At 70.1% G+C, this 109,100-nt stretch carries 110 protein-coding genes, 1 tRNA gene and 1 riboswitch (2 of these 112 only partly in view); of the genes, 57 read left to right on the top strand and 54 right to left on the bottom strand.

Annotation, left to right across the window (positions count from 1 at the left end; translation table 11 throughout):
* Positions 1-554 carry the 5' portion of an MFS transporter gene (locus MRBLMX7_RS04750; protein ID WP_363366424.1) on the bottom strand. The gene continues 766 nt to the left of window position 1, outside the view, so the window shows 554 of its 1,320 coding nt (coding positions 1-554); the start codon lies at positions 552-554; its stop codon lies beyond the left edge, outside the window.
* 276 nt (positions 555-830) lie between these two features.
* Here MRBLMX7_RS04750 and MRBLMX7_RS04745 point away from each other — a divergent pair, with 276 nt between their 5' ends.
* Entirely contained in the window at positions 831-2,114 is a 1,284-nt protein-coding gene (locus MRBLMX7_RS04745; RefSeq protein ID WP_363366423.1) for a hypothetical protein, read from the top strand.
* A gap of 28 nt (positions 2,115-2,142) precedes the next feature.
* On the opposite strand, the gene MRBLMX7_RS04740 is transcribed toward MRBLMX7_RS04745, so the two are convergent.
* From MRBLMX7_RS04740 to pdhA, 3 genes are read right to left on the bottom strand one after another with little or no spacing between them, the layout of a single operon-like run.
* Positions 2,143-3,540 carry a dihydrolipoamide acetyltransferase family protein gene (locus tag MRBLMX7_RS04740; RefSeq protein ID WP_363366422.1) on the bottom strand — a complete coding sequence of 466 codons (1,398 nt, stop codon included), beginning with the start codon at positions 3,538-3,540 and terminating at the stop codon, positions 2,143-2,145.
* Positions 3,537-4,565, bottom strand: a complete 1,029-nt coding sequence (locus MRBLMX7_RS04735) for an alpha-ketoacid dehydrogenase subunit beta (RefSeq protein WP_363366421.1) — start codon at positions 4,563-4,565, stop codon at positions 3,537-3,539. The genes MRBLMX7_RS04740 and MRBLMX7_RS04735 overlap by 4 nt, the downstream gene beginning before the upstream one ends.
* The gene (gene pdhA / locus MRBLMX7_RS04730) at positions 4,562-5,674 is read right to left on the bottom strand and encodes a pyruvate dehydrogenase (acetyl-transferring) E1 component subunit alpha (protein ID WP_363366420.1); all 1,113 of its coding nucleotides are present in this window, start codon (positions 5,672-5,674) and stop codon (positions 4,562-4,564) included. The genes MRBLMX7_RS04735 and pdhA overlap by 4 nt, the downstream gene beginning before the upstream one ends.
* 151 nt (positions 5,675-5,825) lie before the next feature.
* On the opposite strand from pdhA, the gene MRBLMX7_RS04725 reads away from it, so the two are divergent.
* Positions 5,826-6,263, top strand: a complete 438-nt coding sequence (locus MRBLMX7_RS04725; protein ID WP_363366419.1) for an Lrp/AsnC family transcriptional regulator — start codon at positions 5,826-5,828, stop codon at positions 6,261-6,263.
* A 134-nt stretch (positions 6,264-6,397) separates the two neighbouring features.
* Here the strand turns inward: MRBLMX7_RS04725 and MRBLMX7_RS04720 are convergent, their stop codons facing one another.
* From MRBLMX7_RS04720 to MRBLMX7_RS04710, 3 genes are all read right to left on the bottom strand, one after another.
* Positions 6,398-6,697: an HNH endonuclease signature motif containing protein gene (locus MRBLMX7_RS04720; protein WP_363366418.1), complete on the bottom strand. Its 300-nt coding sequence runs from the start codon at positions 6,695-6,697 to the stop codon at positions 6,398-6,400.
* Positions 6,698-6,794: 97 nt separating this feature from the next.
* Positions 6,795-7,277 carry a hypothetical protein gene (locus tag MRBLMX7_RS04715; RefSeq protein ID WP_363366417.1) on the bottom strand — a complete coding sequence of 161 codons (483 nt, stop codon included), beginning with the start codon at positions 7,275-7,277 and terminating at the stop codon, positions 6,795-6,797.
* Between the two features lie 181 nt (positions 7,278-7,458).
* On the bottom strand, positions 7,459-8,109 hold the full coding sequence (locus MRBLMX7_RS04710) for an HAD-IA family hydrolase (protein WP_363366416.1): 651 nt from the start codon (positions 8,107-8,109) through the stop codon (positions 7,459-7,461).
* A 107-nt stretch (positions 8,110-8,216) separates the two neighbouring features.
* Here MRBLMX7_RS04710 and MRBLMX7_RS04705 point away from each other — a divergent pair, with 107 nt between their 5' ends.
* Complete coding sequence (locus MRBLMX7_RS04705; RefSeq protein WP_363366415.1) at positions 8,217-9,287, top strand: DUF998 domain-containing protein; 1,071 nt, start codon at positions 8,217-8,219, stop codon at positions 9,285-9,287.
* A 9-nt stretch (positions 9,288-9,296) separates the two neighbouring features.
* On the opposite strand, the gene MRBLMX7_RS04700 is transcribed toward MRBLMX7_RS04705, so the two are convergent.
* The gene (locus tag MRBLMX7_RS04700) at positions 9,297-10,154 is read right to left on the bottom strand and encodes a MurR/RpiR family transcriptional regulator (RefSeq protein WP_363366414.1); all 858 of its coding nucleotides are present in this window, start codon (positions 10,152-10,154) and stop codon (positions 9,297-9,299) included.
* A 67-nt stretch (positions 10,155-10,221) separates the two neighbouring features.
* Between MRBLMX7_RS04700 and MRBLMX7_RS04695 the strand changes: the two genes are divergently transcribed.
* The 3 genes from MRBLMX7_RS04695 (at position 10,222) to MRBLMX7_RS04685 (ending at position 12,684) form a co-directional block, all read left to right on the top strand.
* On the top strand, positions 10,222-11,124 hold the full coding sequence (locus tag MRBLMX7_RS04695; protein WP_363366413.1) for an N-acetylglucosamine kinase: 903 nt from the start codon (positions 10,222-10,224) through the stop codon (positions 11,122-11,124).
* Entirely contained in the window at positions 11,114-12,067 is a 954-nt protein-coding gene (gene murQ, locus MRBLMX7_RS04690) for an N-acetylmuramic acid 6-phosphate etherase (protein ID WP_363366412.1), read from the top strand. Before MRBLMX7_RS04695 ends, murQ begins: the two co-directional genes overlap by 11 nt.
* A gap of 89 nt (positions 12,068-12,156) precedes the next feature.
* Entirely contained in the window at positions 12,157-12,684 is a 528-nt protein-coding gene (locus MRBLMX7_RS04685) for a hypothetical protein (RefSeq protein ID WP_363366411.1), read from the top strand.
* Positions 12,685-12,699: 15 nt separating this feature from the next.
* On the opposite strand, the gene MRBLMX7_RS04680 is transcribed toward MRBLMX7_RS04685, so the two are convergent.
* Positions 12,700-13,023 (bottom strand): DMT family transporter, encoded by a 324-nt coding sequence (locus MRBLMX7_RS04680; protein ID WP_363366410.1) that lies wholly within the window; start codon positions 13,021-13,023, stop codon positions 12,700-12,702.
* Positions 13,020-13,400: a DMT family transporter gene (locus MRBLMX7_RS04675; protein WP_363366409.1), complete on the bottom strand. Its 381-nt coding sequence runs from the start codon at positions 13,398-13,400 to the stop codon at positions 13,020-13,022. The genes MRBLMX7_RS04680 and MRBLMX7_RS04675 overlap by 4 nt, the downstream gene beginning before the upstream one ends.
* 201 nt (positions 13,401-13,601) lie before the next feature.
* On the opposite strand from MRBLMX7_RS04675, the gene MRBLMX7_RS04670 reads away from it, so the two are divergent.
* Both MRBLMX7_RS04670 and MRBLMX7_RS04665 read left to right on the top strand, forming a co-directional pair.
* Positions 13,602-15,050 (top strand): glyceraldehyde-3-phosphate dehydrogenase, encoded by a 1,449-nt coding sequence (locus MRBLMX7_RS04670; protein WP_363366408.1) that lies wholly within the window; start codon positions 13,602-13,604, stop codon positions 15,048-15,050.
* Positions 15,051-15,088: 38 nt separating this feature from the next.
* Positions 15,089-16,147 carry a winged helix DNA-binding domain-containing protein gene (locus tag MRBLMX7_RS04665; protein WP_363366407.1) on the top strand — a complete coding sequence of 353 codons (1,059 nt, stop codon included), beginning with the start codon at positions 15,089-15,091 and terminating at the stop codon, positions 16,145-16,147.
* Positions 16,148-16,228: 81 nt separating this feature from the next.
* Here MRBLMX7_RS04665 and MRBLMX7_RS04660 read toward each other — a convergent pair whose 3' ends face one another.
* Entirely contained in the window at positions 16,229-17,671 is a 1,443-nt protein-coding gene (locus tag MRBLMX7_RS04660) for an XRE family transcriptional regulator (protein ID WP_050721525.1), read from the bottom strand.
* Between the two features lie 112 nt (positions 17,672-17,783).
* Here MRBLMX7_RS04660 and MRBLMX7_RS04655 point away from each other — a divergent pair, with 112 nt between their 5' ends.
* On the top strand, positions 17,784-19,646 hold the full coding sequence (locus tag MRBLMX7_RS04655; protein WP_363366406.1) for a phosphoenolpyruvate carboxykinase (GTP): 1,863 nt from the start codon (positions 17,784-17,786) through the stop codon (positions 19,644-19,646).
* Between the two features lie 147 nt (positions 19,647-19,793).
* Here the strand turns inward: MRBLMX7_RS04655 and MRBLMX7_RS04650 are convergent, their stop codons facing one another.
* Positions 19,794-21,677 carry an ABC transporter ATP-binding protein gene (locus MRBLMX7_RS04650; RefSeq protein WP_363366405.1) on the bottom strand — a complete coding sequence of 628 codons (1,884 nt, stop codon included), beginning with the start codon at positions 21,675-21,677 and terminating at the stop codon, positions 19,794-19,796.
* Positions 21,678-21,764: 87 nt separating this feature from the next.
* Complete coding sequence (locus tag MRBLMX7_RS04645; RefSeq protein WP_363366404.1) at positions 21,765-21,977, bottom strand: AsnC family protein; 213 nt, start codon at positions 21,975-21,977, stop codon at positions 21,765-21,767.
* A 210-nt stretch (positions 21,978-22,187) separates the two neighbouring features.
* Between MRBLMX7_RS04645 and MRBLMX7_RS04640 the strand changes: the two genes are divergently transcribed.
* Positions 22,188-22,820, top strand: coding sequence for an HAD family hydrolase (locus tag MRBLMX7_RS04640; protein WP_363366403.1), 633 nt, complete (start codon positions 22,188-22,190; stop codon positions 22,818-22,820).
* Between the two features lie 53 nt (positions 22,821-22,873).
* On the opposite strand, the gene MRBLMX7_RS04635 is transcribed toward MRBLMX7_RS04640, so the two are convergent.
* Positions 22,874-24,334: an MFS transporter gene (locus tag MRBLMX7_RS04635; RefSeq protein ID WP_363366402.1), complete on the bottom strand. Its 1,461-nt coding sequence runs from the start codon at positions 24,332-24,334 to the stop codon at positions 22,874-22,876.
* Between the two features lie 142 nt (positions 24,335-24,476).
* On the opposite strand from MRBLMX7_RS04635, the gene MRBLMX7_RS04630 reads away from it, so the two are divergent.
* Positions 24,477-24,974, top strand: coding sequence for a metallophosphoesterase family protein (locus tag MRBLMX7_RS04630; protein WP_363366401.1), 498 nt, complete (start codon positions 24,477-24,479; stop codon positions 24,972-24,974).
* Between the two features lie 29 nt (positions 24,975-25,003).
* The gene (locus tag MRBLMX7_RS04625) at positions 25,004-25,465 is read left to right on the top strand and encodes a GAF domain-containing protein (RefSeq protein ID WP_363366400.1); all 462 of its coding nucleotides are present in this window, start codon (positions 25,004-25,006) and stop codon (positions 25,463-25,465) included.
* Positions 25,466-25,541: 76 nt separating this feature from the next.
* On the opposite strand, the gene MRBLMX7_RS04620 is transcribed toward MRBLMX7_RS04625, so the two are convergent.
* The 7 genes from MRBLMX7_RS04620 to MRBLMX7_RS04590 all read right to left on the bottom strand — a co-directional run bounded on the left by MRBLMX7_RS04620 (position 25,542) and on the right by MRBLMX7_RS04590 (position 31,259).
* A complete protein-coding gene (locus tag MRBLMX7_RS04620; protein ID WP_050721520.1) occupies positions 25,542-25,895 on the bottom strand; it encodes a hypothetical protein in 354 nt (117 codons plus the stop codon).
* A 53-nt stretch (positions 25,896-25,948) separates the two neighbouring features.
* Positions 25,949-26,425 carry a 6,7-dimethyl-8-ribityllumazine synthase gene (gene ribH / locus MRBLMX7_RS04615; RefSeq protein ID WP_363366399.1) on the bottom strand — a complete coding sequence of 159 codons (477 nt, stop codon included), beginning with the start codon at positions 26,423-26,425 and terminating at the stop codon, positions 25,949-25,951.
* The gene (gene ribA / locus MRBLMX7_RS04610; protein WP_363366398.1) at positions 26,422-27,690 is read right to left on the bottom strand and encodes a GTP cyclohydrolase II; all 1,269 of its coding nucleotides are present in this window, start codon (positions 27,688-27,690) and stop codon (positions 26,422-26,424) included. The genes ribH and ribA overlap by 4 nt, the downstream gene beginning before the upstream one ends.
* Positions 27,687-28,316: a riboflavin synthase gene (locus tag MRBLMX7_RS04605; protein WP_363366397.1), complete on the bottom strand. Its 630-nt coding sequence runs from the start codon at positions 28,314-28,316 to the stop codon at positions 27,687-27,689. Before MRBLMX7_RS04605 ends, ribA begins: the two co-directional genes overlap by 4 nt.
* Complete coding sequence (ribD, locus tag MRBLMX7_RS04600; RefSeq protein ID WP_363366396.1) at positions 28,316-29,350, bottom strand: bifunctional diaminohydroxyphosphoribosylaminopyrimidine deaminase/5-amino-6-(5-phosphoribosylamino)uracil reductase RibD; 1,035 nt, start codon at positions 29,348-29,350, stop codon at positions 28,316-28,318. The genes MRBLMX7_RS04605 and ribD overlap by 1 nt, the downstream gene beginning before the upstream one ends.
* Before the next feature lie 66 nt (positions 29,351-29,416).
* Positions 29,417-29,562: riboswitch (FMN riboswitch) on the bottom strand.
* A gap of 101 nt (positions 29,563-29,663) precedes the next feature.
* Complete coding sequence (locus tag MRBLMX7_RS04595) at positions 29,664-30,527, bottom strand: Fpg/Nei family DNA glycosylase (RefSeq protein WP_363366395.1); 864 nt, start codon at positions 30,525-30,527, stop codon at positions 29,664-29,666.
* A gap of 165 nt (positions 30,528-30,692) precedes the next feature.
* The gene (locus MRBLMX7_RS04590) at positions 30,693-31,259 is read right to left on the bottom strand and encodes a GNAT family N-acetyltransferase (RefSeq protein ID WP_363366394.1); all 567 of its coding nucleotides are present in this window, start codon (positions 31,257-31,259) and stop codon (positions 30,693-30,695) included.
* Between the two features lie 56 nt (positions 31,260-31,315).
* On the opposite strand from MRBLMX7_RS04590, the gene mfd reads away from it, so the two are divergent.
* Positions 31,316-34,879 carry a transcription-repair coupling factor gene (gene mfd / locus MRBLMX7_RS04585; RefSeq protein ID WP_363366393.1) on the top strand — a complete coding sequence of 1,188 codons (3,564 nt, stop codon included), beginning with the start codon at positions 31,316-31,318 and terminating at the stop codon, positions 34,877-34,879.
* Between the two features lie 125 nt (positions 34,880-35,004).
* Here the strand turns inward: mfd and MRBLMX7_RS04580 are convergent, their stop codons facing one another.
* Entirely contained in the window at positions 35,005-35,886 is an 882-nt protein-coding gene (locus MRBLMX7_RS04580; RefSeq protein ID WP_363366392.1) for an SDR family oxidoreductase, read from the bottom strand.
* 173 nt (positions 35,887-36,059) lie between these two features.
* Between MRBLMX7_RS04580 and MRBLMX7_RS04575 the strand changes: the two genes are divergently transcribed.
* The 4 genes from MRBLMX7_RS04575 to MRBLMX7_RS04560 all read left to right on the top strand — a co-directional run bounded on the left by MRBLMX7_RS04575 (position 36,060) and on the right by MRBLMX7_RS04560 (position 41,456).
* Positions 36,060-36,218, top strand: coding sequence for a hypothetical protein (locus tag MRBLMX7_RS04575; protein WP_363366391.1), 159 nt, complete (start codon positions 36,060-36,062; stop codon positions 36,216-36,218).
* A gap of 39 nt (positions 36,219-36,257) precedes the next feature.
* Positions 36,258-36,911 (top strand): gamma carbonic anhydrase family protein, encoded by a 654-nt coding sequence (locus tag MRBLMX7_RS04570; protein WP_363366390.1) that lies wholly within the window; start codon positions 36,258-36,260, stop codon positions 36,909-36,911.
* On the top strand, positions 36,908-39,874 hold the full coding sequence (locus MRBLMX7_RS04565; RefSeq protein WP_363366389.1) for an aminotransferase: 2,967 nt from the start codon (positions 36,908-36,910) through the stop codon (positions 39,872-39,874). Before MRBLMX7_RS04570 ends, MRBLMX7_RS04565 begins: the two co-directional genes overlap by 4 nt.
* Before the next feature lie 154 nt (positions 39,875-40,028).
* Positions 40,029-41,456: an APC family permease gene (locus MRBLMX7_RS04560; RefSeq protein ID WP_363366388.1), complete on the top strand. Its 1,428-nt coding sequence runs from the start codon at positions 40,029-40,031 to the stop codon at positions 41,454-41,456.
* 34 nt (positions 41,457-41,490) lie between these two features.
* Here the strand turns inward: MRBLMX7_RS04560 and gdhA are convergent, their stop codons facing one another.
* Together gdhA and MRBLMX7_RS04550 are read right to left on the bottom strand one after the other, a co-directional pair.
* Entirely contained in the window at positions 41,491-42,852 is a 1,362-nt protein-coding gene (gene gdhA, locus MRBLMX7_RS04555; protein ID WP_414685137.1) for an NADP-specific glutamate dehydrogenase, read from the bottom strand.
* Between the two features lie 141 nt (positions 42,853-42,993).
* Entirely contained in the window at positions 42,994-45,681 is a 2,688-nt protein-coding gene (locus MRBLMX7_RS04550) for a phosphoenolpyruvate carboxylase (protein ID WP_363366386.1), read from the bottom strand.
* 135 nt (positions 45,682-45,816) lie between these two features.
* Here MRBLMX7_RS04550 and MRBLMX7_RS04545 point away from each other — a divergent pair, with 135 nt between their 5' ends.
* The 3 genes from MRBLMX7_RS04545 (at position 45,817) to MRBLMX7_RS04535 (ending at position 48,627) form a co-directional block, all read left to right on the top strand.
* Positions 45,817-46,413, top strand: a complete 597-nt coding sequence (locus MRBLMX7_RS04545) for a MazG family protein (RefSeq protein ID WP_363370815.1) — start codon at positions 45,817-45,819, stop codon at positions 46,411-46,413.
* A 65-nt stretch (positions 46,414-46,478) separates the two neighbouring features.
* Complete coding sequence (locus MRBLMX7_RS04540; protein ID WP_363370813.1) at positions 46,479-47,729, top strand: histidine--tRNA ligase; 1,251 nt, start codon at positions 46,479-46,481, stop codon at positions 47,727-47,729.
* Positions 47,730-47,811: 82 nt separating this feature from the next.
* Positions 47,812-48,627: an SGNH/GDSL hydrolase family protein gene (locus MRBLMX7_RS04535; protein WP_363366385.1), complete on the top strand. Its 816-nt coding sequence runs from the start codon at positions 47,812-47,814 to the stop codon at positions 48,625-48,627.
* Here MRBLMX7_RS04535 and MRBLMX7_RS04530 read toward each other — a convergent pair.
* Positions 48,593-49,849 (bottom strand): APC family permease, encoded by a 1,257-nt coding sequence (locus tag MRBLMX7_RS04530; protein ID WP_363366384.1) that lies wholly within the window; start codon positions 49,847-49,849, stop codon positions 48,593-48,595. The two genes, MRBLMX7_RS04535 and MRBLMX7_RS04530, sit on opposite strands and share 35 nt — an antisense overlap.
* Positions 49,850-49,905: 56 nt before the next feature.
* Entirely contained in the window at positions 49,906-50,376 is a 471-nt protein-coding gene (locus tag MRBLMX7_RS04525; protein ID WP_363366383.1) for a PaaI family thioesterase, read from the bottom strand.
* A gap of 103 nt (positions 50,377-50,479) precedes the next feature.
* On the opposite strand from MRBLMX7_RS04525, the gene MRBLMX7_RS04520 reads away from it, so the two are divergent.
* The 10 genes from MRBLMX7_RS04520 to MRBLMX7_RS04475 all read left to right on the top strand — a co-directional run bounded on the left by MRBLMX7_RS04520 (position 50,480) and on the right by MRBLMX7_RS04475 (position 60,162).
* On the top strand, positions 50,480-50,914 hold the full coding sequence (locus MRBLMX7_RS04520) for a GntR family transcriptional regulator (RefSeq protein WP_363366382.1): 435 nt from the start codon (positions 50,480-50,482) through the stop codon (positions 50,912-50,914).
* Complete coding sequence (locus MRBLMX7_RS04515; RefSeq protein ID WP_363366381.1) at positions 50,911-51,963, top strand: DUF1648 domain-containing protein; 1,053 nt, start codon at positions 50,911-50,913, stop codon at positions 51,961-51,963. The genes MRBLMX7_RS04520 and MRBLMX7_RS04515 overlap by 4 nt, the downstream gene beginning before the upstream one ends.
* A complete protein-coding gene (locus MRBLMX7_RS04510) occupies positions 51,960-52,910 on the top strand; it encodes a CPBP family intramembrane glutamic endopeptidase (protein ID WP_363366380.1) in 951 nt (316 codons plus the stop codon). The genes MRBLMX7_RS04515 and MRBLMX7_RS04510 overlap by 4 nt, the downstream gene beginning before the upstream one ends.
* A gap of 31 nt (positions 52,911-52,941) precedes the next feature.
* A complete protein-coding gene (locus tag MRBLMX7_RS04505; protein WP_050721501.1) occupies positions 52,942-53,601 on the top strand; it encodes an O-methyltransferase in 660 nt (219 codons plus the stop codon).
* 99 nt (positions 53,602-53,700) lie between these two features.
* Positions 53,701-54,981, top strand: a complete 1,281-nt coding sequence (gene eno, locus MRBLMX7_RS04500; RefSeq protein WP_050721500.1) for a phosphopyruvate hydratase — start codon at positions 53,701-53,703, stop codon at positions 54,979-54,981.
* A 178-nt stretch (positions 54,982-55,159) separates the two neighbouring features.
* Positions 55,160-55,588, top strand: coding sequence for an FtsB family cell division protein (locus MRBLMX7_RS04495; protein WP_050721499.1), 429 nt, complete (start codon positions 55,160-55,162; stop codon positions 55,586-55,588).
* A gap of 57 nt (positions 55,589-55,645) precedes the next feature.
* Complete coding sequence (locus MRBLMX7_RS04490; RefSeq protein ID WP_363366379.1) at positions 55,646-56,188, top strand: DUF501 domain-containing protein; 543 nt, start codon at positions 55,646-55,648, stop codon at positions 56,186-56,188.
* Positions 56,185-57,474: a S8 family serine peptidase gene (locus MRBLMX7_RS04485; RefSeq protein WP_363366378.1), complete on the top strand. Its 1,290-nt coding sequence runs from the start codon at positions 56,185-56,187 to the stop codon at positions 57,472-57,474. The genes MRBLMX7_RS04490 and MRBLMX7_RS04485 overlap by 4 nt, the downstream gene beginning before the upstream one ends.
* Positions 57,475-57,513: 39 nt before the next feature.
* Positions 57,514-59,109: an NAD(P)/FAD-dependent oxidoreductase gene (locus MRBLMX7_RS04480; protein ID WP_363366377.1), complete on the top strand. Its 1,596-nt coding sequence runs from the start codon at positions 57,514-57,516 to the stop codon at positions 59,107-59,109.
* Positions 59,110-59,382: 273 nt separating this feature from the next.
* Positions 59,383-60,162 (top strand): cation-transporting ATPase, encoded by a 780-nt coding sequence (locus MRBLMX7_RS04475; RefSeq protein WP_363366376.1) that lies wholly within the window; start codon positions 59,383-59,385, stop codon positions 60,160-60,162.
* A gap of 33 nt (positions 60,163-60,195) precedes the next feature.
* Here the strand turns inward: MRBLMX7_RS04475 and MRBLMX7_RS04470 are convergent.
* Positions 60,196-60,271, bottom strand: a tRNA-Leu gene (locus MRBLMX7_RS04470).
* An 86-nt stretch (positions 60,272-60,357) separates the two neighbouring features.
* On the opposite strand from MRBLMX7_RS04470, the gene MRBLMX7_RS04465 reads away from it, so the two are divergent.
* The 3 genes from MRBLMX7_RS04465 (at position 60,358) to MRBLMX7_RS04455 (ending at position 63,565) form a co-directional block, all read left to right on the top strand.
* A complete protein-coding gene (locus MRBLMX7_RS04465) occupies positions 60,358-61,602 on the top strand; it encodes an alanine racemase (protein ID WP_363366374.1) in 1,245 nt (414 codons plus the stop codon).
* Entirely contained in the window at positions 61,599-62,912 is a 1,314-nt protein-coding gene (locus tag MRBLMX7_RS04460) for a D-arabinono-1,4-lactone oxidase (protein ID WP_363366373.1), read from the top strand. Before MRBLMX7_RS04465 ends, MRBLMX7_RS04460 begins: the two co-directional genes overlap by 4 nt.
* An 86-nt stretch (positions 62,913-62,998) precedes the next feature.
* Positions 62,999-63,565, top strand: a complete 567-nt coding sequence (locus tag MRBLMX7_RS04455; RefSeq protein WP_050721493.1) for a LemA family protein — start codon at positions 62,999-63,001, stop codon at positions 63,563-63,565.
* 36 nt (positions 63,566-63,601) lie between these two features.
* Here MRBLMX7_RS04455 and MRBLMX7_RS04450 read toward each other — a convergent pair whose 3' ends face one another.
* The gene (locus MRBLMX7_RS04450; RefSeq protein ID WP_363366372.1) at positions 63,602-64,084 is read right to left on the bottom strand and encodes a hypothetical protein; all 483 of its coding nucleotides are present in this window, start codon (positions 64,082-64,084) and stop codon (positions 63,602-63,604) included.
* Positions 64,081-65,343, bottom strand: coding sequence for a winged helix-turn-helix domain-containing protein (locus MRBLMX7_RS04445; RefSeq protein WP_363366371.1), 1,263 nt, complete (start codon positions 65,341-65,343; stop codon positions 64,081-64,083). Before MRBLMX7_RS04445 ends, MRBLMX7_RS04450 begins: the two co-directional genes overlap by 4 nt.
* Before the next feature lie 79 nt (positions 65,344-65,422).
* On the opposite strand from MRBLMX7_RS04445, the gene MRBLMX7_RS04440 reads away from it, so the two are divergent.
* On the top strand, positions 65,423-66,619 hold the full coding sequence (locus MRBLMX7_RS04440; RefSeq protein WP_050721490.1) for an AI-2E family transporter: 1,197 nt from the start codon (positions 65,423-65,425) through the stop codon (positions 66,617-66,619).
* A complete protein-coding gene (ilvA, locus tag MRBLMX7_RS04435) occupies positions 66,616-67,845 on the top strand; it encodes a threonine ammonia-lyase (protein ID WP_363366370.1) in 1,230 nt (409 codons plus the stop codon). Before MRBLMX7_RS04440 ends, ilvA begins: the two co-directional genes overlap by 4 nt.
* 64 nt (positions 67,846-67,909) lie before the next feature.
* Here the strand turns inward: ilvA and greA are convergent, their stop codons facing one another.
* Together greA and MRBLMX7_RS04425 are read right to left on the bottom strand one after the other, a co-directional pair.
* Positions 67,910-68,398: a transcription elongation factor GreA gene (gene greA / locus MRBLMX7_RS04430; RefSeq protein ID WP_363366369.1), complete on the bottom strand. Its 489-nt coding sequence runs from the start codon at positions 68,396-68,398 to the stop codon at positions 67,910-67,912.
* 94 nt (positions 68,399-68,492) lie between these two features.
* Positions 68,493-68,879, bottom strand: a complete 387-nt coding sequence (locus MRBLMX7_RS04425) for a DUF4307 domain-containing protein (protein ID WP_050721487.1) — start codon at positions 68,877-68,879, stop codon at positions 68,493-68,495.
* A 69-nt stretch (positions 68,880-68,948) separates the two neighbouring features.
* Between MRBLMX7_RS04425 and MRBLMX7_RS04420 the strand changes: the two genes are divergently transcribed.
* Positions 68,949-69,260 (top strand): hypothetical protein, encoded by a 312-nt coding sequence (locus tag MRBLMX7_RS04420; protein ID WP_363366368.1) that lies wholly within the window; start codon positions 68,949-68,951, stop codon positions 69,258-69,260.
* A gap of 24 nt (positions 69,261-69,284) precedes the next feature.
* On the opposite strand, the gene trhA is transcribed toward MRBLMX7_RS04420, so the two are convergent.
* On the bottom strand, positions 69,285-70,013 hold the full coding sequence (gene trhA / locus MRBLMX7_RS04415) for a PAQR family membrane homeostasis protein TrhA (protein WP_363366367.1): 729 nt from the start codon (positions 70,011-70,013) through the stop codon (positions 69,285-69,287).
* Positions 70,014-70,110: 97 nt separating this feature from the next.
* Here trhA and MRBLMX7_RS04410 point away from each other — a divergent pair, with 97 nt between their 5' ends.
* Together MRBLMX7_RS04410 and MRBLMX7_RS04405 are read left to right on the top strand one after the other, a co-directional pair.
* Complete coding sequence (locus MRBLMX7_RS04410; protein WP_050721484.1) at positions 70,111-70,890, top strand: isoprenyl transferase; 780 nt, start codon at positions 70,111-70,113, stop codon at positions 70,888-70,890.
* 187 nt (positions 70,891-71,077) lie between these two features.
* On the top strand, positions 71,078-72,460 hold the full coding sequence (locus tag MRBLMX7_RS04405) for a PhoH family protein (protein WP_414685086.1): 1,383 nt from the start codon (positions 71,078-71,080) through the stop codon (positions 72,458-72,460).
* A gap of 174 nt (positions 72,461-72,634) precedes the next feature.
* Here MRBLMX7_RS04405 and MRBLMX7_RS04400 read toward each other — a convergent pair whose 3' ends face one another.
* The 6 genes from MRBLMX7_RS04400 to xseA form a co-directional block, all read right to left on the bottom strand.
* On the bottom strand, positions 72,635-73,471 hold the full coding sequence (locus tag MRBLMX7_RS04400) for a DUF559 domain-containing protein (RefSeq protein ID WP_363366366.1): 837 nt from the start codon (positions 73,469-73,471) through the stop codon (positions 72,635-72,637).
* Between the two features lie 214 nt (positions 73,472-73,685).
* On the bottom strand, positions 73,686-75,086 hold the full coding sequence (locus MRBLMX7_RS04395) for a class II fumarate hydratase (RefSeq protein WP_363366365.1): 1,401 nt from the start codon (positions 75,084-75,086) through the stop codon (positions 73,686-73,688).
* On the bottom strand, positions 75,083-75,772 hold the full coding sequence (locus tag MRBLMX7_RS04390) for a carbonic anhydrase (protein ID WP_363366364.1): 690 nt from the start codon (positions 75,770-75,772) through the stop codon (positions 75,083-75,085). Before MRBLMX7_RS04390 ends, MRBLMX7_RS04395 begins: the two co-directional genes overlap by 4 nt.
* Entirely contained in the window at positions 75,769-76,413 is a 645-nt protein-coding gene (locus MRBLMX7_RS04385; protein ID WP_363366363.1) for a DUF4245 family protein, read from the bottom strand. Before MRBLMX7_RS04385 ends, MRBLMX7_RS04390 begins: the two co-directional genes overlap by 4 nt.
* Complete coding sequence (locus MRBLMX7_RS04380; protein WP_363366362.1) at positions 76,410-76,658, bottom strand: exodeoxyribonuclease VII small subunit; 249 nt, start codon at positions 76,656-76,658, stop codon at positions 76,410-76,412. Before MRBLMX7_RS04380 ends, MRBLMX7_RS04385 begins: the two co-directional genes overlap by 4 nt.
* Positions 76,659-76,703: 45 nt before the next feature.
* Entirely contained in the window at positions 76,704-77,996 is a 1,293-nt protein-coding gene (xseA, locus tag MRBLMX7_RS04375; protein ID WP_363366361.1) for an exodeoxyribonuclease VII large subunit, read from the bottom strand.
* Positions 77,997-78,050: 54 nt separating this feature from the next.
* Here xseA and MRBLMX7_RS04370 point away from each other — a divergent pair, with 54 nt between their 5' ends.
* The 3 genes from MRBLMX7_RS04370 to MRBLMX7_RS04360 all read left to right on the top strand — a co-directional run bounded on the left by MRBLMX7_RS04370 (position 78,051) and on the right by MRBLMX7_RS04360 (position 80,705).
* Entirely contained in the window at positions 78,051-79,130 is a 1,080-nt protein-coding gene (locus MRBLMX7_RS04370) for a 4-hydroxy-3-methylbut-2-enyl diphosphate reductase (RefSeq protein WP_363366360.1), read from the top strand.
* Between the two features lie 4 nt (positions 79,131-79,134).
* Entirely contained in the window at positions 79,135-79,926 is a 792-nt protein-coding gene (locus tag MRBLMX7_RS04365; RefSeq protein WP_050722049.1) for an IclR family transcriptional regulator, read from the top strand.
* 254 nt (positions 79,927-80,180) lie between these two features.
* The gene (locus MRBLMX7_RS04360; RefSeq protein ID WP_363366359.1) at positions 80,181-80,705 is read left to right on the top strand and encodes a DUF6264 family protein; all 525 of its coding nucleotides are present in this window, start codon (positions 80,181-80,183) and stop codon (positions 80,703-80,705) included.
* 69 nt (positions 80,706-80,774) lie between these two features.
* On the opposite strand, the gene fbaA is transcribed toward MRBLMX7_RS04360, so the two are convergent.
* Positions 80,775-81,803, bottom strand: a complete 1,029-nt coding sequence (gene fbaA / locus MRBLMX7_RS04355) for a class II fructose-bisphosphate aldolase (protein ID WP_363366358.1) — start codon at positions 81,801-81,803, stop codon at positions 80,775-80,777.
* Positions 81,804-81,986: 183 nt separating this feature from the next.
* Between fbaA and glpX the strand changes: the two genes are divergently transcribed.
* Both glpX and MRBLMX7_RS04345 read left to right on the top strand, forming a co-directional pair.
* Positions 81,987-82,973, top strand: a complete 987-nt coding sequence (gene glpX / locus MRBLMX7_RS04350) for a class II fructose-bisphosphatase (RefSeq protein ID WP_050721474.1) — start codon at positions 81,987-81,989, stop codon at positions 82,971-82,973.
* Positions 82,974-83,155: 182 nt separating this feature from the next.
* Positions 83,156-83,455: a hypothetical protein gene (locus MRBLMX7_RS04345; protein ID WP_082297394.1), complete on the top strand. Its 300-nt coding sequence runs from the start codon at positions 83,156-83,158 to the stop codon at positions 83,453-83,455.
* 2 nt (positions 83,456-83,457) lie between these two features.
* Here MRBLMX7_RS04345 and MRBLMX7_RS04340 read toward each other — a convergent pair whose 3' ends face one another.
* Positions 83,458-84,783, bottom strand: coding sequence for a DNA recombination protein RmuC (locus MRBLMX7_RS04340; protein ID WP_363366357.1), 1,326 nt, complete (start codon positions 84,781-84,783; stop codon positions 83,458-83,460).
* 63 nt (positions 84,784-84,846) lie between these two features.
* Positions 84,847-85,440 carry an exonuclease domain-containing protein gene (locus tag MRBLMX7_RS04335; protein WP_363366356.1) on the bottom strand — a complete coding sequence of 198 codons (594 nt, stop codon included), beginning with the start codon at positions 85,438-85,440 and terminating at the stop codon, positions 84,847-84,849.
* 59 nt (positions 85,441-85,499) lie between these two features.
* Here MRBLMX7_RS04335 and MRBLMX7_RS04330 point away from each other — a divergent pair, with 59 nt between their 5' ends.
* The 7 genes from MRBLMX7_RS04330 (at position 85,500) to MRBLMX7_RS04300 (ending at position 91,280) form a co-directional block, all read left to right on the top strand.
* Positions 85,500-86,240, top strand: coding sequence for a class I SAM-dependent methyltransferase (locus tag MRBLMX7_RS04330; RefSeq protein WP_363366355.1), 741 nt, complete (start codon positions 85,500-85,502; stop codon positions 86,238-86,240).
* 166 nt (positions 86,241-86,406) lie between these two features.
* A complete protein-coding gene (gene ychF, locus MRBLMX7_RS04325; RefSeq protein WP_363366354.1) occupies positions 86,407-87,480 on the top strand; it encodes a redox-regulated ATPase YchF in 1,074 nt (357 codons plus the stop codon).
* Between the two features lie 15 nt (positions 87,481-87,495).
* Complete coding sequence (locus MRBLMX7_RS04320; protein ID WP_363366353.1) at positions 87,496-87,915, top strand: DUF6228 family protein; 420 nt, start codon at positions 87,496-87,498, stop codon at positions 87,913-87,915.
* A gap of 70 nt (positions 87,916-87,985) precedes the next feature.
* Positions 87,986-88,393: a DUF4279 domain-containing protein gene (locus MRBLMX7_RS04315; protein WP_363366352.1), complete on the top strand. Its 408-nt coding sequence runs from the start codon at positions 87,986-87,988 to the stop codon at positions 88,391-88,393.
* A gap of 82 nt (positions 88,394-88,475) precedes the next feature.
* Entirely contained in the window at positions 88,476-89,036 is a 561-nt protein-coding gene (locus tag MRBLMX7_RS04310) for an alpha/beta fold hydrolase (RefSeq protein ID WP_363366351.1), read from the top strand.
* 4 nt (positions 89,037-89,040) lie between these two features.
* Positions 89,041-89,565, top strand: a complete 525-nt coding sequence (locus MRBLMX7_RS04305) for an isochorismatase family protein (protein ID WP_363366350.1) — start codon at positions 89,041-89,043, stop codon at positions 89,563-89,565.
* 50 nt (positions 89,566-89,615) lie between these two features.
* The gene (locus tag MRBLMX7_RS04300) at positions 89,616-91,280 is read left to right on the top strand and encodes an ABC-F family ATP-binding cassette domain-containing protein (RefSeq protein ID WP_363366349.1); all 1,665 of its coding nucleotides are present in this window, start codon (positions 89,616-89,618) and stop codon (positions 91,278-91,280) included.
* 10 nt (positions 91,281-91,290) lie between these two features.
* Here the strand turns inward: MRBLMX7_RS04300 and MRBLMX7_RS04295 are convergent, their stop codons facing one another.
* From MRBLMX7_RS04295 to MRBLMX7_RS04285, 3 genes are all read right to left on the bottom strand, one after another.
* On the bottom strand, positions 91,291-91,635 hold the full coding sequence (locus tag MRBLMX7_RS04295; RefSeq protein ID WP_363366348.1) for a LysR family transcriptional regulator: 345 nt from the start codon (positions 91,633-91,635) through the stop codon (positions 91,291-91,293).
* A gap of 124 nt (positions 91,636-91,759) precedes the next feature.
* Positions 91,760-92,056: a Fe-S cluster assembly protein HesB gene (locus MRBLMX7_RS04290; protein WP_050721463.1), complete on the bottom strand. Its 297-nt coding sequence runs from the start codon at positions 92,054-92,056 to the stop codon at positions 91,760-91,762.
* Positions 92,057-92,133: 77 nt separating this feature from the next.
* Positions 92,134-92,643, bottom strand: coding sequence for a GNAT family N-acetyltransferase (locus MRBLMX7_RS04285; RefSeq protein ID WP_363366347.1), 510 nt, complete (start codon positions 92,641-92,643; stop codon positions 92,134-92,136).
* A 102-nt stretch (positions 92,644-92,745) separates the two neighbouring features.
* Here MRBLMX7_RS04285 and MRBLMX7_RS04280 point away from each other — a divergent pair, with 102 nt between their 5' ends.
* On the top strand, positions 92,746-93,282 hold the full coding sequence (locus MRBLMX7_RS04280; protein WP_363366346.1) for a Dps family protein: 537 nt from the start codon (positions 92,746-92,748) through the stop codon (positions 93,280-93,282).
* Positions 93,283-93,286: 4 nt separating this feature from the next.
* On the opposite strand, the gene MRBLMX7_RS04275 is transcribed toward MRBLMX7_RS04280, so the two are convergent.
* The gene (locus MRBLMX7_RS04275; RefSeq protein WP_363366345.1) at positions 93,287-93,808 is read right to left on the bottom strand and encodes a DUF6328 family protein; all 522 of its coding nucleotides are present in this window, start codon (positions 93,806-93,808) and stop codon (positions 93,287-93,289) included.
* A gap of 69 nt (positions 93,809-93,877) precedes the next feature.
* On the opposite strand from MRBLMX7_RS04275, the gene MRBLMX7_RS04270 reads away from it, so the two are divergent.
* Positions 93,878-94,078, top strand: a complete 201-nt coding sequence (locus tag MRBLMX7_RS04270; RefSeq protein WP_050721459.1) for a hypothetical protein — start codon at positions 93,878-93,880, stop codon at positions 94,076-94,078.
* Here the strand turns inward: MRBLMX7_RS04270 and MRBLMX7_RS04265 are convergent.
* Positions 94,045-94,644 (bottom strand): 1-acyl-sn-glycerol-3-phosphate acyltransferase, encoded by a 600-nt coding sequence (locus MRBLMX7_RS04265; protein WP_363366344.1) that lies wholly within the window; start codon positions 94,642-94,644, stop codon positions 94,045-94,047. The genes MRBLMX7_RS04270 and MRBLMX7_RS04265 overlap by 34 nt on opposite strands.
* A 94-nt stretch (positions 94,645-94,738) precedes the next feature.
* Between MRBLMX7_RS04265 and MRBLMX7_RS04260 the strand changes: the two genes are divergently transcribed.
* Positions 94,739-94,900 carry a hypothetical protein gene (locus MRBLMX7_RS04260; RefSeq protein ID WP_363366343.1) on the top strand — a complete coding sequence of 54 codons (162 nt, stop codon included), beginning with the start codon at positions 94,739-94,741 and terminating at the stop codon, positions 94,898-94,900.
* 27 nt (positions 94,901-94,927) lie between these two features.
* On the opposite strand, the gene MRBLMX7_RS04255 is transcribed toward MRBLMX7_RS04260, so the two are convergent.
* A complete protein-coding gene (locus MRBLMX7_RS04255) occupies positions 94,928-96,403 on the bottom strand; it encodes an MDR family MFS transporter (RefSeq protein ID WP_363366342.1) in 1,476 nt (491 codons plus the stop codon).
* Between the two features lie 179 nt (positions 96,404-96,582).
* On the opposite strand from MRBLMX7_RS04255, the gene MRBLMX7_RS04250 reads away from it, so the two are divergent.
* Positions 96,583-98,634, top strand: a complete 2,052-nt coding sequence (locus MRBLMX7_RS04250) for an ABC transporter ATP-binding protein (RefSeq protein ID WP_363370807.1) — start codon at positions 96,583-96,585, stop codon at positions 98,632-98,634.
* A 28-nt stretch (positions 98,635-98,662) separates the two neighbouring features.
* Here MRBLMX7_RS04250 and MRBLMX7_RS04245 read toward each other — a convergent pair whose 3' ends face one another.
* From MRBLMX7_RS04245 to MRBLMX7_RS04215, 7 genes are read right to left on the bottom strand one after another with little or no spacing between them, the layout of a single operon-like run.
* The gene (locus MRBLMX7_RS04245; protein WP_363366341.1) at positions 98,663-99,436 is read right to left on the bottom strand and encodes an SDR family NAD(P)-dependent oxidoreductase; all 774 of its coding nucleotides are present in this window, start codon (positions 99,434-99,436) and stop codon (positions 98,663-98,665) included.
* A 21-nt stretch (positions 99,437-99,457) separates the two neighbouring features.
* The gene (locus MRBLMX7_RS04240) at positions 99,458-100,405 is read right to left on the bottom strand and encodes a glycosyltransferase family 2 protein (RefSeq protein ID WP_414685085.1); all 948 of its coding nucleotides are present in this window, start codon (positions 100,403-100,405) and stop codon (positions 99,458-99,460) included.
* 40 nt (positions 100,406-100,445) lie between these two features.
* Positions 100,446-101,585 carry a cysteine desulfurase family protein gene (locus MRBLMX7_RS04235; protein ID WP_363366340.1) on the bottom strand — a complete coding sequence of 380 codons (1,140 nt, stop codon included), beginning with the start codon at positions 101,583-101,585 and terminating at the stop codon, positions 100,446-100,448.
* 4 nt (positions 101,586-101,589) lie between these two features.
* Entirely contained in the window at positions 101,590-102,441 is an 852-nt protein-coding gene (gene nadC, locus MRBLMX7_RS04230; RefSeq protein ID WP_363366339.1) for a carboxylating nicotinate-nucleotide diphosphorylase, read from the bottom strand.
* Positions 102,441-103,934, bottom strand: a complete 1,494-nt coding sequence (nadB, locus tag MRBLMX7_RS04225) for an L-aspartate oxidase (protein WP_363366338.1) — start codon at positions 103,932-103,934, stop codon at positions 102,441-102,443. The genes nadC and nadB overlap by 1 nt, the downstream gene beginning before the upstream one ends.
* Positions 103,931-105,268 carry a quinolinate synthase NadA gene (gene nadA, locus MRBLMX7_RS04220; protein WP_363366337.1) on the bottom strand — a complete coding sequence of 446 codons (1,338 nt, stop codon included), beginning with the start codon at positions 105,266-105,268 and terminating at the stop codon, positions 103,931-103,933. Before nadA ends, nadB begins: the two co-directional genes overlap by 4 nt.
* Positions 105,265-105,981, bottom strand: a complete 717-nt coding sequence (locus MRBLMX7_RS04215) for an NUDIX hydrolase (protein WP_363366336.1) — start codon at positions 105,979-105,981, stop codon at positions 105,265-105,267. The genes nadA and MRBLMX7_RS04215 overlap by 4 nt, the downstream gene beginning before the upstream one ends.
* A gap of 249 nt (positions 105,982-106,230) precedes the next feature.
* Here MRBLMX7_RS04215 and MRBLMX7_RS04210 point away from each other — a divergent pair, with 249 nt between their 5' ends.
* The 3 genes in view from MRBLMX7_RS04210 to MRBLMX7_RS04200 are tightly spaced (at most 42 nt apart) and all read left to right on the top strand, a layout consistent with a single transcriptional unit that may run on beyond the window.
* Positions 106,231-107,922, top strand: coding sequence for an ABC transporter substrate-binding protein (locus tag MRBLMX7_RS04210; protein WP_050721450.1), 1,692 nt, complete (start codon positions 106,231-106,233; stop codon positions 107,920-107,922).
* A 42-nt stretch (positions 107,923-107,964) separates the two neighbouring features.
* Positions 107,965-108,960: an ABC transporter permease gene (locus MRBLMX7_RS04205; protein WP_050721449.1), complete on the top strand. Its 996-nt coding sequence runs from the start codon at positions 107,965-107,967 to the stop codon at positions 108,958-108,960.
* Positions 108,953-109,100, top strand: partial view of an ABC transporter permease gene (locus MRBLMX7_RS04200; protein WP_363366335.1) — the 5' portion only. The gene runs 836 nt beyond the window's last position; only the first 148 of its 984 coding nucleotides appear in the window; it begins with the start codon at positions 108,953-108,955; its stop codon lies beyond the right edge, outside the window. The genes MRBLMX7_RS04205 and MRBLMX7_RS04200 overlap by 8 nt, the downstream gene beginning before the upstream one ends.

Here is a 109,100-nt window from a genome sequence, read left to right as displayed (position 1 = left end):
AGGACCCACAGCGTCGCGGTCGCGAGGATCATGCCGACGGGCACGCCGATCTGCGGGAAGGCGCCGAACAGCCCGCGACGACCGTGCGGCGCGTGCTCCACCGCCATGAGAGCGGCCCCGCCCCACTCGCCGCCGGCCGAGAAGCCCTGCAGGATGCGCAGCGCGATCAGGAGGATAGGCGCCGCGATGCCGATCGCGGCGTAGGTCGGGAGGACGCCGATCAGCGATGTCGAGAGCCCCATCAGGATCAGCGTGAACACGAGCATCTTCTTGCGTCCGAGCTTGTCGCCGAGGTGCCCGGCGATGATCGCGCCGAGGGGGCGGAACAGGAACGAGATGCCGATCGTGGCGAAGGAGAGCACCTGCGCGAGGCCGGGGTTGGATTCCGCGATCGGGGCGAGGAACAGCGGCGCGAGAACGAGGCCCGCCGCCTGCGCGTAGATGAAGAAGTCGTACCACTCGATCGAGGTGCCGACGAGGGTGCCGGCGAGCACGCGGCGCTCCTCCGCGGGCATCCGTCGTGTCGAGGTCGGGTCTGAGACTGCTGACGACATGAGAACTCCGTTGTTCTGCGATTCGGGACGGCGGAGGCGTCGGGACTCCGCTTTCCTGACCGAATGATCGGTCAGTAATTGCCGAGCGTAGCGCATGACGTCGGCGAGGAACACCCCGGATCCTGTCGGCATCGGGAAGCATGCCGGATGCGGCATGAACCAGGTCACGTTCCTGTCTCGACACCGAACGCATCGTTCGACGGATCGTGATCGAACCCTATGCTTCCGATCAGGGGGCGTCGGACACGACGCAGAGCACGCGACACGGAGGATCCCATGAACGTTCAGAACGGCAGGCGCGTGCGGTTTCTGCTCGCTGTCATCGTGACCGGCAGCATGTTCGTTCTCGCCGCGTGCGCACCGGAACTCGCGGCGTCTCCGACGCCCGAGCCGACGCCCACGCCGAGCGCGGACGCACCGTACGACGGGCCGATCGCCTTCGTGGGAGATGAGCTCGATGCGTTCGCTCTCACGGCCCAGGAGATCACCGGACTGGTTCCGGAGGCGACCGACGTGGCCGAGATCTCCCCTGTCCTCGAGCAGGTCTCGGACGGCGGCGGCATGACCGCAGTGCCCGAGATCTGCGAGACGTTCTATGCCGAGCAGTCGCTGGGTGCTGTCGGGGCGCGGACGATCGGGTGGAAGGTGCCGTCCGATCCCGATGTCGGATTCGGACGCCTCCTTGTGATCCAGTTCGCCGATGAGGTCCAGGCGCAGCAGCGCATGGACCAGCTCCTCAAAGCGGCGCAGCAGTGCGCATCGTTCGTGAAGGAAGCCCCGGCCACCTACGAGGCGGTGATCACTGCGGACTCCGGAGACGTCCGTGCATTCGCCGGCACGCTGCGGGACACGGCGAGCAGCTACGACTGGCGCTCGTTCACGGCGTATGCTTCCACGGGCAACGTGCTCGTGGAGCTGTGGCAGCCCTTCAGCGGCGAGCGGACGTTCGACGCGGAGGCGGCGGCGTCGCTCCTGCAGTCACGCGCGCAGGAAGCTCGCGACGGGCTGATCGAGGATCTGACCGCGAATCCGCCGATTCCGGAGGGCGGCGCGGCGCCGTCTACGGGCGCGGCATGGAGCGAGTGGCCGATCGGGGTCGGCGGGATCGGTCCTGTGCGCCTAGGCGACCCGATCGATGCGGCAGTATCCGCCGCGGGAGGCACCGCGTCCGCGCCGCAGTACGACGGCGGACCCTGGACGATCGAGAACGACCGGCGGTCCGGGACGCTGTCGCTGCAGCCTGTCGAGGGTGGGACGACGCTCGCGTCGATTACGGCGGGGGACGGCCGCACCTTCGACGAGCCGACGCAGACCGGCGCAGACCTGCCCTCGCGCGGTGACGTGAGAGTCGGCGACGCGGCGGCGAAGGCGATGACCGCGTATCCGGGCGGGACGACCGTCGTCGTCGCCTCGTCCGGCGACTACTACTACGCGGTGTCGACTCGCGAGGGCGTGCTGTTCGTCTTCCACACGGACGGCAGGGCGGATGAGGCAGGCTCCTCGATCATCGGCATCACGGTGGAGGACGCGACCCAGCGAAAGAGCCTCGTGTTCGGCTGATCCCAGATCCCGCCGCCCCCGCGCGGATTCAGACGCGCCCGAAGGCGCGCAGCGGATGCTCGATCAGCTCGGTCACGCGTCGCAGGAAGCTGGCGGCGTAGCCGCCGTCGCACACCCGGTGGTCGAAGACGAGCGACAACTGGACGATCCTCCGCGCGACGATCTCGCCGTCGACGACCCAGGGGCGCTCGATGATCCGGCCGATGCCGAGGATCGCGACGTCGGGGTGGTTGATGATCGCCGCAGACCCGTCCACGCCGAGCCCGCCGTAGTTGTTCAGCGTGAAGGTGGAACCGCGCAGCCGCTCGGGCGGGAGCGACCCGCGGCGCGCGGTGTCGGCGACCTCGTGCAGCGCCGTGTCGAGCGTGTCGACGCTCAGCTCGTGGGCGCGCGGGATCACCGGCACCAGGAGTCCGCGCTCGGTGTCGACCGCGATGCCGAGGTTGACGCCGTCGAAGGAGATCAGTTCGGAGGCGGCGTCGTCGAGTCGCGCGGCGAGCACGGGATGCTCGGAGAGCGCGATCAGCACGAAGCGGGCGAGCAGCGCAGTGAGCGACGGGGCGTGGTCCTCCGCCGGAGCCATGCGCGAGCGCAGGTCCCAGAGCTCGGTGGCGTCGGCGTCGACCCACACGGTGGCCTCGGGGATCTCGGCTCTGCTTCGGGCAAGCTTGGCGCTCACGGCCTTGCGCAGCGGCGAGAGGCGCTCGCGGGAGCTCACGACGAGCCCGTCGACCTCGAGCGCGGACTCGGCTGTGGAAGAAACCGCGGGTACGCCCGGGTCTCGCGCGTGCGAGTGCGCACCGTCGACCGCGCTGTCGACGGCCGCGGCCAGGACATCGGCGCGCGTGATGGCGCCGTCGTGCCCAGTCGGGATGACGGCGCGCACATCGACGCCCAGGTCCCGGGCGAGGCGTCGCACGAGCGGCGACCGCACGGCGACCGGACCGCTGTGCGGAGCGGTCGCCGTGGGACCCGTCGACGCATACGTCGCAGTGCGGGCAGGGCGACGACGCCCCGAGCCTGTGCGTGCGGTCGTCCCATAGCCGATCAGGACATTGCCTGAGCCCGCCCGCTCCTCGGTCCGGTAGGCCTCGTGCTCGACCTCGGTCGCGGAAGTCAGCTCGTCGGCGGGGCCGACGGGCGCATCCGCATCCGCACCCGCATCCGCACTCGCGCGGGCATCCTCCACTTCGAGGACCGGCGAACCGACGTCGATCGTGTCGCCCGCTTCGCCGTGCAGCGCCGTGACCACGCCCGCGAACGGAGAGGGCAGCTCGACGATGCTCTTGGCCGTCTCGACCTCGGCTATCGGCTGATCGGTGGCGATCGTGTCGCCGACGGCGACCAGCCACTGCACGAGTCCGGCCTCGGTGAGCCCTTCGCCGAGGTCGGGTAGGCGGAACACGCGGGTCGTGAGCGATGTCATGCGCCGTCCTCCCAGTGCAGGTTGTCGATCGCGTCGAGGATGCGGTCGACGTCGGGCAGGTACCAGTGCTCGAGCTTCGGCGGTGCGAAGGGGGTGTCGAATCCGGTCACCCGGCGGACGGGGGCCTCGAGGTACTCGAAGCATCGCTCGAACACCCGAGCCTGGATCTCCGAGGCGACGCTCGCGAAGCCCGGAGCCTCGGCGATGACGACCGCGCGTCCGGTCGAGCGCACGGCCGCTGTGACGGTCGCGTCATCGAACGGAGTGAGCGAGCGGATGTCGACGACCTGGACGCTGCGCCCCTCGGCGGCGGCGGTCTCGGCGGCTTCCAACGCGAGCGGGACGGAGGCCCCGTACGCGAGCAGTGTCACGTCGCTGCCCTCGCGCGCGATGCGGGCCGACCCGATCTCGACGGTCGTCGAGGTGTCGACCTCGCCCTTGCCCCAGTAGAGCTTCTTCGGCTCGAGGAAGATCACGGGGTCGGGCGAGGATATTGCGGCGCGCAGCAGCGAGTAGGCATCCTGCGGGGTCGAGGGACTCACGACGGTCAGTCCCGCGGTGTGCGCATAGTACGCCTCCGAGGAGTCGCAGTGGTGCTCGACGCCGCCGATCCCGCCGCCGAAGGGGATGCGGATTACGAGCGGCATCCGCACGCCTCCGCGTGTCCGGTTTCCGAGCTTCGCGACGTGGCTGACGATCTGCTCGAACGCGGGGAGAGCGAAGGCGTCGAACTGCAGCTCGACGACCGGGCGCATGCCGTTCATCGCCATTCCCACGGCAGTGCCGACGATCCCCGATTCCGCGAGCGGGGTGTCGAAACAGCGGTCCTCGCCGAACCTTTCGGTGAGGCCGTCGGTGATGCGGAACACGCCGCCGAGTGCGCCGACGTCCTCGCCGAACACCACGACCTCGGGATCGGCGGCGATCGCGTCGGCGAGGGCGAGGTTGAGGGCCGCGGACATGCTCAGCACCCGCACGTCGGCGGGAGCGGCATCGAGGCGGATGTCGTCGTGGGCGATAGTCATCGGGGGCCTCCTGCGGTCTGCTGCACGGCGCTCGTCTCGCGGTCGATCTCGTCTCGCAGGAGCTGCCACTGCTCCTGGAGCTGCGGCGATCGGGTGCTCGTCACGAAGCGGAAGAGATCCTCGGGGGCGAGGTCGGCATCGGTGTTCAGCGCCTCGCGCATGGCGGCGGCGATCGTCTCGGCGCCCGCGGCGTACTCGGCCTCGAGCTCGGGCGTGAGCGCGCCTGCGTCGACGAGGTGGGCGCGGAGCCGGGTGAGCGGGTCGCGCTCGACCCAGGCTCTGACCTCGTCGCGTGCCCGGTAGCGCGTGTCGTCGTCGGCGTTGGTGTGGGCCTGCATGCGATAGGTGTGCGCCTCGATGAGCGTGGGGCCGTCGCCGGTCCGTGCGCGGTCGATCGCGTCGCCGAGCACCGCGAGGACGGCCGCGACGTCGTTGCCGTCGACGCGCTGACCCGGCATCCCGTATCCGATCGCCTTGTGCGCGAGGGACGGGGCCGCCGTCTGGCGGCTGAGGGGCACGGAGATCGCGAACTCGTTGTTCTGCACGAAGAACACGACGGGAACGTGGAACACGGCGGCGAAGTTCATCGCCTCATGGAAGTCGCCCTCGCTGGTGGCGCCGTCGCCGCACAGCGCCACGACGACCGTGTCCTCGCCGCGGCGCCGGGCCGCGTAGGCGAAACCGACGGCGTGCAGCAGCTGGGTCGCGAGCGGCGTCGCCTGCGGCGCCACGCGATTCGCGCGGACGTCGTAGCCGGAATGCCAGTCGCCTTTGAGGAGCACCATCGCCTCGGCCGGATCGACGCCGCGGGCGATCACTGCGACGGAGTCGCGGTAGGTGGGGAACAGCCAGTCCTCGGAGCCGAGCGCGAGCGCGACGCCGATCTGGCACGCTTCCTGTCCGTGGGAGGAGGGGTAGACGGCGAGGCGGCCCTGCCTCACCAGCGCGCCGGCCTGGTCGTTGATTCGACGCCCTTCGACGAGACCACGGTAGGCGGCGAGCAGCCGGTCGGTGTCGGGGCGGGCGTAGCGCTCGTCGGCGACCGCGGCGCCCTCGGGATCGATCAGTTGCACCGCGACGTCTCGTGGAAGCAGTTCTTCATGCAGCATCCGTTCGCCCTCCTTGCCGAACTCGATGGGACCAGCATGACGGCGGATGACCACTTGTCCAAGGGCAAGGAGACTTTCATGGATGTTTGTTGGCTGCTTGCCGTTCTGAGCGACGAAGTGTCAGAATTCGAGCAGTGGACGAAGGGGCGTCATGATCTCGTTGGACGATGTCGATCTCGCGATCCTCGAGGAGCTGAGGCGTGACGCGCGCTCGTCGATGACGGCGATCGCCGACGCGGTGCACATCTCGCGTGCGGGGGCGCACGCGCGCATCAAACGGATGTCGGATGCTGGGGTGATCACCGGCTACACCGTGCGCACGGATCCTGTGCTGCTCGGTCATCATGCGAGCGCGTATGTCACTTTGGCGATCGAGCAGGCTACGTGGCAGGACGTGAGTGCCAGGCTGCGCGGGATTCCGGAGATCGAGCACATGGCGCTGGTGGGAGGCGACTTCGACGTGATCCTGCTGGTGCGCGCGAGCGATGCCCGCGACCTCCGCCGCATCGTGCTGGAGGACATCCAGGCGATCCCCTCGATCCGCTCGACTCGCACGACGTTGATCTTCGAGGACTTCACGCTTGTCTGATCACTCGCGCACGGTGGTCTGACGGCTCGCGCTCGGGCGGCTCGCGCTCGGGCGGTGCGCGCTCTCGTGCGGCGGCGGTGCGCGCTCAGAACAGTGGGGGCCTTGCGCGCGCTCACAACGGTGGCGGTGGGCTCTCAGAACGGCGGCGATGTGGGATCTCGTGCGGTGACCGCGTTCGGTGGGGGAGGTGCGTCGAGGTACGTTCGGCCCGCCGGACTCGTCCACGCGAGGACACCCGCGCCCACATGCTCGACGTGCCAGGGCGTGTGGTGCTTGAGGGAGTGGTGTCGACGGCAGAGGGTTGCGAGGTTGTCGACGCCTGTCTCCCCGCCGAGCGCGTGGTCGCGCGTGTGGTCGAGGTCGCAGTCGCGCGCCGGCTGACCGCACGTTGGAAAGCGGCACCGCTGATCCCGCGCGAGGAGATGTCGCTTCATCTCCGCCGACGGGCGATACCGATCGACCGCGAGCAGGGTCCCGGTGACTGGATGCGTCAGGATCCGGTCCCATCCGGAGGCGGTACCGGCCAGGTGTTCAGCCGTCGCGATGTCGATCGGAGCGCGTCCGGCGACCTCCGCGGGAGTCTGGGTCGCGCCCAGCAGCGTGAGAACCGGCACGGTCACTGATACCGAACCACGGATCGTCGACAGCATCCGGGTGGGGGAGTCGTGCCCGACCGGAGTGCCGGAGAGGAGCAGGTCGAGAGCGAGGTCGCAGCGGGTTTCGGCGAGCGTGCGGGCGTCGGGCGCGGAACCGCCGGACGCGGCGCTCGATCGTACGATCGCTCATGCGCAGCGCTGCCCCGAACTCGGAGGCGACCGCGCGTGTCGCCATGTCGCCGCCGTCACGGGCCTCGTCAGCTCGGGCGATGTCGACCGCGAGCCGTGCACCGACGGCGAGCAGACCGTCGCGCGCGGCCTGCAGCGACCCGATCGTCCGCTCCACCTCGACGAGCGTCGCGGTCACGGCGTCGAGAGCGCCGATCTGCTCGACGCTCGCATCCCTCAGTGCTGTCATGCCCTCACTCAACCAGGGGCCACCGACATTCGTGGGCTCGGAAAGCGCGAGAAAAGAGTCTGATGAAAGTGTATTTCGGAGTTCTGAAATACCGCCCTTGTAGGGGGTGAGGGGCGAGGGATGAGGGGCGAGGAAACGGGGGAGAAGGAGATGAAAGGAGAGCGCGACCCCGGGCCAGCCCTCAGCCGACGCGCAGCTCGAACCCGTCCGTCGTGCGCACCACCGCGACCTGGGTCAGGTCGTCGACGTGGAACTCCGGTGAGTGGGTCCGCGCGTGCGCGCCGATGCCGACCACCCGCATCCCGGCCGCGTGCGCCGCCTGGATCCCCGCGCCCGAGTCCTCGAACACGATGCAGTCGGCGGGGTCGATGCCGAGCAACGACGCGCCGAGCAGGAACCCCTCGGGGTCGGGCTTCGACGCCGACACGCTCTCGGCCGTCACGGCGAGTTCGGGGACGGTGAGTCCCGCCGCCGTCATGCGCGCGTTCATGAGGGGCACGTTGGCCGAGGTGACGATCGCGTGCGGAACCCCCTCGAGGGAACGGAGGAAGACGCCGGCCCCGCTGATCTCGATCACGCCGTCGACGTCGCTCGCCTCCGTCGCCAGCATCTGCTGATTCTCGACCAGGTTGATGGAGTGGTCGCGCTCAGGGAGCATGATCGCCATGCTCTGGTGACCCTGGCGTCCGTGGATCACGCCCAGCACGGTCGCGGGATCGAGGCCGTGCGGCTCGGCCCAGGACAGCCACAGCCGCTCCACGACGGCGGTCGAATCGACGAGAGTGCCGTCCATGTCGAGCAGGAGGGCGCGGGCAGAGATCGTCTCGGTCACCCGACCAGGCTACCGCCGGGATCCCGAGCACATCCCGAATGAGACAGCTCCTAGGATGTCCCCGAGAGGGGGTCGACATGCGAGTTCTTCGCGACAGGATCCTGACCGTGCTGAGGCAGCTCCGCGGACCCGAGACCTCGGATGCCGTGTTCGAAGCCACCGCGCTCATCGTCGGCGCCCTGTCCCTCGTCGCGGGGTTCGCGATCGGCCTGCCCACGTTCTGGGGTCGCGAGCTCCCCATCAGCGGCACGGGCTCGATCGGGGTCTTCGCGGCGATCGGCGGGGCGATCACGGCGGCTCTCGCCTTCGCGCTCGGGCGCCTGCTCGTACGCCCCGACGCGCCGAGCCCCGACGGCGTCCGCGACGGTTTCGCGGTGCCGGGCGATCGACTCCGCTGGTACGACATCGCCGCGATCGCGTTCGCGCACGCCGCGATCGCCTACCTGGGCTGGATCGGGATCGCCGAGCTGCTCGAACGCAGCTTCACCGACGCCCCCGTGTACGCCTTCCCCGGAGCGGTGCTGATCGGCGTCGCCTTGGCGCTCACCGCCTACGTCTCGTTCCTCAGCGCCGTGGCTCTCACGCCGACGGTGCTGTCGCTCGTGCTCGCCGTGTTCCTGGTGGTCGGCGCCTTCGCGAGCATGCTCGCGTCGAGCGACGTGCACTGGTGGCGCGACAACCTCTCCGCGCTCGGGATGAGCACGAACAGCGCCTCGCTCGCCTTCAACATGACGCTCATCATCGCGGGCATCATGGTCACCACGATCGCGCGCTACGCGACTGCGGGCCTGCCCCTCGACGACCCGGTCGACCGGCGCGGGCGTCTGATCGTGCGCGGAGGGCTCATCTTGATCGGCGTCTTCCTGGCGTGCGTCGGCATCTTCCCCGTCGACGAGTTCTTCCTCGTGCACAACACCGTGGCGACCGGCATGGCGGTGGCGTTCGCCGTGGTCGTGGTCGGTCTGCCCTGGTTTCTGCGCAGCATCCCGAAGGTGTTCGTCGCGTTCGGCTGGGTCTACGTGCTCGTGATCGTGCTGCTCGCGGCGTTCTTCGCGGTGGGGTACTACAACCTCACGGCCGTCGAGCTGATCGCGGCCGTCCTGATCTTCAGCTGGATCATCGTCTTCCTGCGCACCGCGGGTTCGGTCGGCGTCGACGGGCACCATCCGGCGGACTAGCAGCGGCCGTCACTCGCGCAGTGCCCGGGTCGCGTCGGCCGTGCGCTGCAGGGCGTCGACAGTGTCGGCGTGACGGCGCTGGGCGACTCCCACGAACAGGCAGTCGACGAGAGCGAGCTGCGCGATGCGGCTCACCATCGCTCCGGCGCGGAGGCGGGGCTCGCGGGCCCGGGTCACAAGCGTGTGAGCGGCGATGTCGGCGACGGGGGAGTCGGATGCGCCGGTGATCGCGATCGTCGTGACGCCGGCGTCACGCGCGGCCTCGAGGAAGCGCTGCGTCTCGATCGTCGCGCCGGAGTGCGAGATGCCCAGGGCGACGGTGCCGGCGTCGCCGAGCGCTGCGACGGCGCTCGCCACGTGGGCATCGCTTAGCACGACGGCGGTGCGGCCGATGCGGAGGAGCTTCTGCGCGAAGTCAGCCGCCACGAGGCCGCTCGCCCCGATGCCGAAGAGGAGGATGCGCGGTGCGGCGTCGAGCGCTGAGACGGCCGCGTCGAGGACGTCGTCGTCGAGCCCGGCGATCGTCTCCTCGATCGCGAGGAGTTCGAGGGCGGCGACCTTGGACGCCGCGTCCCGCAGGGAGTCCGTGGGGGAGATCTCCGACCCGAATCCGGAGGACTCGCGGAACTGCGCGGACTCGCGCCCGAGTTCGGCGGCGAGCGCCATGCGCAGCGCGGCGTACCCGTTCACGCCGATCGAGCGGCAGAAGCGGATCACGGAGGCGACCGAGGTGTCGCACGTCGTGGCGAGCTCGGTGATCGTGCTGTCGATCACGACGCGCGGCCTGTCCGCGATCACACGCGCGATCCGTGCGAGTGAGGGCGGCAGTGTCTCCGCGGCGCCCGCGATCGTGGTCTGGATGCTCATGCTGCGCCTCCTCGGCTTGTGTTGAAGAATTCTTTCACAGGATGCAATACGTGCGTAGACTATTTACATGAGTTCCGATCGCCGTGTCATCGCCGTCGATCTCGGCAAGTCGCGGTGCCGGGTGGTCATGTCCGCCCCGAACCGTCGACCGGTCTTCCAGGGTGTCGGCGCACCGGGACTCGCCGCAGCGCGAGGCGTCGACGCCGCGCTCGCCGCGATCCTCCCCTTCGCAGCCGATGCTCCCGGCCCCTTCGCCGCCGTCGCGGTCGGCGCCGCCGGCGCATGGGCCGCCCCCGATGCGGCATCCGCCCTCGCCGAGCGGCTCCGGACAGCACTCGTCTCACGGGTCGCCGTCACCTCTGACGTCGTGACGGCGCACGCGGGGGCGCTCGCCGGGGGAGAGGGTGTGCTGCTCATCGCCGGCACCGGAGCGGCCGCGCTCGGAGTGGACGGCGACGGCATCCGTCTCGTCGACGGATGGGGTCCCGAGCTCGGCGACTTCGGCAGCGGATCGTGGTTCGGCCGTGAAGCGCTGCGCGCCGTGCTGCGGGCCTCCGTCGGTCTCGGGCCTCGCACCGCGCTCACCGACCTCGTGCGAGAGCCGGTGGGGTCGGTCGACGACGTGCAGCGCTGGCTCGCACACGACGGCCCCCTCGCTCGTCGACTCGCCTCCCTCGCCCCGCTCGTGCTCGACGCCGCAGCCGACGACGACCCGATGGCACTCGAGATCGCCCGGGAGGCCGTGCGACTGCTCGTCGCCTCCGCGACCGCCGCGTCGACCCGGTCGCACGACGTCGCCCTGCACGGGGGACTCACCGAGCATCGCTGGTTCCGCGCCCGACTCGAAGACGCCCTGCGCGCCGTCGGCCGCACGCCGGTCTCCCCACGAGGCGACGCGCTCGACGGCGCTCTCCTCCTCGCCGACCGCGCCGATCTCCCCCACGAAAGGTTCGTGCACCGTGCCGAATGACGACCGCCGACTCCATGAGCTCCTCGACGTGCTCTCCTCCCTCGGCACCGAGGCCTCGACGACCGAACGAGGCGACCTCGACCTGCTCGACACCGCCGAGCTCGTGCGTCGCATGAACGCGGAGGACCACCGCGTCGCGGATGCGGTCGCCGAACGCTCCGCCGAGATCTCCGCGGCCGTCGACGGCATCACCGAGCGCTTCCGGCGGGGCGGACGCCTCGTCTACATCGGCGCCGGCACCGCGGGCCGGGTCGGAGTGCTCGACGCGAGCGAGTGCCCGCCGACTTTCGGCACGGACCCGTCGATGGTGGTCGGACTCATAGCGGGCGGCGAGACCGCGATCCGCTCGGCCGTGGAGAACGCGGAGGACGACGAGCACGCCGCCGAGGCCTCCCTGCGGGAGCTCGGACTCACAGCGGATGACACGGTCGTCGGCATCTCGGCCTCCGGCCGCACGCCGTACGTCCTCGGCGGACTCGTCTTCGCGCGCTCGGCGGGCGCTCTCACGGTCGCGATCGCCTCGAACTCCGACTCCGAGATCGGCGCGGCCGCCGACATCGCCATCGAGGTCGTGACGGGACCCGAGTTCATCTCCGGGTCGACCCGTCTCAAGTCCGGCACCGCCCAGAAGCTCGTCGTGAACATGCTCACGACGCTCTCGATGATCAAGCTCGGCAAGACATACCACGGCGTCATGGTCGACCTGCTCGCCACCAACGAGAAGCTGCACGCGCGTTCGATCCGCACCGTGACCGAGCTCACCGGCGCATCCGTAGACGAGGCGTCCGCCGCGCTCTCCGCCGCGGACGGCTCGGTCAAGCTCGCGATCCTCATGCTCATGACAGGGGCAGGGGCGGATGCCGCCGCGAACGCGCTCCGCGACGCCGACGGCGTGCTGCGCGTCGCGATCGCAGCCGTCGGAGAGCGCTCGCCGCAGGTCTGAACGCCGCAGGGTGGGAGAGCGACACAGGGTCTGAACGCCGCAGGATGGGAGAGCGCCACAGGGTGCACCTCGACCATAGGATGCGGATTGTGGATCCCGTCCTGCCCGCCGCGCCCTGGATGCTGGCGCTCGCCGGGGTCGTCGCGGGAGCGGCGTGCATCGCCGCCGGATCCGCGGCTCCCTGGCAGGCGCGGCAGATGGCCGTCGTCCGCGTTGTGGCGCTCGTGCTGATCGCCACGCTGGGGGATCACCCGCTGGTGCGCGTTGCGCTCGGTGTCGTACTGCTGCTCTCCGCGATGCTCGGAACGATCGGGGTCCGCGGTTCGTCGTCCACCGCGGTGTGCGTGCACCGCGCGGCCGTGTCGCTCGTGCTGGCGATCTGCGTGTGGGACGGGCTCACGACCGGGCAGGCCGTGACACCGACAGGCCATCACGGGTCCGGTCTGTCCGGCGTGCTCTCGATCGCAGGCGTCGTCGGCGTGATCGGCGTCGTGCTGTGGACCGTCGTCGCCGATCGGGTGCTGCCCGCGCCGAGCGATCGCCGGGCGTCGCGATTCCTCACTGTCGAGTCGTGGGCCATGGCCGCGAGCGTCGCCCTGCTGTGCCTCGCGATGTGAGCGGGAAGACCCGGTTCAGTGCGCTCCGCCGAGTTCGATCAGCACGACGCCGACCGCGATCAGAGCGACGCCGATCGCCATCACGATCGAGAAGTGGTCCTTGAAGATCACCCGGCCCAGCACGGCCGTGACCGCGACGCCCGTGGCGGCCCACACGCCGTACGCCACCCCGACCGGCATTCCCAGGGCGAGCACGGCGCCGAGAAGGCTGAACGCGAGCACGTAGCCCACGACGATCACGGGGATCCACCGCCGACGTCGCAGGCCCTCGGAGGCACGCAGGCTCAGCGTCGCCGTGACCTCGCTCGCGATCGCGAGAACCAGCAGCGCCCAGGTCATGGGGCGGCCTCGACCCGAACCGCCTCGCGCTCCGAGCGGGCGTGCGAGCCGAGCTCGACCAACAGCACCCCGACCACGATCACGCCGATGCCGACGATCTGCACCGCGCCGAGGAGCTCGCTGAAGAGCATCGCACCGAGGACCGCCGTGAGCACGACGCCGATGGCGGACCAGATGCCGTACGCGACTCCGACCGCCAAGCCCCGGTCGAGCACGACCGAGAGCAGCAGCAGCGACGAGGTGTAGCCGACGACGACGGCGATCAGCCAGAGCGGGTGTGTGAACCCCTCGGCAGCGCGCAGGGACAGCGTCGCGCCGACCTCGAGCCCGATCGCGAGCAGCAGGGGCGGCCAGGCCGACGGGCGGGACGTGGTCATGAAGGCCTTTCGTGAGTGAGGCGGGCACGAGCATCGGGGACAACCCGTCGGATGCTGACAGGATTCCCTGTCCGGCAGGTGAACGGCATCCGATTTCAGCGCATCCCTCCGCGCACCGTACCCTGGGAGCATCCCCCGAAGCACACCCGGCACACTCGCGCGCCGGCGACCTCGGCGCGCTCACACATCGCAAGGACGCAGATGAACGGCATCACGGAACCCCACGACGACTGGACGGCACGCGAGGAGCTCGCCGAGCGGATGATCCCGCTGATCGGCGCTCTCAAGCGCGATCGTGACGTCGTGACCTCGCTGCACGGCCACCGGCTCGTCGGTCTGTCGGCCACCGGGATCGTGGAGATGCACGATCGCGTCGCGCAGCTCGGGCACGCCGAACTCGCCCTCGACGACACGCTCGCCGTGATCGAGGCCGTGCACGCGCTCGCTCCCGGAGCCTCCTCGCTCGATGTCGCTCGTCTGGTCGAGGGCCATGCCGCCTCCGGCGCGTCGCTGCAGGACTACCTCACCGAGGTGCTCGGCCCGGCCGCCGGCGCCGTCGCCGCTGCACCCACTGACGTCGTGCTTTACGGGTTCGGGCGCATCGGCCGTCTGCTGGCACGCATCCTCATCGCGCACACCGGCGGCGGCAGCGGGCTGCGCCTGCGGGCCATCGTCGTGCGCCGCGGCTCGGCGAACGACCTCGTCAAGCGGGCATCCCTTCTACTGCGCGATTCCGTGCACGGTCGTTTCGCGGGCTCCGTCACGGTCGACGAGGAGGCCGAGCAGATCATCGCGAACGGCACGCGCATCCAGGTGATCTACTCCGACGACCCGGCATCCATCGACTACACCGCCCACGGCATCCACGATGCGATCGTGGTCGACAACACCGGGCGCTGGCGCGACGAAGCAGGCCTCAGCAAGCACCTCGAGTCCACCGGGGTCGCCCGAGTGCTGCTGACGGCACCCGGCAAGGGTGCGCTGAAGAACATCGTGCACGGCATCAACGACCGCACGATCACGCCCGACGACCGCATCGTCACCGCGGCGTCCTGCACCACCAACGCGATCACGCCCGTGCTCAAGGCCGTCGACGAGGCGTACGGCATCGTGCGCGGGCACGTCGAGACCGTGCACTCCTTCACGAACGACCAGAATCTGATCGACAACTTCCACAGCGGAGATCGCCGCGGACGCTCGGCCGTGCTCAACATGGTCATCACCGAGACCGGCGCGGCGAAGGCCGTCGCCCGTGCGCTCCCCGAGCTCGAGGGCAAGCTCACGGGGTCGGCCATCCGCGTGCCCACACCCGACGTATCGCTCGCGGTGCTGCACCTGACGCTCGACCGTCCCGCCGTCAAGGACGAGCTCAACGACTACCTGCGGCGCGTGTCGCTGCACTCGCGGCTGCGTCAGCAGATCGACTACGTCGAGAGCCCGGAGGTGGTCTCCACCGACTTCGTGGGCTCGCACCGCGCCGGCATCGTCGACGGCCTCGCGACCATCGCGAACGACCACGACGTCGTGCTGTACGTCTGGTACGACAACGAGTACGGCTACTCGTGCCAGGTCATCCGCGTGCTGGAGGTCATGGCGGGATCCCACCCGATCGTGCTGCCGGAGCGGCGCGAGGTGACGCTGCACGGATAGGCGGGCGGGATGTCGGGCCAGCGGGGCATGATGGGGGCATGAAGTCCGCGACGCTGCTGTCGGAGCGCCTCCGTTCCCACCGCCTCTCGGCACCCGCGCGCACGGTGACGGATGCTGCGGCCCACATGCTCGCGGTGCAGAGCCAGGACTTCACCGCAGGGCGGTGGGTGCTCGCCTCCCGCACCCGTGGAGAGCCGACGATCCGTTCCGTCGACCGCGCCTTCGACCGTGGCGAACTCGTGCGCGCCTGGACCATGCGCGGCACTCTGCACACGATCGCCGCGCGCGACCTGGGCTGGGTGCTGTCGGTCACGGGTGAACGACAGCGCCAGCAGGCCGCGGGACGTCGCCGCGACCTCGGGATCGACGAGCTCATGCTCGCGGCGGCCCGCGAGGCGGTCGTGCCGAGGCTACGAGACGGCGGCCTGACCCGCGCCGAGATGTTCCTCGCCTTCCAGGGGGCAGGGATCGACCCGACCGGGCAGCGCGGCATCCATCTGCTCAGCGAGCTCACGCTGCGCGGACTCGTGTGCCAGGGTCCGGTCGTCGCGCGCGAGGGGGTGAGCCGCGAGCAGCGCTTCGTGCTGGTCGAGGAGCACATCCGCGAGCACGAGCACCCGGCGGATCCGCTCGCCGAGCTCTTCGTCCGCTACATCGACGGGCACGGGCCTGCGACCGTCGCCGACTTCGCGTGGTGGTCGGGGCTCACGCTCGGGCTGTCCGGCGAGGCGCGGGAGAGCGCCTCGGGGCGGGTCGTCGAGGTCGACGACGGGCTGTTCACGGCAGTCCTCCGGCCGAGGCGCACCGGGGGCGCAGCATCCGTGCACGCGCTCGCCGCATTCGACGAGTACTACATCTCGTATGCCGACCGCAGTGCCGTGTGCGCGCCCGAGAACCTCGCGGCCGTCGGCCCGGGGAAGAACGGGATGGTGCGGGCCACTCTCGTCGCCGAGGGGCGGGTGGTCGGATGCTGGACGCATGCCGCAGCATCCCTCGGCACGCCGCCCGAGTTCTTCGAGGATGTGGGCGGGGAAGCAGTCGACGCGGATGCCGTGCAGGAGGCGCTCGCGCGGTTCACCCGGTTCCTGGGCGAGTAGTCCTGCCCGTCACTCGTCCGCGTGCCGTCCGAGGAACGCGTACACGGGTTGTTGACGGACGCGCAGGATGAGCCGGGTCCGTCACTCGTCCGCGTGGCGTCCGAGGAATGCGTACACCTCGTTATCGTCGACGCCGGGGAACGCGCCGCGGGGAAGCGGCGAGAACATGTGCGTGTGCACCCGCGCGCTCGGCCAGGCCCTGCCCTTCCAGCGTTCCGTGAGCTCGGCGGACGGTCGGCGGCAGCACGCCTCGTCGGGACACGTCGACACCGCGCGATCCGACGTCTCGCGCCCGCGCCACCATCGTGCATCGTCGAAGGGGACTCCGACGGTGACCGAGAACTCGCCGTCGGTCGACGATCCGGTCTGCGTGGAGCACCAGAACGTGCCGGAGGGCGTGTCCGTGTACTGATGGTGCTCCGTCGTGCGGTTCTGCTGCGTGAACGCGCTCCGCGCCTGGAACTTCCGGCACACCCGCTGGCCTTCGACCGCGCCCGTGACGTCCATCGGCAGCGGCAGGTCGTCGTTCTCGTACACGCGTGTGATCGCGCCGGTCTCGTCGACGCGCAGGAAGTGCAGCGACATGCCGAGGTGCTGCGTCATCAGGTTCGTCATCCGCATGCCCGCTGCTTCGTGCGTGACGCCGAAGCCGTCGCGGAAGTCCTCGACCGCGAGATTGCGGTCCTTCTTGGCCTGCTGCAGGAACGCCACCGCTGCGGTCTCCGGCATCAGACAGCACGCCGCGAAGTAGTTGATCTCGAGTCGCTGCTGCAGGAAGTCGGCGTAGTCGGTGGGCGGCGTGTGGCCGAGCAGGCGGTGGGCCATGGCCTGCAGCGCCATCGACCGCAGGCCGTGCCCGCCCGGGATCGACGCGGGCGGCAGGTAGATGCGGCCGTTCTCCAGATCGGTCACCGACCTCGTGGAGTGGGGCAGGTCGTTGGCGTAGATGAGCTCGAAGCCGAGCTTCTCCGCCATGATGCTCACGGTGCGGTGGGTCAGCGCGCCCTGCACGTGGCCGGCGGCCTTGAGCTGCTTCTCGGCGAGCTTCTCGATGTCGCCGAGGTAGTTGTTCTGCGCGCGCATGCGCAGCCGGAGCTCGGTGTTGGCGCGGCGCGCCTCCTCGGGGGTGGCGATCGCCTCGCGTTCGCGGCGCTGCAGTTCGCGGTGCAGGCCGAGCACGGACTCGATGGTCTCGTCGCTCATGCCCTTGGTGACCCGCACGGGAGCGACCCCGAGCTGGCGGAAGACGGGACTCGCCTGGGCGCGGTCCAGCTCGATCTCGAGGGCCGCCCGGCGGTTCGGCGGCTCGCCCGAGATGAGGTCCGTCACCTCGGTTCCGGTCGCCAGTGCGATCGCCTGCAGGAGGGAGAGCTTGGGCTCGCGCTTGCCGTTCTCGATGAGGCTGAGCTGGGAGCCGGCGACGCCGACTAGAGCGCCGAGCTCGTCGAGCGTGTGGCCGTTCGCGAGGCGGTGGTGCCTGATGCGGTGGCCGAGGGTCGTGAGATGGATGCCGGAAGGAGCCATTCCTTGATCCTAGCGAAAGAAACCCAATTCTTATCACCCAGATCGATGAAAAGTCAGGACAAATCCGGAAGAAGATAGGTGCAACGCCCCCTACTTCCAAGGAGCAGATGTCATGGCGATCGCCGAAGTCTTCACCCCTCGTGCCGCATCCGTCGCACCCGTGCGCACCTTCGGGACGGCTCCGACCTATGACACCCCGGCCATGGCGGAGCTCGCAGCCTGGGTCGACGAGATCGCCGCGCTCACGCAGCCGGACCGCATCCACTGGGTCGACGGCTCGCGCGCTGAGAACGACTGGCTGCTGCGCGGCCTCGTCGACGAGGGCAAGCTCATCAAGCTCAACCCCGAGTGGCGGCCCGGTTCGTACCTGGCCCGCTCGCACCCCAGCGACGTCGCCCGCACGGAGGGCCGTACGTACATCGCCTCCGAGCGCGAGGAGGACGCCGGTCCCACGAACAACTGGGCCGACCCCACGCAGATGCGCGAGAAGATGACCGAGATCTTCGAGGGCTCGATGCGTGGACGCACGATGTTCGTCGTCCCGTTCTCGATGGGCCCCGTCGGCGGCCCGCTCTCGCACATCGGCGTGCAGGTCACCGACAGCGCCTACGCGGTCGCGTCGATCGGCATCATGACCCGGGTCGGCGATGCCGTGACGCGGCAGATCGCCGATGGAGCCCCCTGGGTACGCACCGTGCACTCGGTCGGCGCACCGCTCGCCGCCGGCGAGCCCGACGTCGAATGGCCGTGCAACGACGACAAGTACATCGTGCACTTCCCCGAGACTCTCGAGGTCTACTCGTTCGGCTCCGGCTACGGCGGCAACGCGATCCTCGCCAAGAAGTGCTTCGCGCTGCGCATCGCCTCGGTGATCGCCCGCGACGAGGGCTGGCTCGCCGAGCACATGCTGCTGATCCGCGTGATCGACCCGAACGGCCGGGCGTTCCACGTCGCTGCGGCGTTCCCCTCCGCGTGCGGCAAGACGAACCTCGCGATGCTGCGCCCGACCATCCCCGGATGGCGCGTCGAGACGCTCGGCGACGACATCGCGTGGATCCGCCCCGGTGAGGACGGGCGCCTGTGGGCCATCAACCCCGAGGCCGGGTTCTTCGGCGTCGCACCGGGAACGGGCGAATTGACCAACGTCACGGCGGTCGAGACGCTGTGGGGCAACACGATCTTCACGAACGTGGCTCTGCGTCCCGACGGCGACGTGTGGTGGGAGGGGCTGACCGACAATGCGCCGCCCGAGCTCATCGACTGGGAGGGCAACGCCTGGACGCCGGACTCCGGTCGCCCCGCGGCGCACCCGAACTCGCGGTTCACGGTCTCGGCCGCCCAGTGCCCGCAGATCTCCGAGGACTGGGAGGACGCCGTCCCGCTCGACGTGATCCTCTTCGGCGGACGTCGTGCCAGCAACGTGCCGCTCGTGGTCGAGGCCACCGACTGGACGCATGGCGTCTTCCTCGGGTCGAACATCTCCTCGGAGCGCACGGCCGCCGCCGAGGGCACGGTCGGTGAGCTGCGCCGCGACCCCTTCGCGATGCTGCCGTTCTGCGGCTACAACATGGCCGACTACTTCGGTCACTGGCTCAAGGTCGGGCGTGGCCTGCGCTTCGACCGCGCGCCGCGCATCTTCCAGGTGAACTGGTTCCGCCGCGGTTCGGACGGGCGCTTCCTGTGGCCTGGATTCGGCGACAACTCGCGTGTCGTGGACTGGATCATCCGCCGCATCACCGGCGAGGTGTCGACGGTCGACAGCCCGATCGGCCGCCTGCCGATCGTGTCCGATCTCAACCTCGACGGCATCGAGGTACCGCAGGAGGACCTCGACGAGCTGTTCTCGGTCGACGCCGAGGCGTGGAAGACCGAGGCCGACCTCACCGAGGAGTTCTACGACACGTTCGGCGACAAGGTCCCGGCGGCTCTCCGCGCCGAGCTGTCGTCCCTGCGCTACCGCCTCGACAAGGCGTGACAGACCGGGCGCCGGTTCGGGGGAGCCGGCGTCCTACAGCTCCCGCCCGCGAGGGCGGGAGAGCCCCAGACCCGCGAAGGCGGGAAGTCAGAGACGAACCCATGGCTGAGTGGTCTCCGGCATCCCGCCTTCGCGTACTCGTTCCCGCTATGCCAGCAGTTGGTGCCGCGCGAGGTCGCGGTAGAGCGGCGTGGACTCGACGAGTTCGGTGTGTGTGCCCTGCCCGACGACGACGCCGTCCTGCAGCACCACGATGAGGTCGCTGTCGACCACGGTCGAGAGGCGGTGCGCGATCACGATCAGCGTGCGGTCGGTCGACACGGCGTCGATGGCCTCGCGCATGCGCTGCTCGTTCACGCCGTCGAGCGACGACGTCGACTCGTCGAGCAGCAGGATCGGGGCCTCGGTCAGCAGCGCGCGGGCGATCGCGAGACGCTGGCGCTCGCCGCCCGACAGCATCACGCCGTCCTCGCCGACCGGGGCTCGGAGCCCGAGCGGGCTGCGCTCCAGCACGTCGCCGAGGTTCACGGCGCGCAGCACCCGCTCGCACGCCTCGTCGGTGGCGTCGGGTGAGGCGAGACGCAGGTTGTCGGCGAGCGTGCCCGCGAGGGTCGGCGCATCCTGCTCGACGTAGCCGAACTGCGCGCGCAGCTCGTCGCGTGGGTAGGTGCGCGCATCGTGACCGTGCAGGCGGATCGAGCCGCCCGTCGGATCGTAGAAGCGCTCGATGAGCGAGAGGATCGTGCTCTTGCCGGCACCGCTGGGGCCCACGAGCGCCACGCGAGCGCCGCGCGGCACGGCGAAGGAGACGCCGCGCAGCACCTCGCGGTCGGACTGCGGCGCGGTCTCCTCGGCCTGATCCAGGTGCGCGTCGGCGAGCAGCGTCCGCGCCTCCTTCTCGGCCGCCGCCCGGGCCGCCACGACGTTCTCCGGGTACTGGAAGCGCACGTCGCGGAACTCGATCGCCGGGGCGTCAGGGGCGACGTCGTCGCGGGGGAGAGCGGCGGCGGTCGCTGCATCCTCCTCCGTCTCGGTCGGGAGGTTCAGGATCTCCTGGATGCGGCCGAGCGCGCCGAGCGCCTGATTCACGGAGGTGATCGCGCCGAACGTGGTCGCGAGCGGCATCACGAGCATGAAGAGGAACATGATGAACGTGATGAGCGCGGCGATCGTGATCGTCCCCGCGGCGACGCGGAAGCCGCCGACGCCGAGCACGACCAGGAGCGACAGCTGCAGCGCGACCCCGGCGATCGGCACGACCAGCGACGAGATCTTCGCGATCCGCACGCCGATGCCGTAGGCGTCCGAAGCGAGCGCCGATACGGCCTCGGTCTCGCGCTCGGTGGCGCCCGAGGCGCGCACGGTGCGGATCGAGCCGACCGCGCGCTCGACCCCGGAGGCGAGTTCGCCCACCTTCTCCTGCTGCGCGGTCGAGGCGGTGCGGATGCGGCCGCTGAGCACCGTGACGACGACCACCGAAGCGCCGATCACGATAACGATCAGCAGCAGCAGCACGGGGTCGATCACGAGCATGGCGACGAGCGCGCCGACGAACAGGAGCGCGCTGCCGACGGCATCCGCGAGTCCCTGGGTGAGCACGGCGTAGAGCAGGGTCGTGTCGGTGCCGACCCGGGAGACGAGGTCGCCCGTGCGGCGGGCGTCGAACTCGCTCACGGGCAGGTGCAGGATGCGGGAGATGAGCTTGCGGCGACTCGAGTACACGACCGCCGTTCCGGTGCGCTGCAGGAGGTAGTGCTGATAGCCGGAGATCACCGACGACACGATCACGAACCCGATCAGGAGCCACACGAGGATCCCGATGCCGGCGTTCGACTGCACGGCTTCGATCACCTGGCCGACGAGCAGCGGCTGCACGAGGGAGGTCGCGGCGCCGAACACGCTGAGCACGGCGACGACGATGAGCGTGCGCTTGTGTTCGAAGAGGAAAGGGAGGAGCTGGCGGAAGGTGGCGCGCGGACCGTCCTGCGGTGCGCCCCTTCCGCGTCGGCGTGACGTCGCCGTGCTGGACATGCGGGACCTCGTTCTGAAAGGGGTACTTCGACCGTACTTCGTTCCCGGTCGGTTTCTATGGAGGGGCTGTAAACGGCGGGATGCCGCTCAGCGGCGGCCGAAGCGCCGGTGCGCGGCTTGCTTCGTCACGCCGAGCGCGCCCGCGATCGCCTGCCAGGAGTAGCCGAGATTGCGGGCGCGGCGCACCTGGGTCTCCTCGGCTCGCGCGATCTCGCGGCGCACGCCCGCGAGCCGGTGCAGCTCGGCGATCGGCTCGCCGCCGTCGTCGTCGTCGAGGGACTGTGCGGTCTTCATGGTCATGACTGCCTCCTGCGTCAATACTTGTTGACGCGCATCGATGTGTCAACTGTTGTTGACGTGCGGCGTCCCATCACCGCAGGAGATCTCACGATCCGCAGGAGCCATCGGGTGAATATCTCCTTCGAATCGTGCGATCTCCGTCCGTGAGGCTGTGCGGGGCGAAGTCGCGAGGGGAGGCATCCTCCCCTGTCGGTCGCATAGGGTGTGCGGATGCCGGAGAAGACGACGTGGATCCTGTTCGACATCGGGGGCGTGCTGGAGGTCGTCGACGACGACACCTGGCAGGAGCACTGGTGGGAACGGGTGCGGGAGGTGTGCGGGTTGCCCCGCGACGCCGTCGATGCGCGGGTCGCCGCGGCCGACCTCCCGCGCATCGACGTCGCGGTCGGCACCGAGCAGGCCTTCTGGTCCGGGTTCGCAGCGGCCCTCGACCTCGACGATGCGCAACGGGATGCAGTCCGCACCGACTTCTGGGACGCGTACTGCGGCACCGCGAACGACGAGATGATCGCCTACGCGCGCTCGCTGCGCGGCAGGGCTCGGACCGCGATCCTGTCGAACTCCGCCGACGGTGCGCGCGAAGAGGAAGAGCGGCGCTACGGTTTCGCGTCGATCTTCGATCCGATCTGCTACAGCCACGAGCTCGGCGTCGCGAAGCCCGAGCCGGAGGCGTACCGCCGCGCCCTGGAGGCCCTCGGCGCCGAATCCGCGGACGTGCTGTTCATCGACGACCACCGGTTCGCGATCGACGGAGCCGCCGCCGTCGGCATCCGCGGCATCCTGCATCGCGACAACAGCGAGACGATCGCCGCGATCGAGAGGTTCCTGCGCGATCGGGGATGAATGAGAACGGCCGCACCCCGTGAGGGATGCGGCCGCTCTCGTGGTCGCGCGCGTCAGAGCTCGACGGCCGCCGCGACGCCGAGGTCGGACTCGTAGTCGGTGTCCTTGGTCTCGGGCGAGAAGATCAGCGCGATGAAGGTCAGCACGCCCATCGCCGACAGATACAGACCCACGAGCCAGGGAGCGCCGCCGCCGAGCTCCCACAGCCACACCGCGATGATCGGCGCGACAGCGGCACCGAGGATCGACGACACGTTGTACGAGATCGCAGACCCCGTGTAGCGGACGTTCGTCGGGAACAGCTCGGGCAGCAGGGCGCCCATCGGCCCGAAGGTCGCGCCCATGAGCATGAAGCCGAACACGAGGAACGCCTGGGCGAGCGCGCCCGTGAACTTCGGATCCATGGCAGGGAGCAGGAACGCGTTAAAGGTGAGGCCGAACACGATGATGAGGCCCGTGACCCACAACAGGAGCTTGCGTCGGCCGACCTTGTCGGCGATCGGACCGGACAGCAGGGTGAAGATGCCGAAGAAGACGACGCCGACGATCTGCATGAGCACGAAGTCCGTGTAGCCGAAGCCCAGTCCCGGGTAGAACTGGGCGGCGAACGCCGAGGCGTCGAAGTCCTTGCCCGCCGCCTCCGCGGCAGCCTGCGCCGCGGCGGATGCCGTCTCGAGCGAGGCGGGCTTGGTGCCGTAGGCCAGGGTGAAGTTCGTCATCAGGTAGAACAGCACGTACGTCGCCAGCATGATGAACGTGCCGAGGATCAGCGCCTTCCAGTGGTGACGGAACACCGTGCCCAGGGGCAGCTTGCGGATCGCCCCGACCTTCTCGGCCTTCTTGAACGTGTCGGACTCGACGAGCTTGAGTCGCACCCACAGGCCGATGATGACCATCACGGCGGAGAACAGGAACGGGATGCGCCAGCCCCAGTCGAGGAAGGCCTGCGACTTGAGGGCCGGGTTCTCGGCGTGGGGGAGCAGCCAGTTGATCGCGAGGAAGAGCAGGTTCGCGATGATGAAGCCGAGCGGTGCGCCCAGCTGCGGGAAAGTGCCGTACCAGGCGCGCTTGCCCTTCGGCGCGTTCTCGGTCGCGACGAGCGCGGCGCCCGACCACTCACCGCCGAGCGCGAAGCCCTGGAACAGGCGCATGATCAGCAGCAGCAGCGCCGCGACCCAGCCGATCTGCTGGAACGTGGGAAGCAGGCCGATGAGGAACGTCGCGATGCCCATCGTGAGCAGCGAGGCCACGAGGGTCGCCTTGCGGCCGAAGCGGTCGCCGAAGTGCCCGAAGACGACGGCGCCGATCGGTCGCGCGACCATCGCGGCGCCGAAGACGCCGAAGGAGGCGAGAAGGGACGTGGTGTCGTTGCCGGTCGGGAAGAAGAGGATGGGGAAGACGAGGACCGCGGCGGTCGCGTACGCGTAGAAGTCGTAGAACTCGATCGTCGTGCCGACGAGGCTGGCGGTGATGACGCGCGATCGCGGATTCGCGGGCGCTGTGGACGTGCTCATGCTGCTCCTTAGATCCGTGCACCGGTATACCGGAGCACTCGGGCGATCTTACGCCTACCTGGGAGTTCCCTGGGTGCGGAGACGGGTGAGATCGGCGAATCGCGTGCGTAGAGTCGGAGGGACCCGGCCGATGGAGGTGCCCATGACGACAAGGATGCTGCTGCTCGCCGACACCCATGTGCCGAAGCGCGCACGACGCCTGCCCGACGCGGTGCTCCGCGCGATCGACGACGCAGAGATCGTCGTGCACGCGGGGGACTGGGTTGACGCCGAGACCCTCGACTTGATCGAATCCCGGTCACGCGAGTCCTACGGCGTGTACGGCAACAATGACGGCGCGGACCTGCGTGCGCGCCTCCCCGAGGTCGCCCGCTTTTCCGTCGAGGACGTGAGGATCGCGGTCGTGCACGAGACCGGCGCGGCCGCGCGTCGTGAGCAGCGCATGGACGATGCTTTCCCCGACGTCGACCTGCTCGTCTTCGGCCACTCGCACATCCCCTGGGACACGCAGGCGCCCTCGGGCATGCGGCTGCTGAACCCCGGCTCGCCCACCGATCGCCGCCGTCAGCCGGTCTGCACCCTGATGACCGTCGTGATCGACGGTGCGGCGATCGATGCGACCCTGGTGCCGGTCACGTGAGCGAGGAGATCCCCGTGTATCGCGCGCCGATGAGATCGCGCGACGATGCCGTTCCGCGCGGGGCCGGGCCGGAGCGGGCGCTGACGCTCGGCATCTGCGGCATCGGCGGGCGGCTGCACCCGGCGCCGGACTCCCTGGAGGATGCGCTCACGAAGGCGGACGCGCAGGCCGGCATCCGACTCGCGTGGCGCATCGAGAGGTTCGCGAAGGCGCCGGTCGGTGCCTTCGTCTGGACGAAGGACGTCGACGGCCTGACCTATCTCGGGCGGATCATCGGGCCCTGGACATACGACGCGGACCCTGCAGCGGATGCCGTCGACCTCGTGCACGTCCGTGCCTGCCGGTGGCTCCCGGAACCCGTCGCTGATGCGGTGGTGCCGGCAGACGTGCAGGCGTCGTTCGGCCGGGGTGGACGCAACTGGCAGCGGATCCGCGCCGCGAGCGTCAGCGCACCGACGCAGCTCGTCTGGGATGCCGCGGTCGAGGCGTGAGGGACAGCGCCGGTCCACGCCCCTGGTCGTTGAGCGAGCGAAGCGAGAAGAAGCGTGCTGAGAATCCCGGGTGGCCTCAGCGCCAGATCGCGGCGATCGCGGCGTTCGCTGCGGTGAGGATCCCGACGAGCCAGAACATCGCCGCGGGCACGCCCGCGCCGCGCTTCTGACGCGCCGTGCCGATGCCGAGCAGTGCGCCGATCACGAGCAGAAGCAGGAGCTTGACGCCGATCTTGACGTAGTTCAGGTCGTACTCGATGCCCCACGGGGCGGCGAGAGCGAGGCCGGCGATCGCGGCGATCGTCATGCCGATGCTCATGAGGCGCGTGAACTCGCGCTTGCCGCCGAACGCCTGCACCGCCCAGGCTCCGAACAGCACGGCGAAGCCGATCAGGTGGACGAAGAGCACGATGTGGCGCAGGGTCTCCATGTCCTCACGGTAGTGACCGCCACCGATATTCCGCCACCAAGGCCCGCCTCACCTCAGCCGCGGAGCTCCCGGATCACGAGCGCCGTGCGCAGCGCCGCATCCGCCGCCTCCGCGCCCTTGTCCTCGTGCGAGCCCTCGAGTCCCGCGCGGTCGAGTCCCTGCTTCTCGTCGTCGAGCGTCAGCACGCCGAAGCCGACCGGCTTGTCGGCGTCGAGCGACACCCGGGTGAGCCCGTCGGTCGTCGCGGCCGACACGTACTCGAAGTGCGGCGTGCCGCCGCGGATGATCACTCCCAGCGCGACGACCGCGTCCGCGCCACCCGCGAAAGCCGCCTGCGCCGCCACCGCGAGCTCGAACGACCCGGGCACCCGCACGACGCGGTACGCGGCACCCGACTCGTCGAGCACGCGCTGCGCACCCGCGATGAGCCCGTTCGTGATGACGTCGTGCCAGGTTCCGGCGATCACGACGACGTCGAGTCCTGCGCCGTCGATCTTCTCCGTACGGGGTGCTGCGCCTGCGCCGCTCATGCGTCGTCCTTCTTTCCTTCGGCGAGAGCCTCTGCGAGCTCCGCCTCTCCGATGATGTGACCCATCCGGTCACGCTTGGTCTCGAGGTACTGGTGGTTGTTCGGGCCGACGCCCACGATCAGCGGCACCTGCTCGACCACGTCGAGTCCGAGGGCGCGCAGCTGGTCCACCTTGTCGGTGTTGTTCGTGAGCAGCCGGACCGCGGAGATCCCGAGGTCGGCAAGGATCCCGGCCGCCGCGGCGTAGTCGCGGGCGTCGGCGGGCAGGCCGAGCGCGAGGTTCGCGTCGACCGTGTCGAGGCCCTCCTCCTGGAGGCTGTACGCACGCAGCTTGTTGATCAGACCGATGCCGCGTCCCTCGTGGCCGCGCATGTAGATCACGACGCCGCCCTCCTGCTCGATCGCGTCGAGCGCCGCGTCGAGCTGCGGGCCGCACTCACACTTGAGCGAGCCGAACGCCTCGCCCGTCAGGCACTCCGAGTGCACGCGCACGAGCGCAGTCTCTCCGGGTTCGCCCGACACCACGGCGATGTGGTCGGTGCCGGTGACCCGGTCCTTGTAGGCGAGGAAACGGAAGGAGCCGTGCGTGGTCGGCACGGTCGCATCGGCGCGCAGGCTCACGCGGCGGCTCGCCCGCTCCGGCGCCCATCCCGACGGGTCGATCTCGTTCAGGTGCGCGATGAGCTGTTCGATCGTGATGACCGGCACGCCGTCGCGCGCGCCGAGTTCGAGCAGCCCGGGCAGGCGCATCATGCTCCCGTCCTCGGCGACCACCTCGGCGATCGCCCCGACCGGGTTCAGGCCCGCGAGCTTCATGAGGTCGACAGCCGCCTCGGTGTGCCCGCTGCGCTCGCGCACGCCGCCGTCGACCGCCCGCAACGGCAGCACGTGGCCGGGGCGGATGATGCTCGTGGCGGTCGATTCCGGGTTCGCCAGCACGTTGAGGGTGTGTGCCCGGTCGTGGGCGCTGATGCCCGTCGTGACGCCCTCCGCGGCATCCACGCTCACGGTGTACGCGGTCGAGCGGGCGTCCTCGCTGGCCGCGACCATGGGCGGCAGGTTGAGGGAGTCGGCGAGGTCGGCCGGCATCGGTGCGCAGATGAAGCCCGACGACCAGCGCACGGTCCACGCGACCCACTCGGGGGTCGCGAGCTCGGCGGAGAGCACGACGTCGCCCTCGTTTTCGCGGTTCTCGTCGTCCGCGACGAGGACGGGACGTCCGGCGCGCAGCGCCTCGATCGCCTCGGCGATGGTGGACAGGCTCATCGTGAGCCTCCTTCCGGTGCTGCCCGGAACGCGAGCAGCCGCTCGACGTGACGGGCGAGGATGTCGGTCTCGAGGTTGACGCGGTCGCCGACCGCGCGGGAGCCCAGGGTGGTCGCGGCGAGCGTCTCCGGGATGAGGGAGACCTCGAGCCAGTGGTGATCGGCGTCGGCGGGACTCACTGCACTGACCGTGAGCGAGGTTCCGTCGATCGAGATCGATCCCTTGTCGACCACGAGCGGGGCGAGGTCGTCGGGGATCTCGACGCGCAGGACACTCCACTGAGCTCCGGGCCGGACCTCGATCACGGTGCCCACGCCGTCGACGTGGCCCTGGACGATGTGCCCGCCGAGGCGCGCGCCCACGGGCATCGCCTTTTCGATGTTCACGCGTGCGCCGACGGTCGCGTCGCCGAGAGCCGCGACGTCGAGCGTCTGCTTCATGACGTCGGCGTCGAAGGTGTCGGCGGTCGAGTCGACCACCGTCAGGCACACGCCGGACACCGCGATCGACTCGCCGTGCATGGCATCCGCTGCGGCCTTCGGCGCGCGCACCGTGAGACGCCAGCCGTCGCCGGACGGCGCGATGGCGGTGATCTCGCCGATCTCCTCGATGATTCCGGTGAACATCAGTGGCTTCCTTCTGGTCGGGTGGTGTCAGGGTGCGCGATCGCCAGGAGATCGGCGCCGAGCGGCACCCACTCCTCGACCGCCAGGCGGCGCGCGGCGTCGATCGAGGGGACGCCGATGTCGGTGAGCGCGAGGCGGGGGCCGCCCAGCAGCACCGGCGCGATGTACGCGAGCACGCGGTCGGCGAGCCCGGCCGCGATGAACGCGCTCGCGAGCGTGGGGCCTCCCTCCACGAACACGCTCTGGATGCCGCGCTCGTGCAGGTCGGCCAGCACGGCCCGCACGTCGTGCGTCTCGTAGGCGAGGGCGGTATGCGGATGCCGGCGGATCGCGGCGTCGTCGGGGATGGGGCGCGTGCCGATCACGACGGGGATGGGCTGCGCGGCGTAGAGCTCGTCGCCGTCGCGAGCGGTGAGAGCGGGGTCGTCGGCGAGCAGGGTGCCGGTGCCGACGACGATCGCGTCGGCGTCGGCGCGGCGACGGTGCACGTCCGCACGGGCCTCCGCTCCGGTGATCCACTGGCTCGACCCGTCGGATGCCGCGGCGCGGCCGTCGAGGCTCTGCGCCCACTTCACGGTGACGTGCGGCCGTCCGAGACGCTGGGCCGTGAGCCATCCGTCGATGACGCGAAGGGCGGCGTCGGCCTGTTCGCCCGCCTCGACGCTCACCCCCGCGGCGCGCAGCCGATCGGCGCCGCCGCCCGAGACGGCACCGGGGTCGTCGAGCGCGTAGACGACGCGGGCGACGCCTGCCTCGATCAGCGCGACGGCGCACGGACCGGTGCGCCCGGTATGGTTGCACGGTTCGAGGGTGACGACGGCGGTGGCGCCGCGGGCCGCGCCCGGAGCGAGCTTGGCGAGGGCGTCGACCTCGGCGTGCGGGGTGCCGGCGCCCCGGTGCCAGCCCTCAGCGAGCACGGAGCCGTGGGGGGAGAGGATGACGGCGCCCACCTGCGGATTGATGCCGCGCGGGCCGAGGGTCGCGAGTTCGAGCGCTCGGGTCATCGCCCGGCGTTCCGCCTCGTTCACTGCCATCCGTTGGTCCTCTCTGGACTCCGAGGGTCGCAGGGGAGGACAGCGGGAACGCGCATGCGGCGGCCCACCGTGCTGCCTCCCTTCCGGACTAGCGAGGCTGCGCCTCGCATCACCGTCGGTTCCGGATTTCCACCGGATCGGCATCTCGACGAATCGAGACGCTCGCGGACTGTCACCGCCGGTTCGGATTCCCACCGACCCCGGAGCACGTTGATGCTCTGAGTGTACTCAACGCGCCTGGACGCGTTTCATTCCGCGTAATACAGCGCGGGCGCGTGAGGAGGGGAGTGTCACTTCAGCAGGCGGGCAGTACTCACTTCAGCAGGCGGGAGAGGCGGCGATCGGCGAGGATCTTGCCGCCCGTCTGGCAGGTCGGGCAGTACTCCAGTGAGCGGTCGGCGAAGAACACGCTCCGCACGGTATCGCCGCACACGGGGCAGGCTTCTCCGCGGCGGGCGTGCACCTGCATCCCTCGCCGTTTCGCGTCCTTGAGATCGGCCGGAGGTTTGCCCGACGCCTCGGCGACGGCATCCGTCAGCGTGGTCTGCATCGCGGTGTAGAGGCGGTCGACCTCGGCGCCGTCGAGCGTGCCGGCGATCGCGTACGGCGACATCTTGGCTGCGTGCAGGATCTCGTCGGAGTACGCGTTGCCGATGCCTGCGATCACGCCTTGGTCTCGCAGGAGCCCCTTGATCTGCATCCGGCGTCCGTCGAGGACGGCGCCGAACGCCTCCCGCGTGAAGGCCGCGTCGAGCGGGTCGGGGCCGAGTCGTGCGATGCCGGGGACCTGCTCGGGGTCGCGCACGACGTACACGGCGAGCGACTTCTTCGTGCCCGCCTCGGTGAGGTCGAAGCCGCTGTCGTCGTCGAACGCGACGCGCAGGGCGATCGGGGACTTGCCCGGCTTGATGAGCGTGGTGGGGAGGAGCTCGTACCAGCGCAGCCAGCCGGCCTTGGCGAGATGGAAGACGAGATGCAGGTCTGCGCCCGCTGACAGCACGATGAACTTGCCGCGTCGCGAGGCCGCCGTGATCTCGGCGCCGTGCAGTGCGGTGTTCGGCGGGTCGTAGGTCTTGAGCGCGGCGATGGCCCCGACGCTCGTGCGCGTGACGGTATGCCCCACCACGCGCTCGGCGAGGAACGTCGTCAGGCCCTGGACCTCCGGCATCTCCGGCATGCGCCCATCCTGCCACCCGGGTCCGACACAGGACCAGGGGGTGGAACCGGGGGACGCGGAGGGAGGCGATCACGCCGACGTAGGACGTTCCGGTCGGAATCGACCTCCCTCCGCGTCATCGCCTACCTCGGCGTGCGCGTGGGAGGGGCGGGCGGGGCGACGCGATCAGGCGAGCACGGGCCAGGGGGCAGGGGTGCGGTCGTCGTCCCGGAGGAGACCGGCGACCCAGCTGTCCTCGCGCCGCTCGCCGCTCGCGAAGGCCTGCCGCAGGAGGCCCTCGTAGCGAAACCCGAGCGCCCGTGCGGTCTTCGCCGAGCGCACGTTGTCGGCGATCGCGCGCCATTCGATCCGGGAGAGCCCGAGTTCGCCGAAGCCCCAGTCCACCACCGCGGTCGCCGCCTCGACGACGTAGCCCTGGCCGCGGGCGGCGTCGGTCACCCAGAACCCGATCTCGGCAGCACCGCCGCTCCGCTGACGCCGGATGCGGTGCAACCCGATCATGCCCACGAGCTCGCCGTCGCGGTGCATGGCCCAGGTCGTCTCGCTGCCGTCGGCCCACCAGCCCTCGACCAGACGCACGAAGTCCTCCGCATCGGTCCGTGCATAGGGACTCGGGACGGTGGTCCATCTCTGGATCTCCGGGTCCTGGCAGGCCTGGGTGATCGCGTCGACGTCGGCCTCGGTCGGCGTCCGCAGCACGAGTCGTTCGGTGGTGAGGGTGGCCGGTTCCATCCGAGCATCCTAGCCATCGCGATCCCGATGTCGGATGCCGCGGCTAGGCTTGTCTGGTGACTGTTCCGGGGATTCTGCGCGCCTTGGAAGAGGCGTCTCTGTATCGTGACGCCCTCACCTGGGCGCAGACCGACGCCGATCTCGGGCTCGTCGACGGGCTCGACGCGCCCGCGCTCGCCGGACTCCTCGAGAAGCGCCGCGCCGCGGGTCATCCCGCAGCGCTCCTCACGGTCGTGCCGACCGGGCGACGCGCCGAGAGCCTGTCCCAGGCGCTCGCCGCCTACCTGCCGGATGCCGAGGTCGTGACCTTCCCCGCGTGGGAGACCCTCCCGCACGAGCGGCTGAGCCCGAGCCCGGACACGGTCGGCCAGCGTCTGCAGACGCTGCGCCGCATCGCGGAGTGGTCGGGCGACCGGCCCCTGGTCGTGGTCGCCTCCGTCCGCGCCGCGCTGCAGCCCATCGCCGGGAACCTCGGCGACATCTCGCCGCTCGAGCTGTCTGTCGGCACCCGGGGGTACGAGCTCGACCGCGTCGCCGAGCAGCTCGTCGAGCGCGCCTACTCGCGGGTCGACATGGTGTCGCGTCGCGGAGAGTTCGCGGTGCGCGGCGGCATCCTCGACGTGTTCCCGCCGACGTCCGAGCATCCGTACCGCATCGAGTTCTTCGGCGACGAGGTCGACCAGATCCGGGCCTTCTCGGTCGCCGACCAGCGCTCGCTCCCCGGCGACGTCGCTCTCGTCGACCTTCCGCCGAGCCGCGAGCTGCTGCTCACGCCCGATGTGCGCGACCGTGCACGGGCGCTGATCGGAGGGTTCCCGGCGATCTCGCAGATGCTCGAGAAGATGGCCGAGGGCATCCCCGTCGAGGGCATGGAATCGCTTCTGCCCGCCGTCGCCGGACCGTTGAAGTCGCTCGCCGAGTACCTGCCCGAGGGGAGCGCGACCGCGGTCGTCGACCCCGAGCGCTCCAGCGCCCGCGCGATCACCCTCGGTGAGACGAACCGCGAGTTCCTCGACGCGGCGTGGAGCGCCGCGACCTCCGGCGCCTCGGCCCCGATCGACCTCGGCGCCGGCGACTTCCTCACGATCGCGCGCCTCCGCGAGATCGTCCGCGACCGCGGCGGCGTGTGGTGGCGGCTCAGCCCGTTCGCGATGGGAGGAGAGGACGCCGAGACCGTCGACTCCGCCGTGATCCCCTCGTTCCACGGCAACGTCGACGGCGCGATCTCCTTCGTTGACGCGAAGGTCGCCGATGGCTGGCGGGTCGTCGTGATCGCCGCCGGACCCGGACTCGTCGACCGCGCACGCGACGTGCTCTCCGACCGGGGGATCGCCGCCCGCGTCGTCGAGAGTCTGACCGAGGCACCGGATGCCGGAGTCGCGACCCTCGTCACGGGCACGGTCGAGTCCGGCTTCCAGGTGGCCGACGCGAGGCTCGCCGTGCTCACCGACAACGAGTTCTACGGACGCACGATCGGCGGCGACCAGCGCGTCGTCAAGAAGCTCGCCTCGCGGCGCAAGAACGTCGTCGACCCGCTGCAGCTGAAGCCGGGCGACTTCGTCGTCCACAACACCCATGGCATCGGACGGTTCGTCGAGATGACCAAGCGCGAGGTGTCGACGGGAGGCCGCAACGCGACCAAGTCGACCCGCGACTACCTGGTTCTCGAGTACGCGCCGTCGAAGCGCGGCTACCCGGGCGACAAGCTCTTCGTGCCGACCGACCAGCTCGACCTGCTGTCGAAGTACGTCGGCGGCGAGGGCCCCACGCTCTCGAAGATGGGCGGCAGCGACTGGGCGCAGGCCAAGGGCAAGGCTCGCAAGGCCGTGCGCGACATCGCGGTCGAGCTCGTCAAGCTGTACTCGGCGCGCATGGCCGCCAAGGGCCACGCCTTCGGGCCCGACACCCCGTGGCAGCGTGAGCTCGAAGAGGCGTTCCCCTTCGCCGAGACGCAAGACCAGCTGCAGACGATCGACGAGATCAAGGCCGACATGGAGCGGCCCATCCCCATGGACCGCCTGCTGTCGGGAGACGTCGGCTTCGGCAAGACCGAGGTTGCGGTGCGCGCCGCGTTCAAGGCGATCCAGGACGGCAAGCAGGTCGCGATGCTCGTGCCGACCACGCTGCTCGTGAAGCAGCACCTCGAGACCTTCACCGAGCGCTTCGCGGGGTTCCCGGTCAAGGTGCGTCCGCTCTCGCGCTTCCAGACCGACAAGGAGGCGAAGCTCACCCTCGCCGGCCTCCTCGACGGGACGGTCGACATGGTCATCGGCACGCACCGCATCCTCACCGACCAGGTGATGTTCAAGGACCTCGGCCTCATGATCATCGACGAGGAGCAGCGCTTCGGCGTCGAGCACAAGGACGCGCTGAAGAAGATGAAGACGAACGTCGACATCCTCGCGATGAGCGCGACGCCCATCCCGCGCACGCTCGAGATGGCCGTCACCGGCATCCGCGAGATGTCGACCCTGGCGACCCCGCCGGAGGACCGGCATCCGATCCTCTCCTTCGTGGGCCCGCGCAGCGACAAGCAGATCGCCGCGGCGATCCGACGCGAGATCCTCCGCGAGGGGCAGGTGTTCTTCGTGCACAACCGCGTGCAGTCGATCCAGCGGGTCGCGGCACAGCTCGCCGAGCTCGTTCCCGAGGCGCGCATCGCGGTGGCGCACGGGCAGATGGGCGAGCATGCGCTCGAACAGGTGGTCGACGACTTCTGGGAGCGCAAGTTCGACGTGCTCGTCTCGACCACCATCATCGAGACCGGGCTGGACATCTCGAACGCGAACACGATCATCATCGACCGTGCCGACAAGTACGGTCTGAGCCAGTTGCACCAGCTGCGCGGCCGCGTCGGTCGTGGGCGTGAGCGGGCCTACGCGTACTTCCTCTACGACGAGATAAAGCCGCTCAGCGAGACGGCGGCCGACCGCCTGCAGACCATCGCGGTGAACAACGACCTCGGCTCCGGCATGCAGGTCGCGCTCAAGGACCTCGAGCTGCGCGGCGCGGGCAACCTGCTCGGCGGCGAGCAGGCCGGCCACATCGCGGGCGTCGGCTTCGACCTGTACCTGCGGATGATCGGCGAGGCCGTCGCGACGTTCCGCGGCGACGAGGTGGAGTCCGGGCAGGAACTGCGTCTGGAGCTGCCGCTGGACGCGCGCATCCCGGAGCACTACATCGACAGCGAGCGGCTGAGGCTCGAGGCCTACCAGAAGCTGTCGGCCGCATCCGCGGCGACCGCGAAGGATGACGCGATCGACCTCGTGATCGAGGAGCTGACCGACCGCTACGGCACCCCGCCCGAGGAGGTCGAGGGTCTGGTCGCCGTCGCCCGTCTGCGCCGTCGTGCCGCTAGGGCGGGACTCGCGGACGTCGTCGTGATGGGCTCGAACCTGCGCATCGCCCCGGCACGTCTGGAGGATTCGATCAAGGTGCGCCTTCAGCGGCTGTACCCCAAGGCCAAGCTCGTCGCGAGCGGTGAGGCGCTCGTCGTGCCGATGCCGACGGTCCCCGCAGCGGTCGGCGTGGGGCTCGAGCCGCTGCCGGACGCCGAGCTGCTCGAATGGGTCGGCCAACTGTTCACCGCGATCTTCCCGGAGCCCGTCCCGGCCGAGTGAGGTCGGCGGTCCCGGGCACAGCTTCGGAGACGGCGGCCGACACGCCGCCGGCAGGGCGGATGCCGCGGCGTGGCGCGTCCGGCATCCGCAGCCGTGCCCGGAGGCGGGCAGGGGGAGGGTCCGAGTCAGAGCGAGAAGCCGCCGTCCGAGGTGAGGACCTGGCCGACGACCCACGATCCGGCCGGCGTGCACAGCCAGCCGATCAGGTTCGCGGGGTCCGACGGCCGACCCACGCGTCCGAACGGCTGCGCCGTGATCCAGTCCGCGACGCCGGAGAGATCGCGGTCGGTCGTGTCGGGGTCGAGATAGCCGGTGTTCACAGGCCCGGGGTTCACGGTGTTCAGCACGATCCCCACGTCGAGCAGCTCGCGGGCGACCGAACGCGTGATGCCGGCGAGGGCGGCCTTGCTCGTGGCATACGCGATCTCGCCGACCATCGCGCCGTGACCCTGCCCCGAGGTCATCCAGACGACGTGTCCCGTCGGCGCGTCGAACGGTCCGAAGTCGGCGACGCGATCGCCCGGCCGTGCGATGTCGATCCCCGCGCCCCCGAGCTCCTGCCGTCGGCGCCGCGCGAGCCCGGCCGTGAGCAGCAGCGACGCACGCGCGTTCGTCTGCCAGTGCGCGTCGAGCCGCTCGGGGGTCATGTCGAAGATCGATCCGTCGCCGCCCGTGAGCGCCTGGTTGCAGACGAGGATGTCGAGCCGGCCGGTGAGCGCCGAGGCGGCGTCGAGCAGCGGGTCGATCGCGGCGGGATTGCGGAGATCGGCGTGATGGTCGGCCATCGCGGCGCCCGGAGCGAGGACGGCGGCGATGCCGGAGCGCACCTCGTCGAGGTCGTCACCGCCCCAGGGCTGGTCGAGGTCGTGCGGACGATAGTGATGGATCACGACGTTCGCGCCGAGGCTGGCGAGCATCGAGGCGGTGGCGAAGCCGATGCCGCGCAGTCGGGAGACACCGGTGACGAGGGCGGTCCTGCCGGAGAGAGGAAGGTCGGTGGGGTGCATGGGTGAGCCTTTCGATCGAGGAGCCGAGGCGCGCGAGAACGCAGCCGAACGGCGGGGAGGGGATCGATTCAGAGGCCAGCCATGTGCGCCAGCGTAGCAGTGGGAGAGCTAGCGACACGGTCACCGCACGTCAACGGGGTGACGGCAGACCGCGGGCGAGGGAAGATGAAGCCATGTGGGCACTTCTGATCATCCTCCTCATCGTGTGGGCCGGTCTCGCGGTCTTCGGCTTCGTCGTCAAGGGACTCCTCTGGCTCGCGGTCCTCGGCATCGTCCTGTTCCTGGCGACGATCGTGATCGGAATGGTCCGCCGAGCCGGCGCCAGGAAGTAGTCCTCTCGCGCGGGACGCCCGCAGCGCTACGCTGACGTCATGTTGTACGAGCACCTCGGGGCTCGACCCCGCATCCATGACACCGCCGTCATCGCCCCCACCGCCGTCGTCTCGGGCGACGTCGAGATCGGGCCGAACTGTCAGGTACTGCACGGGGCCGTGATCACGGCCGAGGGTGGCCCGATCCGGCTCGGCGAGCACGTGATCGTGATGGAGAACGCGCTGATCCGCGCGACCGCTGCGAACGCGGTGCACATCGGATCGCACACGCTCATCGGCACGCTCGCGAGCATCGCGGGAGCGACCGTCGGCGAGGAGGTCTTCTTCGCCTCGGGTGCCCGGATCTTCAACGGCGCCCTGGTCGGCGACCGTTGCGAGGTGCGCGTCAACGCGATCGTGCACCGTCGCGCCGTGCTTCCCGCGGGCACCGTCGTGCCGATCGGCTGGGTCGCGGTGGGCGACCCCGTGCAGCTCCTGTCGCCCGACCGCGAGGACGAGATCGCCGCCGCGCAGCCCGACCTCGACTTTCCCGGGCACGTCTTCGGCGTGGACCGCGACACCCCCGACCTCATGGTGCAGCTCACCGAGCGCTACGGCACCTCGCTCGCCCGCCATGCGGACGACGTGCTCATCGACGGGACGATCCACACCGACGGCGCCCGCGGCGACGGCCCCGCGGTGGGGCGGGGGTGAGCGCGGGCACCGGGCTCGTCCGCCCGGCGGTGACGACCGCGGACGCCGAGGCCATCGCCCGAGAGTGCTACGGCATCGATGCCTCCGCGACCGAGCTCGGCAGCAACCAGGATCGCAACTTCGTGCTGCGCGAAGCCGACGGCACCCGCAGCGTGCTCCGCGTCGACAACCCGGTGACCGGCGACGAGGCCCGCGATGCGCAGCACGCCGCCATCGAGGCATACCGTTCGGCGGGCGTCGACGTGCCCGCAGTGCTGCCCGGAATCGACGGCGCGCTCACCCAGAGGTGGGGCGGATTCGCCGTACGACGCAGCGAGTTCGCCGAGGGGGAGCCGCTCGTCGATGCCGGCTATCTCGCTCCGATCGTGCTGTCGGAGTTCGGAGCGCTCGCCGCGGCTTCCGTCACCGCCCTCGCCGGGCTCCGGCATCCGGGACTCGACCGCGAGCAGATGTGGGACATGCGGGTCGCCGCCGCGCAGGTGCGGCTGCTGTCCCCGTCGATCACGGACTCGCGGCTCCGCGCCCGCGTGCGCGAGGCCGCCGAGGAGGCGGAGGCCGCGCTCGCGGTCGTGGCCGATCGACTTCCGGTTCAGCCGATCCACGGCGACCTCACCGACGACAATGTCATGGGGGAGCGCAGGAGCGACTCGCGACTGCATCCGCGTGTCGTGATCGATCTGGGCGACCTCGGGACGGGGTGGCGCGTCGCCGAACTCGCCGTGTGCGCCGCGTCGATGCTGCATCACGAGCCCGCTCGACCGCTGCGCGTGCTCGACACGATCGCCGCGTTCCACGAACTCGTGCCGCTGTGCGACGAGGAGGCCGACGCCGTGTGGCCGCTCATCGTGCTGCGCGCCGCGCTCCTCGTGGCGAGCGGGTGGCGGCAGCTCGAGATCGACGGCGACAACGAGTACGCCGCCGAGCGGGTGGCGGGGGAGCAGGCGATCTTCGACGCCGCGACCTCCGTTCCCCTTGTGGAGGCCGTCGAGCACGTGCGCGCGCGGCTCGGGATCGACGCCCCGTCGTTCCGGGCGACCGGGCTCACGGACCTCTCCTCGCTGATCCCCGACCTCGAAGGACGGGTGTCGATCCTCGACCCCGGGGTGGAGGCTGCCGGTTTGGATGCCGGGCGGTGGCTCGAATCGGATGCCGAGGCGCAGCTGATCGCGGACGCGCACGCCTCCGGCGCCCGGGTGGCGGTCATGCCCTACGGCGTGTACCGGCTCACGCGCTCGGTGATCGACGCCGCCGATGCCGCCGCGACCTGGCCCGTCGAGACAGAGCTGCACATCGCCCCTGGCCCCTCGATGCGGCTGACGGCCCCGGTCGACGGCGAGATGACGGTGCTCGAGGGTCGCGTGCGGCTTGCCGTCGGCGACGGCTGGATCGTGGAGATCCGCGGTGCGGATGTGGAACCCGCGCGGGGCGGGCCCGTCGCGAGCGGAGACGCGATCGGGAGACTCGCCGCCTCGTTCGACGGCCGGGTGGTGGTCGTCGGCGTCCGCCGCGCCGACTCCCCGGTGCCGACCCCGCTGTCGGATGCCTCGCCTCTCCTCGCGCCCGAACCCGCGAGCGCCCGGCTCGTCGCTCCCGACGACGTGGCGGCCTGGGCGCGGCTGACCGCCGACCCCGCTCCGCTGCTCGGCATCCCCGTCCTCGCCCAGCGCGACGAGTCGGAGGACGAGCTGCGTCGCCGCGGGCGCATCTTCGCGGCTGCCCAGGAGCGGTACTACGAGCATCCGCCGCAGATCGAGCGCGGCTGGCGCCATCATCTGGTCGACACGACGGGTCGCAGCCACGTCGACATGGTCAACAACGTCGCGGGACTCGGGCACGCGCATCCGGCCGTCGCGGACGCCGCGAACGCGCAGCTGCGTCTGCTCGGCACGAACTCGCGCTTCCTGTTCCGCGACCTCGCGGAGTACAGCGAACGGCTGCTCGCGCTCCTGCCGGAGGGCAGCGGACTCGACACCGTGCTGCTCGTCAACAGCGGCTCGGAGGCGGTCGACCTGGCGATCAGGCTCGCGCAGGCGGCCACGGGACGGTCGACGGTCGTGGCGCTCCGCGAGGCGTATCACGGCTGGACCCAGGCGAGCGACGCGGTCACGACCAGTGCCTACGACAACCCGGATGCCGTCGGCACGCGTCCGCGCTGGGTGCACGTCGCCGACGTCCCCAACCGGTTCCGCGGCACCTATCGGGGCGACGACACGGCAGCCGCGTACCTCGCCGATCTCGACACCGACCTGGATCTCCTGTCGGCCGATCGGAGGGACGTCGCGGCGTTCCTGTGCGAACCGGTGCTGGGCAACGCGGGCGGGGTGCTGCTGCCGGACGGGTACCTCGCCGGAGCGTATGAGCGGGTGCGCGCGCGGGGAGGCCTCTGCATCGCCGACGAGGTGCAGATCGGGTTCGGTCGCCTGGGGTCGACGTTCTGGGGCTTCGAGCAGTCCGGAGCGGTGCCCGACATCATCACCATCGCCAAGCCCATGGGCAACGGGTTCCCGATCGGCGGCGTGATCACGACGAGGCGCATCGCCGACGCGCTGAGCGCCCAGGGACAGTTCTTCTCTTCCGCCGGAGGGAGCACGCTCAGCTGCCGCGTCGGAATCGCGGTGCTCGATGCCATGGTCGAAGACGACCTGCAGCGAAACGCCCTCGAGGTCGGCGCGCACCTGGTCGCGGGCTTCGAGGAGCTCGCGCGACGGCATCCGCTGATCGGACCGGTGCACGGCACCGGCCTCTATCTGGGTGTCGAGCTCGTGCGCGACCGCGAGACCCTGGAGCCCGCGGCAGCGGAGGCCGCGGCGATCTGCGAACGGATGCGCGAGCTCGGCGTGATCGTGCTCACGACGTCGGAGCGCTCGAACGTGCTGAAGATCAAGCCGCCGCTGTGCCTCACGATCGCGAGCGCAGATCACGTCCTCGCGATGCTCGATCGCGTTCTCGCCGAAGGCTGGTGAAAGTCTTCCTTCGAATCCCGCTTCGAGGTGTCATGTTAAATGCGTATTTCGAATCAGATTCGGTCTTCCGCTGACGAATAGCAGGGGTACATACTGATGCTCAGCGTCGGACGACCCGAAGTCCGGCCCATGCGCTGTCCCTCGAGGAGTACACATGGCAGAGAAGACGAAGCCGCTCGCTCACGGCGGTGGGAGCCTCCGACGGAATCTCGGCCTCTGGGCGATCGTCGGCCTCGGCCTCGGCTACATGACGCCGACCGTGGTGTTCGACACCTTCGGCATGGTCGCTCGCGACACGAACGACGTCGTCCCCGCCGCGTACCTCGTGGCGTTGATCGTCATGGTGTTCACGGCCATCAGCTACGGCAAGATCGCGAGCGCGATCCCCAGCGCCGGATCCGCGTACACCTACGTGCGCGAGTCGATCCATCCGAACCTCGGCTTCATGGTCGGCTGGACCTCGCTCATCGACTACGTGCTGCTACCCATGGTGAACTGCCTCATCATCAAGAGCTATCTCGAGGCCATGTTCCCCGACGTCCCCGCGTGGATCTGGGTCGTGCTGTACTGCATCGCCGTCACGAGCATCATCTACATGACCATGCGCGGCACGTCGAACCTCAACATGATCCTGCTCGTGTTCTCGATCGTCGTCATGGTCGTGTTCGTCGTGCTCGTGGTCGCGCAGCTGATGCGCGGCGACGGGGCGGCGACGATCCTCTCCGTCGGCGCATTCCTGCACGACGACGTGACCCTGGGGGCCGTGCTGACCGGCGCGACCATCGTCTGCTTCTCGTTCATCGGCTTCGACGCCGTCACGATGTACGCCGAGGAGGCGAAGGACCCGAAGATCATGCCGAAGGCGATCCTCTTGACCGTCCTCCTCGGCGGAGGGATCTTCCTCGTCGCCTCGTACGTCTCGCAGCTGCGGTTCCCGGACTGGAACGAGTTCGCTCCGGGTGGCGACATGCAGTTCGTCGAGGACTCCACGCTGCCGATCATCGGCGACCTCGTCGGCGGCAACGTCTTCATGGCGGTGCTCACGGCCGCGGGCTTCTGTGCGACGCTCGCCTCAGGTCTCGCCTCGCACGCCTCGGTATCGCGCATGCTGCTCGTGATGGGGCGCAACAACGTGCTGCCGCAGCGGGCGTTCGGCTACATCAACCAGCGCACGCATACGCCGACGTTCAACATCGTGCTGGTGGGCGCGATCTCGCTGCTCGCCATCCCGTTCACGCTCGAGCTGATCGCTGCGTGGATCAACTACGGCGCGCTGATCGCGTTCACGTTCGTGAACATCTCGGTGATCGCGTGGTTCGCGATCCGCAAGGGGATGCGCCGCACGCCGCGCGAGATCTTCTCGTACATCGTGATGCCCGCGATCGGCACGCTCCTCACCGGGCTCCTCTGGGTCAACCTGCACCAGGACGCCCTGATCGGCGGCATCACCTGGACGGTCCTCGGCGTGATCTACCTCGCGTTCATCACGAAGGGCTTCCGCAAGAAGGTCGTCGCGTTCGACGAGAACCAGGCGGTGACCGGTTACAACAAGGTCGTGAAGGTCCCGGTCGACGAGAGCTGAGGGGAGGAGGGGGCGCAGACGCGCCCCCTCCTGCTCAGATGACGCCCTGCGCGAGCATCGCGGCGGCGACGCGCTCGAAGCCGGCGATGTTCGCGCCGGCCACGTAGTCGCCCGCGACGTCGTAGCGCTCGGCGGCGTCGAAGGCGGCCGCGTGGATGTCGGCCATGATCTCGCGGAGCTTGTTCTCGCTCGCGTCGAAGGTCCACCGCTGGCGCGAGGCGTTCTGGCTCATCTCGAGCGCCGACGTCGCGACGCCGCCGGCGTTGGCGGCCTTGCCCGGCGCGAACAGCACGCCTGCGGCCTGGAATGCGTCGACGGCAGCGGGGAGGCACGGCATGTTGGCTCCCTCGGACACCGCACGCACGCCGTTGGCGATGAGCGCCTCGGCGGCGGCCAGATCGAGCTCGTTCTGCGTGGCCGAGGGTACCGCGATGTCGACGGGCACCTCCCAGACGCTCCCGCCCTCGACGAATCGGGCGCTCGGGCGACGGTTCGCGTACTCGACGATGCGGGCGCGCTCGACCTCCTTGATCTGACGCAGCAGGTCGACGTCGATGCCGGCGTCGTCGACGACATAGCCGGAGGAGTCGGATGCCGTGACGGCGGTCGCGCCGAGCTGGGTCGCCTTCTGGATCGCGTAGATCGCGACGTTGCCCGAGCCCGAGACGCCGACGCGCTTGCCGTCGAGCGAGTCGCCGTGCACCGCGAGCATCTCCTGCGCGAAGAAGACCGCGCCGTAGCCGGTGGCCTCGGTGCGCACCTCGGCGCCGCCCCAGCCGGTGCCCTTGCCCGTGAACATGCCGGACTCGTGGCGGTTGGTGATCTTGCGGTACTGACCGAACAGGTAGCCGATCTCGCGGCCGCCGACGCCGATGTCGCCGGCGGGGACGTCGGTGTGCTCGCCGAGGTGGCGGTACAGCTCGCTCATGAACGACTGGCAGAAGCGCATGACCTCGGCGTCGGAGCGACCGTGCGGGTCGAAGTCCGAGCCGCCCTTGCCGCCGCCGATGCCCTGACCGGTGAGCGCGTTCTTGAAGATCTGCTCGAAGCCGAGGAACTTGATGATCGACAGGTTCACCGACGGGTGGAAGCGCAGACCCCCCTTGTACGGGCCGAGCACGGAGGAGAACTGGATGCGGTAGCCGCGGTTGACCTGCAGGCGTCCCGCGTCGTCGACCCACGGCACCCGGAAGAGGATCTGCCGCTCGGGCTCCACGACGCGGTCGAGGATGCCGCCGTCGACGTACTCCGGGTGCTTCTCGAGCACCGGGGCGATCGAGTGGAGCACCTCGTGCACGGCCTGCTGGAACTCGGGTTCGTGCGCGCTGCGGACGAGCACGGTGTCGAACACGGGCTGCACGGAGTCGGCGAGGGGCTGGAAGTCGGCGGAGGGCAGAACGGAAGAGGGCACGCGAGAGAGCTTTCTGACGGGATGCGGGAGTGCGATCGTGTCGCGTGAGAAGGGCGCCTGGTCCGGCGAGCTTTTCACTCTATCGGGATACCGGTATTCAGCATCCCGCGGGCGGGCCTCCGCCGATCATCCCGTGTTCTGCAGACCAGCCGCGACGCCGCTGACCGAGAGCAGCAGCAGGCGGCGCTGCTCGTCCTCGGACCCCGAACCCGTCGCCTCGGCGGGATCGCGCAGGGCGCGCAGGGCGCGCAGCTGCAGGAGCGACAGCGCATCGACGTAGGGCGTGCGCAGCTGCACCGCACGCTGCAGGATCGGCTTGTTCTCCAGCAGTCCCACGCCGCCGGTGAGACGGATGACCCACTCCCGGGTGAGCGCGAGCTCGTCGAGCACGAGAGACGCGAGATCGTCGCGGTCGCCCAGGGCGAGGTACTCGCGGGCGATGCGCTCGTCGGTCTTCGCGAGACTCATCGCGACGTTGTCGATCATCGTGCGCAGCAGCGGCCACTCCTGGTACGCCTCGACGAGGCGGGCCTCGTCGCCCACGGCGGCCAGAGCCGTGCCGAGACCGAACCAGCCCGCGAGGTTGATGCGCGCCTGCGTCCACGCGAACACCCACGGGATCGCCCGCAGGTCCTCGAGCGACTCGACGGAGAGACCGCGGCGCGCCGGGCGCGAGCCCAGGGCCAAGAGGCCGATCTCCTCCATCGGGGTGACGGTCGCGAACCAGGGCGCGAAGCCCTCCGCCTTCACGAGCGAGAAGAAGCGCTCACGCGAGGACGAGTCCATGACCGCGGCGATGTCGGCGAAACGGTGCGCCGCGTCACTCGTGCGCTTCTCGACGGTCGGGGAGGAGGCGAGCAGCGTCGCCGCAGCCACCTGGTCGATGTGACGCATCGCGATCGCCGGCTCGCCGTACCGGGCGAAGATGACCTCACCCTGCTCCGTCAGCTTGAAGCGGCCGTCGACCGAATGCGGCGGCTGGGCGAGGATCGCCGAGTTCGCGGGACCGCCGCCGCGCCCGAGGGCGCCGCCGCGACCGTGGAAGAGTGTCAGCTCGATGCCGGACTCCTGCGCCCAGTGCGCGATCTTCTCCTGCGCCTCGTACAGCGCGAGGTTCGCGGCCACCGGTCCGACGTCCTTCGAAGAGTCGGAGTAGCCGAGCATGACCTCGAGGCGGTTGCCGGTCGCGGCCATCCGCTCGCGGAACTCCGGAGACTGCACGGCCTCCGCGAGGATGCCGGGCGCGGCCTGCAGATCGGCGAAGGTCTCGAACAGCGGCACCACGTCGAGCACCGGTGCGTCGTCGCCGAGCGCGTGCCGGGCGAGCTCGTAGACGTTCGCGAGGTCGCTGGCTGCCTGCGTGAACGACACCACGTAGCGCCCGGCCGCCCGCAGGCCGCGGTCGCGCTGGATCTCCGCGATCGCGCGGAAGACCTCGAGCACCTCCTCGGTCTGGGCGCTGATCGGCTCATCGCCCGTGAGCTCGGCGAGGGCCTTCGCGTGCACCTGCGAGTGCTGACGCACCTCGAGCTCGGTGAGGTGGAAGCCGTAGGTCTCGACCTGCCAGATGAGGTGCTGCACGCCGCCGAAGGCGTGGCGCTTCGCGCCGGCCTCGACGAGGGATGACTGCACGGCGCGGAGGTCGGCGAGGAGCTCGTCCGGGCCCGAGTAGCGCTCGCCGTCACCGCGGCGGGTGGCCGCGACGCGGTGCGCGAGGGCGATCACGACACGGCGGTACGGCTCACCGGGGGACCGGGCGCCGAGCTCCTCCGCGAGACGCGGCTCGGCGGCGGCGAAGCGCTCCCAGAGCGCCTGGACCTCGGCGCTGGGCGGCGTGTCCTCGGCATCCAGGGTGAGGGTGCGGCCGATGCGCTCGAGAGCCCGCTCCAGTCCGCGGAGCACGTGGTCGGAGGCGATCTGCGATGCCTCACGCGTGACGGATGCCGTCACGAAGGGGTTGCCGTCGCGATCGCCGCCGACCCACGAGCCGATGCGCACGAACGCCGGGACGACGGGCGCGCTCGCCCCGGAATCGTCGCCGCGCAGGGCGTCGTCGATGCGGCGGTACACGTGCGGCACCGTCGTGAACAGCGTCTCGTCGAACACGCTCATGACCGTGCGGACCTCGTCGGTCGGCGAGGGCTTCTGGGCGCGCAGCGGCGCCGTGCGCCACAGCGTGTCGATCTCCTCGAGCATGCGGCGGCGGGCGCGGTGCTGCTCGGCGCCGTTCTCGCTCGCGGCATCGTGCTGCGTGAGCAGCTCGGACAGGCGGCGGATGCTCGACGACACGGCGCGGCGGCGCGCCTCGGTCGGATGCGCCGTGAACACCGGGTGGAAACGCAGGCCCTCGAGGCGTCGACGCGCCTCGTCGTCGCCGATCTCGCTCTTCAGCCGCGCGTATGCGGAGGCGACGGTGTCGGCGGCGTCCTCCCGGCCGGGCTGCCCGGCGCGTTCGCGCAGGACGCGCACGCGCTGGTGCTCCTCGGCGAGGTTGACGAGATGGAAGTAGCAGGTGAACGCCCGGGCGACCTCGTCGGCGCGCTCGATGCTGAACGACTCCGCGATCGACGCCGCGCGCTCGAACGCGTCGGAGGTCTCTTCGTCATATGCCTGGATCGTGGCGAGACGCAACCGCTCGACGTCGGCGAACAGCTCGTCGCCGCCGGACTCGCGCAGCACCTGGCCGAGGAGGGCGCCGAGCATCCTCACGTCGGAGCGCATCGCGTCCGGGATGCCTCGGCCCGCTTCGAACCGGCCGATGATGCGGATGGCCGAGGTGTCGGTGGGCTCGGGAAAACTCTGTGCGGGGGTCACGCATCGAGAGTATCCCGCTCGGGAGGGGTGCCCTGCACGCATGACGCCGCGCGACGTGAGAGAGTCGATGCGAACCGAGGAGCAGACGTGACCGAACACTTCCGCACCGATCCGCTGCGTGCGGCGGCCGAGACCATGCGCGCGGTGCGCGAGCGGTGCGTGTGGTCGCAGCGCATCACGCATCGCGACCTCGTGCCCTATCTGATCGAGGAGTCGCACGAGGTCATCGATGCGGTCGAGACTGGATCGCGCGCTGATCTGCGCGAGGAGCTCGGCGATCTGCTGTGGCAGGTGCTGTTCCACGCGGCGATCGCAGCCCAGGATCCGGAGGATCCCTTCGACATCGACGACGTGGCGGAGACGCTCACCGAGAAGATGGTGCGCCGGCATCCGCACGTGTTCGCAGGGGAGGTCGCGAACACTCCCGAGGAAGTGCTCGTGCACTGGAACGCCGCGAAGGCGGCCGAGAAGCGCACGAGGGAGAGCGTTCTCGACGGGATACCGCGGGGGATGCCGGCGCTCGCCCTCGCGCAGAAGATCGCGGGTCGTGCGGCGGGAGCCGGGGTCGACGTCGCTCCGGCGGACGGGCCGCGCAGCGAATCCGCGCTCGGCGACGCTCTGCTCTCGCTCGTCGCGACGGCCAGGGTGCACGGCTGGGACGCCGAGCGCGCGCTGCGGGAGCGTCTGCGGGCGCTCGAGGACGAGGTGCGCGCGGCGGAGGCGGCCGGCTGAGCCACGGCATCCGCCTCCGACCTGGAAGGATGGGGGGCGTGGCTACTGTGAATCCGCCGCGCGGCATGCGCGACATCCTCCCCGCCGACAAGGCCCGCCGCGAGAGCGTGCTCTCCGTCATCCGCGAGCGCTACCGCGCACACGGCTTCGACGAGATCGAGACGCCCGCGCTCGAGGAGTACTCGCGGCTGCACGCGGGGATCGGCGGCGACAACGAGAAGCTCGCCTACAACGTGCTGCGCCGGGGTCTCGACGCCGAGGCGATCAGGGCCGCGGCCGACGACCAGTCGGCGCTCTCCGACCTGGGCCTTCGCTACGACCTGACCGTGCCGCTCGCCCGCTTCTACGCGAGCAACCGCGCCCAGTTGCCCGGAGTGTTCCGCGCGATCCAGATCGGGCCGGTGTGGCGTGCAGAGCGCCCGCAGAAAGGCCGGTACCGGCAGTTCGTGCAGTGCGACATCGACATCATCGGCGACGACTCCGCACGTGCGGAGGCCGAGCTCATGGTCGCCTCGCTGGATGCGGTGGACGCGTTGGGGCTCGAGGGGGCGACCGTGCGGATCAACGACCGGCGCGTGCTCGACTGGATGCTCGACAGCTTCGGCTTCTCGGCGGAGGAGCGCCCCGGCGTGCTCATCACGATCGACAAGCTCGACAAGATCGGACCGGAGGGCGTGGCGACAGAGCTGCGCGAACGCGGAGCCGCGGCCTCGGCTGTCAACGCGTTCGAGGAGTTCCTCGGGCGTCCCCAGGTACTGGAGGACAACCCGTACGGTGAGCGGCAGATCCGCACGGCCCTGCCCGAGGGCGTACCCGACGAGATCGTGGGGCACCTGGTCGGCATCGGCGAGGCCGTCGCCGCAGGGCGCAGCGCGTCGGACATCCCGCTCGTGTTCGACCCGTTCCTGGTGCGCGGCATGGGCTACTACACCGGCACGATCTTCGAACTCGCCCACCCCTCGGTCGGGTACTCGCTCGGCGGCGGGGGACGCTACGACGGCATGATCGGGCGCTTCCTCGGCCAGCAGGTCGCCGCCGTCGGGTTCTCGCTCGGCTTCGAGCGTCTCGTCGACCTCGTGACCGCGAGAGCGGATGCCGAGGAGCGCGCGGTCGTGCTCGTGCACGACGCCGACGTGCCGGTCGCGGAGCTCGCGGGCCACAAGGCGACTCTGATCGCCGGAGGCGCGCGCGTGCGACTGGAGCGGCGCCCCAAGAACCTCAAGGCGCTGCTCGAGCGCTCGGCGGCCGACGGCTACACGTCCTTCGCGACCGTACGGTCGGGCGCGACCGAGCTGGAGCTCAAGCCGCTGTCCTGACCGGATCCGTACCCGAACTGCGACCGGAGCACCCGGCGAATGCGTTCACGCGACGTTCACGGTCGTCCGGTGGAATCGAGGCATGCATCGTCGGTACCTCGCCGTCCTCGTCGGCATCGGCGTCGCCGCCGTGGCGATCGTGTTCGGCGTCCGCGCGGTGCTCACCCGCCAGGCCGCGATCGCGCGGGGCCGCATCGGCAAGCCGCTCGGCGAGGAGTCGATCGACGCCGACCGGGTCTGGCGCCGGAGGCTCGAGGGCCACCCGGTCGAGCTCCTCGTACTCGGTGATTCGCTCGCCGCGGGGCTGGGTGCCGAGACGCGCAAGCAGACCCTGGGCGGACGCCTCGCCAATGGCCTCGGACGTCGTCTGCACCGGCCGGTGCGCCTGCGCACCATCGCGGTGGTCGGATCGGAGTCGCCCGACCTCGACGATCAACTCGCAGGGCTCCCCGTCGACTATGCGCCAGACGTCGCCGTGATCGTCGTCGGCGGGAACGACGTCACCCACCGGCTTCCGGTGTCGACCTCGACCCGGTATCTTCGTCGGGCGATCGACGAACTGCGAGCCCGAGGGGCCGAAGTCGTCGTCGGGACATGCCCCGACCTGGGCGCGCTGCGTCCGGTTCCCCAGCCGCTGCGCCGGCTCGTGTCGAGTCTGTCCCGTCGTCTCGCGGAGGCGCAGACCGGGACCGCGCGCGCCGCGGGGGCCGTGCCGGTCGATCTGCGCCGCGCCGTCGGACCGATGTTCTTCGACGATCCCGAGGCGATGTTCAGCCTCGACCGGTTCCACCCGAGCCCCCTCGGGTATCGCCGCACGGCCGAGGCGCTGCTGCCGGCGGTGCTCCGCGCCGCGGAGATCGCGCTCAGCGGGCGCGGCCGTCCGACGACGGCGGACTGATCCCGATGCGCAGTCGGATCGCCCGGTACAGGACCCCGATCAGAACGACCGCCGTCCCGACGAGCGACGCCAGCACGGGCAGGGTGTTCACGAGCAGCAGGCATCCGAGCGCGCCCATCACCTGCAGCGCTCGGGGGTAGCGCCGCGCGGCCGCGCCCTGTCGGAAGGCCGCCGCGTTGGCGATGAGGTAGTACAGCAGCACGCCGAACGACGAGAAGCCGATGGCGTCGCGGAGGTCGGCGACGAGCAGGATTCCGATCACCGCGACCCCGATCGCGATCTCGGCTCGTCGCGGCACCTGCCACCGCTCGTCGATGCGAGCGAGCGCGCGGGGGAGGTCGGACTCGCGCGCCATGGCGAGGGTCGTCCGCCCGATCCCGGTGATCAGCGCGAGCAAGGCGCCGAGAGAGGCCGCCGCGGCGGCGACGCGCACCACCGGGGCGAGCGCAGGCCAGCCCGAGACCGTGAGCACGTCGACGAGGGGAGCGGTGCTGGTTGCGGCATCCGCTCCCAGGGTCATGATGACCGTCACGGCGACGAGCGCATAGACGGCCACGGCGCCGCCGAGCGCGAGGACGATGGCCCGAGGGATGGTCCGCGCCGGGTCCACGACCTCCTCGCCCAGGGTTGCGATGCGCGCGTAGCCGGCGAACGCGAAGAACAGCAGGCCCGCGCCCTGCAGGACCCCGTACGCGGTGGCCTCCTCGAGCGGTGGGGGAGAGGCGATCGCGGTCGAGCCCAGACCGAATGCGACGACGACAGCGAGTCCGAGCAGCGCGCAGGCCACGAGGATGCGCGTGAGCAGCGCCGTCCGGGTGATCCCGAAGCAGTTCACGACCGTGAGCGCGGCGACCGCGGCGACGGACACGGGGACGCGCCAGCTCTCGGGGGCGGCGTAGGCGGCGAACGTCATCGCCATCGCCGCGCAGCTCGCGATCTTGCCGATCACGAAGCTCCAGCCGGCGACGAAGCCCCACCACGGTCCGATCTCGACGCGGGCGTACGCGTAGGTGCCGCCGGCGACGGGGTGGGCCGCGGCGAGCTGCGCCGACGCCGTCGCATTGCAGTACGCGACGAGGGCGGCGATGGCGAGGGCGACAAGGATGCCGCTGCCGGCGACGCCGATCGCAGGAGCCCACACGGCGAACACCCCCGCGCCGACCATGGATCCGAGACCGATGGCGACGGCGTCTCCCAGGGTCAGGCGGCGGGCGAGGGGCATCCGGCCATCGTGGCACGCACGGGTGAACGGCTGGTATCGGGTCCGTCGCGGGGTTCTCAGCCGCGCTCCGCGGTGACGCGCTTCTTCTCGCGCACGTAGACCTCGCGGCGCACCCGCGCCACGACGTCGCCCTGCGCATCTGTGATCTCGGTCTCGAACCACTCGAGCACCTTGGCGCCGCCGCGAGCGCGCTCGCGCAGCTCCTCCGCCTTCTCGCGCGGCACCTCGAACTCCGCGGTGAGCACACCTCGGCCGGGCTTCAGGAACTCGATCTCGCCGCGGGTGTCCCAGACGACGTGGTCGCGTCCGAGCTGGTGCATCACGAGCATGAAGAAGTACGGGTCTGTCATGGCCGACATCGATCCGCCGAACGCGGTCCCCACGTAGTTGCGCGTGAACGCGTTGACGTGCAGCTCGACCGTAGCGTGCGTCCAGTCCTCGCTGAAGCGACGGATGCGGATGCCGCTGAAGAGGTTCGGGATCCAGAGGCTCATGCCGATCGCGAGGCGGCGAGGTGTGATGCGCATGAGGTCAGTGTGGAACGCCGTCCTCCCGCGCGGAATTCCTCTGGAGGTTGTCACAGTTGTTCTATTTGTCATAGAATTACTAGCGAACAGGAGGGTGATACGAATGCTGATCAGAGTCGACCCCGACAGTGCGCGGCCGCTGTACGACCAGGTCGCCGCATCGATCCGCGCCGACCTCCTCGCCGGCGTGCTCGCTCCCGGCGACCGGCTGCCCGCCGCTCGAGAGGTCGCCACGGCGCTGCGGATCAACCAGCACACGGTGCTGCACGCGTACCAGCGGTTGCGCGACGAGGGGCTCATCGACCTCCGGCGTGGGCGAGGGGCCGTGATCTCGGCGGCCGCCGCGCCGCTGGCCGACCTCGCCCACGAGATCGACGATCTGGTGGGTCGCGCCGCGCAGATGGGCGTGTCCGCCGAGATCCTCGCCGGGATCATCCGTGCCCACGCCGACGGCCGACCCGACCACCCCGCGCGGGACGAGCCGTCGAGAGCGCGCACCGCGACATCCACGCAGAACACCGAGGAGGCACAGCCATGACGACCACCAGCCCCCGAACCCGCCCATCGAGCCCGCTGCGACGCGCTCGACTGCTCTTCCTCGTGGTCGCGCTCGCCGTCCCCCTCGTCATCACGACGGTGGCCGCGATCGTGCTCGCGGGGTGGCTCCCTGCTTTCCCCGCGGAGGTCGCGACGCACTGGGGCCTCGAGGGTGCCGACGGCTACGGCCCGGCATCCCTGTATCTGTGGGTGCTGCTGGGCATCGGCCTCGGGGTCCCGCTGCTCATGGCCGTGACGACCCTTGTCGCGGCACGGGGGCAGTGGGGTGGCGCCGCTCGGCTGATGGGGGCGCTCGCCGCGGGCATGTCGGTGTTCGCCGCGACGACGAGCCTCGGCTCGCTGTGGATCCAGCGCGACCTCGCACCGGGAGCGGAGATCCCCGGTATCGGCGGTGTCCTCGGCATCGCCGTCGCGGGACTGCTCCTCGTCGGCGCTCTCGCTTGGCTGGTGCAGCCGAAGTACCGCGCTCCCGACGGGGAGGCCCTGACGGCGAGGCGCGACTTGAACGTCACCGCGAACGAGCGTGTCGTCTGGCTCGCGAGCGCCACCATGCCGCGCGGGGTGCTGATCCTCCTCGGTCTCGTGCTCGCCGGGATGGTCGCGCTCGCCGCCGTCATGCTCAGTGCCGGAGTCGCCGGAGGATGGATCGTCGCCGTGGTCGCGGTCGTCGTCGCCCTCGCTCTCGCGGCCACGGCCTCGTATCGCGTGAGCGTCACGCCCGAGGGCTTCACCGCTCGCTCCCTGTTGGGACGCCCGCGCATGCGCATCCCCATCGACGAGGTCGTGAGCGCGCGTGCGATCGACGTGTCGCCGTTCGGCGAGTTCGGCGGGTGGGGGTGGCGGATCTCCGTCGACGGCCGCACGGGGATCGTCACACGTCGCGGGCCGGCGGTCGAGGTGTCCCGTCGTGACCGCAAGCCCTTCCTCGTCACGATCGACGGTGCGGAGGGGGCCGCCGCGCTCCTGCAGACCTATGTCGATCGCCGCTCGGAGCGTCCGGCCCCGAGCGCGGGGGAGGCAACATCGTGATCGCTCAGGGTCGGGTCCGCTGGCCCGCCGTCATGACGTTCGTGGTTCTCGCGTGCGGGCTCGCCTGGCTCGTGGCGCTCCCGCTGTGGCTCGGCGACGGGCTCGCCGAGCCGTTTGCCCCGCTGATCCTCGTCGCGATGATGCTGACCCCCGCCGTCGCCGCGCTCATCGTGACGTTCGCGTTCGGGTACCCCGCGCGGGGTGCGCGGCTGCGGTTCCTCGGCCTCTGGCCCCTGCGGCCCGCGAAGAGAGTGATCGGGCTCCTGCTGGTCGGCTGGCTCGGTCCTCCGGTCGTGGTCGTCCTCGGCATCCTCATCGCCGTCGCACTCGGCTTCGTGCAGCTGGACTTCACGTTCGCGGCGCTCTCGGCGCAGCTCGAGCAGGCTCTGCCGCCCGGGACGCCGATGCCTCCCGTCGGCGTCATCGTGTTCTCACAGCTCGCCTTCCTCCCGCTGGGCGCGCTTCTGAACAGCATCCCTGCCCTCGGTGAGGAACTCGGCTGGCGCGGGTGGCTGCTGCCGGTGCTCCGGCCGCTCGGCACGTGGCCGACCCTGCTCCTCAGCGGCGCGATCTGGGGGCTCTGGCACAGCCCGGTGATCCTGCTCGGGTACAACTTCGGCCGCACCGACGCATCGGGCGTGCTGTTCATGACGGTCGGCTGCGTGGCCTGGGGCGTGCTGCTCGGCTGGCTGCGCCTGCGATCGGCATCGATCTGGCCGGCGGTCGTCGCCCACGGGTCGCTGAATGCCGCAGCGGGGCTGGTCCTCATCTTCGCCGCCGGACAGCCGGACCAGGCCCTGGCGGGGCCGCTCGGCGTCGCGGGGTGGATCGCTGCGTCCGTGGTCATCGCGGCGCTGCTCGCCACGGGGCAGTTCCGACGGCAGCCCGAGCTCGGCGTGGCGCCCCCGAAAGCGGACACTCCGGCATCCCCGCCTGCCGCCCCTTGACCCCGGCCGGCGCGCGGGGTTGGCTGAGGGCATGGACTCCACGCCCGCAGCCTGGTCGAACGCCGACGCCTACCTCGCCGACGTGCTGGTCGGCCACGACCCGGACCTCGAGGCAGCCCTGGCCGCGCAGCGCCAGGCCGGTCTGCCCGAGATCGAGGTCGCCCCTGTCGGCGGCAAGCTGCTGCACCTGCTCGCCCGCATCAGCGGCGCGCGGCGCGTACTCGAGATCGGCACGCTCGGCGGCTACTCCACGATCTGGCTCGCACGGGCCGTCGGGGCGGACGGGCGGGTCGTGACCGTCGAGGCGGAGGCCGACAACGCCGCCGTCGCACGCGCGAGCATCGACGCGGCGGGCGTGGGCGACCGGGTCGACATCCGCATCGGGCGGGGTGCTGACGTGCTGCCGACGCTCGTCGGCGGCTTCGATCTCGTGTTCATCGACGCCGACAAGGAGTCCAATACGATCTACCTCGACTGGGCCGCGAAGCTCGGGCACCCCGGCACCGTGATCGTGCTCGACAACATCGGCCGCGAGGGCGAGATCGTACGCGAGGACTCGACCGATCCGAAGGTGGTCGGCACCCGGGACGGACTGCGGATGCTGGGCGAGGACCCCCGCTTCGACGCGACAGCCCTGCAGACCGTGGGCATCAAGGGCTGGGACGGCGTCGCGATCGCGGTCGTCGTGTGAGCCGACGATCCCGCCTCGGGCGTCGACCCTCGGCGGGCTAGACTGGGCGCGGATCGACGACGCTCCACACACCCTTCTCTCTGAACAAGGAGCACATCAGTGGCACTGATCGAGGCTGTAGGCGCACGCGAGATTCTCGACTCGCGCGGAAACCCGACCGTCGAGGTGGAGGTGCTCCTCGACGACGGCGTCGTCCAGCGGGCGGCCGTCCCTTCCGGTGCCTCCACGGGCGCCTTCGAGGCGTACGAGCTCCGCGACGGCGACAAGAGCCGCTACGGCGGCAAGGGCGTCCTGAAGGCCGTCGAGGCCGTGATCGACGAGCTCGGACCGGCCCTCGAAGGTGTCGAGGCGAGCGAGCAGCGCATCGTCGACGAGATCCTCATCGAGACCGACGGCACCGAGAACAAGCAGCGCACCGGTGCGAACGCGATCCTGGGCGTGAGCCTCGCGGTCGCGAAGGCCGCGGCCGACTCGGCCGACCTGCCGCTCTTCCGCTACCTCGGCGGACCCAACGCCCACGTGCTGCCCGTCCCGCTGTTCAACGTCATCAACGGTGGCGAGCACGCCGACAACGGCATCGACATGCAGGAGTTCTTCCTCGCCCCGATCGGCGCGGAGACGTACTCGGAGTCGCTCCGCTGGGGCGTCGAGACCTACCACGTGCTGCGCAGCGAGCTGAAGGCCGCCGGCTACGCGACGGGCCTCGGCGACGAGGGCGGCTTCGCCCCCGATCTGCCCAGCAACCGCGAGGGGCTCGACTTCCTCGTCAAGGCGATCGAGAAGGCGGGCTTCACGCCCGGCACCGACATCGCCCTCGGCCTCGACGTCGCCGCGACCGAGTTCTTCTCCGACGGCGTGTACCGCCTCGACAACAAGGACTGGACCGGCCCCGAGCTGATCGAGTACTACCAGGGGCTCGTGAACGACTTCCCGATCGTCACGATCGAGGACGCGCTCGCCGAGGACGACTGGGACAACTGGAAGCTCCTGACCGACGCTCTCGGCTCCAAGGTCCAGCTCGTCGGAGACGACCTGTTCGTCACGAACCCGAGCCGCCTCGCGGACGGCATCAAGCGGGGCGTCGCGAACTCGCTGCTCGTCAAGGTCAACCAGATCGGCACGCTCACCGAGACGTTCGACGCGGTGAGCCTCGCCCAGCGCTCGGGCTACACGGCCATGCTGTCGCACCGCTCCGGCGAGACCGAGGACACGACGATCGCCGACCTCGTGGTCGCGACGAACGCGGGTCAGATCAAGGCGGGTGCGCCTGCCCGCAGCGAGCGCGTCGCGAAGTACAATCAGCTTCTGCGCATCGAGGAGGAGCTGGGCGACGCCGCGGTGTTCGCCGGCCGCTCCGCGTTCCCCCGCTACCAGGGCTGAGCGCAGCTGACGACGATTCACCGGACCCCTGAGGTCTGAACCCGGAGGAGGAGCCGTGGCACGACGACCGGCTCCTCCTTCGGCGTCTCCGCGCGGAAGCCGTCCGACGGAGACCGCCCCGGCCGCGGCGCGGACGGCACGATCGCCTCGCACGCGCGCAGACGCGAGCGAACGCCGGGTGGACGTGCGCGAGTGGGCGTCCGGCATCCGCCTCTCGGCCTTCTCCGTCATCATGCTCTCGCTCGTGGTGCTCGGTGCCTGGGTGCTCGTGCCGACCCTCGGCACGTACATCGACCAGCGGCAGAAGATCGCCGCACTCGAGCAGTCGATCCAGGTGTCCGAGGAGCAGATCACGGCGCTCGAGAAGGAGCGCGAGCGCTGGGAGGACCCGGCGTACATCACCACTCAGGCGCGCGAGCGTCTCTACTACGTCAAACCCGGCGAGGTCGTGTTCCTCGTCGACAACGACCTCGATCCGGCCGCGCTGCCGCAGGAGCAGGGGCCGGTGAGTGACACGCTCGAGGAGACGCCGACGGACTGGATGCCGCAGCTGCTGCGCAGCCTCACCTCGGCCGGCCTCAGCGACACAGCCGTCGCCCCGCGCTGAGCCGCCGCGCGGGCGTTCTCGGAGCATCCGCGTCGGGGCCTCCCGTACGCTTGTACGGTGACCACGCCGCCCTATCCCGCCCCCACGTCCGCCGAGCTCGCCGTCGTGTCGGCCCAGCTGGGGCGTCCCGCGCGCGGGGTGCTCGGCATCGCGGCGCGCTGCGCCTGCGGCAACCCGACCGTGGTCGCGACGACTCCCCGTCTTCCCGACGGATCGCCGTTCCCGACGTTCTACTACCTGACGCATCCGGCGGCCACGGCCGCGATGTCGACCCTCGAGGCGACGCAGGTCATGCCCGAGCTCGCGGCGCTCCTCGAGGAGGACGATGAGGTCCGCGCCGCGTATCTGGCCGCGCATGAGGCCTACCTCGCGGATCGGGCCCAGTTCGGCGAGGTCTCCGAGATCGAGGGGATCTCCGCCGGGGGCATGCCCACTCGCGTCAAGTGCCTGCATGCCCTCGCGGGCCATGCGCTGGCCGCGGGGCCCGGAGTGAACCCCATCGGCGACCGGGCGCTCGCGCGATCGTCGTGGTCGCCCGAGGTCTGCCGGTGCGAGGACCCCGGTGCAGCCGTGCGCGACGTCGGGACGACCACGCCATGAGCCCGCTGCGGATGCTGCGCACGACCGTCGCCGCGGCGACCGTCGCGGCATCCGTGCTGCTGCTGGGCGCCGCCACCCCACCGCCGGTGGCCGACGATCCGCAGGACCCGACGCGCGCCGCCGAGTACTGGCTCGACGGGGCGCGCATCCGCGAGGCCTGGCAGACCACCCGCGGCGAGGGCGTCACGATCGCGGTGATCGACACCGGCATCGGCAAGGTGCCGGGCGTGTTCGACGGGGCCGTGATCGGCGGCACCGACGTGTCCGGGACGGGGACGGCCGACGGGCGCACCCCCCTCGGCGCAGTCGACGGCAACCACGGGTCCTGGGTCGCCTCGCTCGCGGCCGGCCGCGGTGCCGCCGACGGCACCGGCATGATCGGGGTCGCACCCGAGGCGAACCTGCTGTCGGTCTCGGTGGGCTTCGGGGCTGCCGCCGCGGTGCCCTTCACGGAGCAGGTCACGAAGGCCATGCGCTGGGCCGTGGACAACGGCGCGGACATCATCAACCTGTCTTTCACCACCAACACGCTGGACTGGGACCGGAGCTGGGACGACGCCTTCCTCTACGCATTCGAGCACGACGTCGTCGTGGTGGTCGCCGCGGGCAACCGAGGCAGCGGCACCGACATGATCGGCGCCCCGGCCACCATCCCCGGCGTCCTCACGGTCGGGGGAGTGGATCAGACGGGCACGGCGAGCATCGAGGCCTCGACCCAGGGCATCACGATCGGCATCTCGGCACCGAGCGAGGGGCTGCTCGGCGTCTCGGCCGACGGGGAACTCGTCAGGTGGCGCGGTACCAGTGGCGCGGCGCCGATCGTCGCCGGCATCGCCGCGCTCATCCGCTCGGCCCATCCCGACCTGGACGCCTCGAACGTCATCAACCGCATCATCAGGACCGCGATCCCCGTCGAAGGGATGGCAGACGTCCCGGATCCGCTGTACGGGTACGGGCTGATCGACGCGCAGGCGGCACTGACCGCCGACGTCCCGAAGGTCGACGCCAATCCGATGGGCGACCTCGCCGAGTGGGTCCGTCTGTACCGACGCGCCGAGACCGTCCCCCAGCCCGAGCCCACCGCGACCCCGGTGGAGATCCCTCCGCTGCCCGCGGCCGATGCGCCGTCCGACCCCGGTTCACCGCTGCTTCCCAGCGCTGAGTCGCTGCGCTACGGTACCCTGCCGCTCATCGCACTCACAGTCCCTGGTATCCTGATAGCGCTTGGCGTCACCGCAGCCGCTCGGCGCATCCGATCGGCGCGCTCTCGCACGCCACATTCCTGACTCCCGAGGAGTTGTCCCCCTGTGCCTCAGAACAGCACTGTGCCCAAGATTCTGATCGTCGGTGGAGGCTACGCAGGCTTCTACACCGCGTGGAAGCTGGAGAAGCACCTTCGCAAGGGTGAAGCCGACGTCACCATGGTCGACCCGCTGCCGTACATGACGTACCAGCCGTTCCTCCCCGAGGTCGCCGCAGGCTCCATCGAGGCCCGCCACTCGGTGGTCGCGCACCGTCGCCACCTCAAGAGCACGAACGTGCTCACGGCCAAGGTCACTGGTATCAACCACGCCGAGAAGGTCGCGACCATCACGCCGCCACTGGGCGAGCCGTACGAGTTCGCGTACGACCAGATCGTCGTCACGGCCGGCGCCGTCTCGCGCACCTTCCCGATCCCGGGCATCGCCGACAACGCGATCGGCCTCAAGACGATCGAGGAGGCCGTCGCGATCCGCGACCGCCTGATGTCGAACTTCGACAAGGCCGCGTCGCTCCCGGCCGGTCCCGAGCGCGACCGTCTCCTGACCGTCGTCGTCGTCGGCGGTGGCTTCGCAGGCATCGAGGTCTTCGCCGAGCTCCGCTCGCTCGCGTCCTCGCTCGTGGGCAAGTACCCGCAGATCAGCTTCGAGGACACGCACTTCCACCTCATCGAGGCGATGGGCCGCATCATGCCGGAGGTCTCCCTGCAGACCAGCGAGTGGGTGCTCAAGGACCTCGCGAAGCGCGGCGCCAACGTGCACCTCGACACGCAGCTCACGAGCGCCGTCGGCGGCGACGTCGAGCTCTCCACGGGCGAGGTCATCCCGACCGACCTGATCGTCTGGACCGCCGGTGTCATGGCCAATCCGACCGTCGTGCGCGGCGGCGACCTCCCGGTCGAGGAGCGCGGTCGCATCCAGACCCGCGCCGACCTGCGCGTCGGCACGTCCGAGGCGTTCGTCGAGGGTGCCTGGGCCGCCGGTGACGTGTCGGCCGTGCCCGACCTGTCCGGCGGTGGCGTCGGCGGTTTCTGCGTGCCGAACGCCCAGCACGCCGTGCGCCAGGCGAAGCTCCTCGCGAAGAACCTCGTCGCCGTGCTGCGCGGTGAGGCCCCTAAGGAGTACTTCCACAAGAACCTCGGCGCCGTGGCCGGCCTCGGTCTCTACAACGGTGTGTTCCAGTCCGGAAAGATCGCCCTCAAGGGCTTCGTCGCCTGGGTCGCGCACCGTGGCTACCACGGCCTCGCGATGCCGACGTGGGAGCGCAAGTTCCGCGTGATCTGGGGCTGGTGGAACAACCTGTGGCTCGGCCGCGACCTCGTGAACCTCGAGACCGTGCAGAACCCGCGCTACGTGTTCGAGGAGTTCGCCGCGCGTCCGCGTCCGGCTGCGGACGCCCCGGCTCCGGCGGCGGCTCCCGCCAAGGGTGAGGCGCCGGTCAAGCCGGCTGCCAAGAAGCCCGCGGCGAAGAAGTCGGCTGACGCCGCTGCGGCTCCCGCGCTGCCCGGATCGCACTCGTCTGAGCCCGCGACGACGATCGCCGCCGCGAAGAGCTCTCCGGATGCCGACGAGCCGGTGTCCGACGACGCTCCTGCCGAGAAGCCCGCCGCGAAGAAGCCCGCCGCGAAGAAGAAGTCCGCGGAGACCGCCACGGTCAAGTGATCCGCTCGCTGAACGCCCCGATCCCGCCCGGAATCGGGGCGTTCGGCGTTTCTCGGGAGCTCTCGCACCCGGCTCATAGGCGAGGCCGCTAGCGTGGATCGCGCACGGGGAGTACTCCCATCTGCGGTGCGGTCGTCACTACGGACATGTCGTCATGTCCCGGCCCACCGGCCCGCGAGGGTGGAGGAGACCGGGCGTCCGCACACGCGGACGGCCGCGGAGCCTCGTACCCGGATCCCGGCAGTCCGCTCGTCACACGAAGGAACCGCCACCATGGGAAAGCTCGACCGTCTCTTCGGAATGGCCGCGAAAGCGCTCGACCTCGACGGCGGTAATCGCCGCGAGCAGCGCCCCTCCGCGCAGGACCGCCGCCCGTCGCCCGCCTCGACCGACCGGTACGCCCCGCCGCCTGCGCATGATCCCTATGCGCCGCCGCCCGCCGGTGGCCGCCGCGGCGCGACGCAGGGATCGGATGCCGATCGCGCGGCGATCGCACGCTACGACTACCTCCTGCAGACCGCGGATCCGCACCGCGTCGAACAGATCCACCGCGAGGCCTTCGCGCGGCTCACGCCCGAGCAGCGCGCGCAGGTGCAGCAGCGCATGGACGCAGAGCTCCCCCCGGGGGAGCGTCCCGCCTCCTCCTCGGCCGACGATCTGGCTCGGGCCGCCGGACGCACCGAGGCGGCGCGGCCCGGCCGCATGCGCGGGCTCCTCTCGCGGGTGGGAGGCCTGGGCGCCGCAGGCGTCGTCGGCGGAGCGGCCGTGGGTGCGCTGGGCGTCGTCGCGGTCGGAGCCGTCGGCAGCGCGGTCGCGGGCCCGCTCCTCGAACAGGCGGCGGGGCTCGGCGTCGACTTCGACGCGCTCGCGCAGAGCGTCGACCTCGAGGCCATCGCGAGCGGACTCGGCGGCGAGGAGCTCGCGGGCGCAGCCGAGGGACTCGTCGGATCCGCGGGGGAGACCGTCTCCGGGCTCGGCGACACCGCGAGCGAGTGGGGGCAGAAGCTCGGCGACCTCGGCATCCCCGGCATCGGCGACCTCTTCGGGCGCTGAACCGGCGGAGACGAACGTGATCGGGTGGTGGTGTGGTGCCCCCGCTGGGACTCGAACCCAGACTGAAGCGATTTTAAGTCGCCTGCCTCTGCCATTGGGCTACGGGGGCATGACCGTCAGCCTACTGCGGGATGCCGGTGCGACTCGGTCCCGCGAGGGATGAATCCGAGTACGGCGAGGCCGTAGGGTGGGGGAGTGCTCGACCTCACCGCCGACCTGAGCTCCACCTCCGACCACGCCGTGGCCCCCGAATGGGAGGATCCCGCGCGGTACTGGCCACGCCTGTCCGCCGCCACCGGTCACCTCCCCGCACCCGTCGCGGTGATCGACCGCGAAGCGCTCCGGCACAATGCGCTCGACCTGCTGGTGCGCGTGGGCGGGCTGCCGATCCGCGTCGCGTCGAAGTCGGTGCGGGTGCGTGCCGTGCTCGACGCCGTGCTCGCGCTGCCCGGCTACCAGGGCATCCTCGCCTTCACGCTCGACGAGGCGCTCTGGCTCGCCGAGACGCACGAGGACATCGTGCTGGGGTACCCGACCGTGGATCGCGGCGGCCTCGAGCGGCTCTTCGCCTCGGAGGAGGCCGCACGACGGATCACCCTGATGGTCGACGATCCCGCTCACCTCGACCTCGTCGACAGCGTCGCACCGGCAGGGCGTCGTCCGGAGATCCGGGTCGCGATCGATGCCGACGCCTCGCTGCGATCCGCCGCCCTCGGACACATCGGCGTTCGCCGCTCCGCACTGTTCACGGCGGGCGAGGTCGCAGCCTTCGCCCGCAGGATCGTCCGTCGGCCGGGATTCCGCCTCGTCGGGCTCCAGATGTACGAGGCGCAGATCGCCGGTCAGGGCGATGCCGCAGGGCCCGACGCACCCCTCATCCGCCTCGTCCAGGCCCGCTCGCGCGCCGAGCTGCGGGACCGGCGTGCGGCGATCGTGGCCGCGCTCACAGACGTCACGCACCTGGAGTTCCTGAACGGCGGAGGCACCGGGTCGCTCGAGTTCACCGGCAGCGACGAGTCGCTCACCGAAGCGAGCGCGGGCAGCGGTCTGCTCGGCGGCCACCTGTTCGACGGCTACCGCTCGTTCCGTCCGGCGCCCGCATCGGCGTTCGCCTTCGACGTCGTGCGGCGTCCCGCCCGCGATATTGCGACCGTCCTGGGCGGCGGATGGATCGCCTCGGGGCCGCCCCTCGCCTCCCGACAGCCGCTTCCCGCGTGGCCGGAGGGGCTGCGCACCCTGCCGCGCGAGGCAGCCGGCGAGGTGCAGACGCCGCTGCAGGGACCGAAGGCCGTGACGCTCGGCATCGGCGACCGGGTCTGGTTCCGACATTCGAAGAGCGGCGAGCCGGCGGAGCGCATCGAGCGCTATCACCTGGTCTCCGGCGACGAGGTCGTCGACGAGCTGCCGACGTACCGCGGCGAGGGGAGGGCGTTCCTGTGACGCGGATCGGCGGCACCTGGCAGAACTGGGGACGTTCGGCGCAGGTCAAGCCGCTGCGCGTCGAGCGCCCGCGCAGCCCGGAGGGCGTGCAACGTGCCGTCCAGGCAGCCGTGGCGCAGGGTCTCGGCATCAAAGCCGTCGGGGCCGGACACAGCTTCACCGGCATCGCGATCGCCCCGGGGGTGCTGCTCGAGCTCGACGACCTGCAGGGGCTGGTCGCCGCCGATGCGACGTCAGGGCGTGTCACCCTGCTCGCCGGCACCCGTCTGCATCGGATTCCGCGCCTGCTCGCTCCCTACGGTCTCGCGATGGAGAACCTCGGTGACATCGACCGTCAGTCGATCGCCGGGGCGATCTCGACCGGGACGCACGGCACCGGCGCGCGATTCGGGGGCCTCGCCACGCAGGTCGTGGGTCTCACGCTCGTCACGGCGGCAGGGGAGTTCCTCCGCATCGACGGTCACCACAACACCGAGATGCTCCCGGCGGCGGCGCTCGGGCTCGGTGCCCTCGGCATCGTCGTCGAGGTGACGCTGCAGTGCGTGCCGGCATTCGTGCTCCAGGCGATCGACGAGCCCGCTCCGCTCGACGACGTGCTGTCGACGCTCGACGCACGGGTCACGGCATCCGATCACTTCGAGTTCTACTGGTTCCCGCACACCGACGTCGCGCTCACGAAGCGACAGCAGCGGATGCCGGAGTCGACGCGGCGGGAGCCGCTGCCCGTGGTCGGCCGCTGGATCGACGAGACCCTGCTCTCGAACGGCCTGTACCGGGCGGTGTGCGCCACCGCGCAGGTCGTCCCCGCCATCACACCGCCCTTCAGCCGTCTGGCCGTGCGGGTCACGGGCGATCGCCGCTACACCGATCGCTCGCATCGCGTCCTCACCCAGAGCCGCACCGTGCGCTTCCGCGAGATGGAGTACGCCCTCCCTGCCGAGAACGTCGTGCCGGCATTCCGTGCCGTGCGCGCGCTGATCGCGCAGCGGGGATGGCGCATCGAGTTCCCGATCGAAGTGCGGTTCGCGGCGGCGGACGACCTGTGGCTCTCGACCGCGCACGGGCGCGAGAGCGGCTACATCGCGGTGCACCGCTACTGGCGTGCCGACCACGCCGAGTACTTCGAGGCCGTCGAGCAGATCATGCGCGAACACGGCGGGCGGCCGCATTGGGGCAAGCTCCACACGCTCACGGCGGAGCAGCTGCGCGAGAGCTACCCTCGCTTCGACGACTTCGTCGAGCTGCGTGACCGACTCGATCCTGATCGGGTCTTCTCGAACGCCTATCTCGAACGAGTACTCGGGAGCTGAGCGGCACGATCCCGCGACGTCGCATCCAGTCGACGCGCAGACAGCGCCGATAGGATGGGACAAACACGAGGAAGGGTGGGCCTCTGATGGAATGGCTCGTGCCGGTACTGATCGTCGTCGGAGTGATCCTGCTCGTCGGCATCTACCTGTGGGCGACGTACAACTCGCTGGTGCAGCTGAACGTCCGCGTCGACGAGGCGTGGAGTGGCATCACGGTCCAGCTCAAGCGACGAGCCGACCTCATCCCCAACCTCATCGAGACCGTCAAAGGCTACGCCTCACATGAGAAGGCGGTCTTCGAGAACGTGACCCGTGCGCGGGCTGAGACGCTCTCGGCGAGCGGACCGGGCGAGGCAGGGATCGCCGAGGGACACCTGCAGCAGGCGCTGCGCAGTCTCTTCGCGGTCGCCGAGGCGTACCCGCAGCTCCAGGCGAGCCAGAACTTCCTCCAGGTGCAGCAGGCGCTGGTCGACACCGAGGACAAGATCCAGGCGGCGCGTCGGTTCTACAACGGCGGCGTCCGCGAGCTGAACACGAAGATCAAGGTCTTCCCGAACAACCTGTTCGCGAAGGGCCTCGGCTTCACCGAGCGGGAGTTCTTCGAGGTTGCAGACAGCGGCGCGATCTCCGAGCCGCCGCGCGTCCAGTTCTGAACAGGGCGGCGCCTGGTCCCGACCGGGAAGAGCGCGTCACCACACTGTGACGGCGACGCCGTCGTCAGAACTCTCCACCTCACCGCGCACACCCCAGGACTCGGTGCGATAGGTCTCGGTGCGTGCCGCGCCATCCTGTCCTGTGCCTGTCACCGTGGCGATGAGCACCCCGCCGTCGGCCGTGAAGCCGCCGTCATCGGACAGGGTGAGTTCGGGCAGTCGCTCGATGCGGAACCTCACATCCGTCACGCTCGCGAACTCCGCGCCCCAGGGGAGGCGGATGCCGCAGCCCGCGGGCACCGCTCCGTCCGGTGCGCCGAGGGCCGTGCACTCCTCCAGATGCTCCTCGAGGGCGGCCTGCGCCTCGGCGCGCATGTCGAGCGAGACGGAAGGTGAGGGGGTCGGCTCCGGCGAGGGGGTCGCAGTCGGTGCGCCCGCCAGCGCGAGCCACACCACGACGCCCACCGCGACGATCAGCACGCCGACGCCGGCCATGATCCACCCGGAACGCCTGCTCATGCCGCCGGCTCTCGTGCGTGCACGTGGCGCCGTACCGAGGCGCTCGGCAGCGCGACGAGGGCTCCGTGCACGGCGTCGGCCGCGGTGCCCCAGCCCGACACCGAGACGTGCTCGAGCCCCTGCCATGCGGCGGCCAGTGCGAGTTCCTCGGCGATGCGGTCGGCATCCTCGAGCGGGTGCGCCTGCGGCTCCCACCAGGCGGACTGCACCTGCAGCGTCGACGAGGCGCGGTCGGCTTTGAGGTCGACGCGAGCTACGACGCGATCGCCCACGAGCACCGGGAGCGAGTAGTACCCGAACCGGCGCTTCTCGGCCGGGACATAGATCTCGATGCGGTAGTCGAGGTCGAAGGCGCGGAGCGCGCGGTCGCGGAACCACACCACCGGATCGAAGGGCGTCAGCAGCGCGGCGCTGTCGATGCGGCGGGGGAGCGCCGCATCACGATGGCGCCATGCTCGAAGGGGGCGTCCGCTGCGCTCCCAGCCTCGCACCTGGACGGGAAGGAGCTCGCCGGCGTCCACCAGGTCAGCGATCGACTGCGCCACGGCCGCGCGGTCGCGGATGCGGTAGTAGTCGGCGAGGTCGGACTGCGTCGCGACGCCCGAAGAGCGGGCGGCGCGACGCACGAGCTCGCGGATCGCCTCGGCGCGCGGGACCTCGCGGGAGAGGATCGCATCAGGGATGACGTGCTCCGCCAGCGCGTAGGTGCGCTCGAAGCCGGTGCGACCGCTGATCGCGACGTCGCCCGTGCGCCACAGATGCTCGAGCGCGAGCTTCACGTCGTCCCAGTCCCACCACGTCCCTCGTTCGCGTGGGGCGTCGGCACGCAGGTCGGCGGGGCGCAGGGGGCCGCGGGTGCGGAGCTCGTCCTGCACCCAGGTCAGCGTCCGCGGGTTCTGGCTGGGCCACGAGTCGGGTTTCGCCCAGCGCTCGCGGAACGCGTCCATGCGGAACCGCCACAGGGACCAGTCGTCGATCGGGATGAAGGTGGCCTCGTGCGCGAGGTACTCCACGTAGTGCGTCGTGCGTGACAGGAAGACCCGATCGAGCAGAGCGGGATCGTAGCTCCCGAGGCGCGAGAACAGGGGCATGTAGTGCGAGCGTGCGAAGACGTTGACCGAGTCGATCTGGAGCACGCCGAGCCGCTCCATCGCGCGATGGATGTGGCGTGCGGCGGGAGCCGCGGGCCGCGCTCGGGAGAACCCTTGGGCGCCCAGGGCGATGCGGCGCGCCTGCGCGGAGCTGAGGGTGTCGGTCACGATGCCAGCGTATTCCCGACCTCCGACATCTTGCGTCTCACCGTCGGGCGCGCGTGGTCGAGCGCCGTAGACTTGGGCGATGAGCGAAGAGCAGCGGCCGCGGCTGAGGGATCTCTTCCGCCCGCGCGCGATCTCGACGGATCGTACGGTCACCACCCAGGCGGATGAGGCGGTTCCGCGCGGACTGCGCGTGACCGCCGCCTACGCGTGGCGTCTGCTCCTCATCGCCGCTGTCGTCGCGGGCTTCATCTGGATCGTCATCCAGCTCAAGCTGCTCGTGATCCCGCTCATGGTCAGCATCCTCATCACGGCGCTGCTCTGGCCCGCCTTCCAATGGATGCTCCGGCATCGGTTCCCGCGCTGGCTCGCCGTCGCGATCTCCCTCGTCGGCACCATCGCGATCGTCACGGTGCTGCTGTGGCTCGTCATCTGGCAGATCCGTCAGCAGCTGCCCGACGTGCAGAAACGCAGCGCCGAGGCGATCGAGCAGTTCCGGCAGTTCCTCATCGAGGGCCCGCTGCACCTCAGCGAGAAGCAGATCCAGGGGTACATCGATCAGGGACTGCAGATCATCAACGAGCAGGCTCAGCTGCTCTTCAACGGCGCGCTCGCCGTCGGCACGACCGCGGCGCACGTCGTGACCGGCGCGGTTCTCGCCCTGTTCATCCTCATCTGCCTCCTCGCGGACGGCGGTCGGATCTGGCGGTGGACGCTCCGCCTGTTCCCCCGCGCAGCCCGTCCCGCGGCCGATGCGGCCGCCACCAACGGCTTCGCGACCCTCGTGAACTACGCCCGCACCCAGCTCTTCGTCGCCGCGATCGACGCGGTGGGCATCGGCGTCGGCGCCGCCCTGCTCGGCGTCCCGCTCGCGATCCCGGTCGCGGTCCTCGTCTTCCTCGGCTCGTTCGTGCCGATCGTCGGAGCCGTGGTCACCGGCGCGATCGCCGTGCTGCTCGCACTCGTCTACAACGGTCCGTGGATCGCTCTAGCGATGCTCGGAGTCGTCCTCGCGGTGCAGCAGCTCGAGGGACACATCCTGCAGCCGATCATGATGGGGTCGGCGGTGAAGGTGCACCCGCTCGCGGTGGTGCTCGTCGTCGCCGGCGGATCGATGGTCGGCGGCATTCCGGGGGCGCTGTTCGCAGTGCCGCTCGCAGCGTTCGTGAACGTCGCGGCAGTCACCATCAGCACAGGGTCGTGGCGGACCGGCCATCAACCGGACGCCGACCTGATCTGGAGCACAGTCCCGCGCGAGCGGACACGGAGGAATCGATGAGCGCAGTACCCAGCCTGGCCGAGTTCGAGAGCGCTGCTCAGGGTCTGGCTGAGGTCATCATGCACACGCCGACCTTGCACTCCCGCGCCCTGACGGACGTGCTCGGCTCACCCGTGCTGCTGAAGATGGAGAACCTCCAGCGGACCGGGTCCTTCAAGATCCGCGGCGCCGCGTACCGCCTGTCGCGTCTGAGCGAGGAGGAGCGGGCCCGTGGCGTCGTGGCGGCGTCCGCCGGCAACCACGCACAGGGCGTCGCGCTCGCGGCACAGGCCCTCGGCATCCCCGCCACGATCTTCATGCCGATCGGCGTTCCGGTCCCCAAGCTGCTCGCGACCCGCGGATACGGCGCCGAGGTCGTGCTCGAGGGCGAGACCGTCGCGACGTCGCTGCGTCTCGCCGCCGAGTTCGCCGAGCGCACCGGAGCGGTGCTGATCCACCCCTTCGACCACCGCGACGTCGTGATCGGCCAGGGCACGCTGGGGCTCGAACTGCTCGATGATGCACCCGACGTCGACACGATCGTGCTGGGCATCGGCGGAGGCGGGCTCATCGCCGGCGTCGCGGCCGCGGCCAAGGCGCGTGCGGCGCAGCGCGGACGCAGCGTGCGGGTCATCGGCGTGCAGGCCGAGAACGCGGCCGCCGTGCCGCCGTCGCTCGAGGCCGGACATCCGGTCGACATCGAGACTCGGCCGACCATCGCCGACGGCATCCTGGTCGCGCGTCCGGGCGCGATCCCGTTCGACATCATCAAGGACCTCGTCGACGAGGTCGTCACGGTGTCGGACGACGACCTCGCGCGGGCGATCCTCATCCTCCTCGAGCAGACGCGCGTCGTCGCCGAGCCGGCAGGCGCCGCGAGCGTCGCGGCGATCCTCGCGGGCAAGGTGCAGGGGAGCGGCACCACGATGGCCGTGCTCTCGGGAGGCAACATCGACCCGCTGCTGCTGCAGCGCGTGGTGTCGCACGGACTCGCCGCCTCCGGTCGGTACCTCACCATCCGCATCCCCCTGCCCGACCGTCCCGGTCAACTCGCTCGGGTCTCGGAGCTCATCGCCGAAGCCGGCGCGAACGTCATCGAGGCGATGCACACGCGGCACGGGCACGGACTGCAGATCAACGACGTCATCCTCGAGCTCAGCGTCGAGACCCGCGGACCCGAGCACTCCGAGTTCACGCTCGACACGCTCCGCACCGCCGGCTTCGCGCCGATCGTCGTTCCCGACTGATCCAGGAGCCGCACACGACGAAGGCCCCCTCCGCATGGAGGGGGCCTTCGTCGTGAGGCCGGGGTCAGCCGGTGTAGGTCTCGACCTTGACGATCTCGACGGAGATCGAGCGGCCGTTCGGGGCCTCGTACGACGACTTCTCGCCGACCTTGAGGCCGAGGATGGCCTGCCCGAGCGGGCTCGCCTCGCTGTACACGTCGAGGTCGCTGCCGGCCGCGATCTCGCGGCTGCCCAGCAGGAAGACCTCCTCGCCGCCGGCCACGACGGCGGTGACGACCGTGCCGGGCTCGACGATGCCGCGGCTCGCGGGCGCCTCGCCGACCTTGGCCGTCTTCAACAGGCCCTCGAGGGTGCGGATGCGCGCCTCCTGCTTGCCCTGCTCGTCCTTGGCGGCGTGATAGCCGCCGTTCTCCTTGAGGTCGCCCTCCTCGCGGGCGGCCTCGATGCGCTTGGCGATCTCGTCGCGTCCCGTCGTGGACAGGTGCTCCAGCTCGGCGACGAGCCGGTCGTAGGCTTCCTGCGTGAGGAAGGGAACCTGAGCGTCAGTAGACATGACGAAGCTCCTTCTTTCGGTATCCGCCGATCTACCCGGGGATATGCCAAGACGCCCCGGCACGGTGCCGGGGCGTCGTCTGTCTGCCCCGAGTCTAGGCGACCCAGCAGCTGTTCACCAAACCTGTGGTCGCCTCGGACACGGTCGGGATGCTCGCCGAGAGGGCCTGCGAATGGCTGTCGGATGCCGGGATCTCGACGACCTTCCACCCCACCACGCCGAACTCCTCGTCGAGCGCCTCGACCACGCAGACGACATCGCGACCCTGCGCCCCGGTGATCTGGAAGCGCACGTCGACACTGTGCTCGTCGACCAGGTCGAATCCCAGGTCGTCGGAGTCGACGTTGTTCATCTGCGAGGCGACCGTCATCCATCCGAAGGCGCCCACGACGAGCACGCCGATCGCGATGAGGATGATCCACGGAGCCCGCCGTCTGCGGGTGCGGCCGTAGCGGTCGTCGAGCTGTTCTGCGGTCGTCACGGGGTGGGTCTTCCGGTCGTTAGGCTGGTATCTCCAGGTTATGCGACCTGCGCAGGAAAGGCAGACTCCATGCTCGCTCTGATCGAGACCCCGATGCCGACACCGACGATGACGGTGGAACCCGAGGCGGTCACGCCGGGGTTCGTCGGCTTCGCGGCCGTGGTGATCCTGCTCGTCGCGGTGATCCTGCTCATCCTCGACATGAACCGTCGGATCCGCCGCGTGCGCTACCGCGAGGAGGTCCGGGAGGAGCTGGACGCCGAGGAGGCCGCCATGGCCGCCGATCTGGCCACCGAGACGGATGCCGACCTGCCCGAGGTGCGCGAGGGCGACGACGACCCCGAGAAGCCCGAGAAGCCCGAGAAGCCCGGAAAACGCTGACCCCGGGGCTCGTCGCTCAGTGCATCAGGCGCCGAGCGACGGCGACAGCGGATCCAGTGCGATGAGCAGGCACGCGGTCCAGTGGCACAGGAACGCGAGCACCGTGCAGACGTGGAAGATCTCGTGGAACCCGAAATGTCCCGGCCAGGGGTTCGGCTTCTTGAGCGCGTAGACGACCGCGCCGCCCGTGTAGAGCAGGCCGCCGACGATCACGAGCACCATCATCGCGACGTTCGCGTTCAGGAGGTCGACGATGTACATCACCGCGGCCCAGCCCAGCAGCAGGTAGAGGGCTACGTAGAGCCAGCGCGGCGCGTTGATCCAGAAGACGCGGAACAGGATGCCGAGCAGCGCACCGCTCCACACCAGGACCAGCAGCAGCGTCCCCTTCTCCGGCGGTAGGGCGAGCACCGCGAGCGGCGTGTAGGTCCCGGCGATGAGCAGCAGGATGTTCGCATGGTCGATCCGCTTCAGGACCACCTTGACCATCGGTCCCCAGTTGAAGCGGTGGTAGACGGCCGAGTTGCCGAACAGCAGCAGCGAGGTCGCCATGAACACCGCGGCCGCCCATTTGGCCGCGCCGCCCTGGGCGAAGACGATGAGCAGCACGCCCGCGGCGATCGCGACGGGGAACGTGCCCGCGTGGATCCACCCGCGCCAGGTCGGCTTGATCTCGACGTGCGCGTCATCGGCGGCCTCGTCGAGCAGAGGCAGCTGAGGAAGATCGGGGGCGGAGTCGGCGGGGGTGCTCACGTGCTCACTCTAGGTGCCGCGCCATTCCGCCAGGCGTACATATCCTGAGCATCCGTCCTCGGTGTTCCCCCGCCCGGCGCGGTAGCGTAGGGAGGTGATGTCACGTGAGGGTCAGGGGCGGGGTCCGCTGTACCGGCTCTACACCAGCCGGCTGCGTCGCCACCTGGACCCTGCGACCGTCCCGCATCACGTCGCCATGATGATCGACGGCAACCGCCGATGGGCGCGCCAGCTCGGTTACGACACCCCCGCCGAAGGGCATCGCGCCGGTGCCGCCAAGATGCGGGAGTTCCTGGGCTGGTGCGACGAACTCGGCATCCGCGTGGTGTCGCTCTACCTGCTGTCCAGCGACAACCTCCGCAAGCGCGACTCCGCGGAGCTCGCCGACCTCATCGAGATCATCGCCGAGCTGGCCGAGGCGCTGTCGCGCGAGGGCAACTGGCGGGTCAAGCACGTCGGGCGCTCCGACATCCTGCCGCCCGAACTCGCGCGGGTGCTCGACGACGCCCAGGAGCGCACGAAGGACCACACCGGGCTGCACGTGAACCTCGCGGTCGGCTACGGCGGACGCAACGAGATCGTCGACGCGGTGCGCAGCATCGTCACGGCGCACCAGGCCTCGGGCGGCACGATCGAAGACCTCGCCGCGCACCTCACACCGGAGATGATCGGCGAGCACCTGTACACCGGCGGCCAGCCCGACCCCGACCTCGTCATCCGCACGAGCGGCGAGCAGAGGCTCAGCGACTTCCTGCTGTGGCAGAGCGCCCACAGCGAGTTCTACTTCGTCGAGGCGCTCGGCCCCGACCTCCGCCAGGTCGACTTCCTGCGCGCCATCCGCGACTTCGCGGACCGCGACCGCCGATTCGGCCGCTGACCTCTCCGCATCCGTTCATCAACACGTAACGAATCGGCGGCGTGTCGAATCACGTGGATGTCGGTCCCTGGTCGTAGCTTCTAGGCATCGGGCAAGGCGCCCGTCGAGTCGGCCTCAGGTTCGCGACTCGTGACCCCCTGGTCGACTCGTTCGAAATAGCCGGGATTCCCCGGGTCGGGAGTGGGTCGTGACCTCACGTACAGCGCAGCAGTCCACCAGCACCGCGCAGCAGTCCACCCGTAAGACGACGAGGCGCGCGACGTCCGCGGTCCCTGATCAGGATCTCCGCACGTACGTGCTGGACACCTCGGTCCTGCTGAGCGATCCGCAGGCGCTGTTCCGGTTCGCGGAGCACTCCGTCGTCCTCCCGGTCGTGGTCATCACCGAGCTCGAGGGCAAGCGCCACGACCCGGAGATCGGCTACTTCGCGCGTCAGGCCCTCCGTCACCTCGACGACCTGCGCATCGAGCACGGTCGGCTGGACTTCCCGGTCGAGGTCGGCGAGGGCGGCACGCTCCGTGTCGAGCTCGCCAACACCGACACCTCGGTGCTCCCCGCCGGCATCCGCCTGAGCGACAACGACAGCCGTATCCTCTCGGTCGCGATGCATCTCGCGCAGGACGGGCAGGACGTCACGATCGTGTCGAAGGACCTCCCGATGCGTGTCAAGGCCGCGTCGCTCGGCCTTCGCGCCGAGGAGTACCTCGCCGAGCAGGCCGTCGACTCCGGGTGGACCGGGATCACGACGCTGGATCTCTCGGGAGACGAGATCAGCGACCTGTACGAGAGCGAGGTCGGCATCAGCGAAGACGCCCGCGGCCTGCCGGTCAACACCGGGCTCATCATCCACTCCGAGCGCGGTTCGGCGCTGGGGCGGGTCACGGGCGACGGCGAGTACCGTCTGGTGCGCGGCGACCGCGACATCTTCGGGATGCACGGACGCTCGGCCGAGCAGCGCATCGCGATCGATCTGCTGCTCGACCCCGAGGTCGGCATCGTCTCGCTCGGCGGGCGCGCGGGAACCGGCAAGTCGGCGCTCGCGCTGTGCGCAGGCCTCGAGGCCGTGCTGGAGCGCCAGCAGCAGAAGAAGATCATCGTGTTCCGGCCGCTCTTCGCGGTCGGCGGGCAGGAGCTCGGATACCTCCCCGGAGACCAGGGCGAGAAGATGGGCCCCTGGGGGCAGGCGGTGTTCGACACGCTCGGCTCCGTGGTCTCCGGCAACGTCATGGAGGAGGTCGTCGAGCGGGGGCTGCTCGAAGTGCTCCCGCTCACGCACATCCGCGGTCGCTCGCTGCACGATGCGTTCGTGATCGTCGACGAGGCGCAGTCGCTCGAGCGGAACGTCCTCCTCACGGTCCTGAGCCGCATGGGACAGAACTCGCGAGTCATCCTCACGCACGACGTCGGCCAGCGCGACAACCTCCGGGTCGGCCGCCACGACGGCATCGCCAGCGTCATCGAGACGCTCAAGGGCCACGACCTGTTCGCGCACGTCACGCTCACGAGGTCCGAGCGCTCCGCGATCGCGGCGCTCGTGACCGAGCTCCTGGAGGGTGGCGAGCTCAGCTGAGCCCGCCCGTCAGCGGATGCCGTGGGGCGGCATCCGCTGACGTCTCGGAGCGACGGTTCGGTTCGACCCGTCCAGGGCCGGTCGTTCCGGGGTGACATTTCGGGGGCCGACACGCCAGATCGCACCAGTTTCGGGAGGGAACGGGCGGCATGTGGCGAGTCGGCCCCCGAACCGTCACGCGTGGTCGCGAAGGCGTGCGGCGGCGCCGAGGACAGCGGCCTGCACTGTCGGCCAGTCGTGGACGATTTGGGCGTAGCTGAAGCGCAACGTCTCGTATCCGGCGGCCGACGCCGCGGCATCCCGCATCAGATCGCGGTGTCTTCTCGCAGCCCCGGTGTGATTCTCTCGCCCGTCGACTTCGATGATCAGACGCCCACCGACGACGAAGTCGACGCGACCGACGCCGTCAATGGCGACCTGACATGCGAGCACGAAGCCCAGAAGGTGGAGACGGATGCGGAGCAGGGACTCGAGTCCGCTCTGGGCATCGGCTCGTGCGAGGTCGACGAGCCAACGGGCATACCCCGGCAGAGCCCGGCGGATACGCTGCACCGCCGCCCGGCTCAGTCGGCCGAGGTTGAGAGCGGACTCCAGTGACGCGAAGAAGGATTCGTCTCCGCGACAGCGGTGAACGTGCACGAGAGCCGTCTCGACATCGACCGCGCCGAGCGGGACGTCGCCGCGGAAGTAGTGACCGATGCACCGGCATGCGTCGTGCTCGTGCGCGCGACCTCGGCGTCCGATCCAGACGTGTGGTCGAGGACCGTCCTCAAGCACCCAGACCCCGTGCAGGCGCAGCGCAGAGGTGCATGAGAGGGCGCCACCATGCAGAGCTGCCTCACGGACGTCGCCGTGCACGGAGCCTGTCGCGAACAAGCCGGGGCGCACGCGCTCGATCTCACCGCGGCGCACCGCGTGGGAGAGACGCTGACGCGTGACACCGAAACTCTGCAGGGTTGTCCCGCGCGCGAGACCGCCGAGGCTGGTGATGACGTCGTGAGGCGAGAGCATCGACCCAGCGTGTCGGGCTCGTCACGCCCCGGCATCCGTCGCTCGTCATCTCCCCCGGTAGTCGGGGACACATCACCGAAATCGACTCCTGTGGAGGAGATGTCGTGGGACACAGAATGGGGGCCGACACGCCAGATCTCGGTCCGGAACACGTGCCCCGGCGGTGATCTGGCGTGTCGGCCCCCGAAGTGGAAACCGGGACCGTGATCCGGAGTCAGCCCGGGTGCGTCATCGAGAGCAGGTCGAGCTTCTCGTCCAGCTGCTCGAGCGTGAGCTCGCCACGCTCGACGTAGCCGAGGTCGATCACGGCATCCCGCACCGTGATGCCCTTGGCGACCGAGTGCTTCGCGATCTTCGCGGCCGCCTCGTAGCCGATGAGTTTGTTGAGCGGCGTCACGATCGACGGGCTCATGCCCGCGAAGGCTGCAGCGCGCTCGGTGTTGGCCTGCAGACCGTCGACCGTCTTGTCGGCGAGAACGCGCGAGGCGTTCGCGAGGAGGCGGATCGACTCGAGCAGCGCCGTGCCCATGACCGGGATCGCGACATTGAGCTCGAAGGACCCGGATGCTCCGGCCCAGGCGACCGTGGCGTCGTTGCCGATCACGCGCGCGCACACCATGAGCACGGCCTCCGGGACGACGGGGTTGACCTTGCCGGGCATGATCGACGAGCCGGGCTGCAGGTCGGGGATGTGCAGCTCGCCGAGACCCGTATTCGGCCCGGAGCCCATCCAGCGCAGGTCGTTGTTGATCTTGGTGAGCGAGACGGCGATCGTGCGCAGCGCGCCGGACGCCTCGACGAGGCCGTCGCGGGCTCCCTGCGCCTCGAAGTGGTCCTTGGCCTCGGTGATCGGCAGCTCCGTCTCGGCCGCGAGCAGTGCGATGACCTTCTGCGGGAAGCCGAGAGGGGTGTTGATGCCGGTGCCGGTGGCGGTGCCGCCGAGGGGCACCTCGGCGACGCGGGGGAGCGCCGACTGCACGCGCTCGATGCCGAGGCGGATCTGGCGTGCGTAGCCGCCGAACTCCTGGCCGAGCGTGACCGGAGTCGCGTCCATGAGATGCGTGCGGCCGGACTTGACGGCGTCCTTCCACAGCTCGGCCTTGGCCTCCAGGGCGACCGCGAGATGGTCGAGGGCCGGGATGAGCGTGTCGATCAGGGCCTGCGTCACGGCGATGTGCACCGAGGTCGGGAAGACGTCGTTCGACGACTGCGAGGCGTTCACGTGGTCGTTCGGGTGGACGTTCGCGCCGAGGATGCGGGTCGCGAGCGTCGCGAGGACCTCGTTCATGTTCATGTTCGACGACGTGCCGGACCCGGTCTGGTACGTGTCGACCGGGAACTCGCCGTCGTGCGCACCGGTGGCGACCTGGTCGGCGGCCTGGGCGATGGCGTCGGCGATCCCGCCGTCGAGGGTGCCGAGGTCCTTGTTCGCGAGCGCTGCGGCCTTCTTGATGCGCGCGAGCGCGGCGATCTGCGCCGACTCCAGTCCCTTGCCCGAGATCGGGAAGTTCTCCACGGCGCGCTGCGTCTGCGCCCCGTAGAGCGCGTTCACGGGTACCCGCACCTCACCCATGGTGTCGTGCTCGATGCGGTACTCCTGCTGGGTGTCGGTCATTCCGAACCTTCCTTGGTTGCGGGGCTCAGCCCCTCGGTCTCGATTCCGTCGGTCTCGATGCCCACCGTGATGACGGGCACGGCGGTGCCCTCCGCCAGCCGGTAGTTCGCACCCACGATGCCCAAGCGGCCCTCCGCGACGGCGTTCGAGATGATCTCGGACGACTGCAGCAGGTCGCCGACCGTGTTGCGCAGGTGCTCTCGGCCGACGAGTTCGGCGTCGATCTCGTCGACGGTGCTCCCGCCGCTCTCGGCGAGGACCTTGCGGGCGGCGGGGACGATCGGGGCGACGAGTTTCCAGATGTGCGGGGGGAGCGGGGCCGCGTCGATCGCGGTGCCGTCGATCGCGGCGCGCACGGCGCCGCACGAGTCGTGGGCGAGCACGACGATGAGGGGCACTTCGAGCACGGCGACCGCGTACTCGAGGCTCGCGACGATGGATTCGCCGATCACCTGACCGGCGTTGCGGACGACGAAGAGGTCGCCGAGGCCGAGGTCGAAGATGATCTCGGCGGCGAGTCGCGAGTCCGAGCATCCGAACAGCGTCGCGACGGGATGTTGGGCTTCGGCGAGGTGGCGACGACGCGCGACGTCCTGATTCGGATGCCGGGGCGCGTCATCGACGAACCGCTGGTTGCCGTCCTGCATCTGCTTCCAGGCGGCAGTGGGGGTGAGCGTCTGTGTCATGAGGACTCCGAGAGTTCGCGGATCTGGGGAACGAGGGACTCCGCGAGCTCGGCGGTCGAATCGGCCGATCGTGAGCCGTACAGGAGCACGTAGTCGTCGCCGGCCTGCGTGCCGATCGCGTAGGTGATGTTCTGCTTCGCGCCGGCGTCGCCGAGCGAGTAGACATCCCACTCGAGCCCGCCGATCGTCGTCGTGTCGGTGGGCGCGATGCCGTTCAACCGCTGCGGGGCCCAGGACGAATCGGCGTCGAACGCCTGGGCGAACTTCACGAAGCCGCGCTCCTTCTCGGATGCGGGGGCCAGCGTGACGTCCCACACCACGGTCGCGCCGCTGGTGAGACCTGCGGCGTTGACCCGCCAGAAGTCGTCGTCGATCGGGACGATCACGGGGCTGCCCATAGTGGTCTCGACGTCGGCGGCGATGCGGGCGACATCGATCGTCTGGGGGGATGCCGGCTCGCCGCGTGGCACCGCGAACACGATCACGGCGACGATCGCGAGGGTGGCGATGAGCGCTGCGACGAGTCCGCGGATGGTCTGGCTCGACCGGTAGGCCCGGCTGAACTCCGCCTTGCGGGTCGCCGTCTCCTCCGGGGTCTCCGGGCGGCCGAGTTCGGCGACGACGGGTGGGCGCTTACTCACGACGCATCCTCGTCGGGATCATCGGATGCTGCGGCGCGCGCGGCGTCGAGGCGGCGCTTCGCGCCCAGGAGCCACTCCTCGCACCGCGCCGCAAGGGCCTCGCCGCGCTCCCACAGGGCGAGCGACTGCTCGAGGGTCGGCGCGCCCTGTTCGAGCTCCGACACCACCTTCACGAGCTCGTCACGCGCGGCCTCGAACGACAGCGTGTCAACGGGGGTGTCGTTCAGCGCACTCACGCCTTCCATCCTACGCGGTGCGCGGGGGCGCTCCTGCGGGCGGGCAGGCGTCGATCACGCGGGCCGGGGATCGGCGCTCTCCGCGATCTCGCCCTCCGAGCGGGCCGCGATCGAGCCTCGGTCGACCGTGATCGTGAGGGCGCTTCCGGCCGGGGCGTCGGCCGCGTCGCGGAGGATCACCCCGCCGTCGAGGTGCGCGATGGCGTAACCGCGGGCGAGCGTCGCGGCGGGCGACAGCGCTCGCAGCGACGCGCGCAGCTCGCTCGTGGCGCGTCCGGCGGCGTCCAGCCGTCGGGTGACGGTGTCGCGTCCGCGGGAGAGCAGCAGCCAGACCTCCTGGGAGCGTGCGTCGATGATCGGGTCGGGGGAGCGCAACGCAGGCCGCGACCGCAGCTGCTCGAGCTGGGCGATGTCGTGCGACACGCGCTGCGTCAGTCGCATAGTGGCGCGTGAGCGGAGCTGGGCGATGAGTGCGCGCTGCTCGCTCACGTCCGGGACGACGCGCTTCGCGGCGTCGGTCGGCGTCGAGGCGCGGAGATCCGCCACGTCGTCGAGCAGCGGGTGGTCGTTCTCATGCCCGATCGCGCTCACGACGGGTGTCTTCGCCGCCGCGACGGCGCGAACGAGGCGCTCGTCGCTGAACCCGAGGAGCGTCTGCGGATCTCCGCCTCCGCGCGCGATCACGATCACGTCGACGTCGGGGTCGGCATCCAGGCGCGCGAGCGCCGCCAAGGTGTCGGGCACGCAGCGGTCGCCCTGCACGGCCGCGTACTCGGTGCGGAAGCGCACCTGAGGCCAGCGCAGCTCCGCGTTGCGGTGCACGTCCTTCTCGGCATCCGATCTCTCACCCGTGATGAGGCCGATCATGTGCGGCAGGAACGGAAGCCGCTTCTTGCGGGCGGGGTCGAAGAGTCCCTCCTGGCGCAACTGCACGCGCAGGCGCTCGAGCCGTTCGAGCTGGTCGCCGAGCCCGACGTGCTTCATCGCGGAGACCGCGAAGCTGAAGTCGCCGGCCTTCACGAAGTAGTCGGCCTTGACAGCCGCGACCACGTGGTCGCCGACGCCGAGGTCGTTCGGGATGCGCGCACGCACGCTCGACCAGATCCGGATCGAGATCTGCGCGTCGGAGCGCGTGTCCTTGAGTCGCGCGAAGACGTTGCCGGAGCGGACGTTCCAGGACGTGATCTCGCCCTCCACCCAGACGGTGTTCCAGCGCGCCACGAAGTCGCGGATGGTCGCGTTGAGCCGCGCGACGGAGGTAGGAGCGTCGGCCGAGGAGTCGCGCGGGGCGACGGCGTCGGCCGGCGGGGTCTCTCCCGATCTCGTCGACGCTTCGAAGACGGTCATCCGCTCACTGCACCTTCCCGGTCCCGCTCAGGCAGCCGACGGTAGAATCGGAGTGTGACTTCGACTGCCGTTCATCTCCCCGCCCCGCGTGTCCCTCGAGTGCGTGCGGCTGCCGGGCGGCTTCAGGATAACCCGGTCACCGGACACAAGCGCGTTCTGCTCGCGGCACCGCGTGGTTACTGCGCCGGCGTCGACCGCGCCGTGGTCGCCGTGGAGAAGGCGCTCGAGCGCTACGGTGCGCCGGTGTACGTGCGCAAGCAGATCGTCCACAACATCCACGTCGTGACCGAGCTCGAGGCGCAGGGCGCGATCTTCGTCGAGGAGGTCGATGAGGTTCCCGAGGGCGCACACGTGGTGTTCAGTGCGCACGGCGTGTCGCCCGCGGTCGTGAGCGCGGCATCCGATCGAGGTCTTCACGCCATCGACGCGACCTGTCCGCTGGTCACCAAGGTGCATCGCGAGGCGGTGCGCTTCGCGCGTGACGACTTCGAGATCCTCCTGATCGGCCACGACGGCCACGAGGAGGTCGAGGGCACGGCGGGCGAGGCGCCGAACCACGTCACCGTCGTGAACTCCCCGGAGGAGGCCGACACCGTGCAGGTGAAGGACCCGAAGAAGGTCGTGTGGCTGTCGCAGACCACGCTCTCGGTCGACGAGACCATGGAGACCGTCAACCGGCTTCGCACCCGCTTCCCCGATCTGCAGAACCCGCCGTCCGATGACATCTGCTACGCGACGCAGAACCGCCAGGTCGCCATCAAGAAGGTCGCCGCGAACGCCGATCTCGTCATCGTCGTCGGATCCTCGAACTCGTCGAACAGCGTCCGTCTGGTCGAGGTGGCCCTCGAGTACGGCGCCAAGGCCGCCTACCGCGTGGACTATGCGGAGGAGATCCAGCAGGAGTGGCTCGACGGCGTCGAGACCGTCGGCGTGACGAGCGGGGCCTCGGTGCCCGAGGTCCTCGTGCGCGAGGTCCTCGATGCGATCGGCGATGCCGGCTACCGCGACGTCGAAGAGGTGAAGACGGCCGAGGAGGACCTCATGTTCTCCCTGCCGAAGGAGCTGCGCCAGGATTCGTCCGGTCAGCGTGACGCTCGCGCTCTGGGGGGACGCGCATCTGGCGGAAGCGCGTAGGACGATGAGCGCCGCGGAAGCGGAGCCGACCCTCATCGGGTCCGTGCAACGCGCGTTGCGCCTGGTCGACATCGTCGCCAACTCTCCGAGGCCGCTCCAGGTCAAGATGCTCGCGGCGATCACGGGTCTCACCCTCGGCACGACCTACAACCTCGTGCGGACGCTCATCCACGAGGGCTACCTGTCCAACGAGCCTGACGGCCTCGTCCTGGGTTCGCGATTCCCGGCGTTCCAGACCGAGGCCGATGCACGGGGCGTGTTCCTCGCGCGGGTGCGCTCCGCGCTGCGCGAGGTGACGGAGGAGGTCGGCGCCACGGCGTACCTTTCTCGCTTCCACGACGGCGAGATGCACCTGGTGGACATCGTGGACGCCGTGCGCAATCCGCGCATCGAGCTGTGGGTCGGCCTGGATGCGAGCGCCCATGCGACGGCACTCGGCAAGCAGATCCTCACGGACCTCTCGGACGAGGAGCGCCTCGACTACCTCTCGCGCCATCGTCTCGAGGAGTTGACGCCGCGGACGATCAGCGATCGGCGCACCCTGCTCACGCAGCTCGAGCACTCGCCGGGCTTCACGGTCGACCAGGAGGAGTACGCGATCGGGAACACCTGCGTGGCCGTGCCCGTCGTGGCGCCGAACGTCTCCGCATCCCTCGCGATCTCCCTCCCCGCCGACCATGCGGTCGTCGACAGGGCTCTCGTGACATCCCTGCAGCGCACCGCGCGACGGCTGTCCCTGCAGCTCGGAGCCGACTCTCTCGATGGAGCCCTCCCGGCCGGCGAGTTCTCGATCTGAGGCCGTTTCACCATCTGAAGAAACGGCTCTGGCGGCCCGCTCCGTGCGTCCCTACGCTCGAAGATGTGGACGTCTGTGCGAACGACGTCCACAGGTGGCGGGGCGTCCCCAGTGTCCTGTTCCACCAGGACGGCGGGTGTCCCCAGTGCTCGCCGTCCGCGGCCCCGAGGATTCCCCATGCCTCCGGGGCCGTCATCGTCTTCGGGCCCTTCCGGCTGGGAGCTGCTCCGATGCGCGCCGGATACCATGTCGGGATGAGCGATCAGCGTCCGCAGTACGGGGAGCTCGCGACTCCCGAGGAGCAGCGCAGGGCCGCCGGCCTGCCCCCTCTGGATCAAGCGCCTCCCGTGCTGGTCGAGCAGGCGCCTGTCGCGCCCGCGGCTGTCGAGGCGCCCGTGAAACGCTCGCACCCGGTGGACCGGGTCATCACGATCGGTCTGCTCGCCTACGGCCTGATCAACGTCGTCATGACCGGTCTGTCCTATCTCGACTTCACGTCGGCCATGAACGAGGTCATGCGCATCGTGGGCGTCGAGGGTGAGTTCACGAACTACGCTCAGGGCAGGCTCTGGGGGACCGTCGCCGCGATCGTCCTGGTCATCGGCTGGTCGCTCACCGCCGCGGTCTCGATCCGCAGACTGCGTCGCGGCCTCGTCGCCTGGTGGGTGCCGCTCGTCGGAGCGGTGGTCACCATGATCGCCACGTCGATCTGCGTCGCGATACCGCTCATGGGAGATCCCGCGTTCATGGAGTACATCGCACGCAGTTCGGGCTCCTGAGCGTCGTCGACTCGGATACACGGATGCCCCCGGCCGCTCGGCCGGGGGCATCCGTCGTCTGAGCGCGGGTCAGCTCTTCGACTGGCCGTAGGAGCCGAGCTGGCGGGTGGACTCCACGACGCGGGCGGCCATCGCCGTCTCGGCGATCTTGCCCCAGGCGCGCGGGTCGTACTGCTTCTTGTTCCCGACCTCGCCGTCGACCTTGAGGACGCCGTCGTAGTTCTTGAACATGTAGTCCGCGATCGCCCGCGTGTAGGCGTACTGCGTGTCGGTGTCGATGTTCATCTTGATGACGCCGTTGGCGACCGCGAGCGCGATCTCCTCGTCGGTCGAACCCGAGCCGCCGTGGAAGACGAGGTCGAGCGGCTTCTCCGAGGTGTTGTACTTCGCGGCGACCTGCTGCTGGATCTCGCCCAGCAGCTCGGGGCGCAGCTTGACGCCTCCGGGCTTGTACACGCCGTGCACGTTGCCGAACGTGAGGGCGGCGATGTAGCGGCCCTGCTCGCCGAGTCCCAGCGCCTGTACGGCCTGGTCGACGTCGGCGAAGGTCGTGTAGAGGGCCTCGTTCGATCCCTCGTGCGCGACGCCGTCCTCCTCGCCGCCGACGACGCCGATCTCGACCTCGAGGATCGCGTTGATCGCCTTCATGCGGGGGAGGAGGTCCTTCGCGATCTCGATGTTCTCGGCGAGCGGCACGGCCGAGCCGTCCCACATGTGCGACTGGAAGATCGGGTTGCGACCCGCCTTGACCTCGTCCTCCGAGGCGGCGATGAGGGGCTCGACGAAGCCGGCGAGCGCATCCTTGGGGCAGTGGTCGGTGTGCAGGGCGACCGTGACCGGGTAGTTCTTGGCGACCTCGGTGGCGTAGCGCGCGAATGCGAGTGCGCCCGTGGCGCGCGCCTTGACGGTGTGGCCGGCGAAGTAATCGGCACCACCCGTCGTGACCTGGATGATGCCGTCGGAGCCGGCCTCGGTCAGGCCCTGGAGGACGGAGTTGATGGTCTGCGAGCTCGAGACGTTGAATGCGGGGTACGCGAAGCCGCCGGCCTTCGCGCGGTCGAGCATTTCGGCGTACTGATCCGGGGTGGCGACGGGCATGAGAACTCCTGCGATAGGTGAAGCCGGGACAGCAGTCACTCTATCGGGGAGGACTCGTGGATGCCGCGGAGCAGACGCCGGGGGATGCGATCTCCTGCGCTGGTGTTAAGAATCGCGATTCCTTCGTGGTGCGAGACGCGTAAAGGAGGCGTTTGCGCGCGCTCGGCTGGCTATGCTGACCGCATGGTGAGTCTGACGGCCGATCTGAGCCCCCTGCGTCCCGACCGAAATCTCGCAATGGAGCTGGTGCGTGCGACCGAGGCCGCGGCCATCCGCGCTGTGCCGTTCATCGGCCGCGGCGCCAAGGAGGCTGCGGACGGCGCTGCCGTCGACGCCATGCGGGCCTTTCTGGGGACGGTGGCGTTCCAGGGCCGTGTCGTGATCGGCGAGGGAGAGAAGGACAACGCGCCGATGCTGTTCAACGGCGAGGAGGTCGGCACGGGTGTCGGCCCGGAGTGCGACATCGCCGTCGACCCGATCGACGGCACGTCCCTCACGGCCGCCGGTCGGCAGAACGCCCTCTCCGTCATCGCGGTCTCCGACCGCGGCTCGATGCTCGACGCGTCGAGCGTCTTCTACATGGACAAGCTCGTGACGGGACCGGCCGGCGTCGGCGTCGTCGACATCCGCCTCCCGATCGGCGAGAACATCCGCAAGCTGGCCGGCGCTCTCGGAAAGCCGGTCGACGAGATCGTCGTTTCGGTGCTGAACCGTCCGCGCCACGAGAAGCTCATCCAGGAGATCCGCGACGCCGGTGCAGGAACCCGCCTCATGAGCGACGGCGATGTCGCCGGTGGCATCAACGCCGCCCGTCATGCGGCCCGCACCGACATGTGCGTGGGCGTGGGCGGCAGCCCGGAGGGCATCGTGACGGCCTGCGCGATCAAGGCGCTCGGCGGTCACATCCAGGGGCGGCTGTGGCCGCGTGACGACGATGAGCGTCAGCGCGGGATCGACGCGGGTCTCGACATGGACAAGGTCTACGAGGCCGACGACCTCGTGCGGGGCGACAACACGATCTTCGTCGCCACGGGGGTCACCGACGGCCAGCTGGTCGGTGGAGTGCGTCGTGAGGGCGGCTACATCTACACGGAGAGCGTCGTGCTGCGCGGCGCGTCGGGAACGCTGCGTCGGATCGCTTCGGAGCACCTCGTCTCCAAGTGGCTCTGAGCCCCTTCCTGAGCCCTATCCTGAGCCCCGCTCGGAGCCGTTCGTCGGGGCATCGTTACCGACCCGTCATCCATCGTTCGAGGCCCGAAACCGGGTTTGCGCGCCCCTCATGGCACAATTGAGCCTGGGTTTGTCGCCGTCGACGGAGCCGCCAGGCACCGCAGGCTGAGGAGGGCGAGCACATGGCAACGCAGCACACGAGCGGAATCCCCGCACGGACGAAGATCGTCACCACGAACACCGGTCGAATCCTTCGGGTGAACGTCGACGAGGCGTCGGCGCCGGGAGCAGCAGCGCCCGCAGCGTCCACGTCCGCCCCTCCGGCTGTCGTGGTGACGGACCCTGCTCGCCGTGCGGACGTGCTGTTCCGCAAGCGTCGGGACGAAGGACACGAGCTCAGCTCGTGGTGGATGGTCGGCGCGTTCGTCGTCACGAGCGGGCTCGTCATCCTTTTGCTGAGCGGCGTCCCCGGCGTCGCCTGAGATCAGAGGCGGTGGGTCGCACCGCTCGAGTCCAGCCGGCCGCGGACCTCGCCGACGTCCGCCCGGAGAAGCTCCTCGTCGGTGCGTTCGTTCGCACGCTCGTCCGTGCGAACGTCCATCTGCTCGTCGGAACCGTCGGCGCGGGCGCTCGCCTCGTCGCCGACCAGCTCGGTCGCGGTGAAGCGGCGGGGCTGCGCGGTGACCCGGGCGGGGGTGCTGTCGAGACCGGACGCATCGATGCCGGGGAACTGTCGCGCGGTGACGAGCACCCGGCTCTCGAGCGACCCGGCGAAGCGGTTGTAGGTGTCGACCGTGCGCTCCAGCGCTCGACGCAGGTCGTCGGCATGCCCGGCGAGCACGCCGAGGCGGTCGTACAGCTGCGTGCCCAGCGTCAACAGGGCGCGCGCCTCGGTAGACACCTCCTGCTGCGTCCACGTGTAGGCGACGGTCTTCAGCACGGCCCAGAGGTTCACGGGCGAGGCCAGTGCGACGCGCTGGCCGAACGCGTGATCGAGCAACGTCGGATCCTCATCGATCGCCGCGGCCAGCAGAGACTCGCTCGGCAGGAAGCAGATGACGAACTCCGGCCCCGCCTCGAGCCCTGACCAGTACGCCTTCTTCGCGAGGGCGTCGATGTGAGCGCGCACGGCTTTGACGTGCTTCTGCAGCAGTGCGCGGCGCTGAGCCTCATGCGCGTCCTGAAGAGGGAGTGCTGACGCCTCCAGGTAGGCGTCGAGCGGCACCTTGGCGTCGACGGCGATCGAGGCTCCGCCCGCGAGCCGGATCACCATGTCGGGGCGTCCCTGGCCGCGGTCGGAGGTGATGGTCGTCTGGAGGTCGAAGTCGACGTGCCGCGTGAGTCCGGCGGCCTCGACGACACGCCGCAGCTGAGTCTCGCCCCAGACGCCGCGGGTGGCCGTCGAGCGAAGCGCACCGGCGAGGGATTCCGTCGTCGCCCGCAGGGCCTCATCTGATTCCTGCGCGCGTCGCAGTTGTTCGGCGAGGGAGCCGAACTGCGCCTGACGGTCGGTCTCCATCGCCGCGACCTTGCTCTGCATCTGCTGCAGGCTCTCACGCACGGGTGCGAGAGCCGTCAGCACGGCGTTCTGCTGCTGCACGCGCTGCGCCTCGGCTCGCTGCTCCTGACGTCCGTGCTCGACGGCATCGCGATAGAGGTCGTACTGACGGTCGCGGTCGTCGCGCGCGGCAGCCAGCTCGGCCTCCGCGCGCGCGATCTCCGCCGCGCCGCGCCCGGAGCGCAGCATCCACCCGACGGCACCGCCGACGAGCAGCGCCACCAGGAGGAGAACGATCGTGAGAGCATCCATGCGTCCATGGTGGCCGGGGCCTCGGACATTCCGCGCAGCGACGCGGGGAGAGCAGCCCGGTGCTCAGGCGACCGCGCGCTCGGGGGTCGCGACGACAGGCTCCGTGACGCGCAGTTTGAGGACGCTCGCCAGCGCGAACACGTCGGCCGCCGCGAGGCGGCGGGCCGCATCCATCACGATGTGGGCGCAGGCGAGGGCGTCGGCCAGCGCGTCGTGGTGCGAGAAGCCGGTGAAACCCGCGGCTTCCGCGGCCCGCGGAAGCCGGTAGGAGTCGAGGTCGTACACCTTGCGGGCCACCTGCAGGCTGCACAGGGAGCGGTACGGAGGGCAGCTGGTCGCGGTCGCCTCGGAGGCGCGGCGCAGCACGTTGAGATCGAAGCCGGCGTTGTGCGCCACGAGCACGTCGGTGCCCGCGAAGTCGCACAGGTCCGCGAACTGCTCGGTCCACGATGCGGCGGAGCGCACGTCGTGCGGGCGGATGCCGTGGATCTTGACGTTCCACTCCTGGAACTCGTCGTGACCGGCGGGCGGCCGGATGAGCCATCCGGCGGTCGCGACGACCTGGCCGTCGCGCACCCGCACGAGTCCGACGGAGCACGCGGAGGCGGGGCTGGAGTTCGCCGTCTCGAAGTCGATAGCGGTGAAGTCCAGGGGCACGACCTCACTCTCTCCCGATGCGCCGGATGTGCGAGGAGGACGCGCCGTAGGCTGGCGACATGAGTGATGGACTGTCGAGATCCTTCGGCGCCGAGGCGCACAACTACGAGCTCGGCCGGCCCGATTACCCCTTCGAGGCGGTCGCGTGGATGCTGGAGCCGCTGCCGGCGGACTCGCACCGGATCGCCGACGTCGGCGCGGGAACGGGCAAGCTCACCCGCGTGCTCGCGAAGGCGCCGGGCGCCGAGGTCGTCGCGATCGACCCGGATGCCGAGATGCTGGCTACCCTGCGCGCCGGGGTCCCCGGCGTGCCCACGTTCGTCGGCACCGCCGAGCAGCTGCCCCTTCCGGACGCGAGCGTCGACGCGGTCGTGCTCGGGCAGGCCTGGCACTGGGTCGACCCGGTGCGCGGCTCGGAGGAGGTCGGACGCGTGCTGCGCGGCGGCGGTGTGCTGGGTCTGATCTGGAACATCCGCGACGAGCGCGTCGACTGGGTGCGTCGTCTCACCGACATCATGCACGGGAGCCACGCCGAGGTCATGCTGGCCGGGGGAGGACCCGTCGTGGCACCGCCGATGGGCGCGCTGGAGGAGCAGACGTGGGAATGGGCGCGCCCGATCACCCGTGACCTGCTGCACCGCATGGCCGCATCGCGCAGCTACATCATCACCGCGCCGGATGACGAGAAGCAGCGCATCCGCCGGGACATGGACGCCCTGTTCGACGAGCTCGGGCTGGCGGAGGGGGCGACGATCGAGCTGCCCTACGTGACCAGGGCGTATCGCAGCGTCAAGAGCTGAGTCCACGTCGTGAAGGTGCGCGCCCGGTCGTCGAGGTAGGAGGAGGCGCCGAGGAAGGACGATTCGCGGCGAATCCGCCTACCTCCGCGACAGCGCCTACCTCTGCGCCCGGCGCCTGCGCCGGGCCGGTCCGCGCTCAAGAGCGCGCCGGGTAGACTCGTACCCCGTGGCTCTCACTATCGGAATCGTCGGTCTGCCCAACGTCGGCAAGTCCACCCTCTTCAACGCCCTGACCAAGAACGACGTGCTCGCGGCGAACTATCCGTTCGCGACGATCGAGCCGAACGTCGGTGTGGTGAACCTGCCGGATCCGCGCCTCGAGAAGCTCGCCGAGATCTTCCACAGCGAGCGCATCCTGCCCGCCGCGGTGTCGTTCGTCGACATCGCCGGCATCGTGCGGGGCGCGAGCGAGGGCGAGGGCCTCGGCAACAAGTTCCTCGCGAACATCCGGGAGGCGGATGCGATCGCGCAGGTCGTCCGCGGCTTCGCCGACGACGACGTGGTGCATGTAGACGGCGCCGTGAACCCGGCATCCGACATGGAGACCATCAACGCCGAGCTCATGCTCGCCGACCTCGAGACCGTCGACAAGGCGATCGCGCGGTACGAAAAGGAGGTGCGCGGCAAGAAGGTCGAGCCCCTCGTGCTCGAGACGGCCGTCGCCGCGAAGGATGCCCTCGAGCGCGGCATCCTGCTGTCGACCAGCGGACTCGACCTCGCCCCCATCCGCGAGCTCGGTCTGCTGACCTCGAAGCCCGTCATCTTCGTCTTCAACGTCGACGAAGGCGTGCTCACCGATGACTCTCGCAAGGCGGAGTTGGCCGCGCTCGTCGCGCCCGCGCAGGCGATCTTCCTCGATGCGAAGATCGAGTCGGAGCTCAAGGACCTCGACCCCGAGGATGCTGCGGAGCTGCTCGCCTCGACCGGCCAGGACGAGTCCGGACTCGATCAGCTCGCCCGCATCGGCTTCGCCACCCTCGGCCTGCAGACGTACCTCACCGCCGGCCCCAAGGAGGCTCGTGCGTGGACGATCCCGCAGGGTGCCAAGGCCCCGCAGGCCGCCGGAGTCATCCACACCGACTTCGAGAAGGGCTTCATCAAGGCGGAGATCGTCTCGTTCGACGACCTCGTCGAGACCGGGTCGGTCGTCGAGGCGCGTGCCAAGGGCAAGGCGCGCCTCGAGGGCAAGGAGTACGTGATGCAGGACGGCGACGTCGTGGAGTTCCGCTTCAACAACTGACGCGGAGACCAGGGCATGTCCGTCGATACGGTGAGTCTGGGGGATGCGACCGCGTCGTTGACGTTCTCGAATCCGCGGTTCGACGAGTCGGGGTACGCGAATCTTGAGGTGCGGTTGCAGGCGGCCGGACTCGACGCACTGCTCGGCTTCTACGCGCATGACCCGGAAGAGCTCGTTCAGTATTTCCGGTCGCTCGACGAGGACTGGCGCGGATGGACGGGGGAGCGGTGCTTCGCATCCATCGAAAGGGACTTGGTTCTGAGGGCCCGACACGGGCGTCGCATCGAGATATCCGTGACGCTCACCGCGGAAGCGGATCGAGACGTCTCGATCGAGGCGCGTTGGAGCTGCACTGCCGTGGTCAGCGTCGAGGCGGGAGAGCAGTTGTCGCGATTCGTCCGAGACATCGAGGATCTCGCCAGACGGTCCCGCTGATAAGGATTCCCGTAGTCTGACGCGTGTGATTCAGGACAATCGCGCGACATTCAGTGTCTACAGTGATGCCTTGACCGTCCGTGAGATATCCGCATTGCTCGGACTCGAACCGACTCGGTCGGGGGACAAAGGCGATCTCACCCCCGCAGGCCGAGCAGGGAGGAACCTCGCACCGGAGTATCTGCGCTACCCGCGCGCCTTCTGGTCGCTGGGTGCGATCGATCGCGAGCCGTCCGCCGAGGACCGGACCGGGTTCTCAGCGCTCCGCGAGCTGGTGGAGATCCTAGCGCCGGTCGCCGATGCGCTCGCCGTGCTGCGCGAGGGCGGCGAGACGATCATCTGGTGGTCGGGCGACTCCGACAGCACGCAGGGAGGATTCGTGCTGGAGGCGGATCTCATCACGCGACTGGCGGCGCTGGGCTGCCATGTCTACGGCACGGCTTTTCTCTCCGAGGATGCGGACGACGCGGACGGCTGAAGCCAGCCCGGTGAGGCGCACCTAACCCCGCCGCGATACGCTGGACGACGACCCCTGCAGACGACCGAGGAGCCGCACGCGCATGACCGACACCCAGATCTTCGAGCCCGACGGCCGTGCCATCCCCTTCGCAGATGAGGGCGACGGTCCGGTCAAGCTGGTCCTGATCCAGGAGCAGGGGCTCGCCGCCGACGTGCTGGGAGTCGCGGCGCACTACCTCGCCGAGGAGGCCGGCTTCCACGTACTGCGCATCGGTCACCGTGCCGGGGAGGCCTCGCTCGAAGAGCGGGTCGCGGATGCCGTCGCCGTGATCGACCACGTCGGCATCGAGGACACCTGGATCGGCGGGCACGGCTACGGGGGAACGATCGCCCGCGCTCTCGTCGCCGCGCACACCGACCGTGCCAACGGCCTGCTGCTGCTCGGCGTCGAGGACGTCGCGATCCCGGTCGCGCCGGCGATCCCGGTGCTGATCGTGCAGGGCACGGAGGATGTCGACACCCCGCCCGCGAATGCCGAGGCGCTGCAGGCGAGCGTGCCCGATCGCTCCAGTATCAAGACGATCGCCGGAGACCACCTCTTCCCGATGCATCACCCGATCGAGACCGGCGTGATCATCGAGGAATACCTCGACTGGGACTGACGCCATGAAAACCGTCGTGCTGGTGATCGACATGCAGGTCGGCGTGATGACGGGATGCGTCGACGAGCACGGCGTGCTCGCCCGCGCGGATGCCCTCGTCCGGCGTGCCCGCGAGGCGGGAACGCCCGTGATCTGGGTGCACCATGACCCGGTCGGCGTCGGCGCCCCGGAGTGGGAGCTCGCCGCGCCGCTGCGTCGTGCCGACGACGAGCCCGTGATCCACAAGGACTATCGCGATTCCTTCGCCGACACGGATCTGCGCGAGGTGCTCGACCGGCTCGGTGCGACGCGCCTCGTGATCGCCGGGGCGCAGTCGGACTTCTGCGTCCGCACGACCATGCAGCGCGCGGCCGTTGACGGCTATGACGTCACGCTCGTGAGCGACGCCCACACGACGGTCGACACCGAGTGGGGAGGCGTGCCGATCTCAGGCGAGCAGATCGTCGCGCACACGAACATGTACTTCTCGGGCCTCCGCTATCCGGGCCAGCGCTTCGAGCTCGAGACCCACGACGCCGTCCGGCTCTGATCACCCTCGCTCCGGACAGCCGCGCAGCGCGTGGCTGAGAGGATGGTCTGATGACCGCCACCCTCGTCGCCCACGATCTCGCGGGAGGCCATGGCCACCGCATCCTGTTCGAGGGGCTCGACCTGACCGTCGCCCCGGGCGATGTGATCGGCGTCGTCGGGGCGAACGGCGCCGGAAAGTCGACGCTGCTGCGTCTGCTCGCGGGCGTCGACTCGCCGATCTCCGGCACGGTCTCCCTCGCCCCGGCCGACGCCTTCGTGGGTTGGCTCCCGCAGGAGCACGAACGCGTCGAAGGCGAGACGGTCGCCGCGTACATCGCCCGCCGCACCGGATGCGCGGAGGCGACGCGGCAGATGGATGCCGCGGCCGCGGCGCTCGCCGATCCCTCGCTCGCGCCGGCCGGGGTGGATCCGGCCGATGCGTACTCGGAGGCGCTCGACCGCTGGCTCGCGAGCGGAGCCGCCGACCTCGACGAGCGTATCCCTGCTGTGCTCGCCGACCTCGGTTTCCCCGATGGCGCGGACGCCGTCGCCGACGCGCAGATGATGGGTCTCTCGGGCGGCCAGGCCGCGCGCGTGGGCCTCGCCGCGCTGCTCCTGTCGCGCTTCGACATCGTGTTCCTCGACGAGCCGACCAACGACCTCGACCTGGACGGGCTCGACCGTCTGGAGACTTTCGTCCGAGGCCTGCGCGGCGGCGTCGTGCTGGTCAGCCACGACCGGGAGTTCCTGGCCCGCAGCGTCACCGGCGTGCTGGAGCTGGACCTCGCGCAGAACTCGCATCGCCTCTACGGTGGGGGCTACGACGCGTACATCGAGGAGCGGGCGGTCGTGCGCCGTCACCTGCGCGAGAAGTACGACGAGTTCGCCGACAAGAAGGCAGACCTCGTCGCCCGCGCGCGTACTCAGCGGGAGTGGTCGAGCCAGGGCGTGCGCAACGCGATGAAGAAGTCGCCCGACAACGACAAGCTCCAGCGCAAGGCGTCGATGGAGTCGAGTGAGAAGCAGGCGCAGAAGGTGCGCCAGATGGAGAGCCGGATCGCACGACTCGAGGAGGTCGAGGAGCCCCGCAAGGAGTGGCGACTCGAGTTCACGATCTGCTCGGCGCCTCGTTCGAGCAGTGTGGTGTCGACTCTGAGCGGCGCGGTCGTGCGACAGGGGGAGTTCACGCTCGGTCCGGTGTCGCTGCAGGTCGACGCCGGCGACCGCATCGGCATCACCGGTCCGAACGGCGCCGGGAAGTCCACGCTGCTGCGCACGCTGCTGGTACGTCAGTCGCCCAGCGAGGGCACGGCGAGTCTCGGCAGCAGCGTGCAGATCGGCGAGATCGACCAGGCACGGTCGCTGTTCCCCGGCGATGCGCTGGTCGCCGACGCGTTCGAGGGGCTCGTCCCCGAGATGTCCTCCGCCGACGTGCGCACGCTCCTCGCGAAGTTCGGGCTCAAGGCCGACCACGTGACGCGCCGAGTCGACGGACTCTCACCGGGCGAGCGGACCCGAGCCGCACTCGCGCTCCTGCAGGCACGCGGCGTGAACCTCCTCGTGCTCGACGAGCCCACGAACCACCTCGATCTGCCCGCGATCGAGCAGTTGGAGCAGGCGCTCGAGACCTACACCGGAACGCTGCTTCTCGTGACGCATGACCGGCGGATGCTGGATGCCGTGCAGACCACCCGTCGATGGATCGTCGAAGACGGTCAGGTCACCGAGCGCTGACCTCGGGATCTCAGCGTCCCTGGCGCTTCTTGTACGGCTTCGGCTGACCCTTCACGATCGGCGCGCGACCTTTGCCCTTCGAAGCCTTGGCCTTGCCCCCGGCAGGTGCCACGGCTTTCGGCGCGGGCGGGGGAGCAGCGGCGACCGCGGCCTGTGCCTCGGTGAGGAACAGCGCGCCGACGTTCGTGAGACGCGGAGTGCCGTCACGGTTGATCAGCGTGTGCCCGACCTCCGCCTCGAGCTTGTCGAGGGAGGTGTAGAGCGATGCGAGCGGGATGCCGAGCTGCTCGGCGGCCCGCGGGAAGTGCAGGGTCTCGGCGAGGACGACGTAGCGGCGCAGCAGCGCGATCTTCATGCGCGGGACGCTCCTTGGGGGACGGGACAAGCGGGCTCAGCATCCAACCTACGCGAGCGGCGCACCGAGGCGGACGCACGGATGCCGCGGCTCATCGAGCCGCGGCATCCGTGAAGACCGTGTGTCAGGCCTGAGGGAGCACGGCGAAGGACACGGAGCCTTCGTCGTCGACACCCGCGTCGAGGATCTTGTCGTCGAGAGCCGCGGCCGCGGTCTCGTCGAGGAAGAGGCGCGTGCCCGAGACCTCCACGACCTGGTCGGCGGGCTCAGGGTCGGGGGTGACCAGCACGGCGAGGCGAGCGCCGCCGTCGGGTCCGGGGGCGGGCGTGGAGTGGATCCGGAGCCCGGCGTCGGCGGCGTCGGTCTGACGGCTGACGAGAGTGTTGACGATGGCGGTGGCGTTGTCGGTGAGGGTGAGCATGTGCTTTCTCCTTCCGGTTGCGGACACGAGGCAGGCGCGACGTGTCCGGGCCACGATTCCGAACCTCGTCCGGCGGTTCAACCCGACGCGCCAGGTTCGGAGGGTTCTCCCACCGGATGCAGAGGTTTGCGCAGGAACACCTGGTCCGTGCCGTCGCCCTGGGGGATGCGCTCGCTCTCCGAGTAGCCGAGCTCCTCGTAGAGGCGGATGTTGGCCTCGCTGAGGCTGCCCGTGAACAGTTCGGCGGTGTGCGCACTCGACGCCTGCTCGGCAGCGTCGAGGAGAGCGCGTCCGATGCCTTCGCCCTGCGCGTCCGGCGCGATCGCGATGCGGCCGACCAGCAGCATCCCGTCATTCTCGACGAACCGGATCGCCCCGACGAGGCGCCCGTCGAGCCTCGCGCCCAGACCGCTGCCTGATCTCAGCTCGGCCTCGACCTCCGCGAGCGTCTGGGTGAGCGGCGGCATATCCGGGCTGCCGTAGATCAGCGCCTCCGACACGAACGCCGCCCGCTGCAGGGTGAGCACCTCCCCGGCATCCTCGGGGGTGAGCGGTGCGATGTCGATCTGCTGATTCCCGTGGGTCATCGGTACCTCCTCCGCCACGATCGGGCCAGCTGCCGGGGGCTGTCAACCCCCTCGGAAGCGTGCTGGTCGACGGGCTATCGTCGCCGCCCAGGAGGACACATCATGGCTGAGAAGAAGACCACCGCCGCCGGCCCCAAGCGCGGCGCGAAGACCACTCGTCGTCAGAACGCCGAGAAGGGGTTCACGGCGTCGCCGACTCTGGCGGCGAACCTGCAGACCGTGCTCGTCGACCTGATCGAACTCTCGTTGCAGGGCAAGCAAGCGCACTGGAATGTCGTCGGACGCAATTTCCGTGACACCCACCGGCAGCTCGACGAGATCATCGACGCGGCGCGTGAGTTCAGCGACACGGTCGCAGAGCGCATGCGCGCGCTGCACGCCGTGCCGGACGGACGCACCGACACGATCGTCGAGACGACGTCGCTGCCGGCTTTCCCCATGGGCGAGGTGTCGACCGAGGAGACGATCGACCTCATCACCGCCCGGCTGGAGGCCGCGATCGCGACGATGCGCGACGTGCACGACGCCGTGGACGAGGAGGATCCGACCTCCGCCGACATCCTGCATGCGGTGCTGGAGAGCCTCGAGCAGTTCGCGTGGATGGTGAGTGCCGAGAACCGCACGCCCGCGGGACGCTGAGCGCTCAGCTCTGCGTGATGTCCTTGGCTCGGCGAGCGAGGCTCGGCAGTGCCAGCCAGAGCGCGAGCACCACGACGATAGAGGCGATGAGCGCGATCAAGCCCGCAGTGCGCCCCATCGTGAAGTCGATGATGAGGGTCGTCACACCGACCGTGAGCGCCGCGATCACGATGAGGTCGATGCGGACGATCCGGGCGGCGATGCGGACGAGCTGCGCCTTGCGGCCTCGTCCGAAGAGAGCCCGGTGCATGCCCACCGGCGCGAGCGCCAGGATCGTGGCCAGAGCGGCGAGGCCCACGAGGAACACGTACACGTCGCGCTGGAACAGATCCAGCTCCGTGAACCGGGGCTGGAACGCGACCGCGAGGAGGAAGCCCGTGAGGATCTGCGTGCCGGTCTGCATGACCCGGAGTTCCTGCAGCAGTTCGTCCCAGTTGCGGTCGGCCCGTTCGTTGGGCGTCTCGTCGCGGCCGTCGACGCGGTCGTCGCGCTCGATCGGGTGCAGGGGACGTTCTTCCGGGTCCATCCGCTCAGTCTTCCGGCCTGCGTCGCACCGTGTCCAGACTCTTGACCCGCGTATATCGGCGGGTGCGGAATGACGCTCCCACCGATCAGAGAATGGTGGCCCGAGCTGACCGACGAGGCGCGGCTCGATGTCTTCGAGCACGCGCCGCACCTCGGCGAGGTCGCGCGAGAGGAGATCCGGGAGATCACCGGCGCCGTCGTCGGCATGGCCGAGGAACTCGACGCCGACGATCTCGACTACGCGCGATCGGAGACCGAGAAGGGCGTCTGATCCGCTTCCTCGCGCAGACGCGGCTCGCGGCGGAACTCCGGACGGATGCCGGACTTGTCGGCGTAGAACGCGCGGATGCGGTCCATGTCCGCGGCGACGTCGCCCGTGAGGTCGAGCGTGGGACCGAGTCCCGTCGTCATGGTCGTGCGATCCACGAAACCGAGGGTCACGGGCATGCCTGTCTCCCGCGCGATGCGGTAGAAACCCGACTTCCAGTGCGAACTGCTGCGTCGCGTGCCATCGGGCGTGACGACCAGTCCGAACACCTCACCGGCCTCGACCTGCGCGACCACGTCGCCGACCACTCGGGCGGGGTCGGCGCGATCGACGGGGATACCGCCGAGCTGGCGCATGATCGGCCCGCGCCAGCCGCGGAACAGGCTCTTCTTGCCGAGCCACCGCACGTCGACACCCAGGCGCCAGGCGATCGCCAGCATGAGCACGAAGTCCCAGTTGGAGGTGTGCGGCGCTCCGATCAACACGGTGGGCCGCGTCGGCACGGCCTCGACTGTGAGCGTCCAGCGGCTGAAGGCCCAGTACACGCGAGCCAGGGATCGGGTGAGCATCCCTCCACCGTAGAGGGCGCGCCTGTCGTTCTCCTGTCTGCCGGCGAATCCTCCGATCGGCGACACACGTCTCGGACAGGCGTACGATCGAGGGATGGCTACGACACAGGAACCCGTGGGACAGGAGACACCGAGTGCGTCGGCGACCCCGCCCGGCGCCCTGAACCTCCTCGACGGACTCTCGGTCGAGGGGTCGGAGACGGCCGGCTTCTGCAGCGGCGGGGTGTGTCACTTCCCGGCGCCCAAGGCGCCCTAGGAGAGCAGCACACCGCCGCGCGCGAGATCAGTGCCCGACGTGGGCGCCGCTCGGCTCCTCGGCCGGCTTGCGCACGAACGCGCTGAGCGCGACGGCCGCGAGCGAGATGATCGCCGCGATGAGGAAGGCCATGCGTGCACCGGGTGCGCCGGCGACCGCCGTCGACAGGCCCTGGTCCTCACCGGCGTGCAGGATCGACGAGTACGTGACGGTGAGCAGGGCGACACCCGCGGCGCCGCCGACCTGCTGCAGCGTGTTCAGCACCGCTGAGCCGTGCGAGTACAGCGAACGGTCGAGGGAGCCGAGCGAGGCCGAGAAGAGCGGGGTGAACGACATCGCGAGGCCGACCGACATCGCGGCCTGCACCAGGATGAGCACCCAGAACACGGTGTGCTCACCGACCGTCGAGTAGAAGAACAGGGCGGCCGAGACGAGGATCGTGCCGGGGATCAGCAGCGGGCGGGTGCCCTTGGCGTCGTAGATGCGTCCCATGATCGGGCCGAGCAGACCCATGAGCACGGAGCCGGGCAGCAGGACGAGACCCGACTCGAGGGCGTTCAGGCCGGCGACGTTCTGCAGGTACTGCGGCAGCAGCGTGAGCGTGCCGAACATCGACAGCGCGAGGATCGTCATGATGATGACCGAGAACGTGAAGTTCACGGAGCGGAACACGCGCAGGTCGAGCAGGGCGTCGTCGACGCGCTGCAGCACGAGCTGACGCCACACGAACGCCGCGAGCGCGATCGCGCCGCCCACGAGAGAGGCGATGCCCACGGTCTCGCCGGAGCCGCCGTGGCCGCCGAACTGGCTCAGGCCGAACACGATGCCGCCGAAGCCGAGGGCGGCGAGCGGGATCGAGACGATGTCGAGCGGAGCGATGCGCGTCTCGCCGAGGTTCGTCATCCACTTGGCGCCCATCGCGAGCGAGACGATCGCGATCGGCAGGACGATCGCGAACAGCGCGCGCCAGTTCAGGGTCTCGAGCACGGCGCCCGCGAGGGTCGGACCGATCGCGGGGGCGAGGGAGATCACCAGGCCGACGCGACCCATCATGCGACCACGCGACTGCGGGGGCACCACGTTCATGATCGTCGTCATGAGCAGCGGCATCATGATGCCGGTACCCGCGGCCTGGATCACGCGACCGGCGAGCAGCACCGCGAAACCGGGGGCGAGCATGGCCACGAGGGTTCCCAGGGAGAACGCCGTCATGGCGGCGATGAACACCTGACGTGTCGTGAAGCGCTGCAGGATGAAGCCGGTGGTCGGGATCACGACCGCCATCGTGAGCATGAAGGCGCTCGTGAGCCACTGCCCGAGCTCCGGCGGGATGCCCAGGTCGGCGTTCAGGTGCGGGATCGCGATGCCCATCGTCGTCTCGTTGAGGATCGCGACGAACGCGGCGACGAGGAGCAGCCAGATCACACGCATGTCGCTGCGCGCGATCCCGCCCGCGGTCGCGGCAGGGGGCGTGGTGATGGAACCGGTGTCGACGGCAGACATGCGGCGGCCTCCTAGGCGCGGAGAGGAAGAAGAGGTGCGCGAATGCGCGGGGACCATTCAGCGTAACGGCGGTGTGCGACATTTCATTCCGGATCCGGACGAATCCGCTCACAGCGGACGGTCAGGAATCGCGATCGCGCCCCGACGTCGCCGCCTCTGACTACGCTGACGACATGAGCATGGGCGGGACGGGCGGTGGCCGCGGCGGAGGCTTCCGCGGCGTCGACGAGGCCGCGCAGCGCAGGCTGAACGCGGAGGCGCCGCGGATCAGCGGGCTCGGCGCCCGCGTCGTCGGGCTGTTCCGGCCCTACCGCTGGCGCATCGCCGTGACGGGACTGCTCGTCGTCGTCGGAGCCGGGATCGCCGTGATCCCGCCGCTCATCGTGCAGCGGATCTTCGACGACGCGCTCTTCCCGGTCGACGGCGGCGCCCCGCAGGTGCAGCTCCTGCTCTGGCTCGTGCTGGCGATGATCGGACTTTTCCTCCTCTCCGCCGGACTCGGGGTGGCTCAGACCTGGCTCACGTCGACCGTGGGCAACAGCGTGACGGGCGATCTCCGCGTTCGACTGTTCGAGCACCTGCAGGCCATGGAACTGGGCTTCTTCACCCGCACGAAGACGGGTGTGATCCAGTCGCGCCTGCAGAACGACGTCGGAGGGGTCTCGGGCGTCCTCACGAACACCGTCACCAGCATCCTCGGCAACGTCGTGACCGTGATCGCCTCGCTCGTGGCGATGATCCTGATCGATTGGCGCCTCACGCTGATCGCCGTCATCCTCATGCCGTTCCTCGTCGTCGTGCAGCGGCGTGTCGGGCAGGTCAGGGCGCGGATCGCCGGGGAGACGCAGGAATCGCTGTCCGAGCTGACGTCGATCACGCAGGAGACGCTGAGCGTATCGGGCATGCTGCTGTCGAAGGCCTTCAACCGTCAGCGCACCGAGTCCGAGCGATACCAGGCCGAGAACCGCAACCAGGTCCGCCTCCAGGTGCGCCGCGCGATGAGCGGCCAGGGCTTCTTCGCGGTGGTGCAGGTGCTCATGGCGAGCGTCCCCGCGGTGATCTACCTCGTGTCGGGTTACCTGATCGCCGGGGGCGCCGGCGCGCTCACCGCCGGCACCATCGTCGCGTTCACGACCGTGCAGGCGCGCCTCCTGCAGCCGCTCATGGGCCTCATGCGCGTTTCGCTCGACCTGCAGACCTCGTCGGCGCTGTTCGCGCGCATCTTCGAGTACCTCGACCTCGTACCCGAGATCCGCGACGCCCCCGGCGCGATCGATGTCGCCGACGCTCCGGGGCCCCGCGGACGCATCGAGTTCGACGAGGTCGTGTTCCGCTACCCCGACGCCGCGGCGGACGCACGGCCGACCCTGCAGGGCGTGTCGTTCACGGCCGAGCCGGGGCAGCACGTCGCCTTCGTCGGCCCGTCCGGCGCCGGCAAGACCACGGTGCTCTACCTCGCCCCGCGGCTCTACGAGGCGCACGGCGGTGCGGTGCTGTTCGCCGGCGCGGACGTGCGGACGCTCACACAGGAGTCGATCATCGACCAGGTCGGGATCGTGTCGCAAGAGACGTACCTGTTCCACGCCACGATCCGCGAGAACCTGCTGTACGCCAAGCCGGAGGCGACCGAGGCCGAGATGTTCGCCGCGTGCACCGCGGCGAACATCCATCACATCATCGCGGGATTCGAGGAGGGCTATGACACGATCGTCGGCGAGCGCGGCTACCGGCTGTCCGGCGGCGAGAAGCAGCGCATCGCGATCGCGCGCGTGCTGCTGAAGGACCCTCCCGTGCTGCTGCTCGACGAGGCGACGTCGGCGCTCGACACGGTGTCGGAGCGCGTGGTGCAGGAGGCGCTCGACGAGGCCGCGAAGGGGCGCACGACGCTGACGATCGCGCATCGGCTCTCGACCGTGATGGGCGCCGACGTGATCCACGTGCTCGAGGCGGGGCGGATCGTCGAGTCGGGCACGCATGCCGAGCTGCTCGCCCTCGGCGGGCTCTACGCGGAGCTCGCGGCGCAGCAGGTCGCGGCCTCACGAGTGCTCGACACCGAGACGGAGATCGAGGATGCGGTGGCGTCCGAAGGGGAGGCCGCGCTCACCGAGCGTCGCGCGGATCGGGCACCGGTCGGCTCGGCGGGCGAGGATGCCGTCGCCACGCTCACAGCCGGCGTGCCGCTGCTGGACGCCCCTCCTGACGATGAGCGGGTCTACCCGAACGAGGCCTGATCCGGCCGGGCGGGTGGCGGTGGTGCGGTCAGTGCACCGACAGGCCGCCGTCGACGAAGAGCGAATGCCCGGTCACGTACCGCGAGCCCGCACCGGCGAGGAACACCGCGGCGGCGGCGAAGTCCTCCGGCAGGCCGTTGCGTCCGACCATGGTGCGTGCGGCGAGAGCGGCGACCTTCTCCGGGTCGTCCTGCAGGCGGGCGTTCAACGGGGTGAGCACGAAGCCGGGCACGAGGGTGTTGCTGGTCACTCCCGTGCCTCCCCAGGCCTCGGCCTCCGAGCGCATGAGCGACTCGACTGCGCCCTTCGATGCGCCGTACACGCCGCTCGAGACGAACGCACGATGCGCCTGCTGCGAACTGATGTGGATGATGCGGCCGTATCCACGCGCCGCCATGCCGACGCCGTAGCGCTGGCCGAGCAGGAACGGCGCCAGAGCGTTCACGGTCATGGTCGTGTCCCAGTCGTCCTCCGTGATGTCGGCATAGGGCGGACGGATGTTCACGCCCGCGGAGTTCACGAGAATGTCGGGTTCGCCGAAGGGGTCCGTCGCCGCTTCGGCGAGTGCATGGATGCCGGCGCGCGAGCCGAGATCGCCCACGACGCCGGCGGCGGTCGCCCCTGCATCCCGCAGCTCCTTCACGGTCTGCGCGATGCGCTCCTCGCCGCGCGCGACGATCACGGTCGACGCGCCGGCCCTGGCGAGGGCGGTCGCGATGCCGCGGCCGATGCCCGAGCTGCCGCCGGTCACGACGGCCGTGCGGCCGCGCAGCGAGAACAGTCCGGCGAGATAGTCGTCCATGGGGTTCCTCGGGGGTTCGGGTCACCACGCGAGCGCGGCGGCCAATGCGGGATCGGGGGAGGCGTCGGCGAACTCCGGGAGTGCCCGCAGCTCGGCGACGAAGCGTTCGACAGCCTCCGCGTACTCCGGATCGGGATGCGTGCGCGCGATGTCGATCAGGGGCGGGAGGTCCATCGCGAGGATCAGCTCGAGCCGCGCGGTCACAGCCGCCGTGGCCCCCGCATCCTGCAGCACGCGGATGCCGCCGCGCAACGCCTCCAGGTAGTCGCGGAGCACCGGGAGCCGCGCCCTGCCCTGCGTGATCGAGGTGCCGTCCGCGCGCAGACGCCAGTGCACCACCACGTCGGGGATCACATCGAACGCCGCGGCCCGCGTATAGAGCTGCTGGGCGACGACCTGGTCCTCGTAGGCGACGTTCTCGGGAAAGCGGAGGCCCGCCCACAGCGCCGTGCGGCTGATCTTCGACCAGGCCACGATGTTCGCGCTCGCCGCGGGGTGGGCGTGGATGCTGGTCGCTCGCCGCTCGGGATCCGTGGCCGCCGCCACCCAGGGCTGCACCCGGCCGGGGGCGTAGCGCTCGCCGTCGAAGCGCGACCGGACGTAGGCCCCGGCGACGAGGTCGCTTCCCGTCTCGGCGAGGGTCCCGGTGAGACGTTCCAGGGCGTGCGGGGTGAGCTCGTCGTCGCCGTCGAGGAACCCTACGAGCGGCGTGTCGACGAGTGCGAGGGCGGCGTTGCGCGCGGCCCCGAGGCCGCGGGACGCCTCATGCGCGAGCACGCGGAATCGGCGGTCCTCGCTCGCAGCCCGGGCGAACACGCGGCCGGTCTCATCGGTCGAGCCGTCGTCGACGAGCACGGCCCGCCAGCGGGACTCGGTCTGCGCGCGCAACGAATCGAGGGCGGCGGGGGCGAACGCGGCGACGTCGCGGCCGGGGACGATCATCGTCACGATCGGGTCGGAGGCGGTCACCGGTCGAGTCTATGGCCGTGATCGCACCCGGGGCGGATGCTCAGGCGCCGGACGCTGCGCGCACCGCATCCGCGACGATCGCCGCGAGGCGCTCGGGAGCGTCCTCGGGCAGCGGTTCGCGTCCGAAGGTGAAGCGCACGGAGGTCTGAGCGAGGTCGGGTGCGATGCCGCACGCGAGCAGCACGTGTGACGGCTCTCCGCTGTCGGCGGCGCACGCCGAACCGCTCGACGACACGACCCCGCGCCGCTCGAGCTCGAGCAGCACGGTCTCGCCGTTCACTCCGGCGAACGTGAAGCTCGCGCACCCCGGCAGTCGCCGCACGGGGTCGCCCGTGAGCGCGGCGCCCGGCGCCGCCGCGAGGACCGCCGTGATGAAACGCGACGTCGCCGCGCCGACCCGCTCGCGCACCGCGTCCTGTTCCTCCGCGGCGAGGTCGAGGGCGGTCGCGAGCGCCACGGCGCCTGCCACGTTCTCGGTGCCCGAGCGTCTCCCGCGTTCCTGCCCGCCACCGTGCAGCAGCGGCTCGAGGGGGATCCGACCGCGAACCGCGAGGACGCCGATGCCCTTCGGTGCGCCGATCTTGTGGCCGGCGAGGCTGAGTGCGTCAGCGCCGAGCACATCGAGGGGCAGCCAACCCGCCGACTGCACGGCGTCGACGTGGAGCGGAACTCCGGCGTCCCGGGCCACGGCAGCCAAGGCGGCGATGTCCTGCACCGTGCCGATCTCGTTGTTGGCGTGGCCGATCGATACCAGCGCTGTGTCCTCGCGAACGGCCGCGCGCACGTTCTCGTCGGCGATGCGCCCGGCGGCGTCGACGGCGAGCCGCGTCACGTCGACACCGTGGAAGCGCCGGAGGTAGTCGGCTGCCTCGAGGACCGACTCGTGCTCGATCGGGGAGACGACGACGTGTCGTCGCCCGAGCTCGATCGCGGCGAGCGTGATGCCCTTGATCGCCAGGTTGTTGGCCTCGGTTCCGCCGCCGGTGAAGATCACATCCCCCGAACGGAACCCCAGCCTGCGGGCGACTCGTGCCCGTGCATCCTCGAGCGCATCCGCAGCGGCCTCGCCGACCGTGTGGTGACTCGACGGGTTGCCGAACACGCCCACGAGGTAGGGGAGCATGGCGTCGCGCACCTCCGGACGGAGGGGGGAGGTGGCGGCGTGGTCGAGGTACAGCATCCGCTCAGTCGATCCGCACGTCCAGGCCCAGGTCCAGCGCTCGTGCCGAGTGCGTGAGGGCGCCGACCGAGATCACGTCGACGCCGGTCGCCGCGATACCCGCCACGGTGTCGAGGTTCACACCGCCCGAGGCCTCGACCTGGGCGCGGTCGCCGATCAGGGCGACTCCCGCGCGCAGGTCGTCGAGGGTGAAGTTATCGAGCAGCACGGTGTGGGCGCCGCCGGCGAGAACGGCCTCGATCTGGTCGATCCGGTCGACTTCGACCACGACGTGCGTGGTGTGCGGCAGCTGCCGGAGGGCCTCGCGCAGCGCGCCGGCGAGATCCTGCCCGGAGCGCTGCAGGACGGCGAGGTGGTTGTCCTTGGCCATCACGGCGTCCGACAGCGAGTGGCGGTGGTTGTGCCCGCCGCCGGAGCGCACCGCATAGCGCTCGAACGCTCGCAGCCCCGGTGTGGTCTTGCGGGTGTCCGCGATGCGCGCCGAGGTGCCTTCGATCGCGCGTACGTACGCCGCGGTCAGCGTCGCGATGCCGCTCATGCGCTGGACGAAGTTCAGGGCGATGCGCTCGGCGGTGAGGATGCTGCGGGCGCTGCCCGACACCGAGGCGAGCACGTCACCCGGCACGAACTCGTCTCCGTCGCCGACGTGCACGTCGACGCTCACCCGAGCATCCGTGAGGGCGAACGCGGCGGTGAAGACCTCACCGCCGCTGAACACGCCCGCCTCCCGGGCGACGAGGTCGGCGGTCGCGGTCGCGTCAGCAGGGAGCAGGGTCGTGCTCGTGAGGTCGCCCCAGGGCGCATCCTCCTCGAGCGCGGCTCCGACGACGCGGGTGATCAGGGCAGGGGTGAGCATCAGACGGTCTCCAGGACGGGGGCGACGAGGTCGCCGGCGGGTTCGCGGTAGTGGGCGCCGACCGGTTCGACGCGGGCGAGGGCGGCCGATGCGGTGGCCTCGGCGACCAGCAGGAGTGCAGCATCCTCGTGCTCGGCCACGGTCCGAGGCGCGGGTGCGGAGGCGATCCAGGCGCGCACCGTCGCGAGAGCGCGGCGCAGGCCCTCGTCGGTGCGGAGCAGGCCGACGTCGTCCCACATCAGCCGCTGCAGAGCAGCACGGTCGACGGGTGCGAGACCGGTGGGGGACACCGCGTTGGAGACGGCGTCGACGGGGAGCGCCGGCACGGGTGTCCACGACTCGTCGAGCGCCGCTGCGGCGCGTGCCGCGAACACGGCCCCTTCCAGGAGCGAGTTCGACGCGAGCCGGTTGGCGCCGTGCACACCGGTGCGCGCGACCTCTCCCACCGCGAACAGACCAGGAAGAGTCGTGCGGCCGTCGAGATCGGTGACCACGCCGCCCATCAGATAGTGCGCGGCGGGCGTCACGGGGATCGGCTCCCGTGCCCAGTCGAGACCGCGTTCGCGCGTCACCCGGTCGATCGTGGGAAAGCGCTTCGCGAGCCGCCCCGCACCGAGGGCCGTGGCATCGAGGCGCACCGGCGCACCCTGCGCGGCCGCGCGACGCGCGATGGCACGGGCGACGACGTCCCGGGGCGCGAGCTCGCCGTCTGGGTGCACATCGAAGACGAAGCGTCGGCCGCCGTCGTCGACGAGGGTGGCGCCCTCGCCGCGCACGGCCTCGGAGATCAGGAACGGGGCGCCCCCCACGAGCACGGTCGGGTGGAACTGCACGAACTCGAGGTCGGCCACCGCGGCCCCCGCGCGCAGGGCAGCAGCGATGCCGTCTCCGGTCGCGCCCGTGGGGTTTGTGGTGTGCGCGTAGAGCTGCCCTGCTCCACCCGTCGCCAGGATCACGCTCGTGGCGTCGAGGTCGGAAACCGCCCCATCGGTGAGCAGACGGATGCCGCGCACCCGTCCGTCGCGCACCAGGAGGTCGAGCAGCAGTGCATGCTCCCGCACCTCGATCGAGGTCGAGCGGACAGCGTCGATCAGGGCGCGGGAGATCGCGGCCCCGGTCGCGTCGCCCCCGGCGTGCACGATCCGCGCGTGGCGGTGAGCGGCCTCACGCCCGAGCAGGAGGCGGCCGTCGGGGGAGCGGTCGAACGCCACCCCTCGTGCGATCAGTTCGGCGATCCGCGCCCCGGCATCCTGGACCAGCGCCGCCACCGCACGCGGGTCGGACAGCGCCGCCCCCGCGTCGAGGGTGTCGGCCGCGTGCAGGTCCGCGGAGTCGTCGGGCCCGTAGACCCCGGCGACGCCGCCCTGGGCGAGCGGGGTGCACCCGTCGCCCAGTCGTCCCTTCGTGACGAGCACGACGCTGTGGCCGCTTTCGTGCGCGTGCAGCGCGGCGGTGAGACCGGCGATGCCGGACCCGACCACGACGACGGTCATCGCGCGCTCGCCGCCACTCGCGGCTTCGCCGCCAGCATCCGCTCGAGAGCGACGCGCGCAGGGGCGGCCACGTCGTCGGACACGGAGATGCGGTTCGGGGTGCGACCGGCGACGAGCTCCTCCAGCACCCACGCGAGGTAGCCGGGGTGAATGCGGTACATGGTCGAGCACGGGCACACGACCGGGTCGAGGCAGAAGATCTCGTGCTGCGGGAACTGCGCGGCGAGGCGGCGCACGAGGTTGATCTCGGTGCCGACCGCGAAGGTGGTGGGCTCCTCGGCGGCGGCGATCGCCCGGCGGATGTAGTCGGTGGAGCCGGCCTCGTCCGCGGCATCCACGACCTCCATCGGGCACTCGGGGTGCACGATCACGCGCACACCGGGGTGCTCGGCGCGAGCCTGGTCGATCTGCGCGACCGTGAACCGGCGGTGCACCGAGCAGAAGCCGTGCCAGAGGATCACCCGGGAGTCCTCGAGGGCCTCTGCGGTCGAGCCGCCGAGGGCGCGACGAGGGTTCCACATCGGCATCTGATCGAGCGGCACGCCCATGGCCTTGGCCGTGTTGCGGCCGAGGTGCTGGTCGGGGAAGAAGAGCACCCGGCGTCCGCGTTCGAACGCCCACTCGAGCACGGTCTCCGCGTTCGAGGAGGTGCACACGATGCCGCCGTGACGGCCGACGAAGCCCTTGATCGCCGCGGAGGAGTTCATGTAGGTCACGGGGATCACGGGCACGCGGCCGTCCGCGTCCTGTGCGTCGAGATCGCCGAGCACCTCGGCGAGCTGCTCCCAGCAGTCCTCCACCTGATCGATGTCCGCCATGTCCGCCATGGAGCAGCCCGCGGCGAGATTGGGCAGGATCACCGCCTGGTCGGGGCCCGACAGCAGATCCGCCGTCTCCGCCATGAAGTGCACGCCGCAGAAGACGATCGCCTCGGCGTCGGTGCGCCCCTTCGCGGCGGTGGCGAGCTGGAACGAGTCGCCCACATAGTCGGCGTGGCGTACGACCTCCTCGCGCTGGTAGAAGTGGCCGAGCACCACCACGCGATCGCCGAGGGTCGCCTTGGCGGCCCGGATGCGCTCGTCGAGCTCGTCCTCGCCCGCCTCGCGGTACTCGCGGGGAAGCTCGCCCTGGCGCGGCGCCCCGGTCGGGATCACGTCGCCCATGGAGGAGCCGGGGCCGTAGCCCGGTCGGGTGTCGAAGTCCCAGGGTCCGACCGCGAGGTCGGTCGCACAGGTCTCGTCGGTCGACGCGCCCGCGACGATCGCTTGGATCGCGTGGTCGACCGACGCGTCGAGCGGCGGGACGGGCGGGGTGGGGACGAAGGTGATGCTCATCGGATGCTCGTTTCCTCGGGGCCGAGCGGGCCGTGGTCGGCCAGCTCCACATCGGTGTCGTATCGGTACAGTCGGGCGGGCCGATGGCTTCCGGTGCGGAAGCGGTCGGTGGGGAGGAGGGTGCCGGTCGCTTCGACCTGGCGCCGGAAGTTCGCGGGGTCGAGCGAGCGCCCGAGGATCGTCTGATAGGCCTCGCGCAGCTCCGCCAGCGTGAACTCGGCGGGCAGGAAGCCGTGGGCGACCCGGCTGTAGCCGACCTTGTTCCGCAGGCGCCACAGCGCGTAGTCGACGATCTTGTCGTGGTCGAAGGCGAGCACGGGGAGCTCGGTCAGGTCGAACCAGCTCACGTTCTCGGGCGCGAGGCCGGATGCGCGGTGTGCGGCGCTCTGCGCATCCACGTCGTCCTGCCGCAGCAGTGCCCAGTACACGATCGAGACCACTCGGGTGGGGGAGCGGTCGACGGCCCCGAAGGCGTAGAGCTGCTCGAGGTAGCTCGGCGTGAGCCCCGTGGTCTCGGCGAGCGTGCGCGCCGCGGCATCCACGGGCGACTCCGCGGTCGTGAGCCATCCTCCGGGCAGCGCCCATTGTCCCTCGAAGGGCTCGCGGGTGCGGCGCACGAGGGGAAGCGCCAGTACGGGGTCTCCACTGTCGGATCGGCGCAGCGTGAGGATGACCGTGGATACGGCCACATCGATCTCGCGACTTTGAGTCATGATCACCTTAACCTCCGAATTCGATCTTAGTGTCATCAAGACCCTTAGTGCCACTGTGTGACGCCCGGGCGGCGTCGAGTCCGAAACGTTATCTGGGACGGGGCGGAACCCTTGTTCACCGGAATCGGGTTTGTTAGGTTACTGTCCTAACAAACCCCTACCGGGGGCTTGCCCGAGACCCCCGCCCGGGGATCCGTCTCCTTCCCGGAGAATCCCTCCTGCAGTGCAGCACCGAGAGGAATTGACAGAATGATCCGTAACGGAAAGCGCAAGATCGCGCTCACCGCTGTGGCGGGGGCCTCCGTCCTCGCCCTGGGCCTCACGGCCTGTGGCGCCGGCGGCAGCGAGGGAGGCGGAGCCGACGGCGACCGCGCTCTCCGCGTCTGGGCCGGAAGCCAGACCCCCATCACCGCGAACTACAACCCGTTCGCGCCGACCGTCCTGCATGGCGCGCTGGGTCCGATCTACGAGCCGCTGTTCTTCTTCAACAAGACCGCGGACTCCGAGCCCGAGGGCCTGATCGGCGACTCCTACGAGTACAACGAGGACGGCACGGTGATCACGGTCACCATCAAGCCCGACCTCAAGTGGAGCGACGGCGAGCCGCTGACCGCCGCCGACGTCGCCTTCTCGTTCAACTACGAGGCCAACAACCCCGAGGGCAACGGCCTGGTGTCCGCCGAGGCGACCGACGACACGACCGTCGTCCTCACCTACTCCTCGGCCCAGTACACGACGGAGTTCCAGCGCCTCGGGTCGACGTACATCCTCCCCGAGCACATCTGGGCGGACGTCGACGACTACGCGAACTTCGCCAACGAGGACCCGGTGGGATCCGGCGCCTACGTGGTCGACAAGACCACGAGCGAGTCGTACACCCTCGTCGCGAACGAGAACTTCCGCGACGCCGACGAGCTCGGCGTCAAGAAGGTCCAGTACATCGCCGTCGACAACAACCAGACCGCTCAGGACCTGCTCGCCGCCGGCAAGCTCGACTGGACGGGCATGTTCATCCCGAACCCGGACGACGTCACAGCGAACGGCGCGATCTCCTGGATCAACACCCCGCAGGACCCGACGGTGCTCTACACCTGCTCGAACGCCGAGCTCGGCTGCGCAGGTCCGCAGACCGACGTCGCCGTGCGTCAGGCTCTCAACGCCGCGATCGACCGCGGCACGATCAAGGACAAGGCGTTCGTCGGTCTCACCGGCGACATCTCGCCTACGTACGCACTGCTCCCGCGCGACGAGAAGTGGGTCGCCGACCCCGCCAATGAGGTCAGCCCCCAGGAGGCGAACGCCGACGAGGCCGGCTCCATCCTCGAGGCCGCCGGCTACACCAAGGGCTCGGACGGCATCTACGAGAAGGGCGGCCAGAAGGTCGAGATGACGCTCACCTCGGTCGACGGCTGGACGGACTACAACGACGCCGCCAAGCTGATCGCCGAGCAGGCCGAGGCCGCGGGAATCAAGATCAACGCCTCCACCGTGCAGTGGCAGGAGTTCTCCGACTCGCGCCAGAGCGGTGACTTCCAGCTCATCGTCGGCGGAATGATCGGCACCTCGGTCGCCGACCCGTTCCAGATCTACCGCGACTGGTTCGGCGGCACGGCCGTCGGCTCGACCGGCCCGGTCGGCGAAGAGGTCCCCACCGGCCGCTGGAACTTCAGCCGGTACAACAACCCGGTCGTCGACACTGCGGTGCAGTCGGCGATCAGCACGAACGACGAAGCGACCAAGAAGGAGCTGTACGGCACGATCCAGACCGAGATCGTCCGTGACCTGCCCTACATCCCGCTCGTGATCAATGCGACGCAGACCTTCTACAACACGAAGGACTACACCGGCTGGCCGACCGAGGACGACCTGTACGCGTTCCCGCCGTCCTGGGGCGCGATCGCGGCAGGCTACGTCCTGACGCACCTCCAGCCCGCCAAGTAATCGCACCATCACCGGGGAAGCAGGAAGTCGAAGAAGACCGTCATGAAGTTCTATGCACGAAGGATAGGGTTCTACGCGTTCACGCTGTGGGCCGCTATCTCGATCAACTTCCTGCTTCCCCGCATGATGCCGGGCAATCCCGCCGACATCATGATCGCCAAGATGCAGCGCGCGGGCGGCGAGGTCTCCGAGACCACGATCCGCAACATCAAGCTGCTGCTCGGCGGGGACGACTCCTCCCTCTGGGAGCAGTACCTCTCTTACTGGGGGCGGATGTTCCAGGGCGATCTGGGCGTCTCCGTCACCAAGTTCCCGACTCCGGTGACCGAGCTGATCGGCCAGGCACTGCCCTGGACGCTCATCCTCGTCGGCACCGCGACCGTCATCTCGTTCATCCTCGGCGTCGTGCTCGGAGCCTGGGCCGGATGGAAGCGCGGCACCTGGGTCGACCACATCATCCCGGCGACCACCGTGCTGCAGTCCATCCCGTACTTCTGGATGGCGCTCATCCTCGTCGCGGTCTTCGCGGTCGGACTCGGGTGGTTCCCGATCTTCGGCGGCTACGACGTCTTCGACTTCCCGGACGGCCCCGAGCCGACGTGGGCGTTCTTCTCGAACGCCGTGTCGCACGCGATCCTGCCGGCCTTCACGATCGTGATCAGCTCGGTCGGCGGATGGCTGTTCGGCATGCGCAACATGATGGTGCAGACCATGTCCGAGGACTACGTGCTCACCGCCGAGGCCAAGGGCCTGCGCCCGCGTCGCATCATGACGACCTACGCGGCCCGGAACGCGGCGATCCCGTCGATCGCCGGCTTCTCCATCACGCTCGGCTTCGTGGTCGCCGGCTCCATCGTCATGGAGCAGGTCTTCACCTACCCGGGCATCGGCAAGCTCATGTTCCAGGCGGTGACGAACAACGACTACGCGCTCATGCAGGGTCTCTTCCTCGTCATCACCATCACGGTGCTCGCCGCCAACTTCTTCATGGACCTGATCTACGGATTCATCGACCCGAGGGCGCGCCAGAATGTCTGACACCAAGCTCACCCCGATGCAGATCGTCAAAGAGCAGCCGACCGATGAGCCGGCCACGACTGTCGCGATCGCGACGCGGAAGCCGAAGAAGGGCCGCGGGCTGCTGCCCAGCCGCTCGCCGAAGTTCATCGTCGGCGTGA

The sequence above is a fragment of the Microbacterium sp. LMX7-1.2 genome, assembly GCF_040675935.1.
Classification (GTDB): domain Bacteria; phylum Actinomycetota; class Actinomycetes; order Actinomycetales; family Microbacteriaceae; genus Microbacterium.
The sequence above is the reverse complement of the archived record's forward strand: the minus strand, read 5'-3'. Positions and strand labels throughout refer to the sequence as shown.

What these genes read in the sequence shown, in the direction of transcription:
- MRBLMX7_RS04635 (WP_363366402.1), bottom strand. Translation starts at nt 24,334, where the DNA reads ATGAGCACGTCCACAGCGCCCGCGAATCCGCGATCGCGCGTCATCACC.
- ilvA (WP_363366370.1), top strand. Translation starts at nt 66,616, where the DNA reads ATGAGCGCAGTACCCAGCCTGGCCGAGTTCGAGAGCGCTGCTCAGGGT.
- MRBLMX7_RS04540 (WP_363370813.1), top strand. Translation starts at nt 46,479, where the DNA reads ATGCGCGACATCCTCCCCGCCGACAAGGCCCGCCGCGAGAGCGTGCTC.
- MRBLMX7_RS04215 (WP_363366336.1), bottom strand. Translation starts at nt 105,981, where the DNA reads ATGACTCAAAGTCGCGAGATCGATGTGGCCGTATCCACGGTCATCCTC.
- nadA (WP_363366337.1), bottom strand. Translation starts at nt 105,268, where the DNA reads ATGAGCATCACCTTCGTCCCCACCCCGCCCGTCCCGCCGCTCGACGCG.
- MRBLMX7_RS04285 (WP_363366347.1), bottom strand. Translation starts at nt 92,643, where the DNA reads ATGACCCACGGGAATCAGCAGATCGACATCGCACCGCTCACCCCCGAG.
- MRBLMX7_RS04310 (WP_363366351.1), top strand. Translation starts at nt 88,476, where the DNA reads ATGACCGACACCCAGATCTTCGAGCCCGACGGCCGTGCCATCCCCTTC.
- MRBLMX7_RS04330 (WP_363366355.1), top strand. Translation starts at nt 85,500, where the DNA reads ATGAGTGATGGACTGTCGAGATCCTTCGGCGCCGAGGCGCACAACTAC.
- nadB (WP_363366338.1), bottom strand. Translation starts at nt 103,934, where the DNA reads ATGACCGTCGTCGTGGTCGGGTCCGGCATCGCCGGTCTCACCGCCGCG.
- MRBLMX7_RS04345 (WP_082297394.1), top strand. Translation starts at nt 83,156, where the DNA reads ATGGCAACGCAGCACACGAGCGGAATCCCCGCACGGACGAAGATCGTC.
- MRBLMX7_RS04640 (WP_363366403.1), top strand. Translation starts at nt 22,188, where the DNA reads ATGCCGGAGAAGACGACGTGGATCCTGTTCGACATCGGGGGCGTGCTG.
- MRBLMX7_RS04645 (WP_363366404.1), bottom strand. Translation starts at nt 21,977, where the DNA reads ATGACCATGAAGACCGCACAGTCCCTCGACGACGACGACGGCGGCGAG.
- ribH (WP_363366399.1), bottom strand. Translation starts at nt 26,425, where the DNA reads ATGAGCGGCGCAGGCGCAGCACCCCGTACGGAGAAGATCGACGGCGCA.
- MRBLMX7_RS04290 (WP_050721463.1), bottom strand. Translation starts at nt 92,056, where the DNA reads ATGCTCACCCTCACCGACAACGCCACCGCCATCGTCAACACTCTCGTC.
- MRBLMX7_RS04660 (WP_050721525.1), bottom strand. Translation starts at nt 17,671, where the DNA reads ATGGCTCCTTCCGGCATCCATCTCACGACCCTCGGCCACCGCATCAGG.
- MRBLMX7_RS04360 (WP_363366359.1), top strand. Translation starts at nt 80,181, where the DNA reads ATGAGCGATCAGCGTCCGCAGTACGGGGAGCTCGCGACTCCCGAGGAG.
- MRBLMX7_RS04530 (WP_363366384.1), bottom strand. Translation starts at nt 49,849, where the DNA reads ATGCCCCTCGCCCGCCGCCTGACCCTGGGAGACGCCGTCGCCATCGGT.
- MRBLMX7_RS04605 (WP_363366397.1), bottom strand. Translation starts at nt 28,316, where the DNA reads ATGTTCACCGGAATCATCGAGGAGATCGGCGAGATCACCGCCATCGCG.
- MRBLMX7_RS04505 (WP_050721501.1), top strand. Translation starts at nt 52,942, where the DNA reads ATGGACTCCACGCCCGCAGCCTGGTCGAACGCCGACGCCTACCTCGCC.
- MRBLMX7_RS04735 (WP_363366421.1), bottom strand. Translation starts at nt 4,565, where the DNA reads ATGACTATCGCCCACGACGACATCCGCCTCGATGCCGCTCCCGCCGAC.
- MRBLMX7_RS04590 (WP_363366394.1), bottom strand. Translation starts at nt 31,259, where the DNA reads ATGGAACCGGCCACCCTCACCACCGAACGACTCGTGCTGCGGACGCCG.
- MRBLMX7_RS04740 (WP_363366422.1), bottom strand. Translation starts at nt 3,540, where the DNA reads ATGACATCGCTCACGACCCGCGTGTTCCGCCTACCCGACCTCGGCGAA.
- MRBLMX7_RS04630 (WP_363366401.1), top strand. Translation starts at nt 24,477, where the DNA reads ATGACGACAAGGATGCTGCTGCTCGCCGACACCCATGTGCCGAAGCGC.
- MRBLMX7_RS04745 (WP_363366423.1), top strand. Translation starts at nt 831, where the DNA reads ATGAACGTTCAGAACGGCAGGCGCGTGCGGTTTCTGCTCGCTGTCATC.
- MRBLMX7_RS04450 (WP_363366372.1), bottom strand. Translation starts at nt 64,084, where the DNA reads ATGAGCAGGCGTTCCGGGTGGATCATGGCCGGCGTCGGCGTGCTGATC.
- MRBLMX7_RS04475 (WP_363366376.1), top strand. Translation starts at nt 59,383, where the DNA reads ATGGGAAAGCTCGACCGTCTCTTCGGAATGGCCGCGAAAGCGCTCGAC.
- MRBLMX7_RS04400 (WP_363366366.1), bottom strand. Translation starts at nt 73,471, where the DNA reads ATGCTCTCGCCTCACGACGTCATCACCAGCCTCGGCGGTCTCGCGCGC.
- MRBLMX7_RS04525 (WP_363366383.1), bottom strand. Translation starts at nt 50,376, where the DNA reads ATGCGCATCACACCTCGCCGCCTCGCGATCGGCATGAGCCTCTGGATC.
- MRBLMX7_RS04340 (WP_363366357.1), bottom strand. Translation starts at nt 84,783, where the DNA reads ATGGATGCTCTCACGATCGTTCTCCTCCTGGTGGCGCTGCTCGTCGGC.
- MRBLMX7_RS04715 (WP_363366417.1), bottom strand. Translation starts at nt 7,277, where the DNA reads ATGACAGCACTGAGGGATGCGAGCGTCGAGCAGATCGGCGCTCTCGAC.
- MRBLMX7_RS04680 (WP_363366410.1), bottom strand. Translation starts at nt 13,023, where the DNA reads ATGACCTGGGCGCTGCTGGTTCTCGCGATCGCGAGCGAGGTCACGGCG.
- MRBLMX7_RS04670 (WP_363366408.1), top strand. Translation starts at nt 13,602, where the DNA reads ATGAACGGCATCACGGAACCCCACGACGACTGGACGGCACGCGAGGAG.
- MRBLMX7_RS04320 (WP_363366353.1), top strand. Translation starts at nt 87,496, where the DNA reads ATGTCCGTCGATACGGTGAGTCTGGGGGATGCGACCGCGTCGTTGACG.
- MRBLMX7_RS04535 (WP_363366385.1), top strand. Translation starts at nt 47,812, where the DNA reads ATGCATCGTCGGTACCTCGCCGTCCTCGTCGGCATCGGCGTCGCCGCC.
- MRBLMX7_RS04205 (WP_050721449.1), top strand. Translation starts at nt 107,965, where the DNA reads ATGAAGTTCTATGCACGAAGGATAGGGTTCTACGCGTTCACGCTGTGG.
- MRBLMX7_RS04720 (WP_363366418.1), bottom strand. Translation starts at nt 6,697, where the DNA reads ATGAAGCGACATCTCCTCGCGCGGGATCAGCGGTGCCGCTTTCCAACG.
- fbaA (WP_363366358.1), bottom strand. Translation starts at nt 81,803, where the DNA reads ATGCCCGTCGCCACCCCGGATCAGTACGCCGAAATGCTCGACCGCGCG.
- MRBLMX7_RS04265 (WP_363366344.1), bottom strand. Translation starts at nt 94,644, where the DNA reads ATGCTCACCCGATCCCTGGCTCGCGTGTACTGGGCCTTCAGCCGCTGG.
- MRBLMX7_RS04560 (WP_363366388.1), top strand. Translation starts at nt 40,029, where the DNA reads ATGGCAGAGAAGACGAAGCCGCTCGCTCACGGCGGTGGGAGCCTCCGA.
- MRBLMX7_RS04655 (WP_363366406.1), top strand. Translation starts at nt 17,784, where the DNA reads ATGGCGATCGCCGAAGTCTTCACCCCTCGTGCCGCATCCGTCGCACCC.
- MRBLMX7_RS04390 (WP_363366364.1), bottom strand. Translation starts at nt 75,772, where the DNA reads ATGACACAGACGCTCACCCCCACTGCCGCCTGGAAGCAGATGCAGGAC.
- MRBLMX7_RS04700 (WP_363366414.1), bottom strand. Translation starts at nt 10,154, where the DNA reads ATGAGCATCCAGACCACGATCGCGGGCGCCGCGGAGACACTGCCGCCC.
- MRBLMX7_RS04410 (WP_050721484.1), top strand. Translation starts at nt 70,111, where the DNA reads ATGTCACGTGAGGGTCAGGGGCGGGGTCCGCTGTACCGGCTCTACACC.
- MRBLMX7_RS04515 (WP_363366381.1), top strand. Translation starts at nt 50,911, where the DNA reads ATGACGACCACCAGCCCCCGAACCCGCCCATCGAGCCCGCTGCGACGC.
- MRBLMX7_RS04650 (WP_363366405.1), bottom strand. Translation starts at nt 21,677, where the DNA reads ATGTCCAGCACGGCGACGTCACGCCGACGCGGAAGGGGCGCACCGCAG.
- MRBLMX7_RS04380 (WP_363366362.1), bottom strand. Translation starts at nt 76,658, where the DNA reads ATGGAAGGCGTGAGTGCGCTGAACGACACCCCCGTTGACACGCTGTCG.
- MRBLMX7_RS04570 (WP_363366390.1), top strand. Translation starts at nt 36,258, where the DNA reads ATGTTGTACGAGCACCTCGGGGCTCGACCCCGCATCCATGACACCGCC.
- pdhA (WP_363366420.1), bottom strand. Translation starts at nt 5,674, where the DNA reads ATGCTGCATGAAGAACTGCTTCCACGAGACGTCGCGGTGCAACTGATC.
- MRBLMX7_RS04580 (WP_363366392.1), bottom strand. Translation starts at nt 35,886, where the DNA reads ATGCACCCCACCGACCTTCCTCTCTCCGGCAGGACCGCCCTCGTCACC.
- MRBLMX7_RS04245 (WP_363366341.1), bottom strand. Translation starts at nt 99,436, where the DNA reads ATGGACGACTATCTCGCCGGACTGTTCTCGCTGCGCGGCCGCACGGCC.
- MRBLMX7_RS04365 (WP_050722049.1), top strand. Translation starts at nt 79,135, where the DNA reads ATGAGCGCCGCGGAAGCGGAGCCGACCCTCATCGGGTCCGTGCAACGC.
- glpX (WP_050721474.1), top strand. Translation starts at nt 81,987, where the DNA reads ATGGTGAGTCTGACGGCCGATCTGAGCCCCCTGCGTCCCGACCGAAAT.
- MRBLMX7_RS04300 (WP_363366349.1), top strand. Translation starts at nt 89,616, where the DNA reads ATGACCGCCACCCTCGTCGCCCACGATCTCGCGGGAGGCCATGGCCAC.
- MRBLMX7_RS04280 (WP_363366346.1), top strand. Translation starts at nt 92,746, where the DNA reads ATGGCTGAGAAGAAGACCACCGCCGCCGGCCCCAAGCGCGGCGCGAAG.
- greA (WP_363366369.1), bottom strand. Translation starts at nt 68,398, where the DNA reads ATGTCTACTGACGCTCAGGTTCCCTTCCTCACGCAGGAAGCCTACGAC.
- MRBLMX7_RS04725 (WP_363366419.1), top strand. Translation starts at nt 5,826, where the DNA reads ATGATCTCGTTGGACGATGTCGATCTCGCGATCCTCGAGGAGCTGAGG.
- MRBLMX7_RS04440 (WP_050721490.1), top strand. Translation starts at nt 65,423, where the DNA reads ATGAGCGAAGAGCAGCGGCCGCGGCTGAGGGATCTCTTCCGCCCGCGC.
- MRBLMX7_RS04695 (WP_363366413.1), top strand. Translation starts at nt 10,222, where the DNA reads ATGAGTTCCGATCGCCGTGTCATCGCCGTCGATCTCGGCAAGTCGCGG.
- MRBLMX7_RS04275 (WP_363366345.1), bottom strand. Translation starts at nt 93,808, where the DNA reads ATGGACCCGGAAGAACGTCCCCTGCACCCGATCGAGCGCGACGACCGC.
- MRBLMX7_RS04520 (WP_363366382.1), top strand. Translation starts at nt 50,480, where the DNA reads ATGCTGATCAGAGTCGACCCCGACAGTGCGCGGCCGCTGTACGACCAG.
- xseA (WP_363366361.1), bottom strand. Translation starts at nt 77,996, where the DNA reads ATGACCGTCTTCGAAGCGTCGACGAGATCGGGAGAGACCCCGCCGGCC.
- MRBLMX7_RS04675 (WP_363366409.1), bottom strand. Translation starts at nt 13,400, where the DNA reads ATGACCACGTCCCGCCCGTCGGCCTGGCCGCCCCTGCTGCTCGCGATC.
- MRBLMX7_RS04305 (WP_363366350.1), top strand. Translation starts at nt 89,041, where the DNA reads ATGAAAACCGTCGTGCTGGTGATCGACATGCAGGTCGGCGTGATGACG.
- MRBLMX7_RS04545 (WP_363370815.1), top strand. Translation starts at nt 45,817, where the DNA reads ATGCGCGCGGTGCGCGAGCGGTGCGTGTGGTCGCAGCGCATCACGCAT.
- MRBLMX7_RS04575 (WP_363366391.1), top strand. Translation starts at nt 36,060, where the DNA reads ATGTGGGCACTTCTGATCATCCTCCTCATCGTGTGGGCCGGTCTCGCG.
- MRBLMX7_RS04210 (WP_050721450.1), top strand. Translation starts at nt 106,231, where the DNA reads ATGATCCGTAACGGAAAGCGCAAGATCGCGCTCACCGCTGTGGCGGGG.
- MRBLMX7_RS04260 (WP_363366343.1), top strand. Translation starts at nt 94,739, where the DNA reads ATGGCTACGACACAGGAACCCGTGGGACAGGAGACACCGAGTGCGTCG.
- MRBLMX7_RS04595 (WP_363366395.1), bottom strand. Translation starts at nt 30,527, where the DNA reads ATGCCGGAGATGCCGGAGGTCCAGGGCCTGACGACGTTCCTCGCCGAG.
- MRBLMX7_RS04235 (WP_363366340.1), bottom strand. Translation starts at nt 101,585, where the DNA reads ATGCTGTACCTCGACCACGCCGCCACCTCCCCCCTCCGTCCGGAGGTG.
- MRBLMX7_RS04485 (WP_363366378.1), top strand. Translation starts at nt 56,185, where the DNA reads ATGAGCCCGCTGCGGATGCTGCGCACGACCGTCGCCGCGGCGACCGTC.
- MRBLMX7_RS04620 (WP_050721520.1), bottom strand. Translation starts at nt 25,895, where the DNA reads ATGGAGACCCTGCGCCACATCGTGCTCTTCGTCCACCTGATCGGCTTC.
- MRBLMX7_RS04295 (WP_363366348.1), bottom strand. Translation starts at nt 91,635, where the DNA reads ATGAAGATCGCGCTGCTGCGCCGCTACGTCGTCCTCGCCGAGACCCTG.
- nadC (WP_363366339.1), bottom strand. Translation starts at nt 102,441, where the DNA reads ATGCTCACCCCTGCCCTGATCACCCGCGTCGTCGGAGCCGCGCTCGAG.
- MRBLMX7_RS04625 (WP_363366400.1), top strand. Translation starts at nt 25,004, where the DNA reads ATGAGATCGCGCGACGATGCCGTTCCGCGCGGGGCCGGGCCGGAGCGG.
- MRBLMX7_RS04250 (WP_363370807.1), top strand. Translation starts at nt 96,583, where the DNA reads ATGGGCGGGACGGGCGGTGGCCGCGGCGGAGGCTTCCGCGGCGTCGAC.
- MRBLMX7_RS04665 (WP_363366407.1), top strand. Translation starts at nt 15,089, where the DNA reads ATGAAGTCCGCGACGCTGCTGTCGGAGCGCCTCCGTTCCCACCGCCTC.
- MRBLMX7_RS04395 (WP_363366365.1), bottom strand. Translation starts at nt 75,086, where the DNA reads ATGACCGACACCCAGCAGGAGTACCGCATCGAGCACGACACCATGGGT.
- MRBLMX7_RS04455 (WP_050721493.1), top strand. Translation starts at nt 62,999, where the DNA reads ATGGAATGGCTCGTGCCGGTACTGATCGTCGTCGGAGTGATCCTGCTC.
- ribA (WP_363366398.1), bottom strand. Translation starts at nt 27,690, where the DNA reads ATGAGCCTGTCCACCATCGCCGAGGCGATCGAGGCGCTGCGCGCCGGA.
- ribD (WP_363366396.1), bottom strand. Translation starts at nt 29,350, where the DNA reads ATGGCAGTGAACGAGGCGGAACGCCGGGCGATGACCCGAGCGCTCGAA.
- MRBLMX7_RS04255 (WP_363366342.1), bottom strand. Translation starts at nt 96,403, where the DNA reads ATGTCTGCCGTCGACACCGGTTCCATCACCACGCCCCCTGCCGCGACC.
- MRBLMX7_RS04420 (WP_363366368.1), top strand. Translation starts at nt 68,949, where the DNA reads ATGCTCGCTCTGATCGAGACCCCGATGCCGACACCGACGATGACGGTG.
- MRBLMX7_RS04270 (WP_050721459.1), top strand. Translation starts at nt 93,878, where the DNA reads ATGACGCTCCCACCGATCAGAGAATGGTGGCCCGAGCTGACCGACGAG.